Origin of the sequence: Brachybacterium subflavum (assembly GCF_009299795.1) — a bacterium.
Taxonomy (GTDB): domain Bacteria; phylum Actinomycetota; class Actinomycetes; order Actinomycetales; family Dermabacteraceae; genus Brachybacterium; species Brachybacterium subflavum.
On the sequence record NZ_VIGP01000004.1, the window covers coordinates 162,068 to 276,037 of the forward strand.

General features: G+C 72.4%; 98 protein-coding genes and 1 riboswitch (2 of these 99 only partly in view). Of the genes, 51 read left to right on the plus strand and 47 right to left on the minus strand.

Annotated elements, in window-relative coordinates:
• Window positions 1-978 carry the start of an ATP-dependent chaperone ClpB gene (gene clpB, locus FHG10_RS11040; protein ID WP_319803206.1) on the minus strand. The gene continues 1,773 nt to the left of window position 1, outside the view, so the window shows 978 of its 2,751 coding nt (coding positions 1-978); the start codon lies at window positions 976-978; its stop codon lies beyond the left edge, outside the window.
• A 322-nt stretch (window positions 979-1,300) separates the two neighbouring features.
• Here clpB and FHG10_RS11045 point away from each other — a divergent pair, with 322 nt between their 5' ends.
• Window positions 1,301-2,713, plus strand: coding sequence for a PrsW family intramembrane metalloprotease (locus FHG10_RS11045; RefSeq protein WP_152353392.1), 1,413 nt, complete (start codon window positions 1,301-1,303; stop codon window positions 2,711-2,713).
• Here FHG10_RS11045 and FHG10_RS11050 read toward each other — a convergent pair.
• From FHG10_RS11050 to FHG10_RS11065, 4 genes are all read right to left on the minus strand, one after another.
• Complete coding sequence (locus FHG10_RS11050) at window positions 2,682-3,158, minus strand: RNA-binding S4 domain-containing protein (RefSeq protein WP_152353393.1); 477 nt, start codon at window positions 3,156-3,158, stop codon at window positions 2,682-2,684. The genes FHG10_RS11045 and FHG10_RS11050 overlap by 32 nt on opposite strands.
• Entirely contained in the window at window positions 3,155-4,648 is a 1,494-nt protein-coding gene (locus FHG10_RS11055; RefSeq protein ID WP_227488188.1) for an amidase, read from the minus strand. Before FHG10_RS11055 ends, FHG10_RS11050 begins: the two co-directional genes overlap by 4 nt.
• Before the next feature lie 85 nt (window positions 4,649-4,733).
• Window positions 4,734-5,222, minus strand: a complete 489-nt coding sequence (locus FHG10_RS11060; protein ID WP_152353394.1) for a low molecular weight protein-tyrosine-phosphatase — start codon at window positions 5,220-5,222, stop codon at window positions 4,734-4,736.
• Window positions 5,219-5,572, minus strand: coding sequence for a GNAT family N-acetyltransferase (locus FHG10_RS11065; RefSeq protein WP_152353395.1), 354 nt, complete (start codon window positions 5,570-5,572; stop codon window positions 5,219-5,221). Before FHG10_RS11065 ends, FHG10_RS11060 begins: the two co-directional genes overlap by 4 nt.
• Before the next feature lie 25 nt (window positions 5,573-5,597).
• Between FHG10_RS11065 and FHG10_RS11070 the strand changes: the two genes are divergently transcribed.
• Complete coding sequence (locus FHG10_RS11070; RefSeq protein ID WP_152353396.1) at window positions 5,598-5,963, plus strand: DUF952 domain-containing protein; 366 nt, start codon at window positions 5,598-5,600, stop codon at window positions 5,961-5,963.
• A 61-nt stretch (window positions 5,964-6,024) separates the two neighbouring features.
• Window positions 6,025-6,645: an L-threonylcarbamoyladenylate synthase gene (locus FHG10_RS11075; RefSeq protein WP_152353397.1), complete on the plus strand. Its 621-nt coding sequence runs from the start codon at window positions 6,025-6,027 to the stop codon at window positions 6,643-6,645.
• Between the two features lie 106 nt (window positions 6,646-6,751).
• Here FHG10_RS11075 and FHG10_RS11080 read toward each other — a convergent pair whose 3' ends face one another.
• The 3 genes from FHG10_RS11080 to FHG10_RS11090 all read right to left on the minus strand — a co-directional run bounded on the left by FHG10_RS11080 (window position 6,752) and on the right by FHG10_RS11090 (window position 9,349).
• Window positions 6,752-8,107, minus strand: coding sequence for an MFS transporter (locus tag FHG10_RS11080; protein ID WP_227488189.1), 1,356 nt, complete (start codon window positions 8,105-8,107; stop codon window positions 6,752-6,754).
• A 226-nt stretch (window positions 8,108-8,333) separates the two neighbouring features.
• A complete protein-coding gene (locus tag FHG10_RS11085) occupies window positions 8,334-8,570 on the minus strand; it encodes a hypothetical protein (protein ID WP_152353399.1) in 237 nt (78 codons plus the stop codon).
• Window positions 8,571-8,602: 32 nt separating this feature from the next.
• Complete coding sequence (locus FHG10_RS11090; RefSeq protein WP_152353400.1) at window positions 8,603-9,349, minus strand: gamma-glutamyl-gamma-aminobutyrate hydrolase family protein; 747 nt, start codon at window positions 9,347-9,349, stop codon at window positions 8,603-8,605.
• 150 nt (window positions 9,350-9,499) lie between these two features.
• Between FHG10_RS11090 and FHG10_RS11095 the strand changes: the two genes are divergently transcribed.
• Window positions 9,500-10,240, plus strand: coding sequence for a type 1 glutamine amidotransferase (locus FHG10_RS11095; protein WP_152353401.1), 741 nt, complete (start codon window positions 9,500-9,502; stop codon window positions 10,238-10,240).
• A gap of 41 nt (window positions 10,241-10,281) precedes the next feature.
• Here FHG10_RS11095 and FHG10_RS11100 read toward each other — a convergent pair whose 3' ends face one another.
• The 5 genes from FHG10_RS11100 to gcvT form a co-directional block, all read right to left on the minus strand.
• Entirely contained in the window at window positions 10,282-11,427 is a 1,146-nt protein-coding gene (locus tag FHG10_RS11100) for a glycosyltransferase family 4 protein (protein ID WP_152353402.1), read from the minus strand.
• 167 nt (window positions 11,428-11,594) lie between these two features.
• On the minus strand, window positions 11,595-12,806 hold the full coding sequence (locus FHG10_RS11105) for a cobalamin-independent methionine synthase II family protein (protein ID WP_152353403.1): 1,212 nt from the start codon (window positions 12,804-12,806) through the stop codon (window positions 11,595-11,597).
• A gap of 156 nt (window positions 12,807-12,962) precedes the next feature.
• Window positions 12,963-16,013 (minus strand): aminomethyl-transferring glycine dehydrogenase, encoded by a 3,051-nt coding sequence (gcvP, locus tag FHG10_RS11110; protein ID WP_227488190.1) that lies wholly within the window; start codon window positions 16,011-16,013, stop codon window positions 12,963-12,965.
• Window positions 16,014-16,182: 169 nt separating this feature from the next.
• On the minus strand, window positions 16,183-16,554 hold the full coding sequence (gene gcvH, locus FHG10_RS11115; protein WP_152353405.1) for a glycine cleavage system protein GcvH: 372 nt from the start codon (window positions 16,552-16,554) through the stop codon (window positions 16,183-16,185).
• 50 nt (window positions 16,555-16,604) lie between these two features.
• On the minus strand, window positions 16,605-17,729 hold the full coding sequence (gcvT, locus tag FHG10_RS11120; RefSeq protein WP_227488191.1) for a glycine cleavage system aminomethyltransferase GcvT: 1,125 nt from the start codon (window positions 17,727-17,729) through the stop codon (window positions 16,605-16,607).
• A gap of 122 nt (window positions 17,730-17,851) precedes the next feature.
• On the opposite strand from gcvT, the gene FHG10_RS11125 reads away from it, so the two are divergent.
• From FHG10_RS11125 to FHG10_RS11135, 3 genes are all read left to right on the plus strand, one after another.
• On the plus strand, window positions 17,852-18,427 hold the full coding sequence (locus tag FHG10_RS11125) for a GNAT family N-acetyltransferase (RefSeq protein WP_152353406.1): 576 nt from the start codon (window positions 17,852-17,854) through the stop codon (window positions 18,425-18,427).
• A 99-nt stretch (window positions 18,428-18,526) separates the two neighbouring features.
• A complete protein-coding gene (locus FHG10_RS11130; protein ID WP_152353407.1) occupies window positions 18,527-19,384 on the plus strand; it encodes an aldo/keto reductase in 858 nt (285 codons plus the stop codon).
• Window positions 19,381-20,151: an SIR2 family NAD-dependent protein deacylase gene (locus FHG10_RS11135; protein ID WP_152353408.1), complete on the plus strand. Its 771-nt coding sequence runs from the start codon at window positions 19,381-19,383 to the stop codon at window positions 20,149-20,151. Before FHG10_RS11130 ends, FHG10_RS11135 begins: the two co-directional genes overlap by 4 nt.
• Before the next feature lie 71 nt (window positions 20,152-20,222).
• On the opposite strand, the gene epsC is transcribed toward FHG10_RS11135, so the two are convergent.
• Both epsC and cysK read right to left on the minus strand, forming a co-directional pair.
• Window positions 20,223-20,822 carry a serine O-acetyltransferase EpsC gene (epsC, locus tag FHG10_RS11140; RefSeq protein WP_152353409.1) on the minus strand — a complete coding sequence of 200 codons (600 nt, stop codon included), beginning with the start codon at window positions 20,820-20,822 and terminating at the stop codon, window positions 20,223-20,225.
• A gap of 7 nt (window positions 20,823-20,829) precedes the next feature.
• Window positions 20,830-21,759 (minus strand): cysteine synthase A, encoded by a 930-nt coding sequence (cysK, locus tag FHG10_RS11145; protein ID WP_152353410.1) that lies wholly within the window; start codon window positions 21,757-21,759, stop codon window positions 20,830-20,832.
• Window positions 21,760-21,913: 154 nt separating this feature from the next.
• Between cysK and FHG10_RS11150 the strand changes: the two genes are divergently transcribed.
• Window positions 21,914-23,545: a DUF5129 domain-containing protein gene (locus FHG10_RS11150; protein ID WP_152353411.1), complete on the plus strand. Its 1,632-nt coding sequence runs from the start codon at window positions 21,914-21,916 to the stop codon at window positions 23,543-23,545.
• Between the two features lie 22 nt (window positions 23,546-23,567).
• Here the strand turns inward: FHG10_RS11150 and trpS are convergent, their stop codons facing one another.
• Window positions 23,568-24,629 carry a tryptophan--tRNA ligase gene (gene trpS / locus FHG10_RS11155; protein WP_152353641.1) on the minus strand — a complete coding sequence of 354 codons (1,062 nt, stop codon included), beginning with the start codon at window positions 24,627-24,629 and terminating at the stop codon, window positions 23,568-23,570.
• Window positions 24,630-24,695: 66 nt separating this feature from the next.
• Entirely contained in the window at window positions 24,696-25,745 is a 1,050-nt protein-coding gene (locus FHG10_RS11160; RefSeq protein WP_227488192.1) for a LacI family DNA-binding transcriptional regulator, read from the minus strand.
• Between the two features lie 163 nt (window positions 25,746-25,908).
• Here FHG10_RS11160 and FHG10_RS11165 point away from each other — a divergent pair, with 163 nt between their 5' ends.
• The 11 genes from FHG10_RS11165 to FHG10_RS11215 all read left to right on the plus strand — a co-directional run bounded on the left by FHG10_RS11165 (window position 25,909) and on the right by FHG10_RS11215 (window position 40,562).
• Window positions 25,909-27,192, plus strand: a complete 1,284-nt coding sequence (locus FHG10_RS11165) for a sugar ABC transporter substrate-binding protein (RefSeq protein ID WP_152353413.1) — start codon at window positions 25,909-25,911, stop codon at window positions 27,190-27,192.
• Between the two features lie 5 nt (window positions 27,193-27,197).
• Window positions 27,198-28,787 (plus strand): ABC transporter permease subunit, encoded by a 1,590-nt coding sequence (locus FHG10_RS11170; protein ID WP_152353414.1) that lies wholly within the window; start codon window positions 27,198-27,200, stop codon window positions 28,785-28,787.
• Window positions 28,788-28,803: 16 nt separating this feature from the next.
• Window positions 28,804-29,745 carry a sugar ABC transporter permease gene (locus tag FHG10_RS11175; RefSeq protein WP_152353415.1) on the plus strand — a complete coding sequence of 314 codons (942 nt, stop codon included), beginning with the start codon at window positions 28,804-28,806 and terminating at the stop codon, window positions 29,743-29,745.
• A 7-nt stretch (window positions 29,746-29,752) separates the two neighbouring features.
• Window positions 29,753-31,774, plus strand: coding sequence for a glycoside hydrolase family 13 protein (locus tag FHG10_RS11180; protein WP_152353416.1), 2,022 nt, complete (start codon window positions 29,753-29,755; stop codon window positions 31,772-31,774).
• 89 nt (window positions 31,775-31,863) lie between these two features.
• The gene (locus tag FHG10_RS11185) at window positions 31,864-33,651 is read left to right on the plus strand and encodes a glycoside hydrolase family 13 protein (RefSeq protein ID WP_152353417.1); all 1,788 of its coding nucleotides are present in this window, start codon (window positions 31,864-31,866) and stop codon (window positions 33,649-33,651) included.
• Between the two features lie 53 nt (window positions 33,652-33,704).
• Window positions 33,705-34,964 carry a carboxylate--amine ligase gene (locus FHG10_RS11190; RefSeq protein WP_152353418.1) on the plus strand — a complete coding sequence of 420 codons (1,260 nt, stop codon included), beginning with the start codon at window positions 33,705-33,707 and terminating at the stop codon, window positions 34,962-34,964.
• 123 nt (window positions 34,965-35,087) lie between these two features.
• On the plus strand, window positions 35,088-36,365 hold the full coding sequence (locus tag FHG10_RS11195; protein ID WP_152353419.1) for a carboxylate--amine ligase: 1,278 nt from the start codon (window positions 35,088-35,090) through the stop codon (window positions 36,363-36,365).
• A 118-nt stretch (window positions 36,366-36,483) separates the two neighbouring features.
• Window positions 36,484-36,966: a YbhB/YbcL family Raf kinase inhibitor-like protein gene (locus FHG10_RS11200; protein ID WP_152353420.1), complete on the plus strand. Its 483-nt coding sequence runs from the start codon at window positions 36,484-36,486 to the stop codon at window positions 36,964-36,966.
• A 377-nt stretch (window positions 36,967-37,343) separates the two neighbouring features.
• Window positions 37,344-38,726 (plus strand): glycosyltransferase, encoded by a 1,383-nt coding sequence (locus FHG10_RS11205; RefSeq protein WP_152353421.1) that lies wholly within the window; start codon window positions 37,344-37,346, stop codon window positions 38,724-38,726.
• Between the two features lie 7 nt (window positions 38,727-38,733).
• Complete coding sequence (locus FHG10_RS11210; RefSeq protein ID WP_152353422.1) at window positions 38,734-39,453, plus strand: TVP38/TMEM64 family protein; 720 nt, start codon at window positions 38,734-38,736, stop codon at window positions 39,451-39,453.
• On the plus strand, window positions 39,450-40,562 hold the full coding sequence (locus FHG10_RS11215; RefSeq protein ID WP_227488193.1) for a glycosyltransferase family 4 protein: 1,113 nt from the start codon (window positions 39,450-39,452) through the stop codon (window positions 40,560-40,562). Before FHG10_RS11210 ends, FHG10_RS11215 begins: the two co-directional genes overlap by 4 nt.
• Before the next feature lie 60 nt (window positions 40,563-40,622).
• Here the strand turns inward: FHG10_RS11215 and FHG10_RS11220 are convergent, their stop codons facing one another.
• The 4 genes from FHG10_RS11220 to dnaK all read right to left on the minus strand — a co-directional run bounded on the left by FHG10_RS11220 (window position 40,623) and on the right by dnaK (window position 45,024).
• Entirely contained in the window at window positions 40,623-41,093 is a 471-nt protein-coding gene (locus tag FHG10_RS11220; RefSeq protein ID WP_152353423.1) for a heat shock protein transcriptional repressor HspR, read from the minus strand.
• 102 nt (window positions 41,094-41,195) lie between these two features.
• The gene (locus FHG10_RS11225) at window positions 41,196-42,215 is read right to left on the minus strand and encodes a DnaJ C-terminal domain-containing protein (protein ID WP_152353424.1); all 1,020 of its coding nucleotides are present in this window, start codon (window positions 42,213-42,215) and stop codon (window positions 41,196-41,198) included.
• A 260-nt stretch (window positions 42,216-42,475) separates the two neighbouring features.
• A complete protein-coding gene (locus FHG10_RS11230; RefSeq protein ID WP_152353425.1) occupies window positions 42,476-43,153 on the minus strand; it encodes a nucleotide exchange factor GrpE in 678 nt (225 codons plus the stop codon).
• Window positions 43,153-45,024: a molecular chaperone DnaK gene (gene dnaK, locus FHG10_RS11235; protein ID WP_152353426.1), complete on the minus strand. Its 1,872-nt coding sequence runs from the start codon at window positions 45,022-45,024 to the stop codon at window positions 43,153-43,155. The genes FHG10_RS11230 and dnaK overlap by 1 nt, the downstream gene beginning before the upstream one ends.
• A gap of 303 nt (window positions 45,025-45,327) precedes the next feature.
• Between dnaK and FHG10_RS11240 the strand changes: the two genes are divergently transcribed.
• Window positions 45,328-45,774, plus strand: a complete 447-nt coding sequence (locus FHG10_RS11240; RefSeq protein ID WP_227488194.1) for a hypothetical protein — start codon at window positions 45,328-45,330, stop codon at window positions 45,772-45,774.
• Window positions 45,775-45,814: 40 nt separating this feature from the next.
• Window positions 45,815-46,207 (plus strand): MmcQ/YjbR family DNA-binding protein, encoded by a 393-nt coding sequence (locus tag FHG10_RS11245; RefSeq protein WP_152353427.1) that lies wholly within the window; start codon window positions 45,815-45,817, stop codon window positions 46,205-46,207.
• Between the two features lie 88 nt (window positions 46,208-46,295).
• Here FHG10_RS11245 and fmdA read toward each other — a convergent pair whose 3' ends face one another.
• Both fmdA and FHG10_RS11255 read right to left on the minus strand, forming a co-directional pair.
• Entirely contained in the window at window positions 46,296-47,552 is a 1,257-nt protein-coding gene (fmdA, locus tag FHG10_RS11250; RefSeq protein WP_152353428.1) for a formamidase, read from the minus strand.
• Between the two features lie 59 nt (window positions 47,553-47,611).
• Window positions 47,612-47,905 carry an FmdB family zinc ribbon protein gene (locus FHG10_RS11255; protein WP_152353429.1) on the minus strand — a complete coding sequence of 98 codons (294 nt, stop codon included), beginning with the start codon at window positions 47,903-47,905 and terminating at the stop codon, window positions 47,612-47,614.
• Window positions 47,906-48,140: 235 nt separating this feature from the next.
• Here FHG10_RS11255 and FHG10_RS11260 point away from each other — a divergent pair, with 235 nt between their 5' ends.
• The 5 genes from FHG10_RS11260 to FHG10_RS11280 all read left to right on the plus strand — a co-directional run bounded on the left by FHG10_RS11260 (window position 48,141) and on the right by FHG10_RS11280 (window position 54,029).
• Window positions 48,141-49,658, plus strand: a complete 1,518-nt coding sequence (locus tag FHG10_RS11260) for an MmgE/PrpD family protein (protein WP_152353430.1) — start codon at window positions 48,141-48,143, stop codon at window positions 49,656-49,658.
• Between the two features lie 16 nt (window positions 49,659-49,674).
• A complete protein-coding gene (gene prpB / locus FHG10_RS11265) occupies window positions 49,675-50,685 on the plus strand; it encodes a methylisocitrate lyase (RefSeq protein WP_152353431.1) in 1,011 nt (336 codons plus the stop codon).
• Window positions 50,682-51,875 (plus strand): bifunctional 2-methylcitrate synthase/citrate synthase, encoded by a 1,194-nt coding sequence (locus tag FHG10_RS11270; protein WP_152353432.1) that lies wholly within the window; start codon window positions 50,682-50,684, stop codon window positions 51,873-51,875. The genes prpB and FHG10_RS11270 overlap by 4 nt, the downstream gene beginning before the upstream one ends.
• On the plus strand, window positions 51,868-52,977 hold the full coding sequence (locus FHG10_RS11275; RefSeq protein WP_227488195.1) for an FAD-dependent monooxygenase: 1,110 nt from the start codon (window positions 51,868-51,870) through the stop codon (window positions 52,975-52,977). The genes FHG10_RS11270 and FHG10_RS11275 overlap by 8 nt, the downstream gene beginning before the upstream one ends.
• A 116-nt stretch (window positions 52,978-53,093) precedes the next feature.
• Complete coding sequence (locus FHG10_RS11280; RefSeq protein ID WP_152353433.1) at window positions 53,094-54,029, plus strand: aldo/keto reductase; 936 nt, start codon at window positions 53,094-53,096, stop codon at window positions 54,027-54,029.
• Here FHG10_RS11280 and FHG10_RS11285 read toward each other — a convergent pair.
• A complete protein-coding gene (locus FHG10_RS11285) occupies window positions 54,019-54,636 on the minus strand; it encodes a DUF2087 domain-containing protein (RefSeq protein WP_152353434.1) in 618 nt (205 codons plus the stop codon). The genes FHG10_RS11280 and FHG10_RS11285 overlap by 11 nt on opposite strands.
• Window positions 54,637-54,961: 325 nt before the next feature.
• Here FHG10_RS11285 and FHG10_RS11290 point away from each other — a divergent pair, with 325 nt between their 5' ends.
• Window positions 54,962-55,318: a hypothetical protein gene (locus FHG10_RS11290; protein ID WP_152353435.1), complete on the plus strand. Its 357-nt coding sequence runs from the start codon at window positions 54,962-54,964 to the stop codon at window positions 55,316-55,318.
• Between the two features lie 37 nt (window positions 55,319-55,355).
• Here the strand turns inward: FHG10_RS11290 and FHG10_RS11295 are convergent, their stop codons facing one another.
• Window positions 55,356-55,958 carry a class I SAM-dependent methyltransferase gene (locus FHG10_RS11295; RefSeq protein WP_152353436.1) on the minus strand — a complete coding sequence of 201 codons (603 nt, stop codon included), beginning with the start codon at window positions 55,956-55,958 and terminating at the stop codon, window positions 55,356-55,358.
• A 177-nt stretch (window positions 55,959-56,135) separates the two neighbouring features.
• Between FHG10_RS11295 and FHG10_RS18255 the strand changes: the two genes are divergently transcribed.
• Window positions 56,136-58,166: a glycosyltransferase gene (locus FHG10_RS18255; protein ID WP_152353437.1), complete on the plus strand. Its 2,031-nt coding sequence runs from the start codon at window positions 56,136-56,138 to the stop codon at window positions 58,164-58,166.
• A 4-nt stretch (window positions 58,167-58,170) separates the two neighbouring features.
• On the opposite strand, the gene FHG10_RS11305 is transcribed toward FHG10_RS18255, so the two are convergent.
• Complete coding sequence (locus FHG10_RS11305) at window positions 58,171-59,238, minus strand: ADP-ribosylglycohydrolase family protein (RefSeq protein ID WP_227488196.1); 1,068 nt, start codon at window positions 59,236-59,238, stop codon at window positions 58,171-58,173.
• A 234-nt stretch (window positions 59,239-59,472) separates the two neighbouring features.
• On the opposite strand from FHG10_RS11305, the gene FHG10_RS11310 reads away from it, so the two are divergent.
• From FHG10_RS11310 to FHG10_RS11335, 6 genes are all read left to right on the plus strand, one after another.
• Entirely contained in the window at window positions 59,473-60,315 is an 843-nt protein-coding gene (locus tag FHG10_RS11310; RefSeq protein ID WP_152353439.1) for a hypothetical protein, read from the plus strand.
• A gap of 138 nt (window positions 60,316-60,453) precedes the next feature.
• Window positions 60,454-62,598, plus strand: coding sequence for a M13 family metallopeptidase (locus tag FHG10_RS11315; protein ID WP_152353440.1), 2,145 nt, complete (start codon window positions 60,454-60,456; stop codon window positions 62,596-62,598).
• A 7-nt stretch (window positions 62,599-62,605) separates the two neighbouring features.
• Window positions 62,606-63,184: a hypothetical protein gene (locus tag FHG10_RS11320; protein ID WP_152353441.1), complete on the plus strand. Its 579-nt coding sequence runs from the start codon at window positions 62,606-62,608 to the stop codon at window positions 63,182-63,184.
• A gap of 287 nt (window positions 63,185-63,471) precedes the next feature.
• Window positions 63,472-63,578: riboswitch (TPP riboswitch) on the plus strand.
• Between the two features lie 74 nt (window positions 63,579-63,652).
• On the plus strand, window positions 63,653-64,360 hold the full coding sequence (locus FHG10_RS11325) for an ECF transporter S component (protein ID WP_227488197.1): 708 nt from the start codon (window positions 63,653-63,655) through the stop codon (window positions 64,358-64,360).
• Window positions 64,361-64,545: 185 nt separating this feature from the next.
• A complete protein-coding gene (locus tag FHG10_RS11330; RefSeq protein ID WP_227488198.1) occupies window positions 64,546-66,825 on the plus strand; it encodes an ATP-binding cassette domain-containing protein in 2,280 nt (759 codons plus the stop codon).
• 311 nt (window positions 66,826-67,136) lie between these two features.
• Window positions 67,137-67,622, plus strand: coding sequence for an ankyrin repeat domain-containing protein (locus FHG10_RS11335; RefSeq protein WP_152353443.1), 486 nt, complete (start codon window positions 67,137-67,139; stop codon window positions 67,620-67,622).
• Window positions 67,623-67,762: 140 nt separating this feature from the next.
• Here FHG10_RS11335 and FHG10_RS11340 read toward each other — a convergent pair whose 3' ends face one another.
• The 4 genes from FHG10_RS11340 to FHG10_RS11355 form a co-directional block, all read right to left on the minus strand.
• Complete coding sequence (locus FHG10_RS11340; protein ID WP_152353444.1) at window positions 67,763-68,284, minus strand: GNAT family N-acetyltransferase; 522 nt, start codon at window positions 68,282-68,284, stop codon at window positions 67,763-67,765.
• A 4-nt stretch (window positions 68,285-68,288) separates the two neighbouring features.
• Complete coding sequence (locus tag FHG10_RS11345) at window positions 68,289-69,368, minus strand: Fpg/Nei family DNA glycosylase (RefSeq protein WP_152353445.1); 1,080 nt, start codon at window positions 69,366-69,368, stop codon at window positions 68,289-68,291.
• Window positions 69,368-69,874 carry a ribose-5-phosphate isomerase gene (locus FHG10_RS11350; RefSeq protein ID WP_152353446.1) on the minus strand — a complete coding sequence of 169 codons (507 nt, stop codon included), beginning with the start codon at window positions 69,872-69,874 and terminating at the stop codon, window positions 69,368-69,370. Before FHG10_RS11350 ends, FHG10_RS11345 begins: the two co-directional genes overlap by 1 nt.
• Before the next feature lie 82 nt (window positions 69,875-69,956).
• A complete protein-coding gene (locus FHG10_RS11355) occupies window positions 69,957-70,565 on the minus strand; it encodes a DsbA family protein (protein WP_152353447.1) in 609 nt (202 codons plus the stop codon).
• Window positions 70,566-70,827: 262 nt separating this feature from the next.
• Between FHG10_RS11355 and FHG10_RS11360 the strand changes: the two genes are divergently transcribed.
• On the plus strand, window positions 70,828-72,651 hold the full coding sequence (locus FHG10_RS11360) for an ABC transporter transmembrane domain-containing protein (RefSeq protein ID WP_227488199.1): 1,824 nt from the start codon (window positions 70,828-70,830) through the stop codon (window positions 72,649-72,651).
• A gap of 8 nt (window positions 72,652-72,659) precedes the next feature.
• The gene (locus FHG10_RS11365; RefSeq protein ID WP_152353448.1) at window positions 72,660-74,498 is read left to right on the plus strand and encodes an ABC transporter ATP-binding protein; all 1,839 of its coding nucleotides are present in this window, start codon (window positions 72,660-72,662) and stop codon (window positions 74,496-74,498) included.
• Between the two features lie 45 nt (window positions 74,499-74,543).
• Here FHG10_RS11365 and FHG10_RS11370 read toward each other — a convergent pair whose 3' ends face one another.
• Window positions 74,544-76,604 carry a vWA domain-containing protein gene (locus FHG10_RS11370; RefSeq protein ID WP_193636284.1) on the minus strand — a complete coding sequence of 687 codons (2,061 nt, stop codon included), beginning with the start codon at window positions 76,602-76,604 and terminating at the stop codon, window positions 74,544-74,546.
• Between the two features lie 136 nt (window positions 76,605-76,740).
• Between FHG10_RS11370 and FHG10_RS11375 the strand changes: the two genes are divergently transcribed.
• Both FHG10_RS11375 and FHG10_RS11380 read left to right on the plus strand, forming a co-directional pair.
• Entirely contained in the window at window positions 76,741-78,423 is a 1,683-nt protein-coding gene (locus tag FHG10_RS11375) for a serine/threonine-protein kinase (protein WP_193636285.1), read from the plus strand.
• Window positions 78,420-78,941, plus strand: coding sequence for a DNA-binding protein (locus FHG10_RS11380; protein ID WP_152353451.1), 522 nt, complete (start codon window positions 78,420-78,422; stop codon window positions 78,939-78,941). The genes FHG10_RS11375 and FHG10_RS11380 overlap by 4 nt, the downstream gene beginning before the upstream one ends.
• A gap of 30 nt (window positions 78,942-78,971) precedes the next feature.
• Here the strand turns inward: FHG10_RS11380 and FHG10_RS11385 are convergent, their stop codons facing one another.
• A complete protein-coding gene (locus tag FHG10_RS11385; RefSeq protein WP_152353452.1) occupies window positions 78,972-81,086 on the minus strand; it encodes a vWA domain-containing protein in 2,115 nt (704 codons plus the stop codon).
• A gap of 348 nt (window positions 81,087-81,434) precedes the next feature.
• On the opposite strand from FHG10_RS11385, the gene FHG10_RS11390 reads away from it, so the two are divergent.
• Window positions 81,435-82,094: a DUF402 domain-containing protein gene (locus FHG10_RS11390; protein WP_152353453.1), complete on the plus strand. Its 660-nt coding sequence runs from the start codon at window positions 81,435-81,437 to the stop codon at window positions 82,092-82,094.
• Window positions 82,095-82,197: 103 nt separating this feature from the next.
• Window positions 82,198-84,759 (plus strand): aminopeptidase N, encoded by a 2,562-nt coding sequence (gene pepN, locus FHG10_RS11395; RefSeq protein WP_152353454.1) that lies wholly within the window; start codon window positions 82,198-82,200, stop codon window positions 84,757-84,759.
• Window positions 84,760-84,882: 123 nt separating this feature from the next.
• Here pepN and FHG10_RS11400 read toward each other — a convergent pair whose 3' ends face one another.
• Window positions 84,883-85,887: an iron-siderophore ABC transporter substrate-binding protein gene (locus FHG10_RS11400; RefSeq protein WP_152353455.1), complete on the minus strand. Its 1,005-nt coding sequence runs from the start codon at window positions 85,885-85,887 to the stop codon at window positions 84,883-84,885.
• Window positions 85,888-86,131: 244 nt separating this feature from the next.
• Between FHG10_RS11400 and FHG10_RS11405 the strand changes: the two genes are divergently transcribed.
• Genes FHG10_RS11405 through FHG10_RS11420 form a run of 4 tightly spaced genes read left to right on the plus strand, consistent with a single transcriptional unit; the run spans window position 86,132 to window position 90,066 of the window.
• Entirely contained in the window at window positions 86,132-87,313 is a 1,182-nt protein-coding gene (locus FHG10_RS11405) for a FecCD family ABC transporter permease (RefSeq protein ID WP_152353456.1), read from the plus strand.
• Complete coding sequence (locus FHG10_RS11410) at window positions 87,310-88,446, plus strand: FecCD family ABC transporter permease (RefSeq protein ID WP_152353457.1); 1,137 nt, start codon at window positions 87,310-87,312, stop codon at window positions 88,444-88,446. The genes FHG10_RS11405 and FHG10_RS11410 overlap by 4 nt, the downstream gene beginning before the upstream one ends.
• Window positions 88,447-88,504: 58 nt before the next feature.
• Window positions 88,505-89,449 (plus strand): mechanosensitive ion channel family protein, encoded by a 945-nt coding sequence (locus tag FHG10_RS11415; protein ID WP_152353458.1) that lies wholly within the window; start codon window positions 88,505-88,507, stop codon window positions 89,447-89,449.
• A gap of 59 nt (window positions 89,450-89,508) precedes the next feature.
• Window positions 89,509-90,066 carry a globin gene (locus tag FHG10_RS11420; protein ID WP_406565164.1) on the plus strand — a complete coding sequence of 186 codons (558 nt, stop codon included), beginning with the start codon at window positions 89,509-89,511 and terminating at the stop codon, window positions 90,064-90,066.
• 10 nt (window positions 90,067-90,076) lie between these two features.
• On the opposite strand, the gene FHG10_RS11425 is transcribed toward FHG10_RS11420, so the two are convergent.
• On the minus strand, window positions 90,077-90,757 hold the full coding sequence (locus FHG10_RS11425; protein WP_227488200.1) for a TetR/AcrR family transcriptional regulator: 681 nt from the start codon (window positions 90,755-90,757) through the stop codon (window positions 90,077-90,079).
• Window positions 90,758-91,194: 437 nt separating this feature from the next.
• On the opposite strand from FHG10_RS11425, the gene FHG10_RS11430 reads away from it, so the two are divergent.
• Window positions 91,195-92,586, plus strand: a complete 1,392-nt coding sequence (locus tag FHG10_RS11430; protein WP_227488225.1) for an MFS transporter — start codon at window positions 91,195-91,197, stop codon at window positions 92,584-92,586.
• Here the strand turns inward: FHG10_RS11430 and FHG10_RS11435 are convergent, their stop codons facing one another.
• A complete protein-coding gene (locus FHG10_RS11435) occupies window positions 92,587-93,069 on the minus strand; it encodes an acyl-CoA thioesterase (protein ID WP_152353462.1) in 483 nt (160 codons plus the stop codon).
• Window positions 93,070-93,114: 45 nt separating this feature from the next.
• On the opposite strand from FHG10_RS11435, the gene FHG10_RS11440 reads away from it, so the two are divergent.
• The gene (locus tag FHG10_RS11440; protein WP_193636286.1) at window positions 93,115-94,113 is read left to right on the plus strand and encodes an acyl-CoA thioesterase; all 999 of its coding nucleotides are present in this window, start codon (window positions 93,115-93,117) and stop codon (window positions 94,111-94,113) included.
• Between the two features lie 24 nt (window positions 94,114-94,137).
• Here FHG10_RS11440 and FHG10_RS11445 read toward each other — a convergent pair whose 3' ends face one another.
• From FHG10_RS11445 to glgP, 4 genes are all read right to left on the minus strand, one after another.
• The gene (locus tag FHG10_RS11445; protein WP_152353463.1) at window positions 94,138-95,481 is read right to left on the minus strand and encodes an ABC transporter substrate-binding protein; all 1,344 of its coding nucleotides are present in this window, start codon (window positions 95,479-95,481) and stop codon (window positions 94,138-94,140) included.
• A gap of 166 nt (window positions 95,482-95,647) precedes the next feature.
• Window positions 95,648-96,481: a carbohydrate ABC transporter permease gene (locus tag FHG10_RS11450; RefSeq protein WP_152353464.1), complete on the minus strand. Its 834-nt coding sequence runs from the start codon at window positions 96,479-96,481 to the stop codon at window positions 95,648-95,650.
• Between the two features lie 12 nt (window positions 96,482-96,493).
• Window positions 96,494-97,357: a carbohydrate ABC transporter permease gene (locus FHG10_RS11455; RefSeq protein WP_152353465.1), complete on the minus strand. Its 864-nt coding sequence runs from the start codon at window positions 97,355-97,357 to the stop codon at window positions 96,494-96,496.
• A 137-nt stretch (window positions 97,358-97,494) separates the two neighbouring features.
• The gene (gene glgP / locus FHG10_RS11460; RefSeq protein ID WP_152353466.1) at window positions 97,495-100,074 is read right to left on the minus strand and encodes an alpha-glucan family phosphorylase; all 2,580 of its coding nucleotides are present in this window, start codon (window positions 100,072-100,074) and stop codon (window positions 97,495-97,497) included.
• A 169-nt stretch (window positions 100,075-100,243) separates the two neighbouring features.
• Between glgP and FHG10_RS11465 the strand changes: the two genes are divergently transcribed.
• On the plus strand, window positions 100,244-100,849 hold the full coding sequence (locus tag FHG10_RS11465; RefSeq protein WP_152353467.1) for a GNAT family N-acetyltransferase: 606 nt from the start codon (window positions 100,244-100,246) through the stop codon (window positions 100,847-100,849).
• A gap of 111 nt (window positions 100,850-100,960) precedes the next feature.
• Here FHG10_RS11465 and ettA read toward each other — a convergent pair whose 3' ends face one another.
• From ettA to FHG10_RS11485, 4 genes are all read right to left on the minus strand, one after another.
• Complete coding sequence (gene ettA / locus FHG10_RS11470) at window positions 100,961-102,640, minus strand: energy-dependent translational throttle protein EttA (protein ID WP_152353468.1); 1,680 nt, start codon at window positions 102,638-102,640, stop codon at window positions 100,961-100,963.
• A gap of 340 nt (window positions 102,641-102,980) precedes the next feature.
• A complete protein-coding gene (locus FHG10_RS11475; RefSeq protein WP_152353469.1) occupies window positions 102,981-103,238 on the minus strand; it encodes a hypothetical protein in 258 nt (85 codons plus the stop codon).
• Window positions 103,239-103,277: 39 nt separating this feature from the next.
• The gene (locus tag FHG10_RS11480) at window positions 103,278-103,973 is read right to left on the minus strand and encodes an HAD family hydrolase (protein WP_152353470.1); all 696 of its coding nucleotides are present in this window, start codon (window positions 103,971-103,973) and stop codon (window positions 103,278-103,280) included.
• Between the two features lie 49 nt (window positions 103,974-104,022).
• Window positions 104,023-105,243: a YlbL family protein gene (locus FHG10_RS11485; protein WP_227488201.1), complete on the minus strand. Its 1,221-nt coding sequence runs from the start codon at window positions 105,241-105,243 to the stop codon at window positions 104,023-104,025.
• A 172-nt stretch (window positions 105,244-105,415) separates the two neighbouring features.
• Here FHG10_RS11485 and FHG10_RS11490 point away from each other — a divergent pair, with 172 nt between their 5' ends.
• Together FHG10_RS11490 and FHG10_RS11495 are read left to right on the plus strand one after the other, a co-directional pair.
• Window positions 105,416-107,008, plus strand: coding sequence for a zinc-dependent metalloprotease (locus tag FHG10_RS11490; RefSeq protein ID WP_152353471.1), 1,593 nt, complete (start codon window positions 105,416-105,418; stop codon window positions 107,006-107,008).
• The gene (locus FHG10_RS11495) at window positions 106,992-107,723 is read left to right on the plus strand and encodes an NUDIX domain-containing protein (RefSeq protein WP_152353472.1); all 732 of its coding nucleotides are present in this window, start codon (window positions 106,992-106,994) and stop codon (window positions 107,721-107,723) included. Before FHG10_RS11490 ends, FHG10_RS11495 begins: the two co-directional genes overlap by 17 nt.
• Window positions 107,724-107,767: 44 nt before the next feature.
• On the opposite strand, the gene FHG10_RS11500 is transcribed toward FHG10_RS11495, so the two are convergent.
• Complete coding sequence (locus FHG10_RS11500) at window positions 107,768-108,418, minus strand: M48 metallopeptidase family protein (protein ID WP_152353473.1); 651 nt, start codon at window positions 108,416-108,418, stop codon at window positions 107,768-107,770.
• A gap of 558 nt (window positions 108,419-108,976) precedes the next feature.
• Here FHG10_RS11500 and FHG10_RS18010 point away from each other — a divergent pair.
• Entirely contained in the window at window positions 108,977-109,135 is a 159-nt protein-coding gene (locus FHG10_RS18010; RefSeq protein WP_193636287.1) for a DUF5679 domain-containing protein, read from the plus strand.
• Between the two features lie 171 nt (window positions 109,136-109,306).
• On the opposite strand, the gene FHG10_RS11505 is transcribed toward FHG10_RS18010, so the two are convergent.
• From FHG10_RS11505 to nudC, 3 genes are all read right to left on the minus strand, one after another.
• Window positions 109,307-109,609 (minus strand): WhiB family transcriptional regulator, encoded by a 303-nt coding sequence (locus FHG10_RS11505; RefSeq protein WP_152353474.1) that lies wholly within the window; start codon window positions 109,607-109,609, stop codon window positions 109,307-109,309.
• A gap of 348 nt (window positions 109,610-109,957) precedes the next feature.
• Window positions 109,958-112,087, minus strand: coding sequence for an ATP-dependent DNA helicase UvrD2 (locus tag FHG10_RS11510; RefSeq protein ID WP_152353475.1), 2,130 nt, complete (start codon window positions 112,085-112,087; stop codon window positions 109,958-109,960).
• A gap of 101 nt (window positions 112,088-112,188) precedes the next feature.
• Window positions 112,189-113,109, minus strand: a complete 921-nt coding sequence (nudC, locus tag FHG10_RS11515) for an NAD(+) diphosphatase (RefSeq protein ID WP_152353476.1) — start codon at window positions 113,107-113,109, stop codon at window positions 112,189-112,191.
• A gap of 123 nt (window positions 113,110-113,232) precedes the next feature.
• Between nudC and FHG10_RS11520 the strand changes: the two genes are divergently transcribed.
• Window positions 113,233-113,970 carry the 5' portion of a phosphotransferase gene (locus FHG10_RS11520; RefSeq protein WP_152353477.1) on the plus strand. 465 nt of this gene lie beyond the right edge of the window, so 738 of the gene's 1,203 nt are visible here — the first part of the coding sequence; it begins with the start codon at window positions 113,233-113,235; its stop codon lies beyond the right edge, outside the window.

The window sequence follows — 113,970 nt, forward strand, 5'->3', positions numbered from 1 at the left end:
GTCCTTCTCGATGTTCTCGCGGTACTCGTCGAGCGTGGTCGCGCCCACCATGCGCAGCTCGCCGCGGGCGAGCATGGGCTTGAGCATGTTGCCCGCGTCCATCGAGCCGTCACCGCCGCCGCCGGCGCCGACGACCGTGTGCAGCTCGTCGATGAACGTGATGATCTGGCCGTTGGACGTGCGGATCTCGTCGAGGACGGCCTTCATCCGCTCCTCGAACTCGCCGCGGTACTTCGAGCCGGCCACCATCGAGGACAGGTCGAGGGAGATCAGGGTCTTGTCCCGCAGGGAGGCCGGGACGTCGCCCGCGACGATGCGCTGGGCGAGGCCCTCGACGACGGCGGTCTTGCCGACGCCGGGCTCGCCGATCAGCACGGGGTTGTTCTTGGTGCGGCGGCTGAGCACCTGCACCACGCGACGGATCTCGGCGTCGCGGCCGATCACCGGGTCGAGCCTGCCCTCGCGGGCCTGCTCGGTGAGGTCGAGGCCGAACTTCTCCAGGCTCTCGAAGGTCGATTCAGGGTTCTCCGTATCCATGGGGTTCTCTCCGATCAGTGCAGGAAGGGCATCGCGCAGCGTGCGGGGCGTCGCGCCGAAATCGGCGGCCAGCCGTGCGGCGTCGTCCTTGCCGAGCGCGATGCCGATCAGGAGGTGCTCGGTGGACAGATGGGTGCGGTCGGCATCGTCCGCCTCGCGGCGCGCCGCCTCGAGGGCGTCGTACCCGCTGCCGACGAAGGTCGGATGGGTGTCGCTGCCGCTCACGCGCGGCAGGGCGTCGATCGCCCGCTGGGAGCGCTCGACGATGCGGTCGGGGTCCGCCCCGACCTTCTCGAGCAGGGCGCGCGCGATGCCGTCCTTCTGCTGGGCGAGAGCCCACAGCAGGTGGATCGCGAGGACCTGGGGGTTGCCGAGCTCCGCCGCCCGTTCGGCGGCCTGGGCCACGGCTTCCTGGGAACGGGTGGTGAAGTGGAACTCCACAGTCGCTGCCTCCGGTTCGTGGATGGTCGATTCCGGGCCGCTGCGACGATCACGCCCGCACACGCGCTCTCGATGAGGCGCATTGCGGGGCACGATCCCTCGCGACCCGACATGAGATGCAACGTCAGGGAAGTTGAGTCTATTCCGCTCAACCCTGGTCTCCCCGTGGCCTGCCTCACGATACTCGCGCAGGGTGTCGGGGCAGCCGCCGTCGTCCACAATCGTCGGCCCTCCCCCGTGACGGAATCCCCCTCCCGGTAGCATCGGCACTCCGGCGCCTCCTCGGCTCCCGCCCGCCGTTCCCGTTCCCCGCGAGGACCCCATGACGCATCCGCCGTCCGCACCGCAGCCCCCGCAGCAGCCTCCGCAGCGGCGCCCCCTCCAGCCCCCGCCGCGGGAGCAGCAGCCGGTCCCCCAGCAGCAGCCGGCGCCCGCGCAGCAGGCCGGCGACCAGTACGTCCATTACGAACTGCCGCGCCTGTACGACACCTCGAGCCGTCCCGCAGGTCCGCTGACGCGCGCCCGCTTCGCTCCCGCACCGGCGCAGCGCCCGCAGCAGGAGCAGCCGGATTCGGCGTGGGCGACGCAGACCCGCCGCATCCAGGAGGTCCAGCAGCAGCCGAAGGCGGGCATGCCGCTGCCGATCGTGCTGGGCTGGATCCTCGCGGTGCTCCTGGGACTCGGGCTGCTCGTGCTCCTCACCCTGCTCTTCCTCCTGTACGTGCTGGAGGGCTCGAGCCCCGGCGCCTGGGTGCTCGAGGCCGTCCTCGCCTCGTTCTCCCTCGTCGTCATCGTCGGCGTGATCGTGCTCGCGGACCGCTGGGATCCGCAGCCGATCCCCCTGCTGATCAGCGCCGTGCTGTGGGGCGCGGCAGCCGCCGCGGGCACGGCGTACGTGGTCAACACGGTCGTCTCGATCCTCGCCTACCAGGTGACGGGCGATGAGGGCGCCGCGTCGTTCGTGGGGGCCGTGATCAGCGCGCCCTTCACCGAGGAGAGCGCAAAGGGCCTCGGCCTGGTGGTGCTGTTCCTGGTGGGACGGCGCTACTTCAACGGCCCGCTCGACGGACTCGTCTACGGGGCCCTCATCGGCGGCGGATTCGCGTTCACCGAGAACATCACCTACTACGGGAGCGCCTGGGACCACGGCGCCGTCACGACCGTCGCGTCGACCGTGGTGATCCGCGGGATCATCGGCATCTTCGGCCACGCCATCTACACCTCGCTGACCGGCGTGATCATGGGACTCGTCGCGCGCAAGTGGGGCACCGTGCCGGGTGCGCTCGTCTACCTCGTGGCGACGTGGCCGGGCATGTTCCTGCACTGCATGTGGAACCTGTCCTCGTTCCTGTTCCCCGACCTCGAGGGCCTGATCATCATGCTGCTGCTGGAGTTCGTGCTCTCGGCCCTGTGGCTCGGCCTGATCGCCGTGCTGGTCTGGGACGAGTCGCGCCTGACGCGCGTGCGCCTGGGCGAGTACGCGAACCTCGGCTGGCTCACGCACGAGGAGGTCACGATGCTGGGCACCTGGAAGGGACGTCGGGAGGGCCGCTCCTGGGCGCGCACGATGGGCGCCCTGCCCGTCATGAAGCGCTTCATCCGGGAGTCGGCGGAACTGGCCGCTACCCGCCAGCGACTGCTGGCCGACGGGGCGAGCCCGAAGGCCACCGCGCACGAGAGGCAGCTGCTGGACCGTCTCACGGTCAATCGCCGCGCGCTGCTCTCCCGGGCCTGAGGTCGACGGAGCTCTCGCCGAGGGCGTCGACGGGATTTGCCCCGCGACCGCGCAGGCGGTCCATCTCCCGTCGATCCTTCTTGGTGGGCCGGCCGGCGCCGCGGTCGCGGCGGGGCGGCGCCGCGAGCAGCTGCGGCGCGGGCTCGGGCGAATGGTCCTCGTAGGCCTCGCGGGCGACGGGCGCGCCCACCCGCTTCTCGAGCAGGCGGGTGACCACGATGATCCGCTCGCGTCCGGGACGCCGCACTCGCAGCTCGTCGCCCACGGAGATCCGCTGCGAGGCCTTCACGAGGTCGCCGTCGCGGCGCACGTGGCCGCCGCGGCAGGCCGCCGTCGCGGCCGAGCGGGTCGGGAACAGGCGCACGCTCCACAGCCACACGTCCACGCGCACCGCCGTCGGACCCGTCGGGCCCGACGCCCCGATCGGCCCCTGCCCGCCGCTCATGGGACGTCGACCTCGCGCACGAGCGGCCAGGGATCGGCCTGCTCCAGCTGGGCGGCGAGCGCGAACAGCAGCTCTTCGTCGCCGCCGCGCACAGCGCCCAGCTGCACGCCGAAGGGCAGCTCGATGCCGTCGATCTCCTCGCGGTGCAGAGGCACCGACATCGCCGCGCGCCCGGTCATGTTCCAGGTGCTCGTCCACGGCGTGAAGGCGCACTGGGCGTCGAAATCCGCCTCGGGATCCTCGAGCTGGAGCTCCGCGGGGAACGCGGGCGGCGCGGCGAGGGACGGCGTGATCACGACGTCGAGGCCGTCGAAGGCCTCCCCCACCTCCCGGGCCAGCATCTGCATCCCCGCGAGCGCGCCGGTGACGGCGCGGCCGTCGTACTCGCGCCCGCGCTCGCGCAGCCAGCGGGTGAGCGGCAGGAGCAGCGCCTCGGCCTCGGGCGGGAGGTCCAGGGCGGCGGCGCCGACGGTCCACAGCGGCATGAACGTGCGCCAACGCGTGGTGTCGAAGGGCGCGGGCACCGCCGTGACCTCGTGTCCGAGCGCGCGCAGCAGAGCGCTCGCGCGCTCGACGGCGCGCAGCGCCGCCGGGTGCACGTCGGTCGCGATCGCGAGGGGCTCGGTGAGCACGCCGATACGCAGTCCCGTCCCGCTCCCGCCCGCGCCGGGGAGCCCGCCTGCGGCCTGCTCGAGCGGTGCGAGATAGCCCCCGCGAGGGGCGCGTCGGCCCCAGGCGTCGCCGGGACGCACACGGGCGATCAGATCGAGCCCGAGGGCCGCGTCGCGCACGGTGCGGGCGAGGATGCCATCGGTCACCAGCCCCGGCCCCTCGGCGCCGTGCGGCCCCGGGGACACGAGTCCGCGCGAGGGCTTGATCCCCACGATGCCGCAGCAGGCGGCGGGGATGCGTATCGAGCCGCCGCCGTCGGATCCCTGGGCGATCGGCACGATGCCGCTGGCGACGGCCGCGGCCGCTCCCCCGCTCGAGCCGCCGGCGGTGCGGCGGGTGTCCCAGGGCGTGCGGGCGGGCGCCGTGGTGGCGGGCTCGGTGTAGCAGGGCAGTCCGAACTCGGGGGTCGTCGTCTTCCCGATGGTCACGGTGCCCGCGTCGAGGATGTCCTGGGCGACGCCGTCGGTGACGTCAGCGCGGGTGCCGGCGAGGACCGCGCTGCCGGCCTCGAAGGGCTCGCCCTGGATCCGGGTGAGGTCCTTGATGGGCAGCGGCACGCCGAGCACGGGACGGGACCTCGCGAGCTCCTCCCGGGCGGAGCCGCTGCGTGCGGCGGCGAGCTCCCGGGCGGCGGTCTCGGCCTGGGTGCGGCTGCGCTCCTCGAGAAGATGTGCGAAGGCTCCGACACGGGGGCCGACGGAGCGCGCCTGCGCGAGGACCCTCTCGGTGTGCTCGCGGACGTCGACCTCGCCGTCGCGCAGCGCGCGGGCGAGCGCGAGGGTGTCGAGGCGGAGGGGGTCCGCCGTGGGCATGGTCATCGGAGCTCCTCCTGCATCGCGGGATGCCAGGGTCTCACGCGGGCGCCTCGTCCGGTGCGCCCGATGTCCGGCGCGGGGAGGGCGCTCAGCCGCGGGCGGGGAGGTGTCCGCGCACGTGCTCGACGATGCCGCGGGAGGCGGCCTCGATCTTGCGGGCGGTGTCCTCGAAGTCGCTGCTGTCGCCGTACCAGGGGTCGCGGATGCCCAGGTCCTCCGGGGCCTCGGGATCGAACTCGCGCAGCATGCGCAGGCGCTCGGAGACGCCGCGCCCGCCGATCCGCTCGAGCGGCCCGACGTGATCGTGGTCCAGGGCCAGCACCAGGTCGACCTCGCGCAGCTCCTCAGGCGTGACCTGCCGCGCCCGGTGGCCGGAGGGGTCGAATCCGAGCTCGCGCAGCTTCGCCCCGGCCCGAGGATCGATGGGTTCGCCGGTCTCCCAGCTCGTGGTGCCCGCGGAGGAGATCTCGACCTGGTCCGCCAGGCCCTCGTCCTCGAACGCGCCGCGCAGCATGTACTCCGCCATCGGCGAGCGGCAGATGTTGCCGGTGCACACGGTGATGATCCTGAAGGTCACGCGTCGCCCTCCTGCGGCTCGGGGCCGACCTCGTCGGTGGGACGCTGCGTGGAACGGGGCCCTGCGGGATGACGTTCGAGGTAACCGCGGGCGAACCAGCAGGTCGCCTCGACGTCCAGGCCCTCCTCGGCGGTCTCGGCGAGGGCCTCCTGCACGAGCGCGGTGCCGATGCCCTGGCCGCCGTGCTCCGGGGAGACGACGGTCGAGCGCAGATCCCGCACGCCCTCGGCACTGCCCGGACCGTACTGGAGGACGCCCACCAGGCGGTCGTCCAGCAGCGCCTCGAATCTCTCCCGGTCCGCCGCGTGCGCGATGCGCAGTCCCTCGACGATCCGTCCCCGTGCTCCCATGGGGCATCACGGTACACTGCCGGTCATGCCCGCGCCCCTGATCTGGCACATCACCGAACGCTCCTCCTGGGACGCGGCGGTGCCCACCGGGCGCTACACGTGCTCCACCCGCGGCCGCAGCCTCGCCGAGGTCGGCTTCATCCACGCCTCCTGGCCCGAGCAGATCTCGATGGTCGCCAAGCGCGTCTATCCGGATCGGCCGACGGACCTGGTGATCCTCGAGATCGACGTGCAGCGCGTCGAGGCCGCGGGCATCGCCGTGGACGTGGAGGAGGACTCCCGCGGCACCGGCCGCTCCTATCCGCACATCCGCGGTCCCGTGCCGATCAGCGCCGTGGTCCGCCTGCGCCGCACCAAGTGGCTGGGTCGGGAGTTCGTGGTCGTCGCCTGAGCGGATCGCGCGAGAACTTCCTGTCCCTCCCCCTCGGCCCCCGCCGGACGTAGCATCGGGCATGGCCCGATATCTGGACATCCATCCCGTGGACCCGCAGCCGCGCCTCATCGAGCAGACAGTGCGCGTGCTGCGCGACGGCGGGCTGATCGCCTACCCCACCGACTCCTGCTACGCACTGGGCTGCGCGCTCGAGGCGCATGAGGGGCTCGAGCGCATCCGCCGCATCCGGCAGGTCGGCTCCGACCACGACTTCACGCTCGTCTGCGCGGACTTCGCGCAGCTCTCGCAGTTCGTGCTGGTCTCCAACCCCACGTTCCGCCTGGTCAAGAACCTGACCCCGGGGCCGTACACGTTCATCCTGCGGGCCACCAAGGAGGTGCCCCGCAGGATGGCCCATCCGAAGAAGAAGACCGTGGGGGTGCGCATCCCCGACAGCCGCGTGGACCGGGCACTCGTGGAGGCCCTCGGCGAGCCGATCGTCTCCTCGACCCTGCTGCTGCCCGGCGAGGAGACCCCGCCCTCGCAGGGCTGGCAGGTCCAGCAGGCGCTCGACCACCAGCTCGACGTCATCATCGACTCGGGCGACGTGGGCACCGAGCCCACGAGCGTCATCGACCTCACCGGGGATCTCGCGGAGATCCGGCGCGAGGGCGCGGGGGATCTCTCGCTCCTGCAGTGAGTCGACGCGGCGGGCCCGGCCCCGGCCGACGTCAGTACCGGGCTGCCTGATCCCGGGCGCGTCAGCTCCGGCCTCGTCAGCTCCGGCCTCGTCAGCTCCGGCCTCGTCAGCTCCGGGCGGCCTCGGCCTGCGCCCGCGTGCGCGGCGAGAGCACGCCGGAGAACACGAGGATCCCCACGGCGTAGACGGGCACGAGCCAGAGCGCGTAGCGCAGGGTGAGGGCGTCGGCGAGGGCACCCACGATCGGCGGCGTCACGAAGAAGCCGATGCGGGCGAACCAGCCGACCACGGTGATGCCGAGCCCGTGCGGAACGCCCTCCATCTCGTCGGCGGCGCGGAAGGCCGCGGGGAACAGCGTCGCGATCCCCCAGCCCGCGCACGCGAAGCCGATCAGCGCCGTCGCCGGATGCGGGAAGACCAGGGCCATCGCCATGCCCGCCCCGCTGAGGAGCGCGCCGATCCGTGCGGTGAGGCGGTCGCCGAGGCGGTCCACCACTCCGTCCCCCAGGAAGCGGCCGACGGTCTGCGCGCCCTGCAGGGCGACGAAGGCGAGGCCCGCGAGGAACGGCGTCGCGTCGAAGGTGTCCCGCATGAACAGCGCTCCCCAGGTGTTGCCCGCATCCTCCGTGGCGCCGGCGAAGACGAGCACGAGCCCGAGCGCGGCGATCAGCATCAGGCCGCGCGTGGTGCTCGCACGGGTCACCGACGACGCGCCCACGCCCGGGGCGCCTGCGCTCTGGGCGCCGTCCGCGACGACCTCCTCCTCGGCCCCGGGTTCCGGAACGCCCGCGGAGGCCGCGGAGGGAGCGGCGAGGCCCGCCTCGAGCGCCGCCGGGCGCCGTTCCGTCGAGTCGTGCCCCGTGAGCAGGAAGCGCCTGCCGCCCACGGCGAGGGCGCCGAAGACCACGAGGCCGACGATGCCCTGGAGCCACAGGGGCACCGCCAGCTGGGCGCACACCGATCCCAGGATGCCGCCGGTCACGGCCCCGAGCGACCACCAGCCGTGGTAGCTGTTGAGGATCGAGCGCCCGTAGCGGCGCTCGACGCGCATGCCGTGGGAGTTCATGGAGACATCGGTGATCGAGTCGCTCGCGGCCGCGAGGAAGAGCGCGACGGCCAGCCACAGCCAGCTGGCTGCGGTGTACACGAGCAGATGCACCGTGCTCGCGATGATCTGGAACGCCACCGCGACCCGCGCCGATCCGAAGCGCGCCATCAGCGGGGCCGCGAGCAGGCCCGCCGCGAGCCCGCCGATGGGGCCGAGGCCGACGGCGAGCCCGAAGGACCCGTTGGACAGGCCGATGGACTCCACGAGCTGGGGGTACCGCGGCAGGATCGCGCAGAACGATGCCCCGTTGAGGAAGAAGATCAGCGAGACCGCCCAGCGCGCGTGCCGGGCATCGGCGGCGATGGGGGCGCGGACGGGTCGCGGCGAGCGGGACGAGGAGTGGGCGGAGGACACGTGCACCAGGCTTCCGGGAGGTGAGCGGCGGTGGTCTGCGGTGGAACGCGGTGATGCGGAGGGCCGCCCGTGCGGGCGGAGGACCGGTCGGGGCCGGTCGGGCGGCCCACGCGCTGCGGAGCGAGAACGGGCCCCGCTCTCCGGCGGCGGAGAGCGGGGCCCGTCGGCGCGATGCGGAGCCCGTCGTCGGGCGCCGCTCACGATCAGCGGTGGCGCGGCTGCGGACTCAGCGCAGCAGCGCGGGTATCGCCTGGAAGGCGAGGAACAGGGAGAGGATGCACATGAGCAGCCCGATCACGAAGAGGAACCACGCGATCGTGTAGAGGCTCATGACCCACAGGCCGGCGATGAACAGGCCGAACACGACGATGAACAGCACCCAGGTCACCACGGGGTTGTGGGTGGAGGGGGTGCTGGTCTCCTCACGGGGCTGCTGCGTGTGCGGGTCGGTGGCGGAGCTCATCATTCCTCCAGGGGGTACGGCGGGGACATCCCTCATCCTAGACCAGCACGGGCCCCGTCCGCGCAGGAGTGCACGCTGCCGATCGCGGTGACGAGCGCCTCGAACAGGCCATCGCCCTCGCGGTCGAGCTCGGGGTGCCACTGGACGGCCAGGACCGGGGAGCCGGCGGTCGCCTCGAGGGCGAGCGGGAGGCCGCTCGCATGGTGTCCGACGGCGCGCAGGCCCTCGCCCACGGTGCGCACGCCCTGGTGGTGGAACGCGGTGACCTCGGGACGGGTGCCCACGGCGAGCGCCGTGTCGCTCGCGGCATCCACCTCGACCTCGACGCGGGTGGGACGCTGCCCGGTCACCGGGTGCTGCGGGAGGTCCGCGGGAAGGTGCTGGTGGAGGTCGCCGCCCTCGGCGACGGTGATGACCTGCAGACCGCGGCAGATGCCCAGGACCGGCAGGCCCACGCGGCGGGCGGCCCGATAGAGCGCGGTCTCGAAGGCGTCGCGCTCCGGGGCGGGCGTCATGTCGGTCTCCCGGGCCTCGGCGCCGTACAGCGCGGGATCGAGGTCGGCGCCGCCGCTGAGGACGATGCCGTCGAGCTCGGCGAGCTCCTCGTCGGTCCACGCGTCCTGCGGGGCGAGGATCACCGGCCGGGCACCCGCGCGGCGGATCGCCTCGACGTAGTGCTCGGTGAGAACCACCGCCTCGTGGCCCTCCCAGGCGCCGGACATCAGGCGGGACGTCCCAGCGGTCACGCCGATGAGCGGGCGACGAGTGCGCTCGGCCATGAGAGGTCCTTCCTGTTCGATGCCGGTGTCCGGCGGGTGCGGTGCTGTGGCGCCGGTCCCGGTCGGGCCGACGGAGTCCATATCACTCCCCCGCGCGGTGCCCGGTCCACGTGTGTGGCCGAATGTGACGGGCTCTGGTAGGAATCCCCCATGTCGCCCGAGAACCCGGACCCCTCCCCCGCCCTGGACCTGCCGGAGGTGCTCGTGATCGAGCACGAGGCGGACTGCCCTCCCGCGGTGCTCGCCGAGGTGCTCGACGCCGAGGGCGTGACGCTGCGTCTCGTGCGCGCGCACCGCGGCGAGCAGGTGCCGGACGATCTGCGAGGCGTCGAGGGGCTCGTGGTGCTCGGCGGCGGCATGGACGCCGACGACGACGCCGGTCATCCCTGGTTCCCGGCGGTGCGGGCGCTCGTGCGCACCGCGCGCGACCGCCGCGTGCCCACCTTGGGCATCTGCCTGGGCGCGCAGCAGCTCGCCCTCGCGCTCGAGGGCGCCATGGGCCGCCGCGCGGTCGCGGAGGTCGGGATCCTGCCCGTCGTGCCCACCGCCGAGGGCGGGGAGGATCGATTGATCGCCGCGCTCGGCGCGGAGCCCCGGGTGCTGCAGTGGCATCAGGATCAGATCACCTCGCTCCCGCCTGCCTCCCGTCTCCTCGCTTCCGGGACCGACGGCGCCGTGCAGGCCTTCGTCACCGAGGACCTCGCGTGGGGCGTGCAGTTCCACCCCGAGGTGACACCGGGGGTCGTGGCCCGCTGGGCGGAGTCGAGCGACCTGCTGCCCGAGGGCGTGACGCCCGCGCAGGCCGCAGCGGCCGTCGCGGAGGCCGAGGCCCCGCGCGAGAGCTGGCGGGCGCTGCTCGCCGCCTTCGCCCGTATCGTCCGCGGCGACTGACGGCGCGCCGTCGCGCCGTCGCGGGCATTCGCCCCGCGCGCTCACCCCAGGGCGAGCACTCCGGCGTTGGCGAGGATGGCCTGCTCGTAGTGGCCGCGCAGCTGTTCGGCGAGCGCGCTCCAGGAGCGCCCTCGCACCGAGTCGAGGGCGGCACGGCCCATGGCCTCGCGCTTGGCGTCGTCGAACAGCAGATCGGCGGTGCGGGCACGCAGCTCGGCGAGGTCGCCGGGCGCGTACAGCCATCCGGTGCGGCTGGGGTCTATGAGGTCGATCGGGCCCCCGGCGCGCGGGGCGATCGCGGGCAGGCCGGAGGCCATCGCCTCCTGGATGGTCTGGCAGAAGGTCTCGTGCTCACCGGGGTGGATGAACAGGTCGGCGCTCGCGAGGTGCGCGGCGAGGTCGGCGCCGCGGCGGAATCCCACGAAGCGGGCACGCGGCATGGACCGCTCGAGATCGGCGCGCTCCGGACCGTCGCCCACGATCACCACGCGCACCCCGGGCATGTCGTGGACGACGCGCAGGTCGCGCACCTGCTTCTCGGGCGCCAGGCGCCCCACGTAGGCGACGATCCGCTCTGCGGGGTCGGCGAGCTCGTCGCGGAGGGCGCGGGAGCGCGCCGTCGGACGGAACTGCTCGGTGTCCACGCCGCGGCCCCAGAGACGGATGCGCGGGATCTGATGGGAGGCGAGCAGGTCGCGGGAGGCGGTCGACGGGGCGAGGGTGAGGGTCGCGCGCTGGTGGAGGTCGCGCAGGATCTGCCAGCAGGCGTTCTCGAGGAACGGCAGCCCGTAGGCGGCGGCGAAGCCGGGCACGTCGGTCTGGTAGACGGCGACCACGGGCAGGTCGAGCTGGCGGGCGGCGATCGCGGCGCGTCCGCCCAGCACGATCGGGGAGGCGAGATGGACGACGTCGGGTGCGTGGGCGGCGATGGCGCGTCGCAGGGACGTCGCGCTGACGGTCGCCACGCGGATCCCGGGGTAGCCCGGGAGCGGCAGGGACGGCACCTCGTGGATGGGCACCCGCGCACCGCAGGCAGTGGTCAGGGCCTCCGGCGCGCCCGCGTGGTGGGGCGCGATCACGGAGACGTCGTCCCCGCGGGCGGTCAGCTGGTCGGCCATGTGCAGGACGGAGCCGGTCACGCCGCTCATGTGCGGCAGGAACGTCTCGGCGATGACGAGGATCCTCACGCGCTCAGCGTGTCCCGCAGCGGGATACCGCAGGACACGCCGGCGTGACGTGTCGGCGACGTTCGTGCGAACGTCGGCCGAGGATCGGACCGGTCCGGACCGGTCCGATCGGGCAGGCTCCGGCCGGCCGGTCCGAGCCGGGTCGGGCGGATCGGTCCGGGTGGTCCTCAGAGCCTCGCGGAGGCGATCGCGGCGCCCTGCACGAGGGAGTCGAGCTTGGCCCAGGCGATGTCCGGGTGGATGCGCCCGCCCAGCCCGCAGTCGGTCGAGGCGATCACGCGCTCGGGGCCCACGACCTTCGCGAAGCGCTCGATGCGCTGCGCGACGAGCTCGGGGTGCTCGACCACGTTGGTGGAGTGGGAGACGATGCCGGGGACGATGACCTTGTCCGCGGGCAGCTCGAGGTCCTCCCACACGGTCCACTCGTGCTCGTGGCGCACGTTCGCGGCCTCGAAGCTGAAGTACTTGGCGTCGATCTCGAGCATCGTGGGCGCGAGGTGCGCGAACTCGAGGTCGGTGGTGTGGGGACCGTGCCAGGAGCCCCAGCACAGGTGGAACCGGACCCGCTCGGCGGGGATCCCCTCGAGGGCGCGGTTGACCGCGTCGACGCGCTTGCGGGTGAAGTCGAGGTAGTCCTCGACGGTGGGCTCGGGGTTGATCTGGTCGAAGTTCTCGGCGATCGAGGGGTCATCGATCTGCAGCAGCAGCCCGGCGTCGGCGATGGCGCGGTACTCCGGGCGCATGACCTCGACCCACGCGTCGAGGAAGGCGTCGACGTCGCCGTAGTGGTCGTCCTGGATGCGGCTGCCCGATCCCGGCGAGAGGGTGTTGAGGAACCCCTGCTCGATGCCGTGCGCGTCGAGCGCGGCCTGCAGGTTCGCGGCGTCCTGGGCGACCAGCTCGCGTCCGAGCTCGGTGAAGGCGACCTCGCCGGTCGCCGCGGGGAACACGTGCTGCTCGCCGAGCGAGATCCCGGAGGCCGGGTCGGCGTAGGCGTCGGCGAAGCGCACCCAGTCGCGGCGGTCCGCGAAGGAGGTCAGGCGCACGTCGCCCGGCGCGGAGCGCACGGGCTCCTGGCTGCGATGGTCCACGCCCGTGATCTGCAGTCCGCTCACGCGGTCGAAGACGTAGCTCCACCAGGTGCCGTAGTTGTAGGCCGATCCCATGGCGTGGCCGTACTCGCCGTCGTTGGGCACGGAGATGCCCACGCGCTGCTGGCGCGCGACGATGTCGTCGACCGCGGAGGCGAGGATCTGGCGGAACTCGTCGGTGATGATCGGCGTGACGCCGTCATCGGCGACCTCGCGGCGCGCGTTGGCGTCGATGAGCTCGGGCGTGCGCGGGAGGGAGCCGGCGTGGGAGGTGAGGATCTCGGTCATGACCGCAGGCTACGGGGGTCCACGCCCCCGTCCGAAACCGGATGACACGCGGGTTCATGCGGCCGGGCCGGGCCGGGCCGGCGGGATCGGCCCGGCCCGGCCCGCGCCCGACGCGTCCGCTGCGGAGCGCGGCGTCGGACGCGGGACCACCGCGCCTCAGGACTCCGCGTACGCCTCGGGGCTCTGGCAGGTGCACACGAGGTTGCGGTCGCCGAAGGCCTGGTCGACGCGGCGCACCGGGGGCCAGTACTTCGCGGCGATCCGCATCTGCACGCTGTCGTGGCGACGGCCCCGCGCGATGCTCTCCCGCGAGGCATGCACGCCCGGGTAGACCGCGATCTCCCGCGAGTAGGGGTGCGACCAGTCCTCCCGGGCGATCGCCTGCGCGGTGTGCGGCGCGTTGACCAGCGGGTTGTCGTCCTTCGGCCAGGCGCCGGAGGCGACCTGCTCGGCCTCCTCGGCGATCATCAGCATCGCGTCGACGAAGCGGTCCAGCTCGGACAGGTCCTCGGACTCGGTCGGCTCGACCATGAGCGTCCCCGCCACGGGGAAGGACATGGTGGGCGCGTGGAAGCCGTGGTCGATGAGGCGCTTGGCGACGTCGTCGACGGTGATCCCGGTGCGCGCCGTGAAGGGGCGCAGATCCAGGATGCACTCGTGCGCGACGAGCCCGTTCTCCCCGCGGTAGAGGATGTCGAAGACGTCCTTCAGGCGGGCGGCGATGTAGTTCGCGGCGAGCACCGCCGAGGCCGTGGCGTGGCGCAGCCCGGCCGCGCCCATGAGGCGGATGTACGCCCACGGGATCGGCAGGATCGACGGGGAGCCGTAGGGAGCCTGGGACACCGGCGCGCCGCCGTGCACGGTCGCGGGGTGCCCCGCGACGTAGTGCTCGGGGTCCTGCATGAGCGGGTGGCCCGGCAGGAAGGGCGCGAGGTGCGCCTTGGCCGCGACGGGGCCGACGCCCGGGCCGCCGCCCCCATGGGGGATGCAGAAGGTCTTGTGGAGGTTCAGGTGCGAGACGTCGCCGCCGAACTCGCCGGGGCGGGCGACCTCGACCATGGCGTTCATGTTCGCGCCGTCGACGTAGACCTGGCCGCCCGCGTCGTGCACGAGCTCGCAGACGGTGCGCACCTGCTGCTCGTAGACGCCGTGGGTGGAGGGGTAGGTGATCATGATCGCGGCGAGCTCGTCGCCGTGGTCCTTGATCTTCTGCTGGAGGTCGTCGACCTCCACGTTGCCCTCGGCGTCCGAGGCCACGACCACGACGCGCAGACCCGCCAGGACCGCGGAGGCGGCGTTGGTGCCGTGGGCGCTCGCGGGGACGAGGCACACGGTGCGCTCGGAGTCGCCGCGCGAGAGGTGGTAAGCGCGGATCGCGAGCAGCCCCGCGTACTCGCCCTGGGAACCGGCGTTGGGCTGCAGGGAGACGGTGTCGTAGCCGGTGATGTCGGCGAGGAAGCGCTCGAGGGAGTCGATGAGCTCGAGATACCCCTCGACGTCCTCGCGCGGGGCGAAGGGGTGCACGGCGGCGAACTCCGGCCAGGTGATCGCGCTCATCTCGACGGCCGCGTTGAGCTTCATGGTGCACGAGCCCAGCGGGATCATGCCGCGGTCCAGCGCATAGTCCTGGTCGGAGAGTCGTCGCAGGTAGCGCATGAGGGCGGTCTCGGAATGGAAGGAGGAGAACACCGGATCGGCGAGGTAGGCGCTCGTGCGGTGCAGCTCGGCCGGCCAGCCCGCGCCGATCTCCGGGAGCCCGTCCTCGTCGGCGCCCTCCGAGGGGCCCGACCCGTCGGTCGCCGCGTCGGACACGGCCCCGTCGGCCGCGATCCCGCCGGGGACCGAGGACTCCGCAGGTGCGAAGCCGTCCATGACGCCGACGAGGGCCTCGAGATCGCCGGCGTCGGTGGTCTCGTCGAGGCTCAGGCGCAGGGTGTCCGCGTCGACGATGCGGATGAGATAGCCGGTCTCGGCGAGCGCCGCGGCGATCTCCTCGGCCCGGCCGGGGACGGCGACGGTGAGGGTGTCGAAGAAGGCGTCGTGCGCGAGGGGGAAGCCGCTGCGGGTGAGCGCGGAGGCGAGGTCCGCGGTGCGCGCGGCGACCTGCCGGGCGATGCGGCGCAGCCCGTCGGGTCCGTGGTGGACCGCGTACATCGAGGCCATCACGGCCAGCAGCACCTGGGCCGTGCAGATGTTGCTGGTGGCCTTCTCACGGCGGATGTGCTGCTCGCGGGTCTGCAGGGCCAGGCGCAGCGCGGGATTCCCCTCGGCGTCCTGGGAGACGCCGACGAGACGGCCCGGCAGCTGGCGCTCGAGCCCCTTGGCCACGGACATGAAGCCCGCGTGGGGGCCGCCGAAGCCGAGCGGCACCCCGAAGCGCTGGGAGGAGCCGACGGCGACGTCCGCGCCGAGCTCGCCGGGCGGGGTGAGCAACGTGAGGGCGAGCAGGTCGCTCGCGAGGATCATCTTGCCTCCGGCGGCGTGGACGGCCTCGGCGAGGGGCTGCGGGTCCCACACCAGGCCCGAGGCGGCGGGATACTGTGCGAGCACGCCGAAGGCACCGTCCTCGAGGGCCGCTGCGGCGGAGGCCGGGTCCTTGAGGTCTGCGCTGACGAGCTCGATGCCCACGGCCTCGGCGCGGCCGCGGACGACTGCCTCGGTCGCGGTGAACATGTCCTCGTCGATGACGAAGCGCGCGACCTTCGCGCGGGTCGCCCGGCGGGCCAGGAGCATCGCCTCGGCGGCGCTCGTGGCCTCGTCGAGCATCGAGGAGTTCGCGATCGGCAGGCCGGTGAGGTCGGCGACCACGGTCTGGTAGTTCAGGAGCGCCTCGAGGCGGCCCTGGGAGATCTCCGGCTGGTAGGGCGTGTAGGCGGTGTACCAGGCGGGGTTCTCCAGCACGTTGCGCTGGATGGCCGCGGGGGTCACGGTCCCGTAGTACCCCTCCCCCAGCAGCGGAGTGCGCACCGTGTTGGCGCGCGCGAGCCCGCGCAGCTCGGAGAGCACCTCGGCTTCGCTCGCCCCGTCGCCGAGGGCGTCGTCGGTGCGGGGATCCAGCAGGATCGTCCCGGGCACGGCGGCCTCGAGCAGGGCGTCGAGGTCCTCGACGCCGACGGCCTCGAGCATGCGGCGCTGGGCATCGGGGTCCGTCCCGACGTGGCGGTGGACGAAGGCGTCGTGGGGGAACGGGCTGGCGGTGCTGGTCATCGACGTGGGTCGCCTCATCGGGTGTCGCGGATGGGAGGGGTTCTGCGGTGCGGCCGGACCCTGTGCGGCGAGGGTCCCGGCCGGAGCGGCCGACGGGCGGACCGAGGTCTCGGACGGCCCGTGGCCAGGGGGGTGACGGGGTGGCGCGGACGCGGGCCCGTCCGCCCGGTCACTCGCCGACGGAGTCCTTGTACTCGGACTCCTGCATGAGGTCCGGAGGCAGGGAGAGGAAGGAGGCCTTGACGAGCCACCCGTCCTCGAACGGGGAGGAGTTCACGAGCTCCGGCGAGTCGACGACGGCCTGGTTGACCTCGGTGACGGTGCCGTCGAGCGGGGCGAACAGGTCGGAGACGGACTTCGTAGACTCGATCTCGCCCATCTCGGTGCCGGCGCTGATGCTCGCGCCGATCTCGGGCAGGTCCACGTAGACGACGTCGCCGAGCTGGCCGGCGGCGAAGTCGGTGACGCCGATGACGGCGATGCCGTCCTCGCCGACGCGGACCCATTCGTGGTCCTTGCTGTAGAGGAGTTCGTTGCTCATGGTCGGTCCTTCCGGGACGGGGCGATGACGGGCAGGGTCGGGAGCGGAGGTCAGGAGCGGCGGTAGAAGGGCAGGGCGGTGACGGTCGCGGGCAGGTCCTTGCCGCGCACGTCGATGACGACCTCTGTGCCCTCGGCGGTGGCCGACGGGTCGAGGTAGGCCATGGCGATGGGGTGTCCGAGCGTCGGGGAGAGCACGCCCGAGGTGATCTCGCCCAGGTCCTGGCCCTGCGCGTCGCGCACGCGGGCGCCCGCGCGCCCGGCCCGTCGGCCCTCGGCGACCAGGCCCACGAGCACGGGTCTCCCGCTGGGGTCCGCGGCCTCGATGGCCGCGCGGCCCACGAAGTCTCCCTTCGAGGTGAGGGCGACGACGCGCCCCATGCCCGCCTGGGCGGGGAGGGTGTCGCGGCCCAGCTCGTGGCCGTACAGCGGCATCCCCGCCTCCAGGCGCAGCGTGTCGCGGCTGGCGAGGCCGCAGGGGGTGAGCTCGGCGCCGCCGGCGGCGACGACCGTGTCCCACAGCGCGCGTGCGTGGGAAGAGGGGACGTACAGCTCGAAGCCGTCCTCGCCGGTGTAGCCGGTGCGGGCGACCAGCAGCTCCTCGCCCTCGAAGGTCCCCGCGAGCACGCGGTAGTACTTGAGCTCGGCGATCTCCTGGACGCTGACGCCGGTGCGCGCCCCCACGAGGGCGCGGGTGACGATGTCGGCGCTCGCGGGGCCCTGCACGGCGATGAGGGCGACGTCGGCGGAGCGGTCCTCGACCTCGACGTCGAGCCCCGCGCTGCGCTCGCGCAGCTGCTCGGCGACGACGTCGGCGTTGGAGGCGTTGGCGACCACGAGGAAGCGCTGCTCCCCCAGGCGGTAGACGATGAGGTCGTCGACGAGCCCGCCGTCCTCGGTGAGCATGAGCGAGTACTTCGCGCGACCTTCCGAGATGCCGGACAGCTTGCCCGCGAGGGCCCGGTCCAGGGCCTCTCCGGCGCCGGGGCCGACGAGCTCGATCTCCCCCATGTGGCTGAGGTCGAAGATGCCCGCGTGCTCGCGCACCGCCCTGTGCTCGGCGAGATCGGAGCTGTAGCGCACGGGCATCTGCCATCCCGCGAAGTCCGTGAACGTCGCGCCCAGCTCCTCGTGCACCGCGTGCAGCGGGGTGGTGCGCTCCATGGCCTCGGGCATCTGCTCTCCTGTTTCGTGCGGGGCTCTCCCTCGCAGGTGGGAGGGCTGAGCCGGGAGACTCGCGGCCGCGTCCTCGCGGCGCGGATCTCACTGTACCGGGGCGGGACGGGTAGGCTGGCACGGTGACTCGGGAAGGTACGTGGGAATGGCCGATCACGATCCGCGGGCAGCGAGTCGTGATCCGCGCCCCGCACGACGGCGACCGCCCGGAGATGATCCGGCTGATGACCGACCCGATCACCCGCGAGTACCTCGGAGGGTCCGTCGACTACGCGTCCCGCCAGGCCCTCGAGCTGTCGCCGCTGGGGCTGAGCTGGGGGCACTGGGTGATCGACCGGGCCGACGACGAGGACCGCATGATCGGGTCCATCACCCTGGACTACGACCGCGGTGAGCTCGAGCTCTCCTACGCCCTGCTGCCCGAGGCCACCGGCCAGGGCCTCGCGGCGGCCTCGTGCCGCCAGCTGCTGGCCTGGGCGCAGGAGAACCTCGAGGACGACCACGTCATCGCGGTCACGCAGACCCGCAACAAGCGCAGCGTGGCCCTGCTGCAGCGCCTGGGCTTCACGGTGCGCCGCGGACTCGAGGAGTTCGGCTCCCAGCAGCTGATGATGGAGCGCTCGCTGGAGACCGCCCTGCCCAGTGCCGAGGAGATCGCCGCCTTCGTCCCGCCGCACGCCCCCGCGTCCTGGCGCTGAGCGCCGAGGCCCACTCTGCCGTCCGCCGCTCCGCGCAGCACTCGCTCGACAGCATCTCGAAGCACAGCACTGCACGACCCATCGACCCAGGAGGTCCCCATGACCGCGTCGTCCGCAGCAGCCGCTCCGTCGGCCCCGACCCGCACCCTCGCCGACGGGACCGAGATCCCGCTCATCGGCTTCGGCACCTCCTCGACCAAGGGCGTCGAGGGCGCCGAGGCGATCGCCGCGGCACTGCGCGGCGGCTACCGTCTCATCGACACCGCCGCCCAGTACGGCAACGAGGCGGCCGTGGGCGAGGGCCTGCGCGCGAGCGGCCTCGATCCGGCCGAGGTCTTCATCACCACGAAGGTCGCCGGGGGCGACCAGGGCCGTGAGGCCGCCCGGGGCGGAGTGCTCGAGTCCCTGCGCCGTCTGGGCCTGGACAGCGTGGACCTGGTGCTCATCCACTGGCCGAACCCCTCCCGCGGTCTGGCCGTGGACACCTGGCGCACCCTGCTGGACCTGCGCTCCGAGGGCCTGATCCGCCACGCGGGCGTCTCGAACTTCCGTCCCGGTCAGCTGCAGGAGCTCTTCGACGCGACCGGCGAGTGGCCCGAGGTCAACCAGATCCAGCTGTCCCCCGCTCTCCAGCGCCGCGAGGCCGTCGCCTTCCACGACGACCACGGCATCGTCACCGAGGCGTGGGGACCGCTCGGCGGCCGCGAGGGCCTCGGCGAGCAGTTCGCGATCCGCAAGGTGGCCGACAAGCACGGCGTCGCCGTCGCGCAGATCGCCCTGCGCTGGGCCGTCGACCAGGGCATCGTCGTGATCCCGAAGTCCGCGAATCCCGAGCGCCAGCGCGCCAACCTCGACCTGGGTTCCGTGGCGCTGGACGACGAGGACCGCGCCCTGCTCGCCACGCTGGACCTCGGCGAGGACGCCGCCTGGGACTCGAGGACCCACGAGGAGTGGTGAGCCCCCGGTTCCGTCCGGACCCCTCGCAGCGGCTCGTCGTCCTCACGGGGGCGGGGCTCAGCGCGCGCACCGGGGTCGGCACCTTCCGCGGGCCCGCCGGGCTCTGGGCGCTCTCGCCCGACCTCGAGAGCGCCATGCACGCCGACGCCCTCCCCGGCTCCCTGCCCGCGCTGTGGCGCGTGTGGGGCGGGATGGCGAAGGTCGCGGCGGATCACGGTCCGACGCCCGGTCACTACGCGATCGCCCGCATGGGTGCGCCCGTGATCACCCAGAACGTGGACGGCCTGCACCAGGCGGCGGGGTCCCGCGACGTCAGCGAGCTGCACGGCCGCGCGTACACGGCGGTCTGCACCGATCCGGACTGCACGTGGGAGGCCCCGCTGACCCCGGGCGAGGGCGATCGCGCCGAGGATCACGGCGCGCCGTCCGTCTGTCCCGTCTGCGGGAGCCCGACCCGGCCCGACGTCGTGCTGTTCGACGAGATGCTCCCCGAGGCCGCCCTCTCGCGCGCGCAGGCCCTCGCGATCTCGGCCGACGTGTTCGCGGTGGTCGGCACCAGCGGCACCGTGTTCCCGGCCGCGGCGCTCGCGCCGCTCGCGCGCGAGCACGGCGCGACCACGGTGCTCATCGACATCGATCCTCCGCGCGACCCGTTCGTGCGCGCCGCCTTCGATCATGTGATCGCCGAGGACGCCCACCAGGTGCTTCCCGACTGGGAGCGCCATCGCGACGGCGCGACGAACCCCTTCCTCGAGCCCTTCGGCTGAGCGCGGCCCCGCACCCGGCGACTGCGCGCGGAGACTGCGAGGCGCGGCGCACCCGGGCACGCGGCCGCGGCTCAGATCCAGATGGCGGGGTCGACGAGCTCCTCGGGATGGGCTCGCTCGCGGCGCACCCGCGCGGGGACCCCGACGGCGGTCGCATGCGCGGGCACGTCGGCCACGACCACCGCGTTGGCACCGACCTGCGCCTGATCGCCGATCGCGACCGGGCCGAGCACGCGTGCGCCCGCCCCGATGACGACGCCGTCGCCCACGGTGGGGTGGCGCTTCGTGCGCTCCATGGACCGGCCGCCCAGGGTCGCGCCGTGGTAGAGCATCACGTCGTCGCCCACCTCGGCGGTCTCCCCGATGACCACGCCCATGCCGTGGTCGATGAAGAAGCGCCGACCGATGCGCGCGCCCGGATGGATCTCCACGCCCGTGACCGAGCGGGTGGCCTGGGCGAGCAGGAGTGCGGGCAGCCGCGCCCCGCGTCCCGCGCCCCAGAGGCGGTGGGCGAGGCGGTGCGACCAGATCGCGTGCAGGCCCGGGGAGGTCAGCAGCACCTGCAGGTCGGAGGTCGAGGCGGGGTCGCGGTGACGCGCGGCGGTCACGTCGTCGCGGACGGCCGCGAGCGCGCCGCGTCGGCCGCTGCGGACGCGGGACAGGAGGCCCACGCGGGCCTCAGTCCATGTACTCGGCGTACAGCGGGGTCGTGAGGTAGCGCTCGCCGAAGGAGGGCACGATCACGACGATCCGCTTGCCCGCGAACTCGGGGCGCGAGCCGACGCGCACGGCGGCCTCGATCGCAGCGCCCGAGGAGATGCCCACGAGCAGGCCCTCGCTGCGGGCGATGGAGCGGGCGCGCTCCATGGCCGTCTCCGCATCGATGTCGATGACCTCGTCGTACACGTCCGTGTCCAGCAGCGCGGGCACGAAGTTCGCGCCGAGGCCCTGGATCTTGTGAGGGCCAGGCTGGCCGCCGTTGAGGATCGGGGACTCCGCGGGCTCGACCGCGACGATCCGCACGCCGGGCCGACGCTCCTTGAGGACCTGGCCGACGCCCGTGATCGTGCCGCCGGTGCCGATGCCGGCGACGAGCACGTCGATCTCGCCGTCGGTGTCCTCCCAGATCTCCTCCGCGGTGCTGCGGCGGTGGATCTCCGCGTTGGCTTCGTTCTCGAACTGCTTGACCTGGACGCCGCCGGTCTGCTCAGCGACCTCCTGTGCCTTCTCCACGGCGCCCTTCATGCCCTTGGAGGCCTCGGTGAGGACCAGCTCGGCGCCGAAGGCGCGCAGCAGCGCACGCCGCTCCTTCGACATGGACTCGGGCATGGTCAGCACGACCCGGTATCCGCGCGAAGTACCGATCATCGCGAGCGCGATGCCCGTGTTGCCGCTGGTGGCCTCGACGATCGTGCCGCCCTCCTGAAGGGCGCCGGAGCGCTCGGCCGCGTCGATCATGGCCACACCGATGCGGTCCTTCACGGAGGCGGCGGGGTTGTAGAACTCGAGCTTGGCGACGACGTCGGCGACGACCTCGTCGCCCAGGTGGTTCAGGCGCACGAGCGGGGTGCGGCCGACGAGCTCGGAGACGTTCTCGAAGATGGGCATGCGTGTTCCCTTCCGTCCGGGGCGGCGGTCCCGGCGCACCGGCCCCGCCACCCAAAGGTCTGCTTAAGGTGAGTATAAGGGCGCTCCCTGCGCGGGTGCAGGGACCGACGATCGACGGATCCGCCGCGCGCTCGGCGCTCCGTAGCGTGGGGCCATGGACCCGCATTCCCAGGCCCCGACCGCTCCTCCGGCTCCTCTCGCTCCCCGGGCGACGACCCGCGCCCCGGCGCCGTCGGCCCATGTGCGCAGCCTCGTCCTCGTGCTCCTGGGCGCGCTCGCGCTGCTGGCGCTGCTCGCTCCCCTGCTGGCTCCTGGAGCGCATGCCGCTCCCCCGGGCTCCGTCGAGATCGACGACGAGCAGGGGGTGATCGACGATCCGGACGCCCTCCAGGGCCGGCTGCAGGGCATCGATCTCCGCGAGGCCGCCGCTCCGGTCGACCTCAAGGTGGTCACCCTCGACATCGCCGCGCACGACGCGGACCCGTCGGACGATACCGGGCTGAACGACGCGGTGCTGGACGACGCGAGATCCGAGCACCCCGACTGGATCGACGGGGAGAAGTGGGCCGACGGCGTCGTCATCCTCGCGATCGACCCGGAGCACCGGAAGGTCGGGACGTACGCCGGGGAGGACGTCAAGCTCACCGACGACGGCTTCGAGGACGTGCAGGACGCGATGAAGGACGACGCCGCCGACGGCGCCTGGTCCGATGCCTTCGACGCGGGCGCCCAGAAGTACGCCGACCTCCTGGGGCGCCCGTGGTGGCGGAGCCCGGGCGCGATCATCGGCGCCTTCATCGCGCTCGTCGCCCTCGGCGCCGGTGCCGTGGCCGCGCTCGCCCGCGGCGCCGGCAGCCGCCGAAGGGTCCGCACCGCCCGCGAGCGCTTCGACGACGTGCGTGGGAAGCGGCAGGAGACCGATCAGGCCGCCGCCCGGATCCCGCGCGACTCCTCCTACGGCGCGACGATCCTCGCCGACGTCGAGGACTACCGCCGCGCAGTCGACGAGGCGGAGAGCAGCGCCTCCGAGCTGCCCGCGCACCCGGGCCCGCTGTGGGGCATCGGCCCGACGTCGGCGCGTCGGGCGAAGGAGTTCGAGACGTCGGTCGAGGTCGCCGATCGAGCCGACGACACCATCATCGGCGCGGCCCGTCTCCTCGGCCGCACGGGAGACTTCCGGACCGCATGGAAGGAGGAGCGCAGGCCCTTGGACGAGTCGCTGGCCGCGGTCGAGCAGACCATCGCGGAGGTCCTCGACCCCGCCGACGCTGACACCGACACCGACACCGACACCGACACCGACGGGCAGCAGAGCACCACGACGCACTCCGCAGCGGCCGCCGGCCTGCGCTCCACGGCCCAGCAGGTCGGGACCGATCTCGAGGAGGTCTCCACCGCCTACCTCGACGGCGGCATCAGCCCCGACGACGCACTGGAGAGGCTCGACGAGCTCACCGAGCGGCTGTCCGTGGCGAGCGAGCGCCTGCGCGAGGAGGCGATCGGCGCCCGCTCCCAGGACGAGGAAGAGATCGAGGTGATGCGGGACGCCGAGCCCGAGGGCTTCACGAGCGACTTCCCGACCTCGGTGCGCGGGAGGCAGTTCGCCCGGCACCCGCAGGACTACGTCTCGGGATACTCGCTGAGCCCCGTGCTGTGGACGGGCGCCTGGTACGGCGGCGCCACGACGGCGCTGGACACGCACCGCAATCCGCCGGCGTCCTCCGGGAGCACGAGCGGGTACTCGGGCGGTGGCTTCTCGGGAGCGGGCAGCTCGAGCAGCTTCTGAACCGTGGCCGTCGGCCGACGGGTCAGTAGACCATCCCCATGACCTCGCGCACGTGGGCGAGGGTCTCGTCGGCCGCGGCGTTCGCGCGCTCGTTGCCCGCGCGCAGCACCGAGAAGAGGTAGCCGGGGTCCTTCTCGAGCTCGGCGCGGCGCTCGCGCAGGGGCGCCAGGTGCTCGTTGAGGACCTCGGCGGTCATCACCTTGAGGGTGCCCGCGCCCTTGTCGCCGATCTCGGCGGCGATCTCCTCGGGGCTGCGCCCCGTGGACAGCGAGGCGATGGTCAGCAGGTTCGCGACCTCGGGACGGTTCTCGGGATCGAAGGTGATCTCGCGCTCGGAGTCGGTCTTGGCCTTCTTGATCTTCTTCGCTGTCTCCTCGGGGCTCATGCGCAGCATGACCGTGTTGCCCAGCGACTTGCTCATCTTGTGGCTGCCGTCGAGCCCCAGGATCGTGGGCGCCTCGGAGAGCAGCGCGTCGGGCTCGGGGAAGAACTGCTCCCCTCCCGCGTAGCGCTCGTTGAAGCGGCGGGCGACCACCCGGGTCTGCTCGATGTGGGGCAGCTGGTCCTTGCCCACCGGCACCAGGTTCCCGTGGCAGAACAGGATGTCCGCCGCCTGATGGACCGGGTAGGTGAGCATGAGCCCGCCCATCGCCGACTTGCCGGCGGCGGCGAGCTCGGCCTTCACGGTGGGGTTGCGCTCGAGCTCGGGCTGGGTGACGAGCGAGAGGAACGGCAGCATCAGCTGGTTCAGCGCAGGCACCGCGGAGTGCGTGAAGATCGTGGCCTGCTCCGGGTCGATGCCCGCGGCCAGGTAGTCCGTGATCAGCTCGCGCACCGAGCCCCGGATGTCGCCGAGCACCTCGCGGTCGGTGATGACCTGGTAGTCCGCGACGATCAGCCAGGTCTCCACGCCCGCCTGCTGCAGCCGCACCCGGTTGCGCAGGGAGCCGAAGTAGTGGCCGATGTGCAGCGCGCCCGTGGGGCGGTCCCCTGTGAGCATCCGCAGCCCGCTGGGGTTCGTGCGGATCTTCTCCCACAGCGCGTCGCTGCGGGTCTGCGCGCGGCGGTAGCTGGCATCGCTGATGCCGGCGGCGTCGGGGTTCTCGGTGGTCTGGGCCGTCTCGGTGGTCTCGGTGGTCACCGATCCATGCTATCGGCCCGGGGCACCGGTCCCGACGTCGGCCCGGGACGTCCGTCGGGTCACGCTCTCGGGTGCCGCACCCGTGCTCGCGCGGACGACGAGCTGGGGCTTGACCTCGAGCTCGGTGCGCAGCGGGCGCCGGCTCTCCTCGCCGCCGCGCAGGGCGACGCGCACCGCGGCCCGCGCCATGGCGTCCACGCCCTGTCGCACGGTGGTCAGGGGCGGTGTGGTGAGAGCCGCCCAGGGGACGTCGTCGTAGCCGATCACGGAGACGTCCTCGGGCACGGAGAGCCCCACCGAGGCGAGGCCCTCGAGGGCACCGGCCGCCATGACGTCGGAACCGCAGATGATCGCCGTCGCCCCCAGCCGCACGAGCTCGACGGCAGCCTCGTAGCCGCCGCCGTAGGAGAAGTCGGTGAAGGCGATCGGGCGCTCGACCGCGCTTCCCGAGGCCTCGAAGGCGGCGACCTTGCGGCGCACGGGCCAGGTGTGCTCGTCCCCCACGGCCAGACCGATCACGCGGTGGCCGAGCTCGCGCAGATGGTGCATCGAGACGTCGATCGCGTGGGCGTCGTCGGAGGAGACGAAGGCGGCGTCGATGTCGTCGCGCACGCCGTTGACCAGCGCGAGGGGGATTCCGGCTCGGGTCACGTCACGGTACGCCTCGAGCGGGACCTCGGCACGCGCATGGAAGCCGCTGACCATGATCACCCCGTTGACCCCGGCCAGAAGGAATCGGTCCAGCGTCTCGCGCTCGCGCTCCGGGGTGCGCGCGCGCATGCCCACCAGCAGCGCGGCTCCGCTCGCATGCAGGTGCGCCTCGATCCTCTCCAGCCATACCGAGAACACCTGGTTGTCGAGATCGGGGACCATCACGCCCACGGTGCGCTCGTGGGAGACGGCGGGCTGGCGGGCCGAGAGGCGTCCTCGGCGTCGCGCGATCTCCAGGACGCTGCGGCGCGTCTCCTCGTTCACTCCCCCGCGACCGTTGAGCACTCGCGAGACCGTCGCCTCGCTGACGCCCGCCTCGTCGGCGATGTCGATGAGCCTGCTTCCCACGTGCCGTCCCCTCCGTCGTGACCTGCACCATCCAGCCGCGCCGACTGTACGCGATTGCAAGTTCTTGCACAAGCTTGCATTCGGTTGCTGAGTGCATGTACCTTCATGCACGCAGGTGGCACGGTCGCCTCTCTGCCTGATCCACCATTCGAAGGAGAATCCGGTGCTCATCCGTCGCAAGTCCTTTCTCGCCCTCGGCGCCGCTGGCGCCTCTGCCGCCCTGCTCTCGGCGTGCGGCTCCTCCGACTCCGACTCCTCGAACGCCTCGGACGCGGGGGCCGCGTCCGACGGCGGCGGCGACGCAGCCCCTCAGGCCGACGCCAGCGCGGACCTCGTGATCTGGGCCGACGAGGCCAAGGCCACCGCCCTCAAGGAACCGGCCGAGAAGTGGGGCACCGACAACGGTCTCAAGGTCGCCGTGCAGACGGTCGCCAACGACCTGCAGACCTCCTTCGTCACCGCGAACCAGGCCGGCAACGGCCCGGACATCGTGATGGGCGCGCACGACTGGATCGGCAACCTCGTGCAGAACGGCGCGATCTCCACCGTGCAGCTGTCCGCGGACGCCGAGGACACGACGCTCTCGGTCGCGCTCGACGCCATGCAGTACAACGGCCAGACCTACGGCGTCCCCTACGCCGTGGAGACCCTGGTGCTGTTCGCCAACAAGAAGCTCACGGACGTCCCGGAGCCCTCCACCTTCGAGGAGCTCGTCGAGGCGGGCACCGCGGGCGGCGCGGACAACGTGCTCTCGCTCCCGGTGGGAGAGGAGGGCGACGCCTACCACATGGAGCCCCTGTACACCTCGGCCGGCGGCTACCTGTTCGGCAAGGACTCCGAGGGTGCGTACGACCCCAAGGACCTCGGCGTGGGCAAGGAAGGGTCGATCGCCGCGGGCGAGAAGATGAAGGAGCTCGGCAAGAAGGGCGTGCTGAAGACCTCCATCACGGGCGACAACGCGATCTCCCTGTTCACCGATGGCAAGGCCGCGTACCTGATCTCCGGCCCCTGGGCGATCGCCGACATCAAGAAGGCGAAGATCGACGTCGCGCTCTCGGCCGTCCCCGGCTTCGAGGGCATGGACAAGGCCGTGCCCTTCGCGGGCGTCAACGGCTTCTATGCGGCCGCGAACGGCAAGAACGCCGGCAACGCCCAGACGTTCCTCGCCGACGTCGCCGGCACCGCCGATCTCGCCAAGGCCATGTTCGCCAAGAACGAGCTTCCCCCGGTGAACAAGGACCTGCAGAAGGAGCTCGCGTCGGACAACCCCGAGATGGCCAAGGTCGCCGGGCTCGCGGAGAAGAACGCCGATCCGATGCCCGCGATCCCCGCGATGGGCGAGGTGTGGAAGCCGCTGGGCCAGGCCCAGGCCAACATCATCGGCGGCGCCGACCCGAAGTCCACCATGGAATCCGCCGGCAAGCAGATCTCCTCGAAGGTCTCCTGAGCACCATGACGTCCACGAAGGCTCCCGGGCACGCCTCCCGGAGCTCCACGGTGCCGGCGCTGCTGGCTCGGATCCTGCTTCTGGGCGCGGTGCTGGCCGTGACGGTGTGGATCGCCCCGGTGATGATCGCGCAGCAGCAGTGGCTGTGGCTCGCCGTGCTGCTGCTGGCCGCGGTCGCGATCTTCGTGCTCTACTCCACGCGTCGCTTCGTGCCCGGCAAGTACATCTTCCCTGGCACATTCTTCCTCGTCGTGTTCCTGATCGTGCCGATCGTGCTGACTGTCGGCTACTCGTTCACGAACTTCGGCGATGCCAAGCGCGGCACCAAGGAGGAGGCGATCGCCTCGATCACCTCGAACTCGGTGCAGCAGACGCCCGACAGCGAGCGCCAGGCGATGTCCGTGGGCGTCGTCGGCGGCTTCACCGGGTCCGACGATCCCGAGGAGTACACCTTCTTCTTCGTCGGCCGGGACGGCTCCACGGTCACCGAGGGCAGCGCCACCGAGCCCGCCACCACGGCGGATCCCGGCTCCGTGACCGTCACGAACGGCCGGGTCACCGCGGCCGACGGCTTCACGATCCTCACCGCGAAGCAGGTCAACCAGGTCTACGGGACGCTCAAGGACGTGGGCGTCGAGACCGGGGAGACCACGGCCCTCCGCCTCCAGGGGACGACGCAGGCCTTCGAGGGCACCAAGACGCTGAAGTACGACGAGAGGGCCGACACCATCACCGACTCGGTCAACGGGACCGTGTACTCGGTGAAGAAGGTCGGCTCGAGCGAGTACTTCGTGGACGAGAAGGGCGACCGACTGCCGCAGTCGTGGCTGCAGGGCGTGGGCGGGGCGAACTACCTGCGCCTGTTCACGGACGCCTCGATCGGCTCGCAGTTCGCACGTGCCTTCGGCTGGACCCTGGTGTTCGCCGCGGGCTCCGTGGGACTCACGTTCCTGGTGGGCTTCGCCCTCGCCCTCGTGCTGAACGATGAGCGGCTGGGCGGGCGACGCATCTACCGCTCGATCCTGCTGATGCCCTACGCGGTGCCGGGGTTCATCGCGCTGCTGGTGTGGTCGAACTTCTACAACCGCGACTTCGGGCTCATCAACCAGACCCTGCACCTGCACCTGGACTGGTTCGGCGATCCGACGCTCGCGAAGGTCGCCGTGCTGCTGACGAACCTCTGGATGGGATTCCCCTACATGTTCATCATCTCGACCGGGGCGCTGCAGTCGATCCCGAAGGACGTGCTCGAGGCCGCGCGGATAGATGGCGCCTCCCGCCTGCAGGCGACCTTCAAGGTGGTGATGCCGCTGCTCCTGGTGGCGGTCTCGCCGCTGCTCGTCGCGTCCTTCGCCTTCAACTTCAACAACTTCAACGCGATCCAGCTGCTCACCGGCGGCGGGCCCTTCCCTGCCGGGCAGTACACGCGCGGAGCGACGGACATCATCATCTCGATGGTCTATCGCACCGCGTTCGGAGGCTCGGGCGCGGACTTCGGCTTCGCCTCGGCCATGAGCGTCGCGCTGTTCGTCCTCACGGGCGTGCTCGCCGCGGTGCAGTTCCGCTTCACCGCCCGACTCGAAGACGTCAACTGAGGGACGGAGAGAAGCCATGACATCGCACAGCACTCACTGGTCGGCCGGCACGGAGCCGTCGATCCCCTCGCGCCCCGCTCCTTCGGCGGCCCGGTCCCGGCGGATGCCGCTGGGCCGCTGGTTCGCGGAGATCGGATGGCGCCACCTGGTGGGGATCATCGCGGTCCTCTTCGCCGTCTTCCCGATCCTCTTCGTGATCTCCGCGTCGCTGAATCCTCTGGGCACGGTCTCCTCGACGGGGATCCTGCCGAGGTCCTTCAGCCTCGAGCACTACGCCACCCTGCTGCGCGGGGAGAAGGGGCCGTTCCTGCGGTGGTACCTCAACACGATCATCGTGTGCGTCGTGGTGTCCACGGTGCAGGTGCTGCTCTCGGTGCTCGCGTCCTACGCCTTCAGCCGCTTCCGCTTCGCGGGGCGACGAGCCGGCATGCTCTCGCTGCTGCTGATCATGATGTTCCCCGCGATCCTCTCGATGATCGCCGTGTACACGATGATCTCGGGGCTCGGGAAGATCATCCCGTTCCTGGGGCTGGACACCCTGCCCGGCTACATCGTGGTGATGCTCGGCGGCTCCCTGGGGCAGGTCTGGCTGATCAAGGGGTTCTTCGACACCGTCCCGCGCGAGCTCGACGAGGCCGCGATCATCGACGGTGCGAGCCACTGGCAGGTCTTCTCGCGGATCCTACTGCCCGCGCTCGTGCCGATCCTCGCGACCACCCTCGTGCTCAGCCTCGTAGGCGTCATGAGCGACTTCCTGCTCGGGTCGATCTTCCTCACGAGCGATGACCACAAGACCCTCGCCGTGGGCCTGTACGGGATGCTCTCGGGCGACCGCTCGAACAACCTGGGAGTCTTCGCGGCGGGCTCCGTGATGATCATGGTCCCGGTGATCGTGCTCTACCAGTTCCTGCAGCGCTTCATCGTGGGCGGCTCCACCGCCGGCGCCGTGAAGGGCTGAGCGCTCGATGCACGCACCAGACGATCCCACTCCCGCCCTCCGGGCCACCGGCGGCACCTGCACGGAGCCCTCGGGACTGCCCCTCCCTCTGCAGCCCCACCACGACTCCGGGCCGCTGCACGTGCAGGGACCCGATGGGCCCGGCGAGGAGGCCCTGCTGCGGGTCTGGGTCCCGGCCTCCTACCCGGTGCGCACCATCGCGCTGCGCGCGGTGCGCGACGGCGAGATCCTCACCTCCCCGCTCGCCCCGGAGGATCCGGAGAGCCCGGGGAGATCGGCCGACGGCGGCGCGGCGACGGGCACCTGGTGGTCCGTGCGCCTGCGGGCGACGAACCCGCTCACCCCGTATCGCTTCTGCGTGCTCGCCGACGCCGGGGCACGCAGCGTCGACGGCCGTGAGGTCCCCGAGTACGCGTGGCTGACGGCGGCGGGCCTCTTCCCCTGGGACGTGTCGGACGCGACAGACTTCCGCCTGGTCACCCATGAGCACGCGCCGACCTGGGTGGACGACGCCATCATCTACCAGGTCTTCCCCGACCGCTTCGCCCGAAGCACGGCCTCCCCCGTGGACGAGGACGGCCGCCCCGCTCTGTCGGAGCTCCCCGACTGGGCGGTGCCGATGCGCTGGGACGACCAGCCCGCCGTGCGCGGCGACCTCACCGGACGCCAGGTGTTCGGCGGTGACCTTGACGGCATCATCGAGCGCCTCGACCACATCGCCTCCCTAGGGGCGGACACCGTGTATCTCACGCCCGTCTTCCCCGCGGGGTCCGTGCACCGCTACGACGCCTCGACCTTCGACCGCGTGGACCCCCTGCTGGGCGGCGACGAGGCGCTGGTGCGGCTCTCCGAGGCGCTCCACGCGCGCGGCATGCGCCTGGTCCTCGACCTCACCACCAACCACACCGGTGCCACCCACGAATGGTTCCGCGCCGCACAGGCCGACGCCAGATCCCCCGAGGCCGGCTTCTACCTCTTCGAGGAGCATCCCGACTCCTACGCGAGCTGGATGGACGTCCCCTCCCTGCCGAAGCTCGACCTGCGCGACGCCCGCCTGCGCGAACGGCTCACCCGGGGCCCGGGCAGCGTCGTCGGCCGCTGGCTGCGCGCACCGTTCCTCGCGGACGGCTGGCGCATCGACGTGGCGAACATGACGGGTCGACACGGCCCCGTCGACGTCACGCACGAGGTCGCGCGCGAGATCCGTGCGACCCTGCGCGGCGCCGAGCAGGAGACGGGGCGAGAGACCTGGCTCGTCGCCGAGCACGGGCACGATGCGAGCGGGGACCTCGCCGGGGACGGCTGGCACGGCACCATGAACTACGCCGGGTTCACGCGCCCGCTGTGGGCGTGGCTCGCAGAGCCCGGCAGCGACCTGAACTGGCTGGGCCTTCCGATGACCCTGCCCCGCCTGGGCGGCGGGCCCGTCTCGCGCACCCTGCGCGACTACAACGCCCAGCTGCCCTGGCCCTCCCGGGTGCACTCCCAGAACCAGCTGTCCAGCCACGACACCCCGCGGACCCGCACGGTCGTCGGCGAGCACGGCAGGCAGCTCGCGGCGGTCGCCGCACTCGCGACGCTGCCCGGAGTGCCCACCGTCTTCGCGGGCGACGAGCTCGGCGCGACGGGTCAGACCGGCGAGCACTCCCGCACCCCCATGCCCTGGGACGCGATCGCGGCCGCCGACCCCGAGCGCGTCGACCTCGAGGTGCTCGAGGCCACCCGCACGCTGCTGGGACTGCGGCGCGAGCGGGTCTCGCTGCGCCACGGAGGGCTGCGCTGGTTGCACGCCGGTGACGACGCGCTCGTCATCGCCCGCACGCATCCGCTCGGCGATACCGTGGTGCATCTTGCCCGCGGGCCCCACGCGCCCGTCGCGCTGGACCTCGCCTGCCTCCCCGCAGCCGTAGCTGCGGAGCTTCTTCCTCGCGTGGGCGGCGCCGCCGCCTCGATCCATGGGAGCACCGTGACCTTCACGGCGGACTCCGCCGGGGCGAGCCTGCTGTCGCTCCCGCGCGGGACAGCCTGAGAGCCGCCCTCTCTGCGCCGCACGCGACCCACCCCTGCGCGTCCTCGCGCACCCACCGCCATGCCCGTCGTCACCCTCAGGAAGGCCCCATGTCCTCGCAGTCCGCAGATCCGCTCGCCGCAGACACCCGCACCATCGATCCCCTCACCGCGGGTGCCTCCGTCGTCCCGAGTCCGACGCCCAAGGCCCCCGGGGCGGTCGCGAGCGACCACGGCCAGGCGCCCGAATGGTGGCGCGACGCCGTGGTCTACCAGGTCTACCCGCGCTCCTTCGCGGACGCCGACGGCGACGGCATGGGCGACCTCGCCGGCATCACCGCGCACCTCCCGCATCTCGCGGCGCTCGGGGTCGACGCCGTGTGGCTCTCCCCGTTCTACACGTCCCCGCAGAAGGACGCCGGATACGACGTCGCCGACTACATGGACGTCGACCCCCGCTTCGGGACCCTCGGCGACGCCGACGAGCTCTTCGCGCGAGCCCACGCCCTCGGCCTGCGCGTGATCGTCGACATCGTCCCCAACCACTCCTCCGACCAGCATCCGCTGTTCCAGGACGCGCTCGCGGCGACCCCCGGCTCCCCCGAGCGCAAGATGTACGTGTTCCGCGACGGTCGCGGCGAGCACGGCGAGCTGCCTCCGAACAACTGGACCTCGATCTTCCACGGTCCCGCCTGGACCCGCGTCACCGAGGCGGACGGCGCTCCCGGACAGTGGTACCTCCACATCTTCGACACCTCCCAGCCGGACTGGAACTGGGAGAACCCCGAGGTCCGGGCCATGTTCCGGGACGTGCTGCGCTTCTGGCTCGAGCGCGGCGCCGACGGCTTCCGCGTGGACGTCGCCCACGGCATGATCAAGCCCGAGGGCCTGCCGGACGCGACCGTGAACTCCGAGGGCCTCATCGACATCCCCGACGGCGAAGTGCCCGTCTACTTCGACAACGACGGCGTGCTCGACATCTACCGCGAGTGGCGCCCGATCCTCGACGCGTACCCAGGCGATCGCATGATGGTGCTCGAGGCCTGGATCCCCGAGAGGCGCCTGCCGCTGTACATCGGCGCCGAGAAGGCCCACCAGTCCTTCAACTTCGGCTTCCTCCAGGCCCGCTGGGACGTCGGTGCCCTGCGCGCAGCGATCGAGAAGCCCCTGGTGCTGGCCGACGCGGTGCAGTCGCCCACCACCTGGGTGCTCTCCAACCACGACGTCATCCGCCACGCGAGCCGCTTCGGCTTCCCGCCCGAGCACGCCTTCGGCGAGAGCCTCGCACGCGACGAGGCCCCCGACGCCGCCCTCGGCCTGCGCCGCGCCCGCGCCGCCAGCCTGCTCATGCTCTCCCTGCCCGGCGCCGCCTACCTCTACCAGGGCGAGGAGCTCGGCCTGCCCGAGGTGCGGGAGATCCCCGACGAGCTGCGCGAGGATCCCGCCCACAAGCGGGCGGGCGTGCCCGGTCGCGACGGCTGCCGCGTCCCTCTCCCCTGGCTCCACGACGCCCCGGCCTACGGCTTCTCCCCGAGCGGGAGGAGCTGGCTGCCCCAGCCGCCCGAGTTCGCCGGCCTCGCGGCCGACATCCAGGCGGAGGACCCGGACTCGACCCTCGAGATGTACCGGCGCGCCCTCTCCCTGCGCCATGAGCTCGAGCTGGGCCGCCACGAGCGTCCCGTCTCCTTCCTCGAGGGCCTCCCCGACGGCGTGCTCGGCGTCGGCCGCGGCGATCTGGTGGTGCTCGTGAACACGACCGGCCGCAGCGTGCGCGTCGACGAGGATCCCCGCTTCGCCGGAGCCCGCGTCCTCATCGCCTCCCACGAGGACCACGCGACCGGCCTGCGAGCGCTGCCCGCGGACACGACCCTGTGGCTGCGCATCACCGGCGCACGCTGAGATCCGTGTCCCACCTGGGAGAGAACGCGTGAACGCCCGGTAGGATCCCACGCATGCCTTCGTCCCCCCCGACGGCCGATCCGGGCTTCGACGTCGTCGTGCTCGGAGCGGGTCTGAACACACTGAACCTCACGATCGCGTTCCATCAGGAGTACGGGATCGTGTCCACACTCGTGTGCCGCGTGCCCGTGGCGATGAACGAGCGCACCGTGACCGCGCGCAGCATCGTGCTGGGCGCGGACGCGAGCGACGAGGAGATGCGCGACGTGCTCGTCGAGCTCGCGCAGCAGCGTCCCGCGGGCCGCCCCGCGCTGCTGCTGTGCAACGCCGACTCGCTGGTCGCCTTCATCGACGCCCACCGGGCCGATCTCGAGGAGCACTACCTGCTCTCCCAGGTCGACGCCGCGCAGCTCGAGCGCCTCGCCGACAAGGCCGAGTTCCAGGAGATCTGCGCTGGCCTGGGCATCGCGACCCCGCCCACGAAGGTCGTGGACTTCGCGCGTGCCCGTGACGCGGACTGGGACGGGGAGGACCCGCTGCCCTGGGCCTACCCCTGCGTGGGCAAGGCCGCGAACACCGCCGAGTACGGCCGGGTGTCGTTCCCCGGCAAGCGCAAGGTGTTCTTCCTCGAGAGCGAGGAGCAGCGTCTGCGTCTGGTGCGCAGCCTGCGCGATGCGGGCTTCACGGGTCGCTTCCTGTTCCAGGACCTGGTCCCTGGGGACGACACCGCGCAGCGCTCGATCACCGCCTACCGCTCGAGCCGCGGACGCGTCACCCTGCTGTGCGCCGCACAGGTGCTGCTGGGCGAGCACACCCCGGAGGCCCTGGGCCGCCCGGCCGCGATGATCACGGGCGCCCACCCGCAGCTCATCGAGGCCGCCTCGCGCTTCCTGGACGCGGTCGACTACGTGGGGTTCGCGAACTTCGACGTGAAGGTCGACCCGCGCACCGGCGAGCAGTGCTTCTTCGAGATCAACCCGCGGATCGGGCGCAACAACTACTACGTGACCGCCGCCGGCGAGTCCGTCGCCCGGCACATCGTCGAGGACCTCGTGCACGGTGAGGACATCGACCAGGTCGTGGTGACCCGCCCGGTGCTCTACACGATCCTGCCGGTGCGGCTCGTGCTGCGCTACGTCCGCGATGCGCACCTGCGGGCGCGCGTGAAGGACGTCGCCCGCACCGCGCTGGCGAATCCGTTCCTGTACCGTCCGGAAGGGGCCTGGATGAGGGCGTACGCCCGCACCTCCGGCCTCAACTTCGTGCGCAAGTACCTGCGCGTGTACCCGCGCCCGACCGACACCGGGTTCTGACGGGGCCGATCCCGTCCGACCCGTCGGCCGTCCAGCCCGTCGATCGTCCGGCCCGTCGGCCACCCATCCCGTCGGCCCGCCATCCCGTCGGCCGCCCCACTGCCCGTCCGAAGGAGATCACCCATGGCTCCCGCCTCCTCGCGCTCCCGCGGCCCCGCCGAGCCTCGCGACGACTTCGACCTGGTGATGCTGGGCGGTGACATCGGGGTGTACGCCCTGGCCCGCGCCTTCCACGAGCAGTACGGGACGATCTCGCACGTCATCACGCGCAGCGTCTCGGGGCCGATCGCGGACTCGCGGATCCTGGTGGCCGAGGAGCTCGGCGCGAGCGCCACCGAGGACGACCTCGCCGCAGCCCTGCTGCGCCACGGCCGGGAGCGCGCCGCGAGGCGTCCGGGGATCCCCGCGATCGTGCTCGCGAACGCCGACTGGCTGATCGCACTGCTCAGCACTCACCGCGAGGAGCTCGAGGAGTTCTTCGTGCTGCCGGTGCTGGACGAGGAGACCCTCCGCGACGTCTCCGACAAGGCGACCTTCTCCGAGATCTGCACGACGCTCGGCGTGAGCACGCCGGAGACCGTGGTCGTCGACTTCACCGGCGAGGGTCCGACGGTGATCCCGGAGCTCCCGTTCGCCTTCCCCGTGGTCGCCAAGCCCGCCCGCTCCTCCGCGTACACGCACGTGGAGTTCGCGGGGAAGAAGAAGGTCTACCACCTCACCGAGCCCGCCGAGCTGACGGACCTCGTGCACCAGCTCGACGCGGCGGGCTTCGCCGACCGCTTCGTGGTCCAGGAGATGGTGCCGGGCGACGACACCGCCATGCGCTCGATCACCGCCTACGTCGATCAGACGGGTCGAGTGACGCTGCTCGGCGGCGCGCACGTGCTGCTCGAGGAGCACACCCCCGGCGCCCTCGGGAACCCGGCGGCGATGTTCACGGCCGACCCGGGCGAGATCGCCGTGCAGGCCGTCGCGTTCCTCGAGCGCACCGGCTACCGCGGCTACGCGAACTTCGACGTGAAGGTCGACCCGCGCACGGGAGTCGCGAAGTTCTTCGAGGTCAACCCGCGCATCGGCCGGAACAACTACTACATGACCGCGGCCGGGGCGAACGTGGCGCGCGCGGTCGTCCGCGACGTCGTCGACCACGAGCAGATCGAGCGGATCGTCCCGGACGACGAGATCCTCTACTCGATCGTCCCCCGCCCCCTGCTCATGCGCTACGTGACCGAGCCCGGGCTGCGGGCCCGCGTGCGCCGCATCGCCCGCCACCGCACGGTGCACCCGCTGGCCTACGCCACCGAGGGCACGCGCCGTCGCGCCTACATCGCCGTCGCGATGGCCAACCAGGTCAAGAAGTTCCTCACGCACTACCCGCGCCCGTCCTCCAGCGGATTCTGAGCCGGAACCGACGAACCCCGGGGACAGCGCAGGAGGGACGCGCCGACGAGCGCCGGTCGATCACGGCGAGCGCCGGGGATCCTGTCGTGACCGGGCGAGCGTCCCGTAGCCTGGGAGCATGACCGACACCACGTTCTCCGTCACCTCGCAGGCCACTCCCGACGACTCCGTGGTCGCCGCCGCGCAGCTCGCCCCCGAGCTCGGCGGCACCTCGACCTCCCCGGACCTCACCTGGACCGGCGCACCCGAAGGGACACGGAGCTTCGCCGTCACCTGCTACGACCCCGATGCGCCGACGGGCTCGGGATTCTGGCACTGGGTCGCCTGGGACATCCCCGCCTCGGCCACCTCGCTGGACCTCGGCGTGCCGCGCGAGAGCGCCGATCTGAAGCAGGCGGCCAACGACTTCGGGCGCGTCGGCTACGACGGCCCCAACCCGCCCGCCGGCCCGCCGCACCGCTACGTCTTCTCGGTGCACGCGCTTCCCGTGGAGACTCTGGGCGCCGACCCGTCGGACCCCCACGTGGGCGCGCGCTTCGCGATCTTCACCCAGCAGCTCGCGAGCGCCGATCTCACCGCCACCTACCAGGTCAGCGAGTGATCACCGCCTGAGCTGCTCGACCTGCGCGCGCCGGAGCGGGCACCGCAGGTGGGGAAAGCCCGACACGGGCCCCACCAGGTGGCGGGGTGGGAAGCGTCGCCGCAGATGCGCAGACTCGGAGCATGACTCCTCGACACCCCGCCACCGCCCCGACCCGCTCCCCGTCATCAGGCCTTCCCCGGCGTGTCCCCCGCCGCACCCTCGACTCGCGGCTCCGGGACGCTATGGTCGGGACCATGCAGCGCTCACGTTCGTGCGAAGGGGGAGGCCAGGGCCGCGTGCCCGGGTCCGCCTCCTTCGCAGGATCATCCCTGGGGTGGACGCAGTGTGGACCTCCGGCTGATGGGTCGGCCCCGGCTCCGGCGGAGGATGGCACCATGACACTGCTCGAGAGGTCCTCGTCCGCGCGTCCCGCCGCGCGCGCCGAGCGTCCGCTGAAGGTGCTCCTGACCACCGACTGGTGGGAGCCTGCGGTCAACGGGGTCGTCGCCTCCGTGACCACCCTGCGTCGGCAGCTCGAAGCCCTCGGCTGCGACGTGCGCGTGCTGACCCTCGCACCCGGGCTGCGCTCCTCGTGCGAGGGCAAGGTCTACCGCCTCGGCTCGGTCTCGGCCTCGCTGTTCTACGCGAGCGCCCGCATCGGCACCATCCACCAGCGACGCATCCTCGGGGCGATCAAGCGCTGGCGCCCGGATGTGGTCCACTCGAACTGCGAGTTCACCACCCACGTGTGGGCCCGCCGCATCGCCCGCGACCTCGACGTGCCCCTCGTGCACACGTACCACACGATCTACGAGGACTACACGCACTACTACTCGCCCAGCCGCACCATGGGCCGCAAGGCCGTCGCAGAGTTCTCCCGCCGGCTGCTGGAGCGCACGGACGCGGTCATCGCCCCCACCGAGAAGGTCGCGCACCTCCTCGAGGGCTACCGGGTGAGCCGCCCCGTGCACGTGATCCCGACAGGCCTGGACCTGGGACGCTTCCGCCCCGCGCAGTCCTCCGCCGAGGCGGCCGACTCCGCCGCCCTGCGCGCCTCCCTGGGGATCGGCGCCCGCCAGAAGGTGCTGCTGAGCGTCTCGCGCCTGGCCAAGGAGAAGAACCTCGACCAGGTCATCCGCGACGTGGCCGCCGCCGAGCGCGAGGACGCGGTCCTCGTGCTCGTGGGCGACGGCCCCTACCGCGAGCACCTCGAGCGCCTGGTCGCCGACCTCGCCATGGAGAGGTCCGTGCGCTTCGCCGGCGCCATCGACCCGCACGAGGTCCCACGCTGGTACCGGATGGCGGATCTCTTCGTCTCCGCCTCGCGCTCGGAGACCCAGGGGCTGACCTACATCGAGGCCCTCGCCTGCGGGCTCCCGCTGCTCTGCCGCCGCGACGACTCCGTCGCCGGAGTGCTCGTGGACGGCGAGACCGGCTATGCCGTGGAGGACTCCGCCGAGTTCGGCGCACGCCTCACCTCGCTGCTGGATGACGAGATCGGCATCGAGAGGATGTCGCACCGTGCCCTCCAGCACGCGCGCCGCACCTGCGGCGCCGAGGCGTTCGGGGCTCGGGTCCTCGAGGTCTACCGCACGATGCATCTGGAGCGCAGCCGGGCATCGGTCGCCTCGGCCGCGTCGTCATCGGCTCGCCGCCTCGCGCCAGCTCTCGGAGCGCACCTCGCCGACGCGCCCGCGGGCGCCCCGGACGTCGGGGTTTCGGCACCGGTCGCTGAGGGCGGTCCGCACGGCGCCGCGTCGCACCTCCTGAACGCCTGAGGCGACCATGAGCACCACGATCCCGGGGCGCACCGTGCGCCCCGCCCGCCCTGCTGTCCTCGAGCGTCCCGCGACCGTCCCGTCGGCCCCGTCCGCCGCGGCTGACCATGCCACGGTCACCGGTGATGCGCCCGCCGACCCGCACCGCGATCCGCTGCGGGTGGCCGTGCGGCTCGCGCCCCTGCTGGGCCTGCTCGCCTGCGCTGGCGCGGTGCTCTGGGGACTGCGCGCCGGTGTCCTGGACTCCCAGGAGCACCTGCAGTCCTTCATCGATGCCCTCGGCGCGTTCGGGCCCGTGGTCCTGGTGCTGCTGAGCGGGGCGAGCGTCGTCTTCCCGATCATCCCCGGCGGGATCCTCGTGCTCGCCGCACCCGTGCTCTTCGGCCCCGTCGAGGGCACGCTGCTGAGCTACCTCGCCGTATGCGCGGGCTCCTTCGCGAACTTCGCGATCGCCCGGCACGTGGGGCTCGGGCTCATCGAGCGCGCGTTCAGCGAGAGCACCGTCGAGAAGTACCTGGGCTGGACCCGCAGGCCCCGCTTCACGACCCTCTTCGCGACCGCGATCGCCCTGCCCGTCGCCCCGGACGACCTGCTGTGCTACCTCGCGGGCACGACCCGCATGCGCTGGCGCACGTTCGCGCTGATCATCCTCGCGTGCAAGCCCTGGGCTCTGCTCGCGTACGGACTGGGCGTGAGCGCCCTGCTGATGAAGGTGGTGCCCTGGTGAGCGACGACGACACGACACCCGCGCGACTGCGCGTGCTGATCCCCAAGGGCCTGGCGGCCCTCGCCGGCCAGTCAGGGATCGGCGAGGCCATCCGGCATCAGCGACGCGCCGTCGAGGCTCTGGGGCACGAGGTCGTCACGTCGCCCTTCGCGGACTACGACGTCGCGCACCTGAACACCCCCTTCCCGGACACCCCGCTGCTGGCGGCGCTCTCGCACCTGCGCGGGCGCCCGGTGATGATGTGGGCGCACTCGACCGAGGAGGACTTCCGGGACTCGTTCACCGGAGCGAACCGGATCGCTCCCTGGTTCCGGCGCTGGATCGCGTGGATCTACCGCCGCGGGGACGCGGTCGTCACGCCCACGCAGTACGCGCGCGAGCTGATCTCCCGGCCCCGCTACCGGATCTCCCGGCACATCCACGTGCTCTCGAACGGAGTCGACACCGGCTTCTTCGCGCGCCGCGACGGGGACCGCGAGGCGCTGCGTGCTCGTCTGGGACTGGAACCCGACGCTCCGGTGGTGATGAGCGTGGGCATCCAGATGGTCCGCAAGGGGATCCTCGAATGGGTGGAGCTCGCCCGCGCGATGCCCGAGGTCACGTTCGTCTGGTACGGGCGCACCGACCCGCGTCTGATCACGAAGGACGTCGCCGCCGCGGTCGCCTCCGCTCCGGCCAACGCCCGCTTCCCGGGGTACGTCACCTCGGACGTGCTGCGCGAGGCCTACGCCGGGTGCGACGCCTTCTGCTTCCTCACCAAGGAGGAGACCGAGGGGATCGTGCTGCTGGAGGCACTCGCCTGCCGCGCCCCCGTGCTGCTCTCGGACATCCCGATCTACGAGGAATGGCTGCCGGACGGCGAGGTCGTCCACAAGGTGCCCGTGCCCGCCTCGAGCGCCGTGAGCGGCGGCTCGGACCAGGCGCTGCGCGCCCGGCGCAGCGCGGCGCAGAAGATCGCCGAGCGCCTGCGGCGGCTCCTCGACGGGGATCTCGCGGACCTCTCCGCGGCGGGGCGCGCCGCCGCCGAAGCAGTGGACATGCAGGAGGTCGCCGCGCAGCTGCAGCGCATCTACGACCAGGAGGGCGTCACCCCGCGTCGTCCTCGCTGAGGGCGGTCGACGGGCCGAGCACTCGGAGGTTCGAGCGCCCGACGGACCCGCGCGCACGGCTCAGCGTCCCCCGCCCGGCCTCCAGAGCACGACGGCCCCGTTGTCGGGGCGGGCGGGGCGCTGGCCGCGGCGCAGGGTGCTCACGCGCCCCGCGCTGTCGGCCGCGAAGACACGACCGGAGCCCTCGCCCCCGCCGCTGCGGGAGCCCGAGGTGCGGCCGCCCATCGCGGCGATCGCCTCTCGCACGGAACCGAGCTGGGACTGCAGCTGCGTCACCTCGTCCTGCAGCTCGAGGATCCGCTTGATCCCCGCGAGATTGATGCCCTCCTCCTGGGAGAGGCGCTGGACCTCGCGGAGCTGCGCGACGTCGCGCGCGCTGTAGCGGCGACCGCGGCCGGAGGTGCGCTTCGGAGACACCAGGCCGATCCTGTCGTACTGGCGCAGGGTCTGCGGGTGCATGCCCGCGAGCTCGGCCGCGACGGAGATGACGAACACGGGCGCCCGCTCGTCGATCTGCTGGAACGGGGGCATCGCCCTCGCCTCCTCTCGTGCTGCGGTCGAGCTCTGGTCGTGCACCGGGTCGCGCGGACGGTCTGGGCGCAGTCAGCGTCCGCGCCGGATCCGCTGCGGCCGTCAGCGGCGGGCGGCCTCGGCGAGGCCGGCGCGCGGGTCCTCGCCCCCGAGGGCATCGCGCAGGGCCTCGACGGCCTCGCGCGCCGACTCGTCGAGGTGCTCGGGGACGGCCACCTCGATCTTCACACGCAGGTCGCCCGTGCGCTTGGACGTGGCGAGCCCCTTGCCCTTGGCGCGCAGGGTGCGGCCCGACGGCGTGCCGGCGGGGACCTTCATCTTCACGCTGCCGCCCTGGAACAGGGGGACCTCGATCGTGGTGCCCAGCGCCGCCTCGTCGAAGCGGACGGGAACGGTGATGTGCAGGTCCGCGCCGTCGGCGGACCAGACGGGATCGGTGTCCACGTCGAGGGTCAGGATCAGGTCGCCGGCCCTGCCGCCGTTCTGACCGGGCTGACCCTTGCCGCGCAGGCGGATCTTCTGCCCGTCGTGCACGCCGGCGGGGATGCGGGTGGTGACGCTGCGCCCGCCGACCTCGAGCTTCGCCTCGGTGCCAAGCGCCGCGTCGCGGAAGCTGAGCGTGAGGTGGGCGCGCAGGTCCTCGCCCTGCGCCTGGGTGGCGTAGCCGCCGCGGCCGAATCCCGCGCCGCCGCCGGGCGCACCGCCGAAGCTCGCGCCGCCCCCGCCGCCGCCGAACATGCGCAGCAGGTCGTCCATGTCGATGTTCTGACCGCCCGAGCTGTAGGCGGTGCGGCCTCCGCCGCCGCCTCCGAACATCGAGCCGAACATGTCCTCGAATCCGCCGCCGCCTCCGCCGCCGGATCCGGGGGCGAAGCGCGCGCCGCCCGCGCCCATGGCGCGGATCGCGTCGTACTGCTCGCGCTGCTCGTCGTCGCTGAGCACGGAGTAGGCCTCGCCGACCTCTTTGAAGCGGTCCTCGGCGGTGGGGTCGTCGGGGTGGCGGTCGGGATGCAGGTCCCGCGCCTTCTTGCGGTATGCCTTCTTGATCTCCTGCGCGCTCGCGTCCTTCGAGACGCCGAGGACCGCGTAGAAGTCCTTCTCGAGCCAGTCCTGCTGGGACATTCGTGCGCCTCCTTTCGGGGAGCGTCGTTCTGAGTATGGGTGAATCCGTGGGCCCGTGCGGCGATCGGCGCCGCCGCGTCCCCGGGGTGCGGCCGTCTGCGGACCGCGGAAGTCAGAAGTCTGTGGTGCCGATGGTCCCCCATGGCAGGCGGGCCGGTGCGGAACTGATCCGCACCGGCCCGCCGCGCCGACGGGGTCGGCGTGCGATCGGGGCGGCTCCCGCCGCAGCGGCGGGAGCGCCTCCGATCATCGCGTGGGAATCACTGCGGGCCCACGGTGCCCACGCGGGCGGGCCGCAGCACGCGGTCGCCCGCCCGGTACCCGGGCTGCATGACGAGCTTGATCCGGGTGGTGTCCGCCTCCGCGGACTCCTCGTGCATGAGGGCCTCGTGCAGGCTCGGATCGAACTCGTCGCCCGCCTCGCCGTACCGCTCGAGGCCCTGCGCGCGCAGGGTGTCCTCGAGCTTGGAGGCGATCGAGTGGAACGGGGTGCCCTCGGCGATGTCACCGTGCTGGCGACCCAGCTCGATGTCGTCCAGGACGCTGATCAGGCTGGTCAGGACGCGGGCGGAGGCGGCCTGCGTGTCGGCGGCCGCCGTCGCCTCGATCCGACGCCGGGAGTTGACGTACTCGGCCTGGGAGCGCTTGAGCTCCTCGGTCAGGTCCGCCACCTGCGACTCGAGCTCCGCGACACGGGCGCTCCCGCCGGAGGTCTCCCCCGCGGGGTCGCCCTCCTGCTGCGCCTGCTCGTAGAGCGCCGCCGCCTCGGCGTCCAGGGGGTCGCCCCCCTGGTCGTCGGCCGTCGGGCCCGACGGACGCACGCTGCCGTCCGCCGGGTCCACCCTGCGCTTGTCGGTGAAGGAGAACCCCGCCTCGGCCGCGTCACCCTCGGGACCGCGGGGGTCCTGGGGATCGGGCGTCTGCTGGTTCTCGGTCATCACTTCTTCTCCTCGTCCTCGTCGTCCACGATCTCCGCGTCGACCACGTCGTCGTCATCCGACGACGCACCGGCGTCCGCGTTCGGAGCGCCCTCGGCGCCCTCGGCGCCGTCCTCGCCCTGCTGGGAGTAGATGGCGGTGCCGACGGCCTGCAGCGCCTCGTTGAGGGAGTCCCGCTTGGCCTCGAGGTCGGCGGTCTCGGCCTCCTCGTTGGCGAGCAGGTCCTTGCCCTCCTTGATGGCGTCCTCGGCCTTGGTGCGGTCGGACTCGGAGATCTTGTCCTCGTTGTCCTTCAGCAGCTTCTCGCCCTGGTAGACGAGCTGCTCGAGGGTGTTGCGGGCGTCGGAGTTCTTCCGGCGCTCCTCATCCTCGGCGGCGTGGGCCTCGGCGTCCTTGACCATGCGGTCGATGTCGTCCTCGGAGAGGGCGGACCCGCCGGTGATCTGGATGGACTGCTCGTTGCCGGTGCCGCGGTCCTTGGCGCTGACGTGCACGATGCCGTTGGAGTCGATGTCGAAGGTGACCTCGATCTGCGGGATGCCGCGCGGGGCCGGCGCGATGCCGGTCAGCTCGAAGGTGCCCAGGAGCTTGTTGTCGCGGGTGAACTGGCGCTCGCCCTGGAAGACCTGGATGGCGACCGACGGCTGGTTGTCCTCGGCGGTGGAGAAGATCTCCGAGGCCTTGGTCGGGATGGCCGCGTTGCGCTCGATGAGCTTGGTCATCCGCCCGCCCTTGGTCTCGATGCCGAGGCTCAGCGGGGTCACGTCCATGAGCAGGACGTCCTTGCGGTCGCCGGTGAGGACGGCGGCCTGCAGGGCGGCGCCCACGGCGACGACCTCATCGGGGTTCACGCCCTTGTTCGGCTCCTTGCCGGTCAGGGACTTCACGAGCTCCGAGACGGCGGGCATGCGGGTCGAGCCGCCGACGAGGACCACGTGGTCGATGTCGGAGACGGAGATCCCCGCGTCCTTGATGACCTGGTGGAAGGGGGCCTTCGTGCGCTCGAGGAGATCCTGCGTCATGTCCTCGAAGTGCGAGCGGGTCAGCTTCTCGTCCAGGTGCAGCGGACCGTTCTCGGTCATCGAGAGGTACTGCAGAGAGATGTTGGTCGACGTCGAGGAGGAGAGCTCCTTCTTCGCCTGCTCCGCGGCCTCCTTGAGGCGCTGCAGGGCGATGCGGTCCTTGCTCAGGTCCACGCCGTCCTTGGACTTCACCTGCTGGATCAGCCAGTCGACGATCTTCTGGTCCCAGTCGTCGCCGCCCAGGCGGTTGTCGCCCGCGGTGGCCTCGACCTGGATGGCAGAGCCGTCCTCGTCCTTGCTCACCTGGAGCAGGGAGACGTCGAAGGTGCCGCCGCCGAGGTCGAAGACGAGGATCTCCTCGTCGTCCTTGCCCTTCTCCAGCCCGTAGGCGAGAGCGGCCGCGGTGGGCTCGTTGATGATGCGCAGGACGTTCAGGCCCGCGATCTGGCCGGCGTCCTTGGTCGCCTGGCGCTCGGAGTCGTTGAAGTAGGCGGGGACGGTGACGACGGCGTCCGTGACGGGCTCGCCGAGGTAGGACTCCGCGTCGCGCTTGAGCTTGCCCAGGATGCGGGCCGAGATCTCCTGCGCGGTGTACTTCTTGTCATCGATGTCCGTGCTCCAGTCAGTGCCCATGTGGCGCTTGACCGAGGAGATGGTGCGGTCCACGTTGGTGACCGCCTGGCGCTTGGCGACCTCGCCCACGAGGACCTCTCCCTGCTTGGAGAAGGCCACGACGGACGGGGTGGTGCGCATGCCCTCCGCGTTCGCGATCACGGTGGGCTGGCCGCCCTCGATGATCGCGACGCAGGAGTTGGTGGTTCCGAGGTCGATTCCGACGACACGGGACATGGGTTCCTGCCTTTCTGCGACGCACGGTCGCAACGGGTTCGTGCACCGCCGACGATGCCGACGGGAAGCGCTGAGTCGTACGCACTCAAGTAGAGATCCGCTCCGCAGGGCTGTCAAACCCCGCCTCATCAACCTTGAGCACACTAGACTCAACTACGGAGGAACTCCGTTCATTCCCCCGGGCCGACTCTGTGGTTCGGCTCACGCCGAGCGGTCTGTCCGCCCGCCTGCTCTCGCGCCTGGGGATGGTCCTCGTGGCGATCATCCTGGGGCGGCGCCGTCGAGCTCGCGGCCGCCGAGGTCATGACCTCGGGTCAGGCCGTCGGGCCGCTCGAGCTGCTGCCGCTGATCGAGACGATCATCAACGACCTCGTGTTCGGCGGCATCGCCGTGTTCTTCCTGTACTCGGTGCCCGAGCGGATGGACCGGGCCCGGGTGCTGCGAATCCTGCACCGCCTGCGCTCCCTCGCGCACGTGATCGACATGCACCAGCTCACCAAGGTCCCCGAGCGCCTCGGGCGCGGCTCGCGCGAGCAGGGCGGCATGGACCTGGACCGCGCGGACCTCACCCGCTATCTCGACTACTGCACGGAGATGCTCTCGCTCATGGGCAAGAGTGCGGCCCTGTTCGCCGAGGACACCTCCGACGGCGAGGTCCTCGACGCGGTCGAGGGCATCGAGACGCTCACCTCGGACATGGCCCGCAAGGTGTGGCAGAAGATCGGGATCATCCAACAGCAGGGAGCGTGACGCGCGGGCGGCTCCGCGGGCGGCCGTGGACAATGGCCTGATGGACGGCGAGACCCTGCAGGACATGGCGCGGGCACGGGCCCTGCAGCTGCCGGCCGCGCACATCACCCAGCCCTTCGGGCCCGGGGCGGACGTCGCGAAGGTGCTCGGGAAGATGTTCCTGCTCCAGGCCGAGGTGCGAGGGACGCCCGCCGTCGTGCTGAAGGCCGATCCCCGCGACTCCGAGGCGCTGCGCTCGATGCACGCGGACATCACGCCCGGCTACCACATGAACAAGCGGCACTGGATCACCCTGTGGCCGGGCGGGGGCCTGGACGCCGCCTTCGTGCGGGAGCTCGTGACCGACTCCTACCTGCTGGTCGTCGAGACCCTCCCTCGAGCGCAGCGCCCGGTGGACCCGAGCACGTTCCTCGCCGCCGAGCGCGAGAGCTGAGCGCGGGGCGCCGGTCGCGCCGCCTGCATGACGCGCGGCGCGACCGGCACGGCAGGGATCCGACGGGACGGATCGGCCGACGCTCGCGTCAGCCGACGCTCGCGCGGGGTGCGCCGATCCCCGGATCGATCTGCGGCACGTCCCCTGCCCCGGGGCGGATGTCGATGTCGAAGATGTCCAGCGGCAGGTAGACGGTCGCGCAGGCGTTGGGGATGTCCACGACGCCGGAGAAGCGCCCCTCGACCGGCGCGGCGCCGAGCAGCAGGTACGCCTGCTCCTTCGACCAGCCGAAGGTCGAGAGGTAGTCGATCGCGTGCAGGCAGGCCCGCTGGTAGGCGAGGTGCGAGTCGAGATAGCGCTGCTCGCCGTCCAGGGTCACGGAGGTGCCCGAGAACGACAGCCACCTGCTGTGCTGCGGCGGGGTGTCGCCCGGCATGAAGATCGCGTTCTCCGCGACGCCGTACTTCTCCATGCCCCCGGGGATCACGTCCACGTGCAGGTCCAGGAAGCCGCCCATCTCGATGCCGCCGCAGAACGTGATCTCTCCGTCGCCCTGGCTGAAGTGCAGGTCGCCGACCGAGAAGTTCGCCCCGTCCACGAACACCGGGTAGAAGATCCGAGTGCCCTTGGTGAGGTTCTTGATGTCCTGGTTGCCGCCGTTCTCGCGCGGCGGGGCGGTGCGCGCGCCCTCCCCCGCGACCCTCTCGCGGTCCCCGTCGGGCACCCCACCCAGGATCGCCCCGTCGGGCTCGGGCGGGAGCGCGAGCGCCGGGACGCGCTGCGGGTCGGTCGCGATCAGCGCCGCCTCGCGCGTGTTCCATCGGCCCAGCAGCTCGGCCGACGGCGCGGTCCCCATGAGCCCGGGGTGGATCATGCCCGTGAACTCGACCCCGGGGACATGGCGGGAGGTCGCGCGGTCGCCGCGGAAGTCCCAGACGGCCTTGTAGGCGTCGGGGAACTCATCGGTGAGGAAGCTGCCGCCGTTGCGCTTGGCGAAGATGCCCGTGTACCCCCACCCCTGGCCGGCGAGGGGCCCCTCGTCCTCCTGCGGGATCGGCCCGACGTCGACGATGTCGACGATCAGCAGGTCCCCCGGCTTCGCCCCCTCGATGCGGAACGGCCCGGAGAGCGCGTGGACGGTGTTCAGCGGCGCGCTCGCGATGTCCTCGGCGGAGTCGTCGTTGCGGATATAGCCGTCGAACCACTCGCGGCAGTCGACGCGGAAGGTGTCGCCGGGGCGCACGCTCGCGGCGGGCGGGATGTCCGGGTGCCAGCGGTTGTGGCCGAGGACCTTCTGATCGGTGAAGGGCTTGGTGGAATCCAGCGGGAAGACGTTCGTGGGCATGGCCTCTCCTTCCACAGGGACGGGGCCGCCTCTCGGCCCCGTCGCGAACAGGGCCGGTCTCAGGGACGCGGCAGGCGGGCGTGGCGCGGGTCCCGGGTGACGGGCGTCCCCCGCCGCGGGGCGGCGCCTCCGCCGGGAACGGCATCCACCACGCCCGGGCTGTGCGCACTCGCCTGCGTGCTCTCGAGAAGCCGGGCGGCGGGCGAGCCGAAGTGCCCCAGCGCCGGCGCGGCGATCAGCCGCGCGGCGGGGGCGCCGCAGTCGGGGCAGTCCTGCGCGCCGTCGCGACCGCTCATCGGCACGGAGACCTCGAAGCGGTGGGCGCTCGAGCAGCGGAACTCGTAGATCGGCATCCGGGCTCCTTGTCGCGTACGTCACAGGTCCTCCAGCATAGGCCGGACACCGCGCCGCAGGGGCGTGCTCGCGGGAACCCCTCAGCACGGTGCCCGGCGGCTCCCCCGGCAGCTCCCCGGCGCCTGCCGGATTCCACGGGTCCCGTCGGATTCCACGGGGCGCCGTGGTCATCCGCCGGACGCCACCATGCGGTATACACGGTGGGAGCACGGTCAACGCCCCCGAGAGGACCCCATGCACGACATCGACGTCCGCGTCCACCGCTCCGAGGAGAACCTGCCCCGCGAGGAGCAGCTGGCCTGGCGGATGGCGGAGGTCGCCGCGGACCCCGTCGGCCTCGAGTCCGCCGTGCAGGAGATGATCCGGAATCGGATCATCGACAACGCCTCCGTCGCGATCGCCTCGCTCTCCCGCGGCCCGATCGTCGCCGCGCGCGCCCAGGCGCTCAGCCACCCCGTCTCCCGCGGGGGCGCCGGCGCGGTGCTCTTCGGGACGAGCGAGCGCACGTCCCCCGAGTGGGCCGCGTGGGCCAACGGTGTCGCCGTGCGCGAGCTCGACTTCCACGACACCTTCCTCGCCGCCGAGTACTCCCACCCCGGCGACAACATCCCGCCGATCCTCGCGGTCGCCGAGCACACCGGTGCCTCCGGCGCGGATCTGCTGCGCGGCATCGCGACCGGCTACGAGCTGCAGGTGGACCTGGTGCGCACGATCTCCCTGCACGCCCACAAGATCGACCACGTGGCGCACCTCGGGCCGTCGGCCGCGGCCGGGATCGGGACGCTGCTGGGGCTGGGCACCGAGACGATCTTCCAGGCGATCGGCCAGGCCCTGCACACCACCACCGCGACCCGCCAGTCCCGCAAGGGCGAGATCTCGACATGGAAGGCGCACGCGCCGGCCTTCGCCGGGAAGATGGCCGTGGAGGCAGCCGACCGCGCCATGCGCGGGCAGACCTCCCCGGTCCCGATCTACGAGGGCGAGGACGGCGTGATCGCCTGGCTCCTGGACGGGCCCGACGCCCGCTACACGGTCTCCCTGCCGGCGGCCGGCGAGCCCAAGCGGGCGATCCTGGACACCTTCACCAAGGAGCACTCGGCCGAGTACCAGGCGCAGGCGTGGATCGACCTCGCCCGTCGGCTGCACGAGACCCACCCCGAGGCCGCGGACCCCGAGCAGGTCGACTCGATCCTCATCCGCACCTCCCACCACACGCACTTCGTGATCGGCTCGGGCGCGAACGATCCCCAGAAGTACGACCCGTCGGCCTCCCGCGAGACCCTCGACCACTCGATCCCGTATATCTTCACCGTCGCCCTCCAGGACGGGACCTGGCACCACGTGGACTCCTACGCGCCCGAGCGCGCCGCCCGACCGGACACCGTGGCCCTGTGGCGCTCGGTCACCACCGCCGAGGACCCCGAGTGGACCCGCCGCTACCACTCGCTGGACCTCGCGGAGAAGGCCTTCGGCGGTGCCGTCGAGATCACGATGAAGGACGGCCGCGTCATCCGCGACGAGATCGCCGTGGCCGACGCCCACCCCCAGGGCGCACGACCCTTCGCCCGCGACCAGTACGTGGCCAAGTTCCGCGCGCTGACCGCGGGCCTGGTCGAGGACGCCGAGGCCGATCGCTTTCTGCAGGCCGTCGAGGACCTGCCCGACCTCCCGGCAGGGCAGCTCGGGCGGCTCTCGGTCCGGGCGGCCGACGGGGTGCTGGATCCGTGGTCCGGCCCGTCGGGCCTGTTCTGAGGAGAGGAGACCGCTGATGCTCTATTCGACGAGGACCCCCGCGGCCAAGCGCGAGGACCTGCGCGCCCTGCTGCTGCCGGGGGCCGCCCAGCCCTTCCCGGGCGCCTTCACCCCGCTCTCCGCGCGGCTCATCCAGGAGCAATCCTTCCCCGGGGTCTACATCTCCGGGGCGGTGATCGCCAACGAGCTGGCCCTGCCGGACATCGGGCTGACCACGCTGAGCGAGGTGGCCCAGCGGGGGCGCCAGATCGCGCGCTCCACCGACCTGCCCTGCCTCATCGACGCGGACACCGGCTTCGGCGAGCCCATGAACGTGGCCCGCACGATCCAGGAGCTCGAGGACGCGGGCCTGGCCGGCTGCCACATCGAGGACCAGGTCAACCCCAAGCGCTGCGGCCACCTCGATGGCAAGGCCACCGTGGACACCGCGACCGCCGTGCAGCGGATCCGCGCCGCGGTCGACGCCCGGCGCGACCCGAACTTCCTGGTGATGGCCCGCACCGACCTGCGCGCCGGGGCGGGGATCGACGCGGCGATCGAGCGCATGCGCGCCCTCGTGGATGCGGGGGCCGACGCGATCTTCCCCGAGGCCATGGCCGACCTCTCCGAGTTCGAGGCCGTGTGCCGCGCGGTCGACGTGCCCGTGCTCGCGAACATGACCGAGTTCGGGAAGTCCCCGCTGTTCACGCGGGAGCAGCTGGCGCAGACCGGCGTCGCGCTCGTGATCTACCCCGTGACGCTGCTGCGCACCGCGATGGGCGCGATCGAGCGGGTCCTGCAGTCCATCCGCGTCGAGGGGTCGCAGGCCTCCCGCGTCGATGACATGCTCACCCGCGCCCGCCTCTACGACCTCGTGGACTACGCGGGCTACGGCAGCTTCGACGCCGGCATCTTCGACTTCGAGGTCCCGGGCCGGGCCGGGACCGACGGCACGGGCGCCGCGGACAGCGCAGGCACCGCAGACAGCGCTCACAGAAGCAGCACCAGCGGAACCATGAGCACGGACGAGCAGAGGAGCGAGTCATGAGCCCGAACAGCCAGAGCGACCCCGCGCAGGACCCGTCGGACGGCCCGGAGATCCACCGCGGGCTCGCGGGGGTCGTCACCGACGTCACCGCGATCTCGAAGGTCAATCCCGAGACCAACTCGCTGCTCTACCGCGGATACCCGGTGCCGCAGCTCGCCGCGACGCAGCCCTTCGAGTCCGTCGCCCATCTGCTGTGGACCGGTGAGCTGCCCACCGACGCGGAGATCGAGGAGGACCGCGCCCACGAGCGCTCCCACCGCGCGCTCGCGCCCGAGGTGAAGGCGACGCTGGACTCCCTGCCCACCACCTGCCACCCGATGGACTCGGTGCGCACGGCCGTCTCGGTGCTCGGCGGCCTGGATCCCGCCGCGCAGGACGACTCGCCCGCCGCGGAGCTCGAGAAGGCGCGATGCCTGCTCGCGCAGCTGCCCGCCGTGATCGCCTACGAGCAGCGGCGGCGCCGCGCCGGCGGCCCCACCGAGCCCATCGCCCCGCGCGAGGACCTCGACTACTCCCAGAACTTCCTGTGGATGACCTTCGGCGAGGAGGCGGCGCCCGAGCTCGTCGACGCCTTCCGCGTCTCGATGGTGCTCTACGCCGAGCACTCCTTCAACGCCTCGACCTTCACCGCGCGCGTCATCACCTCGACCCTCTCGGATCTGCACTCGGCGGTCGTCGGCGCGATCGGCGCCCTCAAGGGGCCGCTGCACGGCGGCGCCAACGAGGCCGTGATGCACACCTTCGAGGAGATCGGGATCCGTCCCGAGGAGCCCGAGGCCGAGGCCAAGGACCGCGCGAAGTCCTGGATGGACGACGCCCTCGCGCAGAAGAAGAAGGTCATGGGCTTCGGGCACCGCGTCTACAAGAACGGCGATTCCCGCGTGCCCACCATGAAGCAGGCTCTGGACGCGATGATCGAGCACGTGGGCCGCCCCGAGATCCTCGGGCTCTACAACGGGCTCGAACAGTCGATGGACGAGGCGAAGGCCATCAAGCCCAACCTCGACTACCCCGCCGGGCCGACCTACCACCTGATGGGCTTCGACACCGAGATGTTCACGCCGCTGTTCATCGCCTCGCGGATCACCGGCTGGACCGCGCACATCATGGAGCAGCGCGCCGCGAACGCCCTGATCCGCCCGCTCTCGGAGTACGTCGGCCCCGAGGAGAGGCCGGTCCCGGGTGCGTGATGCCCGCCGCGGGCCCTCGTCCAGCGGGCCCGAGCGCTTCCGGCGCGTTCTGCGCGTCCGGATCCTCGGTGCGGGCGTCGCCGGGACCGCCGCGGCAGCCCTGATCACCGCCGCCGGGCACGAGGTCGAGCTGATCGACGAGGACTTCGCGCAGCCGGCGCTGGGCACCTCTCTCGCCCTGTTCCCGCCGGCCCAGCGGGTGCTCGCGCGGATCGGCGTCCTCGACGCCGTGACAGCAGGGGCGACGGCCCCGCGCGAGGGACGCCTGGTGGGGCGCGATGGCAGGATGCTCGCGACCCTGCCCTCGGGCGAGGCGCTGCTGGTGCCGCGCCCGCACCTGCTCGCGTGCCTGCGCAGGGCGCTTCCGAGCGAGGTCCGACGGCGACGGATGCGCGTCCAGGACGTGCGTCCGCTGCGGCGCGGCGCCGACGTGCTCGTGGGCGCCGATGGACTGCACTCGCTGACCCGGCTCTCCGGCTGGGGCGAGGGCGCCCGGGCCCGCGGGCACGGGATGACGATCCTGCGCGGCATCACTCCACAGGCACCGCCGGAGATCTCGGAGACCTGGGGCGGCGGGTGGCTGTTCGGCATCACGCCGCTCAGCGGGGGCGGCACCAACTGGTTCGCGTCCGTGCCCGAGCACCGCGCGCCCGATCGCGAGGGCGACCTCGCGCACCTGAGCGAGGTCGTGGGCGGCGCACGGGCGGCGATCGACACCGTCCTCGAGGCGTCGACGCCCGCGCGCACGACGGTGCACGGCCTGTTCACGGTCCCGCGGGTGCGGCCCGTGCGCGAGGACGTGGTGCTGATCGGCGACGCCGCGCACGCGATGGCGCCGAACCTGGGACATGGGGCGAACACCGCGCTCTCGGACGCGGCGGCCCTGGCCACGGCGCTCGACGGCGCGCAGCGGATCCGCCCGGCGCTGGCCCGCTACGCCGCGCGGCGGCACCTCGTCGACCAGGGCTGGAGGCTCGGCTCGGAGGTCATGCTGCGCGCCGGGATGGCCGACGGGCTCGCGGGAGGACGGGACACGGTGCTCGGCGCGGCCGGCCGCATCCTGGCCCGCCGCTCCCGCGAGGACCAGGAGCCCGCGCCCTGAGTCCCGTCGGCGGGTCGTGTCGTCCCGTGAACGCCCCTCGGACGCGTGTCAGGTCATCGTCCTATCGTCGGCGGTGACGCATCAGCACTCACCTCTCGACATCGCAGGAGATGCACATGACCCTCGACCTCATCGGCGACCTGCCCCTCGTCCTCGGCGGCAACACCTTCGGCTGGACCAGCGACGAGGACGAGTCCTTCGCCGTGCTCGACGCCTTCCTCGCCGCCGGGGGCCGCCAGATCGACACCGCCGACGTCTACTCCGCGTGGGCACCGGGCAACGACGGCGGCGTCTCCGAGGCCGTGATCGGCCGCTGGCTCGCCGCGCGCGGCGCCCGGGACCAGGTCGTGCTCGCCACGAAGGTCGGCTCCCTCGCCTCCCGCAAGGGTCTGGCGCGCGAGAACGTCGAGGCCGCCCTCGAGGACTCCCTCGCCCGCCTGGGCACCGACCGTGTGGACCTCTACTACGCCCACTTCGACGACGAGACCCAGTCACCCGCCGAGCTCGCCCGCACCTTCGACTCCCTGGTGCGCGCCGGGAAGGTGGGCGCCATCGGTATCTCCAACCTCTCCCCCGAGCGGCAGCGCGCCTGGATCGAGGCGGCCCGCGCGGAGGATCTCACCGTGCCCGCAGCCATCCAGGTGCAGTACTCCCTCGCCCATCGCGCGGACGTCGAGACCGGCTACGGGCAGGTCGTCGACGAGAACGACCTCGCCCTGTTCAGCTACTTCTCCCTCGCCGCCGGCCTGCTCACCGGCAAGTACCGCTCGGCGGCCGACCTCGAGGGGGTCGCCCGCGGCGCCCAGCTCGCCGACTACGGCACACCCGAGGGCTTCGCCCTCGTGGACGCCCTGGTCGACGTCGCCGAGCGCCACGACGCGGAGCCGACGGCGGTGGCCCTCGCCTGGCTGCGCGCGAAGGGCGTGACGGCGCCGGTCGCCTCCGCCCGCACCACCGCTCAGCTCCCGGCGCTGGTCGCCGGGGCCACGCTCGACCTCGCGGCCGAGGACGTCGCAGCCCTGGACGACGCCTCCGCGCCGTTCACGCGCTGATCGTGGGGTCCGCGGGGCCTGCGGGCTCCGCGCGCTCGGCGGGCTCAGCCGGTTCCGCAGGCTCAGCGGGTTCTGCGGACTCGGCGGACTCGGCGGACGAGCCCGCCTCGTCCTCGAGCGTCCCGGCGAGGAAGCGCGGCAGCCAGACGGCCTCCCAGTCGCTGACCTCCTGGGCCATGTTGCCCACACGGGCCGGCGGCGCGGCCGGCAGCCAGTAGGCTCCCACGCCGTCGCGCTCGAGGTACCCGTAGTCGACGAGCTCACGGCGCAGGTAGGCGACGTCCTCGTGGACGGGCCGCAGGATGTCGCCCACCTCGGCCTCGGTATAGACCTCCCCGGGGGCGAAGCGCGCGAGCAGCTCGAGCAGCACCGAGAGGCGCGTCTTGCGCTTGGCGGGGATGCGCTCGAGCACGCCGCGAATGAGGAACGGGCGGATGAGCTTCTCGTGGAGTGCGCGCGCCGCCTCGGGGTCGGGCGTGGGGACGGCGATGCGCTCGGGCCGGGTCGCGGCCTGCGCGAGCAGAGCGGCGCGGGCCGCCGTGTAGTTCTCGCCGGTGCGCTCCATGCGGGCGCGCACGAGCTTCTTGAAGTCGGAGGAGCGGGTCATCGGATTCACCTCTGCCGCCATGGCATCCCCAGCCTGCGTCGGCGGCGCGATGCCTCGACGATGATCGGTCCGGATCCGAGGATCTGCTCCCCTTCGCCCCGAGGGCGCGGGCTGGGGCCGACGCCGGGCTGGGCGGTGGATCGCCGCCGGGAACACCCTAGCGGATCGCACCCATCCCTGGACGCGTGGGCGGCGGCGGAGATGGCGATGGCGATGGCGGCGGTGATCGGGGGCGCAGGGCGTTCGAACGCTCGTTCGTCCCACCCCTCTCCTAGTCTCCGAGGACCGTTGCCGCCGGCGCCGCCGGCGGCGGGGAGGAGGAGTCATGGATACCGTCGAACGTCCCGGGTCGCGAGTGCGCGCCGTCCATCCCGAGCAGTCCGCACACCGGGAGCGCGATCGCATCCGCGCGGGACTCCTGCTGCGGGCGCCCGGGCTCGAGCGGCGCATCGTGGAGACCGCGAGCGGATCGCTGCTCGTGCAGGTCCCGGGCACGCCGACGGGAGCGCGGAGCGCTGGGAGCGCCGACGGGATCGAGATCGGCAGGCTCCCCCACCGGGGCGGCTCCGCATGGGTCGTGGTGATGCGCCGTCAGGGTCGCGCGAGTGTGCGTCGCTGCGCGAGCGTGGAGCAGGTGGTGCGCTCGGCGCTGATCGGCCTGCGATCCGCCCGTGCCGCGTGAGGCGCCGGCGCCTCTCGACGCACGGACCCCGCGCGCTTCAGCTCAGGCGGCGGGCCAGCGTCGAGACGACGTGCCAGTGCTTCTTCGCGGAGCTGTAGGAGCGGCCGTCCTCGTTGCGGACCTCGCGGTCCAGGACGCGGAAGCCGCGGAACATCTCACCGATCTCCTGGGCGCTCAGGGTCGCGATGTCCTCGCGCTCGGCCCAGCTGTCCGACTCCCCGAACAGGTCCACGGCGATGACGCCGCCGATCTTCAGGGCTCCGGTGAGCTTCGGCCAGATCTCGCGCAGTCCGTCCGGGCCCAGCATCGGCAGGGCGTACGCGGAGTAGACGACGTCGGCCGCGGGGAACTGCTCGACGTCCCGCGCATCCATGTGATGGAAGTTGATGCGACCGGTCATGCGCTCGTTCTCGACGAGGCGCTGCGTGAGCGTGTCATCGGTGTCGTAGGCGTGGACGGTCAATCCGCGGCGCGCGAACTCGAGCGCGTCGGCGCCACCACCGGCGCCGATGTCGATCGCGACCTTCCCGGGCCCATCTCCGCCCGCGGCGTGCACAGCTTGCGTCACGACCCGCCGGGCGGGACGCGCCGCAGCACTGGCGTTGTATGCGTGCCAGTCGATCGTGGGGGCGGTGTCCATGCAGTTCAGGGTATCGACCTTCATCCAACATTCAATATGACAGAGGCCTGGCGCACACCGGTTTCGTCACCAGCGAACACCAGGGGGCCTCTGCGCCGGCTCGCAGGCGCAGAGGCGGGGTGCGCCCTGCGCGATCGCGCACGCCGCAGGAGCCTGCGCACTCCTAGGATGATGGACATGTCAACCACGCCGCTGCGCCTGCTGCTCGTCTCGCTGCACACCTCCCCGCTCGCAGTGCCCGGCAGCGCCGATGCCGGCGGCATGAACGTGGTGGTCCTCGAGCAGGCGCGCGCCCTCGCCGCGGCCGGCCACCAGGTCGACATCGTCACCCGCCGCAGCGACCCCGACGCGCCCGCGATCTGCGCGGTCGCCCCGCGCCTGCGCCAGGTCCTGCTGCACGGCGGGCCCGCGACGCCGCTCGCCAAGAGCGCCATGGAGCAGGCCATCGAGCCGTTCTCCGCGGACCTCGAGCGCCTCGTGTCCGACGCCGAGCAGGCCGGGGAGCCGTACTCCCTGATCCACTCCCACCACTGGTTCAGCGGCGTGGCCGCACTCCCCGTCGCGCACCGGCATCAGCTGCCCCACCTGCAGTCCTTCCACTCCGTCGCGGCCCCGGAGGGCTCGACCACGCTGGGCGCCGGAGAACCCGCCGAGTCCGCGGGCCGCATCCCCGGCGAGCGCCGCACAGCGAGGGAGTCCCAGCTGGTCATCGCCGTCTCGCAGGCCGAGGCCCGCACGGTCCGCGAGCGCTATGGGGTCCCCTCGGATCGCGTGCTCGTGGTCCCGCCGGGCGTGGACACCGCCCGCTTCCATCCCTCTCCCCTGAGCGCTCGGCAGCGTCTGGAGGAGCCCACGATGCTGTTCGCCGCACGGCTGCAGCCCCTCAAGGCGCCGGACCTCGCCCTCGACGTGCTCGCCCGGCTCGACGCGTCCTTCGCGGCCCGCCTGGTGCTCGTGGGTGCGGCCTCGGAGGACTTCTCCGCATATCGTGCGGAGCTCGAGCAGTCCGCCCGCTCGCTGGGCCTCGCCGACCGCGTCGCGTTCGCCGGCTCCATGGACCAGGACGAGCTCGCCGCCCGCATGCGCGAGGCCGCCGTCCTCCTGCTGCCCAGCTGGTCGGAGACGTTCGGGCTCGTCGCCCTCGAAGCGCAGTCCAGCGGCACCCCGGTGGTCGCCTGGGACCGCGCGGGTGGCGTGCAGGAGGCAGTGGGCCCCGGCAGCCGGCTGATCGCCGGTCGCGACCCCGACGTCTGGGCCGAGGCCGTCGAATCCCTCATCGGCGAGGAATCGGCATTCCAGGAGGCCTCGCGCGCGGTGCGCGCCTTCGCCGAGACCCGCACCTGGCAGGCGTGCGCCCATCATCTCGAGCGGATCTACCGGGCCGTCGTCCACGGCGGGACCGCCCACGGCCCGTCGGACCCCTGGCATCTGGTGCGCACCGCCGGCACCGTGCTGGCAGTCCACGCCCACCCCGACGACGAATCGCTCGCCACCGGTGCGCTGCTGGCCGACCTCTCCTCGCGCGGCACCCGCGTCGTGGTCGCCACGGCGACCCGCGGCGAGGAGGGCGAGGTCGTCCCCGGGGCGATCGCCGAGGGCGACGAGCGCCCGCTCGAGGAGGTCCGCGCCCAGGAGGTGCGCCGTGCCCTCGGGGCGCTGGGCGTCGATGAGCACCACATGCTCGGCGAGGCCCCGGCCCTGGCCGAGGGCGCCGCACCCCGGTGCTACCGCGACTCGGGCATGCGCTGGGTGCGCGAAGGCGTCGCGGGTCCGTCGGAGAGCGCGGGGCCGACGAGCTTCACCCATCAGGATCTCGAGCAGGAGATCGCGGACCTCTCCGCGCTCATCGCGCACGTGCGGCCGGACGTGATCCTCGGCTACGACGACCAGGGCACCTACGGACACCCCGACCATCTGCGCGCGCATCAGGCGACGGCCGGGGCGGCGCGCGCGCAGGGCGTGCCGTTCGTCGAGGTCGCGAGCGAGCCCGACCCCGAGGCCGTGGCCGGTGGCGAGCCCTTCGCGTTCCGCGACCAGCCGGGTTCGGCGTCCGCCCTGGGCGCCGCCCTGCGCGCCTATCGCACCCAGCTCACGGTGGTCGGCGAACTCGAGGGCGTGCCGGGCGGAGTGCGCGTGCGACACGTCGGGGGACAGTTCCAGGACGTGCCGCTGCGCACCGGTCTGCGGATCTCGGGCGGGAGCGAGTGACCCCTCAGCGGGCGGCGTCGGACGGGCAGCGGCGCTGCTCGGCCGGGGCGACCACGCGCTCGACGAGGCTCTCCAGCTCGGCGACCTCGTAGCCGGGCCATCCGAACATCTCGCGCCGCCACTCCGGCGGCACGGCCTTGGGACCGAGCGCGGCGCCGACCAGCGCACCGGTGATGCACGCGACGGTATCGGTGTCGTAGCCCGCGCGGACCGCCGAGGTGAGCGCATCCACGAGGGCCGCACGGCGGGCGAAGCGGTCCTCGGGCAGGGGCAGCACGCCGTGCACCGCCGACCACGCCCCCTGGAACGCGGCCACCACCCAGCCGTTGCGCGGGAAGTCGACCGGGCGCGCCGACTCGGCCTCCTCGATGCGCTCGCGCCAGAGATCGCGGCGCTCCTCCGGGAGGCGGTCCAGGGCCGCGCGCACGTCGATCTCCCCGCACAGGATCGCGTGACGCACCGCGAAACCCCACAGCACGCATGCCTCGACCGCGTCGGGGTGGACGTGGGTGAGGCGGCAGATCGTGCGGATCGCGTCCTCGGTGTCCTCGTCGGAGGAGAAGAGATAGGGCAGCACGCTCGCGTGGGAGCGCATGAGCGCGGCATTGCCCGCGACCCGTGGGAGGTCGCGGTGCGCGTCCTCCGCGGCCTGCTGGAGATCGCTCGCATGAGGCATGGAGTGTCCGGCCCCGCGGGCCACGTCGGCCGCACGGCGCATGACGGTCGAGGTCAGGGCGCCGATGTCGGGGGTGCCCATCGACCACGCGTACCACTCGCGCGCGATCTGGTCGAGGGCGGACGCCGTGCGCAGGTCATGGGTGCCGGGCGTCGCGGCCGCCGCCTCGAGCACGACGATCGCCATCGAGGTGTCGTCGGTCCACTCCGCCTCGCCCCATTCCAGGACGCCGCCGCCGATCATGCCCACGTCCTCGCTCGGGGCGATGGGGCCCTGGAACTCGTACGGCGCGCCCAGGGCGTCGCCCGCGGCCGCCGCGACCACCGCGCCGATGGCGCGCTCGAGGACGTCGCCGTCCGAGGTCCGGGCGTCGTCGCAGGGCTGGTCGCGGGTCACGGGGACATGTTTCCACACGACCATGGGCCATGTCCGGGAGAATGTCCGGTCCCCGGACGCCCGTGGCCCCGGGTGGGGAGAACCTCACACGGAGATGACGAACGCCGGCCCCGAGGCGTCGCGCACCAGCGCATCCGCACCGATGCCCTGTGTTCCGCCCGCCTCCTCGAGCGGCCTGCCACCAGCGGGGCACCAGGCACGGCCGATACAGTGGAGCGACTTCGAAGGAGCCCCATGACCACCTCGTCCTCCCCGTCCTCCGCCGCGGATCCCGAGGCCCCCGCCGAGGCCGCCTCCTGCAGCAGCGACCCGCACGGCTCGGACCCCCACGACCACACCGGGCACGACCATCCGCCCACCGGCGCGGAGATCGTCAGCGCGCTCGTGCGCGGACTGTCGATCGTCTCGCTCGTGATCCCCGCGGTCGCCGTCGCCCTCGTGCTCATCTGCCTGCCCGCGACGCCCTCGACGCCCCTGCCGCTCGTGCTCGGCATCGCTCTCGGCGCCCTCCAGCTCATGGTCGTCGTGATCACCAGCATGTTCGTCTCGAAGGTGCAGAGGCGCCTCGCGGTCAACCCCGGACCGATGGCCGTGCGCTCGACCGTCGAGGAGGTCCTGCGCCTGGCCGCGGTCCTCTTCGCGGGCCTGCTGTGGCCCTCGGAGGCCGTCGGCCCCATGGGCATCTGGCTCGGGCTCGGCGCGGCACTGGTCTGGATCGTGCTGGCCACCGCGCAGACGGTGAGCGCGCGGCGCCGGATCGCCGCGCCCTCCGCCTGGGCGACGGAGGCCGTCGGCACCTTCCTCACCGAGAAGGTGAGCGTGCCCCGCTCGATGGTGCTGCGCGTCCTGGACGTCGTGGGCACCGCGCTCTTCCAGATCGGCGCGACCGTGCTGATCGTGCTCTCCCCCGTGCTCACGATCGGCACCATCGTGCTGTCGATCGCGACGGGCCTGTCCACCCTGATCCTGCAGCGCCGCAGCCCGGGCGAGCGCACGCACACCCTGTGGGCGTACGCGCCCTTCGGGATCGGCGTGCTCACCGCCGCGCTCGCGCTGCTGGGACTGTCCACCCTCTGATCCGCGAGATCGGGTCGGCGCGCGGCGCGCGGAGCGCGTCCGCGGTCGGCCCGGCAGGCGGGAGCGGCGTCGCGTCGCCGCACCCGCGCCCGTTCCACCACCCGGCCTGATGCCGCCCTCCCCGACGAAGGAGTCACCATGACCGATGCCGTCCCCTCCGACAGCACCACGACCGCAGCACCGACCGGCACAGAGGTCCACTCGGGCCTGGATCGCAGCGGCGTCGAGGAGTCGATCCGGGTCCAGGACGATCTGTTCGGGCACGTGAACGGCGCCTGGCTCGCGGAGCACGAGATCCCCGCCGACCGGGCCTCCGACGGCGAGTTCCGGCGCCTGCGCGATCTGGCGGAGGAGCGCGTGCGCGCGATCGTCGAGGAGGCCGCCGACGACCCCGAGCTCTCCGCGGTGCTCGAGGCGGGCCGCTCCCCGGAGACGGACCGCGGACGCGTCGGCCTGCTCTACCGGCTGTTCATGGACGAGGACGCGGTCGAGGCCGCCGGGGCGGACCCGCTCGCCCCGCTGCTCGACGAGGTCGCCTCCGCCGGCTCGCTCGAGGACCTGGTGCGGCTGCTCGCCTCCCCCGTGGCCGGGACCAGCGCGCTGCACGCCTACGTGTGGACCGATGACGACGACTCCTCCCACTACCAGATCAAGCTGCACCAGGGCGGGCTGGGACTGCCCGACGAGTCGTACTACCGCGAGGACTCCTACGCGCCGATCCGCGAGGCGTACGTCGGGCACCTGGCGCGCCTCGCCGATCTGGCCGCGCTGCCCGGCCGCGAGGGCCTGCTCGACGGGGACTCGCGCGCGATGGCCCGCGCCGTGATGGACTTCGAGACCCGGCTGGCCGCCTGCCACGTGGACCGGGTGCGCCTGCGCGACAGCGAGAAGTCGAACAACCCGATGGACGCCGCGCAGCGCGACGCCCTCGCCCCCGCGTTCCCCTGGGACGCGTTCGTCGAGGGCACCGGAGCGCCCGACGGCGCCTTCGACGTGGTCTGCGTCAGCCAGCCCGAGTACGTCGAGGCCCTCGCTCCGCTGCTCGCGGCGGAGGACCTGGCCGTGCTGCGCACCTGGGCCGCCCTGCACACCGTCGGCGCCTATGCCCCGTACCTCTCCTCCGCATTCGTCGAGGAGGACTTCGACTTCTCCGGGCGCACCCTCTCGGGCGCCGAGCAGCTGCGCGAGCGCTGGAAGCGCGGCATCTCGCTGGTCGAGGGAGCCGTCGGCTTCGCGATCGGACAGGACTACGTCGCGCGGCACTTCCCGCCGGACCACAAGGCGCGCATGCAGGAGCTCGTCGGCGCGCTGCTGGACGCCTACCGGGAGTCGATCTCGACGCTCGAGTGGATGACGCCGGGAACCCGCGAGAAGGCCCTGGCCAAGCTCGAGCTGTTCACGCCGAAGATCGCCTACCCGGACGTCTGGCGCACCTACGAGGGCCTCGAGCTCGACCCGCGCGACCTCGTCGCCTCGGTCCGTGCCGCCCGCGCGCACGACGCCGCCCATGACTTCGCGAAGCTCGCCGGGCCCGTCGACCGCGACGAGTGGCACATGACCCCGCAGACGGTCAACGCGTACTACAACCCCGGCGCGAACGAGATCGTGTTCCCCGCCGCGATCCTCGAGCCGCCCTTCTTCGACGCCGACGCCGAGGACGCCGTGAACTTCGGCGGGATCGGGGCCGTCATCGGCCACGAGATCGGCCACGGCTTCGACGACCAGGGCTCCAAGTACGACGGCGAGGGCAACCTGCGCTCGTGGTGGACCGACGAGGACCGCGAGGCCTTCGAGCAGCGCACCCGCGCCCTCATCGGCCAGTTCGACGCCCTCACCCCGCGCGTGCTGCGCGAGCAGGCGGAGGCGACGGCGTCCGACGCGGCCGATGGGGGCGACGGGACGGAGTCGGCCGACGGCGCGGATGCGGCGGGCGCCTCCGACCTCCCGCACGTCAACGGCGGCCTCACGATCGGAGAGAACATCGGCGACCTGGGCGGGCTCACCATCGCGATCAAGGCCTACCTCGCGCGCTCCGGCGGGAACCCGCCGCGCCTGGACGACATGAGCGGCCTGCAGCGCGTGTTCTGGTCCTGGGCCACGGTGTGGCGCGCGAAGTCCAGGGCGCAGGACGCAGCGCGCATGCTGGCGATCGACCCGCACTCCCCCGCCGAGTTCCGCTGCAACGCGATCGCGAGCAACCTCGACACGTTCCACGAGGCCTTCGACGTGCGCGAGGGCGACGCGATGTACCGCGCGCCCGAGGACCGCGTGAGCATCTGGTGAGGACGCGGTGAGCAGACCCGAGGCGCCCTTCCACGTGGGCCGGACCACGCCCGGCGCGGTGGGCTGGACCCGCATCGGCGTGAGCGTGCTGATCGGCGTCGGCATCGCCGGGTACGCGCTCGCCTGGGCGCGGGGGGAGACGGTCGTGCTGGGTCTGGTGCTCGCCCTGGCCGTGCTCGTGTACGCCTTCTGGTCGTGGATGCGGCTGGCGACCCGCTTCGTGGTGGACGGCGACGGGGTGACCGTGAGCCTCGGCGGCTTCCTGCCCCGCCCGGCATGGCCCGTGGCCGACTTCCGCACCGTGCAGCTGCGCCGCATCCCGGGCGAATCGCTCGGCGTGACGGCGGGCGGGCTCGGCTGGCGCCGCGGGCGCGTGCTCGCCGCCGACCGCGCATCGCTCGAGGCGCTGCCCGGCCGCAAGGTCTTCACGACCGGGGAGCAGCAGTCCGCGTACCGTCTGATGGTCTCGCGTCCCGGCACGCTCGTGGAGATCATCGGCAGGGAGGGCACGCACTACCTGCTCTCCCCCGACGATCCGACAGCCGCGGCCGAGGCGATCGACCGGTCCATCCGCGCCCGCCGCTGATCCCCGGCGGCCGCGGCGATCCCGACGCGGCAGCGGATCGAGTGGCACGAAACGGTCGCCAAGATCGATTGTGACGACCGTTTCGCACCACTCGAGGCTGTGCCGCGCCGGTCCCCGCCGAACCGGACGTGGTCCGCGCCGGTCTACGCCGAACCGGAGCCGATCGGGTGCCGGTCCGTGCCGGTCCGGGCCGTCCCAGGGGTCGATCGGGGCCGCGCGTGCCCTCGGGCGATCTGGCGCACACCACGGGGGCACTGACCTCGGCGCGCGATAGCATCGGTGACGACATCCACAGACAGGGGAGCACCGCAGCGGTGCTGAGAGTGCGCACCGAGCGCAGACCCTCGAACCTGATCCGGTTCACACCGGCGTAGGGAGTCGGGATTCTTCTGCGATGTCCGCCGCGCCGGGTGCCTGCATCCGGGCCGACGGGCCTCGCGGCCCCTTCCGCATCGGAAGGAGAACCAGATGTCGACCAGCTCCACCCCCGCCGCGCCGTCCTCGCGGCCGGAGAAGACCGTGCACTCCAGGACGTCCGCCGCGGCGTCCGGCGACGCCCCGGCTCGAGCCGCCGGCGCCCTCGCACGTCGGCCGCTGCTGGCCTATCGCACCGTGGACCTCGTGCTGACCGTCGCGATCGGCGTCGTCTTCGCCTTCGTATTCCTCGCCTGGGGGCAGGTGTACACGCTCTTCACACCGCTGCAGGCCGTCCTGCCGCCGTCGGTGGGCCTGCTCGCGGGCGTGTGGTTCCTGCCCGCGCTGGTGGCCATGCTCATCGTGCGCCGTCCCGGCGCGGCCGTGCTGGCCGAGGTCATCGCCGCCGTCCTCGAGATGGCCCTCGGCGGACAGTGGGGCATCGGCACCGTGGTCAGCGGCCTGCTGCAGGGCGGAGGCGTCGAGATCGCGTTCCTCGTCACCGCCTACCGACGCTTCACCCTGCCCGTGGCGATCGCCGGCGGCGCGCTCTCGGGGATCCTCGAATGGGTCTACGAGCGCTTCTCCTACTACCCGGAGTGGTCCTGGACCTCGGCCTGGGCGCTGCTGGGCTTCTTCCTCGTCTCCGGCGCGCTGCTGTGCGGAGTGCTGGGGTGGCTGATCGTGCGCGCGCTCGGCGCGACCGGCGCCCTGAGCGCCTTCCCGGCCGGGCGCCAGTGGGGGCGGCGGTCGCGCGCATGAGCGCGGGGGCGACGGCTATCGGGACGAGTTCCGGGGCCGACGGGACGAACGGCGACGCGTCCGGCGCCGGAACGTGTCCCGCATCCGACGCCTCCGTGCCCGACGCATCTGCCGCGTCTGCCGCGTCTGCCGCATCTGCTCCGTCCGCCGCGCCAGCCGTGCCGGCCGCATCGGTGCAGTCCGCCGTGCCGCCGACGCCCGCCGCGGCGCTCGGTCTCGAGGCCGTCACCTGGACACCGTCGACCCGCTCCCGGCCGACGATCGACGACCTCACCCTGCACATCCCGGCCGGTCAGCGCGTGCTGCTCACGGGTCCCAGCGGTGGCGGCAAGTCGACCGTGCTCCGTGCCCTCACGGGCCTGCTCGACACCAGCACGGGCGACCTCACGGGCGAGGCCCCCGGCCCCACCCGGCCGGGCGAGCGCGGTCTGCTCCTGCAGCAGCCGCTGCACGCCCTGATCGGTGGCAGCGTCGGCCGGGACGCGGCATTCGGTCCGGAGAACGCGGCGCTGGACCGCGAGGAGATCCAGCGCCGGGTCACCTCCGCCCTGCTTGCGGCACGCGTGAGCGTGGGCGCCGCGACCTCGCCGTGGGACCTCAGCGGAGGGCAGCAGCAGAGGCTCGCCCTCGCCGGCTCCCTGGCCCTGGATCCCGGCGCGCTGCTGCTGGACGAGCCGCTGAGCATGCTCGATCGGCCGACGGCCCGCGAGGTCCGCGCCGCGATCCTGGATGCGGTCGGTGATCGCACCCTGGTGGTCGCCGATCACGACGCCGACGGCTGGGCCCCGCACGTGGACCGCGTGATCGTGCTCGGAGCGCAGGCGCACGTGCTGGCTGACGGCTCCCCTGAGGACGTGCTCGCTGGCCCCGATCCGGACGCTGCTCCCGATCCGGCCGCCGCGCCCGACGTGGCACGTGCATCCGGCCCACCCGGACAGGCGGTGCTGTCGCTCTCGAGGGTCTCGATCGCGCGGCGGCGGCGACGGGACGAGGCCCGGGGGAGGCAGGCAGTCAGCTCACCTCTCCTCGACGGCCTCGACCTGGACGTCCCCGCAGGAGCACTCGCCGTGATCACCGGCCCGAGCGGCAGCGGGAAGACCACGCTGCTGCGCACCATCCTGGGTCTCGCCGATCCGGCCGGAGGACACCTCGAGGGCCCCGAGACCTCGAAGATCGGCTTTGTCCCGCAGGAGCCCGAGCACGCGTTCGTCGCGCGGAGCGTGCGCGAGGAGGTCACCGCCTCGCCCTGGGCGCGCGACCCCGACCTCGCCGAGAGCCTGCTGCAGCGCGCCGACCTCGCACACCTCTCGGACGCTCAGCCGTTCGAGCTCTCCGGAGGTGAGCAGCGGCGCCTCGCGATCATCGCCGCCCTCGCCCAGGAGCCCGCCCTGCTCGTGCTGGACGAGCCGACCGTGGGACTCGACCGGGAACGTCGCATCCAGCTGTTCGCCCTGCTCGAGGAGGCGACCGCAGGAGGCTGCGCGGTGCTGGCCGCGACGCACGACCCCGATCTCGTCGCCCGCGCGAACGTGCGCCTGGCCCTCGCGGAGCAGATGAGCACGCGCGACGACGACGCGCTCCCCGCCGCCCCGGAGTCGGCTGTGCCCGGCGCCGCGCGCGACTCGGCATCGGCACCGACCCCGACACCGACACCGACACCGACACCGACACCGACACCGACACCGACATACGACACCACTCTTCGCCCGCCCCGTCGTCCCCGTCCTGCGCCTGCTGACGCGCTCAATCCGCTGACCACGATCGTGATCGCGGTGGCGGCTGCCGTCGGCTGCTTCGCGATCGACCGCTGGCAGCTGGGGCTCCTCGCATGCTTGCTGGTGGTGGTCCTCGCACCGCTCGCCGTGCGCGGGGTGCGGAGCACGGCGCTGCGTCTGGTCCCGATCGTGCTCGCGGCGGTCGGTCTCTGCTGGTCCACGGTGCTCGCCTCTCCCCTGCCCGTGCTGTCCGGGGCGACCTGGCTGCTCGGTCTCAAGGAGGCTCTGCGGATCGGGTACTTCGTGGCTCCCGGCGTGCTGATCTTCGCCTCCCTCGACCCGACCCGGCTCGGAGACGCCCTCGGCGGGAGGCTGCGTCTGCCCGGTCGACCGGTCGCGGCGAGCGTCGCGGGACTCGTGCGGGCCGGGCTCACGGCCGACGTCTGGGAGCGCATCATGACCAGCCGCCGCCTGCGCGGCCTCGGGGCGCGACGCGACCTGCGCCATCCGCTGCAGTCGACGGCGGCACTCGTGCGGCTGCTCGCCTCGTGCACCCTCGCCCTCCTGGTCGACGCCGTGCGGGGCACCGAACAGCAGGCGCTCGCGATGGATGCCCGCGGCTTCGCGACCGCGCAGCACCGGACCTGGGCGCTGCCCAGCCCGTTCACGAAGCACGACCTCGTGGGGCTCGCCGTCGCCGTGCTCCTGCTCGCGGCGCCCTGGCTGCTGCGGACCGTGATCGGTGGCTGAGGGGCTCGCCCCGACGGCGCGGCCATGGACGCCCTTCGACGTCGACGCGGCCCCGGGGCCCGGGCGCGGCGGGCAGAGGTCCGCGAACATCCCGTGCACTTCGCGTAGCAGGAGGTCGGGTGACGTGTCGTATATGAGGTGACCCGACCTATGACGACGCGAAGTGCACGCACGCACCGAAGACCCCGGAGACCGCGCGGGTCGATGCCAGCGATCTCCCCCTCGCCCCTCCCTTCCCGCCCACCGGACCCTCGACGGCGGACGACGATCCGTGTGGTGGCCGCGTCGGGTGGGCCTCTACCCTGGTGCGCATGACTTCCGACGCCGCGCAGCCCGAGCCCACGCAGCCCGACACCTCACAGCCTGCCTCCTCGCAGCCCGCATCGCCGCTGACCACCGAGGAGCAGGACGAGCAGGTGCTCGCACTGGCCCGGAGGATGCTCGACGATGCCCGTGAGGGCCGAGGCGACGCCCTGCTGCCGCTGCTGGATCAGGGGGCGCCGGTCGCCATGCGGGACTCGCGGGGGAACTCGCTGCTCATGCTCGCCGCCTACCACGGGCACGCGGACCTGGTGCGTGAGCTCGCCGCCCGCGGTGCGGACGTCGATCAGCTCAACGACCGCCAGCAGTCGCCGCTCGCGGGCGCCGTGTTCAAGGGGTACGACGACGTGGTGTCCGCGCTCCTGGATGCCGGGGCGGATCCCGATGCGGGCACTCCGAGCGGTCGTGACTCGGTCGCCTTCTTCGGTCGGGAGGAGATGGGCCGGCTCATCGAGGAGAAGGCGCCGCGCGGCTGAGCGCAGGCTCTGTCCGACGCAGGCCCTGTTCGGCGGACGCCGCTCAGGCCCGACGCTCTGCTTCCACGCTCTTCGCGCGGGTCAGGACGGGGCGCGCCCAGGCCGGGGCGCACACATCCGCCCCTCCCGCTCCGCGCGGATCAGTCCCGCGGGTGCACGTAGCGCATCGGCACGTGCTCGATGCCGGCCTCGAGGAACTTCGGGCCGGTGGTCTGAAAGCCCAAGCTCCCGTACCAGCGCTCGAGGTACGCCTGGGCGCCGATCTCGACGATCGCCTCCGGTGCGATCTCGAGGGCCACGTCGAGGGCCGCGCGCACGAGGCGCCGACCGAATCCGTCGCGCCGGCGATCCGCGCGCACCACCACGCGGCCGATGTGCACGGTGCCGTCGGGGTCGCGCAGGATGCGCAGCTGGGCGACCGGTTGGCGCTCGAGTCCGCCGGTGACCGGCTCCGCGTCCGGCACCTCGATCCACAGCAGCTCCGTGGACGGCTCGAGCTCGCGGCCGTCGAGGTCGGCGTCGTCGGCGTGCTGCTCGAGGGTGAAGACGTCCTGGCGGAGCTTCGCGAGCAGGTAGACGGTGCGCGGATCGATCTCGCGCACGTGGGCGCGGCGCAGCACGGCGGCCGCGCCGGCATCGAGCGGGGTCACGGGATCAGGCATGCCGTCACCGTAGCTCTCCGTCCTGCGGATCCGCCCAGGCTGCGGCCGGGTGCTCGGTGGTCCAGCCTGCGCGGCGCGAGCGCCGGGTCTGGCAGCGGGGGCACCAGTAGACGGTGCGGCCGGCGATCTCGGTCGACCGGATCGCGGTCCCGCACAGCCGACAGGGCAGCGTCTGGCGGTGGTAGACGTAGAAGGACTGCTCGCGGGGCACCACGCTCGGGTCGTCGTCGCCGTTCTGGCGCGTGGCGCGGGTGCGCTCCTGGATGACCGCCTCGATCTCGCGGTGCTCGGGCTCGGTGGTGACGATGCGGCCGGTCCGCGCGCCGTACCGCATGAGGGGCACCAGATCGTCCCAGATCCCGCGCACCATGCCCTCGGTGAGGTCCTTTCCGGGCACGAAGGGGTCCAGGCGGGCGCGGAACAGCGCCTCTGCCCGATAGATGTTGCCGACCCCGGCGATGACCTCCTGGTTCATCAGCAGCACGCCGATCGAGGTGCGGGAGCGCCGCACCCTCTCGAGGAAGCGCTCGGGGTCCGCGTCCTCGCGCAGCGGGTCCGGCCCCAGCCGCTCCAGCACCGCGGCGCGGCCGTCGGCGTCGAGGACCTCGCATGCGGTGGGCCCGGTGAGATCGGCGAGTCCGTGGGGGCCGGCGATGCGCAGGCGCGTGGTGGGCCGCGGGACCAGCCGGCGCCAGTCGTCGGTCGCGGCGTCATGCAGGTCGTACCCGTCGGCCGCACCCGACCCGCTGCCTTGCCGGATCTCCCGCTCGCCGATCCGCACTCGGGGCGCACCGATCGCGTGGGCGAGGGCGAACCCCTCCTCCCCCGCGAAGGTCCACGAGCCGTACAGGCCCAGATGCACGCGCACCCAGCGGGTCACCGGGTCGGAGACGTCGACGGACTCCTCCGGGGTGAAGCCGATGAGCAGCTGCTTCCCGGCGGCCTCGGCACCCGCCAGCACCCAGCCGTCGATGCTCGCGGCGTCGGGGAATCGTCCCTGGGGGCTCGAGGTGCGCACGCGGCGCCCGCCGAAGCCCGCCGTGAGGGCGGAGGCGAGCCGATGGACCGTGTGGCCCTCGGGCATCAGGCGTCGGCGGAGCCGGAACCGGCCGCGGAGTTCCCATCGGCCGACGGGTCGTACCCGCCCGTGCGCTCGTAGAGGCCCACCAGGTCGATGCGCCGCTGGTGGCGCTCGTCGCCGCTGAAGGGCTCGGCGAGGAACAGGTCGATGAGGTGCTCGAGCTCCTCCTCGGTGTGCTGGCGCGCCCCCACGGAGATCACGTTGGCGTCGTTGTGCTCGCGGGCGAGCTTCGCCGTGTCCTCGTTCCACACCAGGGCGGCGCGCACGCCGGGCACCTTGTTCGCGGCGATCTGCTCGCCGTTGCCGGAGCCGCCGATGACGACGCCCAGGCTGCCGGGCTCGGCGACGACGGCCTCGCCGACGGCGGTGCAGAACGGCGGGTAGTCGTCGAGCTTCTCGAAGGTGTGGGCGCCGTGGTCGGTGACCTCGTGGCCCTTCGCGGTGAGGGAGTCCACGAGCCGGTTCTTCAGCTCGAAGCCGGCGTGGTCTGTGCCGATGTGCACGTGCATGGAGGGAGAGCCTTTCAGGGGGTCGGTCGGAGCCGGGGACGGGCGGGCAGGGGCGCTCGGCTCCTGCCCGCCCGGTCCTGGATCAGTCGAAGATGGGGCCGACGGTGCGGCTGCGCTTGAGCTCGAAGAAGCCGTCGACGCGGCTCATCGCCTCGAGGCCGTCGAACAGGGTGCCGGCCTCCTCGCCCTTGGGGGCCGGGGAGATCACGGGGCCGAAGTAGGCGCGGCCGTCGCCGAAGGAGATCACCGGGGTGCCGACCTCGTCGCCGACGAGCTCGACCACGGCCTTCTGCTTCGAGCGCAGGGTGTCGTCCAGGGAGGAGTCCTGGTAGGACTCGAGCAGCGACGGGTCCAGCCCCGCCTGCTCGAGGGCTGCCTGCACGGCGGCGCGGCGGTCCTGCTGACCGCCCACGTGGTAGGCCTGCCCGAAGGCGGTGTAGAAGTCGGCGAGGTCCTGGTTGCCGCCGGCGTTCTCGACGGCGAGCGCGACGCGGGCCGGCCCCCAGGCGTCGTCCATGCTGCGGCGGTAGCCGGCATCGAGATCGCGGCCCTCGTTGAGCGCAGCGAGGGACATCAGCGAGAACGTGATCTCCACGTCGCGCACCTGGGAGGCGTTCAGCAGCCAGCGGCTGGTCATCCACGCCCACGGGCAGATCGGATCGAAGAACAGTTCGACATGCGGTGCGGTCACGGAGTCTTCCTCTCGCGTCGGGGATCGGCCGGGCCCGTGCGGGCATCGGCCTCCCCCATTCTGTCACCCGACCGGGCACCGCGGCGTGCACGGGGCCGGGCGCTGCGGATGTCCCGGGGCCGGCGAACCGAGCAGGCCGACGATCTCGGGGAACCGGGCGTCGGCCCCGCTGATCCGGAGGGCGGGACGAGGGCGCGCGCAGGGCCTCGATGGGGCATGAAAAGACATTGCCACCGGCGCGCGGATGGGATGGGATTCACGAGTGCACGATTCCGCCTCCCCCTCCTCCGGCCAGCAGGCCGTCCCGCCCGCCGCGGATCCGGCGCAGGCGGCGGTCCCGCGTGTCTCCGTCATGCGGTCGATCGTGCGCAACCACCGCCGCTCGATCCCCTGGATCATGGCGACCTCCGCTTTCGTGGAGGCCGTCGACATGCTGGTCCCGATCCTGGTGGGCATCATCATCGACGTCGGCATCGTCCGCGGGAGCCTCGCGATCACCCTGCTGGGCGCCGCGGGCATCTTCGCGATGCGCCTCATCAGCACCTGGGTGTGGACGCTCATGTTCTCCGCCTCGCAGCGGGCGCGCCTGTTCGAGCGCCATCGGCTGCGGGTCGCGGTCACCGGCGCCGTGCTCGACCCGCGCTCGCGGCCGATCGAGCGTCCCGCCGGCGAGGTGCTCTCGATCGCGACCTCGGACGCGGACAAGGCCTCGGACATCATGGACATGCTGCCCTGGGCCTTCCCCGCCTCCGCGGTGGTCATCGGCAGCGGCGTCTGGCTCGCGGTGCTCGACCTCTGGCTGGGGCTGGCGACCCTCATCGGTATCGCCGTGATGGTGCTGGTGATCCGCGTGATCAGCCCAGTGCTCTCGGCCCGCTACGACGCCCAGCAGTCCCGTGCGGCCGACGCCGCCGCGACCGCGACCGACCTCGTCCACGGCCTGCGCGTGCTGCAGGGCCTGGGCGTGCAGTCCCGCGCCCGCACCCAGTACCGGCGCCGCTCGCGGATCGCCCTGGACGCGGCGCTCGTCAACGCCCGCTACTCGGGCGTCTCGAGCGGACTGACCACGCTGGTGACCGCCGCGATGATGGCGGCCGTCGTGATCATCGCCGCCCAGCGCACGGTCGCCGGCGACATGACCATCGGCACCCTGATCGCCGTGGTGGGCGTGGCCCGCTCGAACATGGGCATGCTGCAGGGTCTCTCGGGGATCCCGATCTGGTGGGCGAGCATGTCGACCTCCGCCGACCGCGTGCGCCGCCTGCTCGCGGACCTCGGCCGCACGGTCGACGATCCGGCGCTGACCCTCGGGCACCTCGCGACCGCGCGCGACGAGCGCGGCGAGGCGCGGCCCGGCGAGCGCCGCGCTGGCACGGGCGGCCTGCACCTGCGGGGCGTGGGCGCCGGCAGTCTCCAGGGCCTGGACATGGAGGTGCCCGACGGGCGCGTCATCGCGCTCGCCTGCGCGGACGCCCGCGACGCGGACGCGGTCGTGGAGGCCGTCAGCGGCCGCGCGGCACGCACCGGCGTCCACCTCGGCGACACCGAGGTCACCTCCACGACCCGCTTCGCCACCCGCGCGGACCTGCTGGTCGAGCCGCACGTCGTCGATCTCTTCGACGGCACCGTGCGCGAGCAGCTCGCCACGCGGGCACCCGCGAGCGATCCCACCGACGGCAGCGACGACTCCTGGGCCGATGCCGCCCTGCACGCCGCGGGGGCCGACGACCTGCTGCGGATCCTGCCCGAGGGCTACGACGCCCGCATCCTCGACCGCGGCGCGAACCTCTCCGGCGGCCAGCGCCAGCGGATCGCGCTCGCGCGGGCCGTCGCCTCGGACGCGCCGGTGCTCGTGCTGCAGGATCCGACCACCGCGGTGGACGCCGTCACCGAGCAGCACATCGCCGAGGCGCTCGTGGCGGCCCGCCGCGTCCCCGATCGGGCGACGCTGCTGGTCACCCGCGCCCCCGCGCTCCTGCGCGAGGCGGACGAGGTGCTCTACGTGCGCGGGGGCCGGATCACCGCCCGCGCCGACCACCAGGACCTCATGGACCGCGACGACTACAGGGAGATGGTGCGCCGATGATCCCCGACATGGCAGCCGTCCGGTGGGACCACGAGGCCGAGGACGTGCTCGAGTCCGACGCGACCGCGCGCCGCCAGCTCGACGAGCACGCCCAGATCCTGCCGATCGCCTCGGTGGGCACGTCCTTCTCGCACGTGGGCCGGCGCCTTCTCGCGCACTGGCCCTCGACCCTGCTCACCCTGCTGGTGGTGATCGGCGGCGCGATCGCCGCCGCGTGGATGCCGCGCCTGATCGGCGGGGCCGTCGACATCGTCCAGGACCGCGAGGGCTCCGCCGCCGTGTGGCGCCAGGGCGGACTGATCATGCTCGCCGGCGTGCTGCAGGCCGTGCTCTCCGCGCTCGGCTGGGCGCTCGTGAGCGGCATGGGCCAGCGGGTGCTCGCCGCCATGCGCGAGGACGTCATCGACCGCGCCCTGGACCTCCCCGCGCAGACCATGGAGGTCACCGGCATCGGCGATGCCCTCTCGCGGGTCGCCGACGACGTCGACGTCACCGCGCGCGCCGTCAACAACGTGGTCCCGAACCTCATCCAGATGGGGTTCTACGTGGTGGTCACGCTGATCGGCATGGCGACGCTCTCGCCGTGGCTGCTGATCCTGGTGGTCGTGGTGGTGCCGATGTACGCGGCCACGGGCGTGTGGTACCTGCGGCGCACGGCGCCCATCTACCGGCGCGAGCGCGTCGCGATGGGCGCCCGCGCCCAGGGCCTGCTCTCGGCGATCCACGGCATCCCCACCGTCCACGCCTACGGCATCGAGCGTCGGGAGACCCGCCACGTCGCGGTCCTCTCGGAGACCGCCGCGGTGCTGGCCATGCGAGTGATGGGCCTGGTCACGAAGGTCGTGAAGATCGTCGTGTGGCCGGAGAACCTGTCGATCGCCCTGGTGCTGATCCTCGGCTACGCGATGGTCCACGTGGGCGGGGCGCCGGTGGGCCTGGTGACCGCGGCTGCCCTCTACCTGATCTCGCTGCTGTGGCCGATGATGAACCTGCTGTTCAGCCTCGACGACGTGCAGTCGGCGGTGGCCAGCCTCACCCGCATGGTGGGTGTCATCGAGTCGATCGATCCGGCGTCCTCCCCCGGCGAGGAGGTGCCGGCGGACGCCTCGATCCGTCTGCGCGACGTCTCCCACGCCTACGGCGAGGACGCGGACGGCGCCGAGCGCACCGTGCTGCAGCCCATCGACCTGGACATCGCACCGGGCGAGTCGATCGCCCTCGTGGGGGCGTCCGGCGCCGGCAAGTCGACGCTCGCCGCGATCATCACCGGCACCCTCACCCCGCGCCACGGCTCCGTGCTCCACGGCGGCGCCGACCTCGCCCGCGCGGACCTCGAGTCGGTGCGCCACCACGCGGTGATCGTCTCGCAGGACGTCCATGTGTTCCGCGGGACGCTCGCCGAGGACCTGCGGCTGGCCCGTCCCGAGGCGACCGACGAGGAGCTCTGGGCGGCGCTGCGCGAGGTCGAGGCGGACGCCTGGGCCGAGCTGCTCCCCCGCGGTCTGGACACGGAGGTCGGCGAGAAGGGCGAGCGGCTGACGGCCGAGCAGTCCCAGCAGCTCGCGCTCGCCCGGGTGGCGCTGCGCGATCCGGCGGTGCTGGTGCTCGACGAGGCCACGGCCGACGAGGGCTCCTCCGGCGCCCGCGTCCTCGAGCGCGCCGCGACCCAGGTGGCCCGCGACCGCACCACGGTGATCGTCGCCCACCGCCTGTCCCAGGCGAAGGAGGCCGACCGGATCCTGGTGATGGAGGGCGGCCGCGTCGTCGAGCAGGGCCCGCACGCGGAACTCGTGGACCACGGCGGCGTCTACGCCGAGCTCTGGGCCGCCTGGAGCGGGAACGACTGAGGACGGGAGCGACCCCGGGCCGGAATCGACCGAGCCGGGCCCGCGTCAGCGACGGCGCCGCGCGCGCAGGACGAGTGCCGCCCCGGCAGCGAGCAGGGCGACCGCACCCGCTCCCACCGCACCCACGACCAGGGCTGGCCGGGTGCCGGCGCCCGACGCCTCGCCGGAGCCCGACGACCCGCCGTCGGCCCGGTCCGCCGCGTCCGGTGCATCACCGGATCCTGCGGCGGGGTCCTTCGGGGGCACCGGCTCCGTGACGAGATCAGGGTTCTGGCCCGCCTTCCCGTCCACGGCGATCGTGAGGTGGTAGCGGCGGGTCTGCTTCTTCGCGTCGGTGTCCGTGCCGCCGAGCGTCGTCATCGCCAGGTCCATCTCCTGGCGCCCGCCCAGCCAGTTCGTGGACACCGATTCGTCGTCCGCGGTCCGGTTCGCCAGCTGCACGGGGGCGGACATGCCGCCGCCCGTCCTGCCCGTGGTGTTCACGGTGTCGAAGGCGGTGATGTCCTGCGGGAAGACGACCTGCCGCAGCGGATTGCGCAGGACGACGTCGAGCTCCGTATCGGGGCCGTCGGAGGTGTCGTCGTCGGGCTCGATGGACCAGGAGAGCCTCTGGCCCTCGTCGACCTGCACCGCGAGAGCGCGGAAGTCACCGGGCACCATCTCGATCTCGTAGTCCCCCGGCTCCAGCACCGGGGCGGAGGACGGCGAGCGGCCCAGCTCGGTGAGCTCCGTCGGGGCTGCGCCCTGGGTCGTCCCCTTGTTCTCCGAGGCCCTCGCGGGCTCCCCTGCAGCGGCACCTCCCCCGTCCTTCGTCCCGTCGGAGCTCCCGTCGGCCCCGGCCGTCTCGATGGCGGTCGTGATCTCGACGGGCAGCGGCTGGTCCGCATACTTCGTGCCGCTGCGCTCGACCTCGAGGTAGACGGGCCCGGCGGCGCAGCCGTCGTCGTCGCCGGCGGGTGCGGAGTCCGCCTGCGCCCCCACGGGCTCGTCGGCCGTCATGGTGGAGCCGATGCTGCCGTCGTTCGCGGCGGCGCAGGACTCTCCGTCGGCATCCACCACGTCCATGTCGAGCCAGAGCTGGTCCGTGGAGCCGGAGTCACCGATGCCGTTGTCACCGGGCGGCGGGATGATCGTCGCCGAGGCGTGCACCCGCTGCCCCTTCGCGAGATCGATCCGGTAGTACTTCTTCTCACCCTCGTCGGTGTAGTCCTCGGCGCCGGTCGCGAAGGTGTCCAGCCAGTCGCCCGGCTGGATCGCGGCCGCCTTCTGCGGGGACTGCCCACCGCTCACCGGGGTCCCGCCCACCTCGTACCCCTGGAGGGTGCGCGTGGCGCGGGTGACCAGCTGCTCCTCGAGCTCGTCGCCCGAGCTCGCGTCGGAGTAGGTGCCGCCGGTCGCGTCCGTGATGCAGGAGAGGTCCGCCCGCGCCTTCGCGTCCACGCGGAAGCCGATCGCGTGGATCGTGAGGTCCACGCCCTCCTTCTTCAACTGCTGGGCCACCTCGCAGGGCGGGGGCGGGGAGCAGGAGTCGATGCCGTCGCTGACCAGTACGATCGCCCGGTCGCCGGTCTTGGGCAGGGCCGCTGCGGCCTCCTTCAAGGAGGTGCTGATCGGTGTGTACCCGCTGGCCTGCGTGCCGTCGATCCCCTTCTTCAGCGCATCGGAGTCGTCGGCGCCGACGGGAGTGACGACCTGGACGTCCTGACAGCCCTTCGTCTTGTCCGCTGCAGTGTTCCCGGTGCGCGCCCCGTAGACGGTGAGACCCAGCTGCGCGCCGTCGGGAAGGTCGTCGACGAGCGACGTGGCCGCCTTCTTGGCCGCCTCCATGCGGGTGCTGCCGGAGGAGTCGCCGTCCTCCGCGGCCATCGAGCCCGAGGCGTCGAGGATGAGCATGGTGGGCACGGTCGCCGAGACGCCGCTGCCGCTCGTTCCTCCGGAGCCGTCCGAGCCGTCCCCGGGGTCGGCGAGCGCGGGTGCCGCGGGCAGGAGCAGCGCGGCGACGAGGCCGAGCGCGGCCGAGAGCAGTCCGGCCCGGGCCGTCGTTCCCGACCCGGCTGCGCCGGTGCACTTCGTGCGCTCGTGGTCGGTGCGGGTTCCCTCGCCCATGGTCTCCCCCTCGTCATCGGCGCCGTCCTGCCGGCCCCCAATTCGGAGCCGAGTATTCACAATAGCAAACACAACTGTCAAGCGAGCGCGCCGACGACGGGCGGCGAGGAACACGGAACCGTACGATGACCATGCCATGTCCGACGTCATCGCCGGTCGCATCGACCTCCTGGACCCCCTCGCGCGCGGCGCCTCCGGGGCGCTGTGGCGCGCCGTGGACCTGCGTTTCGGGGCGATCTGCGCGGCGAAGGTGATGCGCCAGCGCGACGGGGCGGACGTGCTGCGCTTCGTGCGCGAGCAGTCCGTCGGAGCGCACGGTCCGCGCGCTCTCGGCGCGCACCCGCACCTGCTGCCGCCCTACACGTGGGTCGCCGAGGACGACGCGGTGGTGCTCGCGATGCCGCTGATCCGCGGCGGCACACTGGGCCAGTCGCTGGCCGATCACGGTGCGCTGCATCCTCTGCTCGTCGCCGAGCTGACCCGTCAGCTGCTCGATGCGCTCGCGGCGATGCACGGGAAGCGCTGGCTGCACCGGGATGTGAAGCCCGCGAACCTCCTCCTGCAGGTCACCGGCACCGGATGCCCGCACCTGCGGCTCGCCGACTTCGGCATCGCCCTGCACGAGGACGACGCGCGTCTGACGGAGACCGGATTCGTCCACGGCACCCCCGGCTTCATGTCTCCCGAGCGGCTGCGCGGCGAGGGCGCGAGCGCCGCCCAGGACGTCTGGGCCGCCGGCGCCGTGGCCCTGCGCGGCCTCGGCGTGCACGCCGATCTCGAGGCGGGCCAGGACCCGCAGGCGCTCCTCGCCGGAGCCCTCGACGGGTCCTTTCCCGAGCTGCACCGGACGCTGCACGCGATGCTCGAGCGCGATCCCGCCCTGAGGCCGACGGCGAGCGCCGCGCGCGACGCCCTCCCGGGGCCGACGCGCGCTGCCCCGCGCTGGCTCGTCACGGCCGACGGCGACCCCTTCGAGGTGTTCGACCTGCTGGATCCGCTCCCGGAGGGCTCATCCGCGCGCGACCTGCCCGAGATCCCCGCGGACGGGCCCGACGCGCTCGCCCCGCGCAGCACGAGCCTGCACGAGCGGATCAGCGAGCGCGCCGCGCGCGCCACACCCTCCGCGGCTCCCGGATCCAGCCCGTCGACGGGGAAGGCATCGACCTCCGCGCCCGACTCCGAACCCGCCTCCGCGCCCGTTCCTGCTCCTGCTCCTGCTCCTGCTCCTGCTCCTGCTCCCACCCCAGCTACAGCGCCGGATGCGGACACGGTCCCGTCCGCGCGGCCCGCGCGAGACGAGGACGCCACACCCTCGACCAGCCGGCTCGGAGATGACGGGGGACCGACTCGCGTCACCCCGCAGGTCGAGGACACCTCGGCGGCGCCGGCTCCGCAGCAGCGCACGGCAGCGCCGGCAGCGCCGGCAGCGCCGGCAGCGCCGACAGCAGCTGAGCCGCATCCCCGGCGCGCGACCCTGCGTCCGGTGATCGTGCTGGCCGTGATCGCGGCGCTCGCCCTCGTGGTCGCGATCGTGCTCGGAGCGCTCGCGATGCGCGCTGGGGCCGAGGGGCCGAGCGGGTCGGGAGCCCGCTCGTCGTCCCCGGCGAGCAGCTCCGCCGCGCCCCCGTCCGACGCCCCCTCCACGGCGCCCGGCACTCCCTCGGACACCGCATCCGCGTCCGAGGACGTCTCCGCGGAGCCCGTCGCCGGTCGAGCCTGCGCCTGGAACCTGGAGGGCGAGAAGTCCACGACATCCGATGGCACCGCCGTGACCTGCACCCGCAGCGGGGACGACACCTTCACCTGGGAGGAACGATGACCCCCGCCGCCGACGAGCTCGACGCGAACCGCGAGGCACAGCGCGCCCTGTACGGCGAGACCCTCGAGGTGCGCCTCGGGGCGATCACGCGCACCTACGGGGTCTCGCAGCGACGCCTGGCCCGAGCCCTCGGGATCAGCGCACCCATGCTCTCGCAGCTGATCTCGGCCAAGCGCGTGAAGATGGGCAACCCTCTGGCGCACGAGCGCATGGCCGTCCTCGAGCAGCGCGCCGGTGAGGTCGACACACCCGCGAGCGCCGAGCAGATCCTCGAGGCCGTGGGAGCCTCCGACATCGCGACCACCACGCAGATGCGCACCGACACGCGGCGCACCCGCGCCGAGGACAGCACCGGTCGCGCCGGCGAGCTCGCCGCGATGCTGCGCGAGGAGCTGGGCGAGGACGAGCTGCGCGCGGCCCTGGACGGGCTCTCCGCCGGCTCCGCACCGCGTCTGCGGGGCCTGCTCGAGTCAGCACTGGGGGACCGACGGCCTGCCGGGACAGAACGGGCCGACTGAGGCGGAACGGGCCGACGGAGACGGTCCCTCTCAGCCGCGGCGCCGGCGCAGCAGCACCACGCCGACGGCGATCGCCGCGAGGGCCACGACCCCGGCACCGACCGCGCCGACGACGAGCGCCGTGCGCGCGGGGCTGCTGTGCTCCGCCGAGGCGCGCGGCGAGTCCTCCGCATCGGAGGCACCGCCGCCGTCGGAGGGCGAACCGCCCGACCCGTCGGCCGACCCGTCGTCGGACGCGGAGCCCGTGCCGCTCGTGGAGTCATCACCCGTGGAACCCGCCGCGGACACATCCTGGTCGGTGACGGCGGCGCCGTCCTCGTGCTCCGCCTCGGTGCGCACCAGGTCGGGCGTCGTCTGGGCGGTCCCGTCGACCTGCACGGTGAGCAGGAAGGTGCTGGGCTCGGATGACTTCTGGTCGTCCGCGGAGCCTCCGCCGGAGCCCAGGCCGAGCTGGAGGTACTGGTCCCCGCCCAGCCAGGGCTCGGAGCCGGTGAAGTAGTCGTCGTCGAGGACGGAGAGGTGCACCGGGGCGGACATGCTGTCGCTCTTGGCGTACTGGTCGTCCTCGCTCACGACCATCTCCGTGACGTCGCCCGAGCCCGCGGCGGGAACCGGCTGCAGGAGCGGGTTCAGCATGACCATGCTCGCCGTCTCGACGTCGGGGGTGGAGCTGTCGTCGTCGACCTTGTCGACGGCGTGCTCGGTGCTCAGGTGCCAGCTCAGGCGCTGCCCCTCCTCGGCGTGGACCTTCACGAGGCCGACGTCGCCGGGGACCATCTTCACGCGGTAGGTGCCGGGGGTGAGGTCGGGCGCCTGGGCGGCAGACCGCCCCAGCTCCACGGTTCCCTTCACGCGCGACTGCTCCTTCACGCTCGGGGCGTCGGAGGCCTCCTCGGCCTTCGGCAGGGAGTCGCTGCTCTTCCCCTGTACGCCCACGCGGATCTCGACGGGCAGCGGCTGGTCCGCGAGCTTCGCGCCCGAGCGCTCGACCGCGAGGTACAGGGCGCCGTCCGCGCCCTCGCATCCCGATCCGCCCGCGGGCTGCGAATCGGCGGATGCCCGCACGGGCGTCTCCGAGTCGGTGATGTTGCCGATGTTGTCGGTGGTGGCGTCGTCGCACTCCTCGCCGTCGGCCGTCACCAGGTGCGCGTCGAGGAACATGACGTGGGAGTCATCGTCGTCGGTCGCCCAGCCGCGGTCGCCGGGCGGCGGGACGATGGCCGCGGAGGCGTGCACGCGCTCCCCCGGGCTCACGGGAATCTTGTAGTACTTCGTGAGGCCGTCGTCGCCGAGGTCCTCCGTCGAGCCGTGCGCGAAGGTGTCGAGGTACGCGCCGGCGTCGATCCCGGGGGCTTCGTCGGTGCTCTTCCCTCCGCTCACGGCGTCGCCCTCGACCTGGTACCCCTGGAGGGCGCGCGTGGTGCGCGCGGTGAGCTGGGTGCTCAGCTGGTCGCCGTCGGAGACGTCGGTGTAGGTGCCGCCGGTCGCATCGGCGACGCACTGCAGGCTCTTGCGGGCATCGGCGTCCACCTTGAAGCCGATCGCATGGACGGCGAGGTCCACGCCCTGCTTCTTGAGGTCCTTGGCGACCGCGCACGGGTCCGGGGGCGCGCAGGAGTCGATGCCGTCGCTGACCAGCACGATCGAGCGCTCGCCCTTCGAGGGCAGCTTCTTCGCCGCCGTCCTCAGCGCCTTCCCGATGGGCGTGTACCCCGAGGCGTCCACACCGTCGATCCCCGCGTGGAGGTCCTTCTGGTTGTCGGTGCCGACGCCCGCGATCACGTCGACGTCCTTGCAGCCCTTCGCCTTGTCCGCGGCCGTGTTCCCGGTGTGCGCTCCGTAGACCTCGAGGCCCAGCTCGGCGCCGTCCGGCAGTTCGTCGACGAGGGAGTCGGCGGCGCTCTTGGCGACGCTCATGCGGGTCGCGCCCGAGGAGTCCCCGTCCTTCGCCGCCATCGATCCGGAGGCGTCCAGGATCAGCATCGTGGGAACGGTCGCGTCGGTGCCCTCGCCCTGCCCGCCGGATCCGCCGTCCCCCTCGGCCCGGGCGCTGCCCGCGCCCAGGGTCCAGAGGGCCTGCACCAGCAGCAGCGCCACCAGCAGTCGCACCGCGCGGCGCGCCATGCTCCAGGTTCTCGTGCTCATCGCCCGTCTCCCCTCGGCCCGCTGCTGTGCGGACCCGATGATCGAGTGCTCCGCGCCGGCTGATCCCGCCGACCATGCAGAGATGTTTGCAAATGCGAACACTCGTGTCAAGCGGCCCCTCCCGACACGCCGAGCAGCCGGCGATCGGAGGACGCCCCGCCCCGCGCGCCGCGCACGCGCCGCGCGGCCGTCCTGCCGCAGCCCGCATCGGACCTCGGCTCCTCCCCTGCACTGCACGTCCTGCGCGGTATGGTCGCCTCATACACCTTCCCCTCGCGGGGTGAAGATCCTGGGCCGGCGGGCCGGTCGTCCCGGGTCCCCGTGGGGCCTACCCGGCCAGGAGACGTCATGTCCTCCACACCGCACTGGTCACCCGGCGATCAGGTGACCTGGACCTACTACACCCTCCAGCACCCCACCCGCACCGTCCGCCCCGGCACCGTGGTCCTCGACGACGACGAGCGCGGCCTGGTGGTCTGGATCGCGCCCGGCACCGAGGTGCTGCTGCCCGTCCTCGAGAACGGTGCGCCGCTGCGCCGCGCCGGGGACGAAGGCATGTTCACGAGGCCCCGCGTCCAGTCCAAGCAGCTGTGGACGGGCAACGGCATCCTCATGATCGGCCTGCCCGGCCGCCCCTACTCGGTGTGGCTGTTCTACAAGGACGACGGCTCGCTGGGCTGCTACTACGTGAACCTCGAGACCCCCTTCGAGCGCACCGAGGAGGGCGTGCGCACGCGCGACCTGGTGCTCGATCTGGTCGTGCTGCCGCGCCGCGACTGGCACTACAAGGACGAGGACGAGCTCGAGGGCGCCGAGAGCGTGGGCTACTTCTCCCCTGGCGAGGCCAGCGAGATCAGGGCCGCGGGACGCACCGCCGAGCACGACATCAAGGAGTGGAGCTACCCGTTCTCCGCGGGCTTCGAGCACTTCTTCCCCGACCCCAGCTGGTCGATCCCACCGCTGCCCGCGCACTACTCCTGGGACCTGGACCTGACGCAGAAGCGCTGAGGGACAGGCGGTCCCGTCCCCCATCCCGGACCCGTCGGTCCTGACCGGGCTCGCTCCCCCGTTCCGGTCCGTCGGCCCGCGCCTCGGTGGCAGGATGGGAATCATGCCTGTGAACCCTTCTGAGAACCTCACCCGCGACGAGGCGCGCGAGCGCGCCTCGTTCCTGACCACCGACACCTACGACGTGCGCCTGGACCTGACCACGGGCCCGACCACCTTCGTCACCGAGTCGACCATCCGCTTCTCCTCGACCGAGGCGCGCCCCACCTTCGTGGACCTCATCGCCCCGTCGGTCCGCGAGATCGAGCTCAACGGCGAGCTGCTCGAGGACCCCGCCTCCCGCTTCGACGGCGCCCGGGTGCAGCTGCCCGAGCTCGCCGTCGGCCAGAACACCGTGCGGATCCTGGCCGACGGCGCGTATATGAACACCGGCGAGGGCCTGCACCGCTTCGTGGATCCGGTCGACGACGCGGTGTACCTCTACACGCAGTTCGAGGTCTCCGACGCCCGCCGCATGTTCGCGAACTTCGAGCAGCCCGACCTCAAGGCGACCTTCCGCTTCACGATCACCGCGCCCGAGCACTGGCGCGTCATCTCCAACTCCCCCACCCCGCAGCCGGCCCCGGCCGCCGAGGGCACCGCGACCTGGGCCTTCGAGCCCACCACGACCATCTCCACCTACCTCACGGCGCTCATCGCGGGCACCTACGAGGGCGGAGAGGGCTCCGTGACCACGCGCGACGGCCGCACCATCCCCATGGGCGTCTACGCGCGCGCCTCGCTCGCCGAGCACCTGGACCCCCAGAACATCATCGACATCACGAAGGCCGGCATCGACTTCTACGAGGAGGCCTTCGACTGCGACTTCCCGTTCCCCAAGTACGACCAGATCTTCGTGCCGGAGTACAACATGGGCGCGATGGAGAACCCGGGCGCCATCACGTTCGTGGAGTCCTACGTGTTCCGCTCCGACGTCTCCGACGCGATCCGCGAGCGCCGCGACCTCACGATCCTCCACGAGCTCGCGCACATGTGGTTCGGCGACCTGGTGACCATGCGCTGGTGGGACGACCTGTGGCTGAACGAGTCCTTCGCCGAGTACGCCTCGACCCTCTCGAGCGCCGAGGCCACGACGTGGACCGACGCCTGGACCACGTTCGCGAGCTCCGAGAAGGCCTGGGCCTACCGCCAGGACCAGCTGCCCTCGACCCACCCGATCGTGGCCGACATGGTCGACTTCGACGCGGTCGAGACGAACTTCGACGGCATCACCTACGCCAAGGGCGCCTCGGTGCTGCGCCAGCTCGTGGCCTACGTCGGCAAGGACGCGTTCTTCGAGGGCCTGCGCGCGTACTTCCGCAAGCACGCCTGGTCCAACACCGAGCTCAAGGACCTGCTGACCGAGCTCACCGAGACCAGCGGGCGCGACCTCGCCTCCTGGTCGCAGCTGTGGCTGGAGACCGCGGGCGTGAACACCCTGCGTCCGCGCATCGAGCGGGAGGCCGACGGAACCGTCGTCTCCTTCGCGATCGAGCAGACCGCCGCGCCCGAGCACCCCACCCTGCGACCCCACCGCCTGGGCATCGCCGGCTTCACCCTCGAGGGCGGAGCGCTGCGCCGCACCGAGAGCGTGGAGATCGACGTCGACGGCGAGGTCACCGAGGTCGATGCGCTCGTCGGCACGCGCGCGGACCTCTGGCTGCTGAACGACGGCGACCTCGCGTACGCGAAGATCCGCCTGGACGAGGACTCCCTGGGCGTGGCCATGGAGCACCTGCGCGACATCGAGGACCCGCTGGCGCGGACCCTGATCTGGTCGGCCGCCTGGGACATGGTGCGCGACGCCGAGCTGCCCAGCCGCCGCTTCCAGGAGCTCGTCCTCGCGAACATCACGGGCGAGGACTCCTCGAGCGTGCTGCGCACCCTGCTCGGCCAGCTGGCCTCGGTCGCCGGCCCGTACGCCTCTCCGGCCGAGCGCGCCGCGCGGACCACCTCCGCGGCCGACGCCCTCTGGGAGCTCGCCCAGGCCGCCGAGGCCGGCAGCGACGCCCAGTTCCAGTTCGTCACCGAGTTCGCGCTGCTCTCCTCGAAAGACGAGCACGCGGGGATCCTCGAGTCGCTGCTCGACGGCACGGTGACCCTGCCCGGACGCGAGATCGACACCGACCTGCGCTGGTCGCTCGTGATCGCGCTGTCTGCCCTGGGCAGGATGGACGACGCGGCGATCGACACCGTGCTCGCCACCGACGACACCCAGTCCGGTCGCAAGAAGGCCCTCACCGCGAAGGCCGCGCGGCCGACGCCGGAGACCAAGGCCGAGGCCTGGCGGGCCACGGTCGAGGAGGACGCCCTGCCCAACGAGTCCCTGAGCTCGGTGGTCATGGGCTTCCGCCGCGTGAGCGAGCCGGAGCTGATCGCGCCGTACGAGTCGCGCTACTTCGACATGCTCGAGGGCGTGTGGGAGAACCGCTCGAGCGAGATCGCCAACCGCCTCATCCAGGGCTACTTCCCGGCGGACTTCGGCGGGGAGTCGGTGGTCGAGGCGGCCGACGCGTGGCTCGCCGCGCACACCTCCGCGCCGCTCGGCCTGCGCCGCCCGATCATCGAGGGCCGCGACACCGTCGCCCGCCAGCTGCGCGTGCGCGAGGCCGACGTCCCGGCCTGACCCCTCCGATGGGGCGCCGCCCGGCGGCCTGCGCCGACCCGCCTGTGCGGGTCTGCGGACCATTCAGCGACGCGAAAGGTCCGCAGACCCGCACAGGGCGACGGCCGGGTGCGGCGGGTCGGGTCAGCTGCCCAGGGCCTTCTCGATCTTGTCGGGGAGCTGCTTGAGCGCGTACTCCTGGGCGAGCACGGTGCCCAGGGAGAAGGCGCTGGAGAGGTCGCCGTCCACGACCACATCGCGTCCGTCGGCCACCGCGGGGATCTGCTTCCACTGCTTGTCGTCGGTGATGTCGGTGGTCTTGATGTAGATCGGGAAGGCGACGACGAGGTCGGCGTCCAGCTCGTCGAGCTGCTCGGCGGAGATCGAGACGGAGAATCCGGAGTCGCCGGTGGGCAGCGCCGCGATCTTCTTCGACTGGGTGAAGCCGAGGTTCTCGAGGAAGCCCAGGCGGGTCTCGCCCTCGACGTAGGCGCCCCAGCCCTCGGAGGTCTTCGTCGCGACCGTCACCGACATGCCCTTCCAGTCGGGGTGCGCGTCGGCGACCTTCGAGAACTTCTCGTCGAGGCCCTTCTGGAGCTCGTCGGCCTTCGCCGTGGCGCCGAGCGCCTTGCCGATGATCGCGAGCTGGTCCTTCGGGGAGACCAGGTAGTTCGCGCCGTCCTTCGGTACGCCCACGGTGGTCGTGATCTGGGAGAGGCGCTTGTAGCGGTCCTTGTCGCCCGAGCTCTTGACGTCCAGGATCAGGTCCGGCTCGAGCGCGGCGATGGCCTCGAAGTCGGGCTCGAGGGTCTCGATGATCGTGGGGGCCTCGTCGTACATCCCCTTGGCCCAGGGGCCCACGCCCTCCCCGCCGAAGGCGATCCAGTCGGAGGCGCCCACCGGCTGCACGCCGAGCGAGAGCGCTGTCTCCGCGTCGCCCCAGCCCAGCGCGACCACGCGAGTGGGCTTCTCGGTGATCTCGACGTCGCCGAACAGCGTGGAGATGGTGACGGGGAACGCGCCGTCGGCCCCGCCGGCGTCCGAGCCGGAGCCGGAAGAGCTGGAGTCGTCGGACCCGCCGCAGGCGGCGAGCAGGCCGGCGGACCCCATGACGAGTCCGGACGCGAAGAGGGAACGGCGTGTGAGCATCGAGGGACCTCCGGGTGGAAGTGGACACAGGGGACGCTCGCGCGCTCGGGCGTGCGTCACGACAAAGGTTAGACTCACCTCAGCTGTGCGCCCAGCCCCTGACAGCGCACTTACCGCACGTCACATCCCGTCCGCCCCGCGCATCCGCCGCGCGTCCCGCATCCCCGTGGGACGGCATCGACCCGATCTCCTCCCGCGAGGCGTCGGTGACCGCCGGCGTGGGCGCTGCCGATCCGGAGGCACCATGAGCAGTACCGCCGCGGCGCCCTCCGCGCGCGCCCCGCGCTCAGCCGGCGACGGCGCGGAGGATCCGGCCGACGGCGCGGGCCGGGACCCCCATGAGGGCCATTCCCCGCGCGCGGGCCGACGCGCCCGCCCCACCCACGGCGCCCGTCCCGCCCTGCTCATCGCCTCGGTGCTCGTGATCCTGCTGGCGCTGTGCATCGCCTCCCTCGCGATCGGCTCGCGTCCGGTCCCCCCGACCACGGTGCTGCGCATCCTGGTCGATACCCTCGCCCACCTCGGGGACGGCGGATCGAGCGCCCGCGCGGGGTCTCTCGGCCTGAGCGTCCAGGACTACGCGGCCGTGAGCGACCTGCGCCTGCCGCGCACGACGATCGCCCTGCTGGCAGGGGCGGGGCTGGGCCTCGCCGGGGCACTCATCCAATCCCTCACCCGCAACCCCATGGCGGAGTCGGGGATCCTCGGGCTGAACGCCGGCGCGGCCTTCGCGGTAGCGCTCGCGATCACGGTCCTGGGGATCACGGCGCCGGCGGGCTTCGTCTGGTTCGCGCTGCTCGGCGCGTTCGTGGGGACGGTCGCCGTGTGGCTGATCGGCACGGCCGGCGGCATGGTCTCCCCCGAGCGGCTCACCCTCGCGGGCGTCGCCCTGGGCGCGGTCCTCGCCGGCATCACCTCGGCGATGCGGCTGACGAACCCGCAGCGGTTCTCGGCCCTGCTGGTCTGGGAGAGCGGCGATCTGTCCCAGCGCGGATGGTCCCTCGTGGTGCCTGCGCTCCCGTTCCTCGCGATCGGCGTGGTCCTCGCCCTGCTGCTCGCGCCGGGCATGAACCTGCTGGCCCTCGGCGACGACCTCGCGGTCGCGGCGGGCGCCCACCTGCTGCGGATCCGTGTGCTCATGGTGCTCGCGATCACCCTGCTCGCGGGAGCGGCGACGGTGATGGCCGGACCGATCTCCTTCGTCGGCCTGATGGCCCCGCACGTGGCCCGGTGGATCGTCGGCCCCGATCAGCGCCGGCTGCTGCCGCTCGCGATGGCGATCTCCGCAGCAGTCATGCTCGTGGCCGACGTGCTGGCGCGGGTGATCCTCTGGCCGAGCGAGGTCCCCGCCGGGATCGTCGCGGCCGTCGTCGGCGCCCCCGTGCTCATCGTGCTCGTGCGCCGGACCCGAGCGAGCGGCCTGTGAGCACCGCGTCCGCCTCACCCGACGCGCCCGCCGGCCGCTCCGGATCCGCCGACCCGGTCGCCCGGCACCGGCGCGACGAGCGCCGCCGGGACCGCATCGTCCTGGGCGCCCTGGTCTTCGCGACGCTGGCGATCGCCCTGCTCGCCCTGTACCTGGGAAGCTCCTCCGTGATCTTCTCCGACACCCCGCACGGCACGCTCGGCGGCCTCCTCGAGGCGCTGCGCGGCGACGGCCCGCGCGCGATGATCGTGCGCGAGTGGCGACTGCCGCGGGTGGTCGCGGGCCTCGCCTTCGGGGCGGCGCTCGGCGCCTCGGGCGCGATCTTCCAGACCCTCACCCGCAACGCCCTGGGCTCGCCCGACGTCCTCGGCTTCTCCACCGGCTCCTACACGGGCGTGCTGGTCGCGACCGTGCTCCTGGGCGCAGGCGGGCTCGCCTCGAGCGACAGCGCGCTCGCGCAGGCGGCGGCCTCCCTGGGCGAGACCGGCGGAGCCCTGCTGGGCGGGATCGGCGCGGCGATCCTCGTGTACGTCCTCGCCTACCGGGACGGGATCCAGGGGTTCCGCCTGATCATCGTGGGCATCGCCATCGCCGCGACCCTCTCGAGCGTCAACACGTTCCTGCTGCTGCGGGCGAAGGAGGAGGTGGCGATGGCGGCGAGCATCTGGGGAGCCGGCTCCTTCGACCTCATGTCCTGGCCCGCGCTGCTGCCCGCCCTCGCGGTCCTCGTGCTGCTCACTCCCGCGGTGATCGCATCCGTCCCGGTGATCCACCAGCTCGAGCTGGGCGACGACACCGCGGCCATGCACGGCGTGCGGGTGGAGCGGGCGCGCCGCATCGTGCTGCTCATCGCCGTCGCCCTGGTGGCGGTGTGCACGGCCGTCGCCGGCCCGATCGCCTTCATCGCGCTGTCCGCGCCGCAGGTCGGACGGCTGCTGGTGCGCCGCCCGGGCATCCCGATCCTGCCGGCCGCCCTCGTCGGCGCGCTCCTGCTCACCTCGGCCGACGTCGCCTCCCAGCAGCTGCTCCCGCAGACCGTCCCCGTGGGCATGGTCACCGTGGTCCTGGGCGGGGTGTATCTCGTCGTGCTCCTGGTCGCGCAGTCCACGCGCGCGCTGCGCCGACGGGTGTGAGCCACCTGTCCCGCGCGCTCACTGACGACGTGGAGGACCGATCGTTAGGGTCGGATCCATGCCCATCGACGACCTCCTGCCGCAGCTGTCCGCCCCGGCCGACGAGGCGACCACGATCATGGGGAGCCTCGTGGACTGGCTCCTGAGCCACGGTGTGCGCATCCTGGTGATCATCGTGGTCGCCGCTCTGATCTCGACCATCGGCACCTGGCTGATCAAGCGCTTCGTGAACACGATGATCGACTCGTCGACGAAGATCTCGACCGTCGCCGGATCCGTCGTCAAGCGCGACGACCGCTCGGCGAAGCTCGCCCAGGCCCGCCGTGCGCAGCGCGCGACGACGCTCTCGAACGTCGCGCGCAACGTGTTCACGATGGTGGTCTGGGCGATCGCCCTGGTGATGGTCCTGGACCAGCTGGGGCTGAACGTCGCCCCCGTCATCGCTTCGCTCGGCGTGCTGGGGCTGGCCGCCGGCATCGGCGCGCAGAACATCATCAAGGACGTCGTCTCCGGCGTGCTCATGCTCTTCGAGGACCTCGTGGCCGTGGGCGATGTCGTGGACCTCGAGTACGCCAGCGGCACGGTGGAGAACATCAACCTGCGCACCACGCAGGTGCGCGCCCTCGACGGCTCCCTGTGGACCGTGCGCAACGGCGAGGTCATCCGCGTGGGCAACATGTCGCGCGGGTTCTCCAACGCCGTGGTCGTCCTCGACATCGACCACGCCGCCGACTACACGAAGGTCACGGAGATCCTCGACGAGGTCGGCGCGGAGTTCGGCGAGGACGAGCAGTGGAAGGAGCTGCTGCTGGGCCCCGTCACCGTCTCGGGCATGCTCGAGGTCGACGGCGCGAGGTACCAGCGCCGCGTCGTGGTGCGCGTCGAGCCCGGTCAGCAGTGGACCATCGAGATGGAGCTGCGCCGACGCATCCGCCTGGCCTTCCGCGAGGCCGACATCGACTTCGCGCTCCCCCGCTTCGGGGCCGTCACCGCGGCCTCCTGAGAACATGGCCGGTGCGCACGCGGCCGCCTGAGAACCTGGAGCATCCCATGACGATCCCCCTGCAGGCCCCTTCCCCCGATCCGTCCCGGGGCGGGTCCTCGGCCGGTCCGACGACCGCCCCCGCGACCGGCGGCGGCCCGGCCGCCGCAACCGGCGGCAGCCCGGCCCCCGCCCCTGCGGCGGAGCCCGCCGCACGGCAGTCGTTCTACGAGGCCGTCGGCGGCCACGAGACCTTCGCGCGGCTCGTCCACCGCTTCTACGAGGGCGTCGCCGAGGACGCGGAGCTGCGGGCGATGTACCCCGAGGAGGACCTGGGGCCGGCCGAGGAGCGTCTGCTGATGTTCCTCGAGCAGTACTGGGGCGGCCCGAAGACCTACGGCGAGCGCCGCGGCCATCCCCGGCTGCGCAGACGCCACGCGCCCTTCGCCGTCTCGCCCTCGGCGCGCGACGCGTGGCTGCGGCACATGCGCGTCGCGGTCGACTCCCTCGAGCTCGCGCCGATGCTCGAGGAGCCGCTGTGGGACTACCTCGAGCGCGCCGCCCACTCGATGGTCAACACCGTGGACGGCGGCGAGGCGCCGATGCCGGGAGCCTCGCTCCCCGGCCACATGGACTGAGCGCCCCGGCTCAGTCCGGATCCGCCGGCGCCCCGGCTCGGTCCGCGTCCGCCGCGCCGCCCGCCTGCTGGCGCATTCCCTCGAGGATGAGGTCGAGTCCGGCGCGGAACTGGTCGGCGTCGTCGTGGCCGACGAACTCCTCGATGATGGCGTGGATGTACGGGAACTCCTGCGGATCCAGGTCCCGCCAGACCTGCGCGTACTGCTCGAGCCCGCTGTCGCGGTCCGCGAGGGTCGCCGCGAGCTCGGCGGGCGGCTCCTGCCCCAGATCGATCGCGGTGCCGATGACGAAGCCGAGCACCGTGGAGACCGCGTGGAACGTCTCCCGCGGCGCCATCCCCAGTCGCATCACCTGCTCGCCGAGCGCCTCGTAGGCCTGCACCACGTGCGGCTGGGTGGAGCTGTCGCGCATCATGTAGCGGCCCGTCCAGGGGTGCTCGCGGATGGTGTCGAACAGATCGACGGCGAGGCCGCGCAGGTCCGCGAGCGGGTCCTCTCCCCCGGGCAGGTCGGCAGTGCGCTCGATGTGGTCGGAGATGACCTGGTCGGTCGCCCGGTCCAGCAGCTCGTCCTTGCTGGAGACGTACCAGTAGATGCTCGCGACGCCGCCGCCGAGCCGCGCGGCGAGCGCACGGAAGGTCAGCGCTCCCTCGCCGTCGGCGTCGAGCAGGGCGATCGCCTCGGTGAGCACGGCCTCGAGCGAATGCGTCGCCCGCTGCCGGCCGCGCTGCGGCGCCCGCCCGCTCGCGGGGCGCCGCCCAGGCAGCCCTCCGCGACCGCGTGGGCCGCGGGGATCGCCGGGGCCGTGGTGATCATCGGGGCCTCCCGCGCCGCCCGGACCTCGTCCGCGCTGTGACGCACCAGCCATGCCCATCGCCTCCCTCCGTCTTGTGCCCGTGACGTTCCAGGTCTACCTTATCGAACGTTGTTCCATTCTCGAACGTCGTTCGATACGGCCCCCAGGAGGCTCCCATGACCACCACCCGACCGTCCGTCCCGCCCGATGCCCTCGATGCGTCGTCCTCATCCGCGCCGACCGCCGCTCCCACGTCCGCCGCGACCGCCCCCACCCCCGAGCCCGCCTCGTCGGCCCGGCTGTATCCGAGCCTGCGCGCCGCCTGGCTGCCGATGCTCGCTCTGTGCCTCGCCTTCTTCGTCGAGATGGTCGACAACACGCTGCTGAGCATCGCGCTGCCCACCATCAGCCGCGACCTGGGCAGCGGCACCACCGCCATGCAGTGGATTACCGGCGCCTACTCGCTGACCTTCGGCGGACTCCTGCTCACCGCAGGATCCGCGGCCGACCGCCTCGGCCGCCGCCGCGTGCTGCTCGTCGGCCTCGCCGTCTTCGGCCTGCTCAGCCTGCTGGTCGCCTTCGTCGAGACCACCGGCGAGCTGATCGCGCTGCGCGCCGCCCTCGGCATCGCCGCCGCGGCCATGGCACCGATCACGAATTCGCTGGTCTTCCGCCTGTTCGACGACGACACCGTGCGCATGCGCGCCATCACCGTGATGATGATCGTGGGCATGAGCGGCTTCATCCTCGGCCCGCTCCTGGGCGGCACCGCGCTCGCCCACGTGCGCTGGGAGTGGCTGCTCATGATCAACGCCCCGATCGCGCTCATCGCCTTCATCGGCGTGCGCCGCGGCGTCGCGCCCGACCGCCCCGAGGACCTCACCACCGAGAGGCTCGACCTGCCCGGCTCGATCCTCTCCATCGCCGCCATCGGCCTGGGCTGCTTCATGCTCACCAGCGGCGTCGAGAACGGCTGGACCTCACCGGCGACGCTCGGCTGTCTCGTGGGCTGCGTGCTCGCGATCGTGCTGTTCGTCCTGCGCGAGCGCACCGCCGCCTCCCCCATGCTGGATCTGCGCCTGCTGTCGACCGGCACCGTGCGCGGCGCCGCCCTCGCCCAGATCGGCACCTCGATCGCCATGGCCGGCGTCATGTTCGCCCTGGTCATGCACTTCCAGTTCGCCTACGGCTGGTCCCCCGCGATCGCCGGACTCGCGAACCTGCCGATGATCCTCACGATGCTGGTCGCCTCGCCGCTCGTGGAGCGACTCGTCGCCCGCGCCGGCCACCGCGTCGCCTGCCTCGTGGGCGCGGCGAGCATGTTCGTCTCCCTCGCGGGGATGGCCTGGAGCGTGGACCACGGCTACCTGCCGATCGCGATCTCCATGGTCATCATGTCCTTCGGCCTGAGGATCGTCATGACCACCTGCGCGGTCGCCCTCATCGGCGGCATGCCCGAGGACCGCACCTCCATCGGCGCGGCCCTGAACGACACCGCGCAGGAGGTCGGCACCAGCGTCGGCACCGCGGTGGTGGGCACCCTCATCGCCGCGCTCGTGACGACGACGCTGCCCTCCGGCACCTGGTCCGACGGGCTGGTCGCGTCGTTCTTCCACGGCGAGCGGATCACCTTCGCGATCCTCGCCGTCGCCGTCGGGATCATCGCGACCCTCGGTGCGCTCACGCTCACCGACTCCCGCGAGACCGACGAGCACCCGGCCTGATCAGCCGCGGAACTCGAGCGGCTCGTCGGTGTACTGGTCCAGCAGCACGCGCACCTCGTCGCTCAGGCGCGAGGCCCGCCCCTGCTCGCGCTCGACCACCACGATCGTGGTGCGCGCGCTGACGTAGGGGTAGGCGCCGTCCGGGTCGTCGGCCCGCAGGATCCGGTAGTCCACGTCGAAGCTCGCCCCACCCACGCGCGGCACCCACATCCGCACCAGCGCGCCCTCGCGCAGGTACTCGATCGGCCGGTGGTACTCCAGGCGCTGGGAGGCGATCAGGGTGAGCAGTGGCGAGGTCGCGTCGAACAGGTCCAGCTGCGAAGGACGGCGCACGGCCCCGCGCTCGATCTGCTCGTCGCTGGGCGACCAGAACGCGGCGATGCGCGCCTCCTCCAGAAGGCGCACCACGGCAGCGTTGTTCACGTGGCCGTAGGCGTCGAGATCGGTCCAGCGGACGGGGACTGTGATGTCGAGATGAGCCATAGGGCCATCGTAGGGATCCGTGAGGGCCCGACGTACCATCGGCGCATGTCGAACGTGCATCCCGATCCGCTCTCCGGCCCCGCGACCGGGGCCGGCGCGCCCGATCCCGCCGCGGTCTCCGCGGCGCTGCTCGACCTGCTGGACCTGCGCACGCTGGAGGCCGACGGGGTTGGCGCGCCCGGTGCAGCCGGCGCGCCCGGTGCGGCCGGCGCGCCCGGTGCGGCCGGAGGCGCGAACACGGCCGTCTTCGAGGGCGACACGCGCCCCCAGCCCGGCGGGCACGTCTTCGGCGGGCAGGTGATGGGCCAGGCCGTCGTCGCCGTGGGCCGCACCGTCCCCGAGACCCGGCACATCCACTCGATGTACTCCTACTTCCTGGCCCCGGGCGATCCGCACCGGCCGATCCGCTTCAGCGTCGACGCGCTGCGGGACGGCGGCTCCTTCTCGGTGCGCCGCGTGCTGGCGACACAGGGCGAGCGCACGATCCTCGCGATGACGGCGTCGTTCCAGGAGGTGCAGGACGGCCTGCAGCACCAGGACCGAGCCCCCGAGGCGCCGGACCCCGAGGGCCTGCCCACCACGGCCGAGGTCCTCGACGGCATCGACCATCCTGTGGCCCGCTACTGGGCGACGCAGCGTCCGATCGACATCCGCCACGTCACCGACCCGATCTACCTGCGGCCCGACGGCTCGGGCGCCGAGACCCAGATGCTGTGGATGCGGGTCCTCACCCCGATCGAGGCGGACCCGCTGGTGCACGACGCGATCCTCGCGTTCGCGAGCGACTACACGCCCTTCGAGCCGATCCTGCGCCGCCAGGGACTGAGCTGGGTGACGCCGGGGCTGAAGATGGCCACGATCGACCACGCGATCTGGTGGCACCAGCACGTGGACGCCGGCGAATGGCTGCTGTACGTGCAGCGCTCCCCCTCGGCCTCCGGCGGGCGCGGCCTCACCCAGGGCGAGATGTTCGCGCGCGACGGCTCCCTGGTCGCGACCATCACGCAGGAGGGCATGATCCGCACCGGGGCCGACCGCCGCTGACGCGCGCCCCAGCGCCTCAGCGCCTCACTTCATCGCCTCGTTGCCGGCCTTCTGCGCCTCGGGCAGCCCGTCCTCCGCGCTCTTGCGGCCGATGAAGATCTCCTGGAAGACCGGCATCGCCGCGGTGAGGCCGGCGTTCGCCTTGGCGCCGGTGTCGGCCGGTGCAGGATCCTCCGCTGCGTCGATGAAGACGCTCACGTCCTGCCCCTTCTTCTTCCAGTAGTCGACGAAGGCGTCCTGGACGTCGGTGTTGCCGGGGAAGGACACGCCCATCTCGCCGAAGGGCCGCTGTCCATCGGCGCTCCCCAGCCAGGTGAGCAGCTTCTCGATGCCCTCCTGCTGGTCGTCGTCGGCCTTCGCGTTCCCCACGGCGACCACGCCGTGGACCAGTGACTTCGCGCCCTCCAGGCCGGAGACCATCGGGGCGATGCCCCATTCGAAGCTGTCGCCCACGGCCTCGTCGATCGCGCTCAGGCTGTAGGGGCCGGACTGGAAGAGGGCGAGCTTGCCCTGGGCGAACAGGTCGCGGCAGAGGTCGCCGTTCTCGTTGGTGTCGGCCGCATCGGGAGCGATCTGGTCCTTGTTCACGAGGTCCGCGAGGTACTGGAACGTCGCGATGCCCTCCTTCGAGGCGAAGGCGTACTGGTCCTTGTCGTCCTCCCAGTCCGCCCCGTTCGAGGCGAGGAACGGGCCGATGATCGCCTGGCGGTCGCACGAGGAGTTGAAGCCGAACCGGCTGCGGGAGTCCGCGTCGAAGCCCTTGTCGCCGGGGTGGCGGTCCTCCTTGTCGACCGTGAGGGCCTTGCCCGCCTCGCGCAGCGGGTCGGAGTCCTTGGAGGGGTCGAAGGAGAGGTCGGCCGGGTCGATCTTCTCGGCGTCCAGCAGCTCCTTGTTGAAGAACAGGGCGATCGAGTCCCACAGCTGCGGGACGCCCCAGAGCTTCCCGTCGCGGGTGTAGAGGTCGACGACGGCCTTCTGCCACCGGTCCCTGTCGGACCCGTCGACGACGTCGTCGATCGCCACCAGGTTCCCGGCCTCCTGGAACTGCACGTAGTTGGCGGAGTTCATGAGGTAGACGTCCGGAGCATCGCCGCTCGCGACGTCCAGGGGCAGCTTCGTCCAGTAGTCGTCCCAGGCGACGACGTCGATGCTCACCTTCCAGCCGGAGTCCTTCTCGAATGCCTCGAAGGACTTCTCATAGGCGGACTTCGCGGTGTCGTCCCAGAGCCGGAAGGTGAGGGTCTTGCCGCCCTTGCCGGAGCCGGACCCGGAGCCGCCCGAGCCGGACCCCGAGGGCGAGCAGGCCGCGGCGGAGCCCACGGCGCCGGTCGCGGCGAGGGCGGAGATCATATGGCGTCGGCTGATCATGGCGGATCCTTCCGGAGGCGGGCTCGAGCGGTGTGGAGCGGACGGACGGGCGCGGCCCGGGCCCGACGGGTCGGGCGCGGTCCTCTCCCGCCGATCCGCCCATTGTGCCCCGATCCGACCGGCGCGCCGGGACCATTCCGATGTCCGGAGACATCCGGCGACACGCTCAGCGCAGGGTGCTCGCGCCGATCGACCGGGTGATCTGGCGCTGGAAGACCACGAACAGCGCGATCAGCGGGAGCATCGCGAGGGTCGTCGCGGCCATCACCAGGGTCCAGTTGCTCGAGTACTGCGACTGCAGCGCGGAGGTCGCCACGGTGACCGTCTGCCAGGTCGGCCCGGAGGTGATGATCAGCGGCCACATGAAGCTGTTCCAGTGGGTGACGACCGTGATCAGCACCAGGGTGACGATGATCGGGCGGTTCAGCGGGATCACGAGGCTCCACAGCAGGCGCAGCGTGCCCGCGCCGTCCAGGCGCATCGCGTCCATGAGCTCGGTGGACATACCGCGGAAGTTCTCGCGCAGCAGGAAGATCGCGTACGGGGAGCCCAGCACGAAGGGCAGCACGAGCGCCCAGAAGGTGTTGCGCATCCCCATCTCGCTCATCATCAGGTACAGCGGCACCACCACCACGACCTGGGGGACCATGAGCGTCGCGACGTACACCCAGAACAGCAGGTCGCGGCCGGGGAAGCGCAGCAGCGCGAAGGCGTAGCCGGCGAGCACCGAGAACACCATCTGCCCCACGAGGATCACGACCACCATCTGCACGGTGACCACGAGCGGGGTGACGAAGCCTCCCTCGGAGGTGGTGAACAGCGACGCGAAGTTCTCGAGCGTGAGCGGTGAGGGCAGGGCCAGCGGTCCGTCCTGGACGAACTGGCGGGGCGCCTTCAGGGCGGTGATCACCGACAGCGCGAAGGGCGCGAGCGTGAGCAGGACGGCGATCAGCAGGACCGCGTAGGTCGCGGCCAGGGACAGGGCTCGGCGTGCGTGCATCGTGGTCCTCCTTCAGCTCAGGTCGTAGGTGATGCGGCGGCCGAAGTACCGCTGCTGGGCGATCGTGATGACGACCAGCAGGAGGAACAGCACCACCGCGACGGCGCTGGCCTTGCCCACCGCGAAGGAGTCGAAGGCCTGGTTGTAGATGAGCGAGGCGATGACCTCGGTGCGGTGCTCGGGGCCGCCGCCGGTGAGCGCGTAGACCATGTCGAACACCTGGAAGCTCGCGACCACCTGGGTGACGCCCAGGAAGAAGGTCGTGGGCCGCAGCAGCGGGATCGTCATGTGGCGCAGCTGCTGGAAGGGGCTCGCACCGTCGATCCGCGCCGCCTCGTAGATGCTGTCCGGGATGCGCGCGAGGCCCGCCTGGAAGAACAGGGACACGTACCCGACCTGCTGCCAGATCGCGACGAAGGCGACGGCGGGCAGCGCGAGCATCGGCGAGGTCAGCCACTCCACGCGCACCCCGAGCAGGGCGTTCAGGGCGCCCGTGGACGGCTGGAAGATCCACTTCCACACCACGCCCAGGGCGAGCGGCGCGCACACCCATGGGATCACCACGATCACCCGCACGATCGAGGAGCCGGGCACCGCGCGCACCAGCTGCGTGGCCAGGACCAGGCCCAGGGCGAGCGTCACGGGCACCGCGATGACGGTGAAGATCACCGTGACGACCAGCGAGTTCAGCAGCGCTCCGCCGCTCAGCAGGTCCGCGTAGTTCGCCAGCCCCACGAACTCCCGGGTGCCGATGAGGTCCCAGCGGAACAGGGAGACCACGAAGGCGATGACGACGGGGAGCAGCAGGAAGGCGGTCACGCCGATGAGGCTGGGGGCGAGCAGCAGGTAGCCGACCACGGGCGAACGGGGACGCATCGGACCAGTATGACGCGCCCGCGAGGGCGATGCGCGGCGGAGGCGCGCCGTCGGCGCCCCGCCGCGATCAGCGGCCCCGCTGAGACCGGCGCCCCGCCGCGACCGGCGCTCGGTCCGCCGCGGCGAGGCCCGCGCCCTCAAGCGGTGACGATGAGGCCGAGCTCGGCGGGCGAGGCGAGCACCCGGTGGCGGGGCACGACGCGGACGTTCACGCCCAGCTCGCCCGGACGCGGGAGGGTGAAGGATGCGGACCAGCGGTCCTCTCCCCCGGCGCCGGCGGGTCGCAGCGGGATGAGCTGCGGGGACGTGATCTCACCGTCGTCGCCGACGGGGCCGACGAGCGCCTCGACGTCCACGTCGTGCTCGCCGAGCCCGGCGAGGTCGACGGCGGCGGACAGCGAGATCTCGGCGCCCGTGGGCACGAGGCCCGCGCTGCGGCCGCCGTCGATGCGCACGTCGCGCACGCTCACGCGGTCGAAGGCGTCGGAGACGCGGGCCTTCCAGGCCGTGTACTCGTCGGCGAGCGCGGGATCGTCGGCGAAGGCCTCGGCGGCACCCGCCGCGGGGAGGTACAGCTCGGTGACGTAGTCGCGGACCATGCGAGCGGCGGTGATCTGCGGGGCGATCCGCACCAGCGAGGTGCGCACCCGATCGAGCCAGCCGTGGCGCATGCCCTCGGCGTCGACATCGTGGAACAGGGGCGCGATCTCGTGCTCGAGGATCTCGTAGAGGGCGTCGGCCTCGAGCCGGTCCCGCTCCCCCTGGTCCTCGACGTGGGCGGTGGGGATCGTCCATCCCGCCTCGTCGTCCTTCATCTCGTCCCACCAGCCGTCGGAGATCGAGAAGGTGAGCCCACCGTTGAGCACCGCCTTCATGCCGGAGGTGCCGGAGGCCTCCTCGGGACGGATGGGGTTGTTCAGCCACACGTCGCACCCGGCCACGAGCACCGAGGCCATGGAGATGTCGTAGTCGGGCAGGAAGACGATGCGGTGGCGCACGCCGGCCTCGTCGGCGAAGCGCACCATCTCCTGGAGGAACTCCTTGCCGGGGACGTCGGCCGGATGGGACTTGCCGGCGATGACGATCTGCACGGGCCGCTCGGGGTCCAGCAGGATCCGGCGCAGGCGCTCGGGATCCCGCAGCATCAGGGTCAGGCGCTTGTAGGTGGAGACGCGGCGGGCGAACCCGATGGTCAGGACGTCCGGGTCGAGGACCTCCCGGGTCCAGCCGAGCTCGGCGGCGTCGGCCCCGCGCTGGAGCCACGAGGCGCGCAGGCGCTCGCGCACCATCGTCACCAGCTCGCCGCGCAGCCGGTCGCGCACGGCCGTCAGCTCGTGATCGCCGAGGGTCGCCAGTGGGCTCCAGTCCGACAGGGCAGAGATGTCGACGTCCCCGAGGACCTTCTTGAACAGGTCGTCCATCGCGCGCGAGGTCCAGGTGCGGCGGTGCACGCCGTTGGTGACCGAGGTGATCGGCACCTCGGCGACGTCGAAGCCCGGGTACAGCCCCCGGAACATGCTGCGCGAGACGGCGCCGTGGAGCTCGGCGACGCCGTTGGAGCGCTGGGCCAGGCGCAGACCCATGTGGGCCATGTTGAAGACCTCGCCGCCGTCCTCGAGGCCGAGGGCGAGGGCCGCCTCGACGGGCAGGCCCTCGATGAGGCGGGAGATGCCGGACTCGTCGGCGTCCAGCACGCGGCGCAGCTCGCCGACGTCGAAGCGGTCGATGCCTGCGGGCACGGGCGTGTGCGTCGTGAAGACCGTGCCTGCGCGGACCTCGGTGAGCGCCTCGTCGAAGCTGCGGCCGGTCTGCATCAGCCGTCCCACGCGCTCGAGCCCGGAGAAGCCCGCGTGGCCCTCGTTGAGATGGAAGACCTCGGGGGTCGGGAAGGCGCCGGTCTCGCTGAACGCGGCGACGGCGCGCACGCCGCCCACCCCGAGCACGATCTCCTGGAGGATCCGGTGGTCGTGGTCGCCGCCGTAGAGGCGGTCGGTGATCGCCCGGGCCTCCTCGTCGTTCTCCTCGACGTCGGTGTCCAGGAGCAGCAGGGGGACGCGCCCCACCTGCACCTTCCACACGGCGATGCGCACCTCGCGGCCGCCCGGCAGGTCGACGGAGACGGTCAGCGGCTCACCCGTGGCGTCGACGACGGGCTCGACGGGCAGGTCGGCGGGGTCGTTCAGGCGGTAGCTCTCCTGCTGCCAGCCGTCGCGGGAGAGGCTCTGGGAGAAGTAGCCCCACTGGTAGAGCAGGCCGACGGCGACGAGGGGCACGCCGAGATCGGAGGCCGACTTCAGGTGGTCGCCGGCGAGGATGCCGAGGCCGCCCGAGTAGATCGGCAGCGTGGGGGTGATGCCGAACTCCATGGAGAAGTAGGCGACCGCCGGGGTGCGCTCGCCGTCGGCCCCCTGGGTGGGGACGGTGCGCTGGAACCAGCGGCCGGAGTCGAGGTAGGTGCGCAGATCGCCGATCTCGGCGCGCATCCTGGCGAGGAAGCCCTCGTCCCCCGCCATCTGCGCGAGCCGGCTCGCGGGCACGAGCGGGAGCATCGCGATCGGGCTGCCCCCGCTCGCGGCGAAGGCCTCGGGGTCGAGGTCCTGGAAGAGGGCGAGGGTCTGCCTGCGCCAGGACCAGCGCAGGTTCTTGGCGAGGGTGCGCAGCGGCTCGAGCGCGGCGGGCAGATCGGAGGCGACCGTGAAGGTGGCGGCGGGCTTCATGGGGCCGAGGGTACAGGCGGAATCGGGGTCCTCCGGACACCTCGCTGCGCGTCATCGCGAAGCGCCGCCCGGAGGGCGCCGATCCGACGGCGGACGCCCCTCGGGAGCGACCCCGCGGCGGCAGTACGGTGGACCCTCGTCCTGCCCATCCTCCCGAGGAGCATCCTCGATGCCGATCCCGCTTCCCCTGCCGTCCCTGACCCTGCACGGTCGCCTCGTCGACCTCGAGCCGCTCTCGCACGATCACATCCCGGGCCTGCAGGGTGCCGTGGCCGACGGCGATCTGTGGTCCACCAGGTACACCCCGATCCCCCGCCCCGAGGAGATGGCCGCGGAGATCGATCGCCGTCTGGCGCTCCGCGAGCAGGGCTCGATGCTGCCCTTCACGACGATCCGGCGGTCCGACGGCCTGGTGCTGGGCATGACCACGTTCATGAACATCGATCCCTCGGTGCCGCGCGTCGAGATCGGATCGACCTGGAACCGCGCCTCGGTGCACGGCACCGGCACGAACCCCGACTCCAAGCTGCTGCTGCTCGCCCATGCCTTCGAGCAGTGGGAGGTCGAGGCCGTGCGCTTCCGCACGCACCGAGCGAACCAGCAGTCCCGCGCGGCGATCGAGCGCCTGGGCGCAGAGCTCGAGGGGATCCTGCGCGCCGACTCCCGCGACAGCGCAGGGATCGTGCGCGACACCGCCCAGTACAGCCTCCTCGCCCGTGACTGGCCGATGGTCCGCGCCACGCTCGAGCACCGGCTGCGCCGCCACCTGGGCTGACGCGCCCCGCGCCGGACGCGCGACGCCCCCTGCAGCGGGATCTGCAGGGGGCGTCGTGGCGCCGAGCCGCGCCGGACCGGGCCGACGCGGCGCAGCCGGTCGGAAGCGGCCTCAGCGGGTGAGGCGGCGGTGGGTCACGCGGTGCGGACGCGCGGCCTCCTCGCCCAGGCGCTCGACCTTGTTCTTCTCGTAGGCCTCGAAGTTCCCCTCGAACCAGTACCAGTTCGCCGGGTTCTCCTCGGTGCCCTCGTAGGCCAGGATGTGCGTGGCCACGCGGTCGAGGAACCAGCGGTCGTGGGAGACCACCACGGCGCAGCCGGGGAACTCCAGCAGCGCGTTCTCGAGCGAGCCGAGGGTCTGCACGTCCAGGTCGTTCGTCGGCTCGTCGAGCAGGAGCACGTTGCCGCCCTGCTTGAGGGTGAGCGCGAGGTTCAGGCGGTTGCGCTCGCCGCCGGAGAGCACGCCGGCCTTCTTCTGCTGGTCCGGACCCTTGAAGCCGAACTGGCTGACGTAGGCGCGCGAGGGGATCTCGACCTTGCCGACCTGGATGAAGTCGAGACCGTCGGAGACGACCTCCCAGAGATTCTTGTTCGGGTCGATGTTCTCGCGGTTCTGATCGACGTAGCTGATCTTGACGCTCTGGCCGACCTCGAGGTCGCCGTCGTCCAGCGGCTCCAGGCCCACGATCGTCTTGAACAGGGTCGTCTTGCCGACGCCGTTGGGACCGATCACGCCGACGATCCCGTTCGGGGGCAGCGAGAAGGAGAGCCCGTCGATGAGAAGGCGCTCGCCGAAGCCCTTCTTCAGGTCCTTCGCCTCGATCACCTTGGTGCCGAGCCGCGGGCCCGGCGGAATGGTGATCTCCTCGAAGTCGAGCTTGCGGGTGCGCTCGGCCTCCGCGGCCATCTCCTCGTACTTGGCCAGACGTGCCTTGGACTTGGTCTGTCGGCCCTTGGCGGAGGAGCGGACCCACTCGAGCTCCTCCTTGAGGCGCTTGGCGAGCTTCGCATCCTTCTTGCCCTGGACGGCGAGGCGCTCCTCCTTCTTCTCCAGGTAGGTGGAGTAGTTGCCCTCGTAGGGGTAGAGGTGGCCGCGGTCGACCTCGGCGATCCACTCGGCGACGTGGTCCAGGAAGTAGCGGTCGTGGGTGACGGCGATGACGGCGCCCTCGTACTGCTGGAGGTGGTTCTCGAGCCAGAGCACGCTCTCGGCGTCGAGGTGGTTGGTGGGCTCGTCCAGCAGCAGCAGGTCGGGCTTCTCCAGGAGCAGCTTGCACAGCGCCACGCGGCGCTTCTCACCACCGGAGAGGTGGGTGACCTTCTCGTCGCCGGGCGGGCAGCGCAGCGCGTCCATCGCCTGCTCGAGCTGGGAGTCGAGGTCCCAGCCGCCCGCGTTGTCGATCTCGGTCTGGAGCTTGCCCATCTCCTCCATCAGCGCGTCGAAGTCCGCGTCGGGCTGGCCCATCTCCTCGCCGATCGCGTTGAAGCGCTGGACCTTGCGGAACAGCTCGCCCAGGCCCTCCTGCACGTTCTCCAGGACGGTCTTGGACTCGTCCAGGGGCGGCTCCTGGAGGAGGATGCCGACGCTGTAGCCGGGACTCAGGCGCGCCTCGCCGTTGGAGGGCTGGTCCAGGCCCGCCATGATCTTGAGGATCGTGGACTTCCCGGCGCCGTTGGGACCGACCATGCCGATCTTCGCGCCCGGGTAGAAGCTCATGGTGACGTCATCGAGGATGACCTTGTCGCCCACGGCCTTGCGGGCCTTGTACATGGTGTAGATGAACTCTGCCAAGCTGTTCTCCCTGGTAGACGGTCGATTCCGCCGTGGCGGGCCGCATGCTTGCGGCGGTGCCGGTCGACGGTTGAACTTGATGGTCCGGGGCCCTCCGCGGCCGACGGGGCCGACGTGCGCGACTGCGGTGCGCATGCGGTGGGTGGGCACGGCGAGCGCGAGCGGCCGTGCCGGGCACCACGTTACCCGGTCGTGTGCACGAGGGCTCGGCGGTCCGGGGCCCATGTGAGTGACGACCGGATGGGAGAGGACCGAGCGAGAAGACGAACGGGTGAGATGACGANGAGGACCGAGCGAGAAGACGAACGGGTGAGATGACGACCGAGCGGGGCACGATCCCTCAGCGGTCTCGGCACTCGGCGGCGTCCGACGGGCCCGCACCGCCGCGGCCCCGCGCGAGGCCGAGCAGTGCCCTGCCGTCGACCACGAGCATGCGCAGGTTCCAGATCAGCAGGAACAGCATGAGCACGCCCAGGACCCAGGTCACGGGCGAGGACCAGGAATCCCAGGGTCGCCAGGTGAAGACGACGAGAGCGAGGACGCCGAGGCGCACGATCACGTTCGCCCCGAGCTTCAGTGCTGCATCGCGCGCGGCCATCCCTTCAACGTAGCAAGGGGCTCCGCGGCACGGGTCCGGTCAGCCCAGCGGAACCCCGCGGCCCGCGAGCACGCGCCGGGCCATGGTCGCGCCGTGCTCGGCGGCGCCGTCCTCGCCGTTGCGCGGCCACAGGTGCGCGTCGATGCCGAGTGCCCGTGCGGCCTCGACGTTCTCGAGGCGATCGTCGAAGAACATGATGTCGCCGGGGCGGGCCACTCCCCCGGTCTCATGGGCGAGGACGTCCAGCAGGATCCGGTAGATCTCCGCGTCGGGCTTGACGAGCTCCTCCTCGGCGGAGACGACGGCCAGGGTGAAGGCCTCGAACCAGTCGGCGCGGCGCACGTCCTCGCCGAAGGCGGCCGACGCGTTGGACAGCAGCGCCATCCGCATCCCGTTGCGGGCGAGGTCGTGCAGCAGCTCGCGGGAGCGCGGATCGAGCTGCAGGAAATAGCGGTTGTCGGCGCTCTGCAGCTCGCGCACCTCGGTCTCGGTGAGGTTCTCGATGCCCGCGGCGGCGGCCACGCGACCCCAGTACTCCGCGGCGTCGATGCGACCGGCGTCGTAGTCGCCGCGGTGCTCCCAGAGCGCCTCCCCGACCGTCTCGGCGTCGCCGCCCAGCAGCTCGTGGACGGTGGGCACCGGATCGTGTCCGGCGCTGAGCACGCCGCCGAAGTCGAAGACGACGGTGATGCGCTTGGGGTCCGCGGCGGAGGTGCCGCGCCTCTTCCTGCTCATGAACGACTCTCCTCTGATGGCTCGTGCTCGGTTACTGATGCACGGGCGCTCACCCGCAGGTGGGCAGGCCCTTGGTGCTGTGGTCCTTCGCGATGGTCTTGACGGCGTGCAGGGCTCCGTCGAAGTCCTCGACCTTCACCACCTGCAGCCCGTCGGGGACGTGCCCGGCGACTTCGTCGCAGTTGGAGGCCGGCGCGAGGAAGTAGTCGGCGCCGCTGTCCCGGGCGCCCACCATCTTCTGGCGGATCCCGCCGATGGCGCCCACCTTCCCCTCCTCGTCGATGGTGCCGGTGCCGGCGATGTCCTGGCCGCCGGTGAGGGCGCCGGGGGTGAGCTCGTCATAGATGGACAGCGCGAACATGGTGCCGGCGCTCGGACCGCCCACGTCGCCGACTCCCAGGTCCACGTCGAAGGGGAACTCGTAGCCGTCGGCCAGGACGATTCCCATGCGGGCCGTGCCGTCGACCTCCCGGGTGGGGACCTGCAGGTCGACCTTCTTGCCGTCGCGCTCGACGCGCATGGCGACCTCGTCCCCCGGGGTGGTCTTCGCGGCGAGGCTGCGGTAGGCCTCCGCGCTGTCGGCGCTGGTGCCGCCGATCGCCAGGACGCGGTCGCCGGGCTCCAGCACGCCGTCGGCCGGGGAGCCCTGCTCGACGCCCGAGACCTGCACGGAGTCCTCGTGATCGATGCCGAGCTCGTCGAGGGCGACGACGACGGCCTCCTGCTGGGAGCTGCTCATCTGGACGGAGTTCTCGAGCGTGGTCTCCTGGGCGGTCTGCTCCTCGGGGAAGACGAGCTCGCGCGGCAGCACCGAGCGGGTGGAGTCGAACCAGGCGCGCACCACCTCGACCGGTGTCACCGGGTAGCCGGGCCCGCCGTCGACCGAGACGGTGGTCATCATCAGCGAGCCGTCGGTCGGGTAGGTCTTGTGGCCCTCGATGGAGAGGACCTGCTTGTCGTCGTATTTCCCGAGGACGTCGATCGCGGGTCCGGGCTGCTCGACCACGTAGGGCACGGGCACGAACATGGCCCCCAGCAGCATCGCGCAGATCACCAGCAGGCTGCCGGCCGCGAGCCGAGGGTGGGCGAAGGTTTCGCCGCCGAGGAAGCGGGTGACGCGTCCCATGCGCGGCTCGCCGCAGGCCGTCCCGTCGGCCGACGGCCCGCCGGCCGACGGCTCACCGGTGCGCGGCTCCGTCCCGTTCTCGGGTGCGGCGGGGTGCGAGGGCTGAGTGCCATCGGGCGTCGGTCCAGTGGGGCGGGAGGTCACCGGACCATTGTGCCGCACCCGCCCTGACCGCCCCGTGGCACGGGTTCGACGCCCTGAGCGAAACTGAGTGCCCGCCTGATGCGCGTCGGATCCTGCTCGGTACGCTGGCCACGACGTTGATCCAGGCCGCACCGGCCGCGAGAGCGCGGGCGGCCGCACCCGGAGGTGCCCCATGACCGAGAACCCGACACCCGACGACGACGCCCTGCGCCGCTTCCTCGAAGAGGCCCTGGGAGGAGCGATCCCCGAGGGCGCCCTGGACGGCGTGGACCTCAGCGAGCTCGCCAAGCAGGCGAACCTGCCCAGCGACCCGGCGATGCTCAAGGCCGCGGCCGCGCAGATGCAGCACGTGCTCAACGCCCAGGGCGATGGCCCCGTGAACTGGACGCTCGCCCAGGACCTCTCGCGCCGCACCGCGCAGGGCACGGTCCAGGTGCCCGGCGCCCCGGCGCCCGCCGGCACGCCCGGTGACCCCTCGCCGAGCGACCAGCAGGTCAAGGAGCTCGAGGAGGCGTCGAACATCGCCGCCCTCTGGCTGGCGGATGTGATCTCCTTCGACCTGCCCTCCCGCCCGCTCGAGGTGTGGACCCGCGGCACCTGGCTGCACCGCACCCAGGAGCGCTGGCAGTCGATCGCCGAGCCCGTCGCGAAGTACATGGCCGGGGCGATCGGCGAGGCCATGACCGCGCAGATGCAGCAGGCGGAGCTCCAGATGCCCGGGAACCCGGGCCAGATGATGGAGCGCATGGGCGGCACCCTGTTCGGCGTGCAGTTCGGCCATGCGATCGGCTCGCTCGCCCGCGAGGTCTTCGGCACCACGGATCTCTCCCTGCCGCTGGGACCCGAGGGACGGCCCGCACTGGTCGCCGCGAACGTCGCCGACCTCGTGGACTCCCACGGCCTGGACGCACCGGCCGCAAGGATCTTCCTGGCCGCGCGCGAGCTCGCCCACACCGCTCTGTTCTCCTCCGCGTCGTGGCTGCCTCGTGCACTGTTCTCCGCGGTCGAGGACTACGCGCGCGGCATCACCCTGGACCTCGATGCGCTCGACGAGATGGTGCGCGACCTCGACCTCTCCGATCCCTCGGCGCTGCAGGCACGTCGGCCCGAGGAGATGTTCGTCTTCACCCGCCGTGCCTCCCAGGAGCGCGCCCTCGAGGAGCTCGCGACGACGCTCGCGCTCGTCGAGGCCTGGGTCGACCATGTGACCTCGCAGGCCCTGGCCGGGAAGCTCCCGCAGCTGGACGCCCTGCGCGAGGTGCTGCGCCGTCGTCGCGCGAGCGGCTCGCCGGCCGAGGAGATGCTCTCCAAGACTGTGGGCATCGAGCTGCGCCCGCGCCGCGTGCGCGAGGCGCTCGCGTGGTGGGAGAGCGTGCTGGACACCGAGGGCGAGCAGGCCCGCGACGGCAAGTGGGCCCACCCCGATCTGCTGCCCGACGTGGCGGTGCTCAGCGGTCGCCCGCAGGCTCCCGCCGCCGATGCCCCCACTCTCGCGGCCGAAGGCCAGAGCGAGGACGCAGAGGAGACCATGGCTCTGCCCGACGACATCGACGCCGAGCTCGCGAAGCTCCTCGACGAGGCGGGTTCGGACGGCTCCGGGGCAGAGAGCCCACACGATGACACTGCCGAGGACCCGGCCGGCGCCTCGACGGACGGGCCGGACGAGTCCCCCTCGGACCGGTCGCCGTCGGACCGGTCGCCGTCGGACCGGTCGGACGGCCCCTCCCCTGACGACTCTCCCTCGGACGATGACACGCGCCCCTGACCCCACCGCCCTCGCGCTCACGGCGCGCGCTCTCGAGGAGCTGCGCGCTGGATCGGAGGTCACGATCGATCCGGCCGTGCGCGAGGATTTCGTGCGTCTGCTCGAGGCGATCCCCGATGCCGTGCTGCGCGACGGGCCGGCACTGGCCGCCGAGGGCGGGTCGCTGCACCTGACGGCGAGCGCCGTCGTCCTCGACGGTCCGGCCGAGCACGTGGCACTGGTCTGGCACGCGCGCGGCCGCTGCTGGGTGCAGCCCGGCGGGCACCTCGAGGCGACCGATGCGTCGCTCGAGGCGGCAGTGCGTCGCGAGATCGCGGAGGAGACCGGCCTGGGCGCGGAGACAGGTCCGGGGGCCGACGCGCGGCTAGAGCCGGTGGGCCCGGGCCCTGCCCTGCTCGAGGCCCATGACCTCGCCTCGACGTTCGGTGCGTGCGGCGGGCACTGGGATGTCGTGCTCGTGCTGCGCGCAGACGCCGCAGCCGCAGAACTGCCCCTGAGGGCGGAGGAGCCCGGCGCGCCGACGCCCGTGTGGGTGCCGTGGCCGCGGATCGACGGCCCTCGCCGCGGCTTCTCCCCTCGCGTCCCGCTGCCGGCCGACGCCGCCTCCGACATGCCCGAGATCCTCGAGCGCCTCTCGCCCTACCTGGACGAGTTCGCCGCTGAGCAGTCGAAGAGCACCGAGAGCCCCGAGCACAGCGGGCCCACCGAGCACTGACCCCGTCGGCCCGACCGATCAGTCGGCTCCGTCGGCCCGACCGATCAGTCGACGCCGTCGACCGCCGCACCCCGGTCCACCGGGCCGGCGGCGTCCGGCCCGCGGTCCGAGGGGCCCTCGTCGTCCGCTGCCCACGCTCCGCCGCCGGTGCCGTACTGCTGGGCGAAGGAGACACCCTCGAGGAACCCGCGCGCGTGAGCGGTGCGGGGATAGTTGTCCACGAGGGCCCAGAACTCCGCCGAATGGTCGTCGACCAGCAGGTGCGTGAGCTCGTGGACCAGCACGTACTCGAGCACGTGCTGCGGCATCGGGCGCAGGCGCGCGGACAGGCGTATCTCCCCCGTCGAGGAGGTGCACGACCCCCAGCGGTGCTGCTGACGGGTGGACCAGGACACCGAGGTGGGGTGGGCGCGACCGCCCAGGTGCGCGTCGGAGAGCCGGCGCGCGAGGCGCATGAGGTCCGCGTCGCTGCTGCGGGCCGGTCCGCGGGCGAGCTCCTTGCGCTGGAGCTGCTCGATCATGCTGCGCACCCAGTGCCGCTCCTGGCGGGACCCGAAGGATGCCGGCATCGAGACCACGAGATCGCCCTCGCGGCGGGTGATGGAGACGGTGCGGCGGCGACGCGCGGATCGGCGCACGAGGACTCGCTCCCCCTGCGGGCCGCGGACCCCCTCGTGCTCGGTGAGCTCTGGCATGGATACAGGGTCTCAGAAAAAATCTGGGATCGGCGTGTCGTCCCCAGCTGTGCATGACGAGCGTGCACGTCAATCCTCCCCAGTGCTCCCGCTTCCCCGTGTCGTCCACAGAAGGGCACGGATCATGCACCGTCCGTCCACACGATGAGGCCGCTTGTCCACAGGGGATCCACTGGACTGCCTTTGACCCGGGCCCGGCCAGCGGCTAGTTTCGTCTGGCAGTGGAGCCCCGGGATAACGGGCATGGTGCGTACGGGGAAGGTGCACACGATGCTGAGCGCCCCCGGGGCTCCACGAGAGCCGCAGAGCATCTCCCGCACCCCCGCGATCCCCCGTCGTCGCGGGGGTGCGTTATTGCCTTCGGGCCGATCATGCGTCGATGCGGATGCGCGATGGACGCTGCGGCCCTGCGGCGAGAGGCCTTCGAGACACTCCACGTGTCGGCAGGTGTCGATTCCGCTCCTGCCCGCCGTGCCCTATACAGTGTCCGGGACGACCTCGCAGGGCCCGGCCGTGATGTGCGATGCCGGGGCCGCGGGGGCAAGAGAAGGAGTGAACATGGCTGACGAGAAGTACAGCGGCGAGTTCTACTGCGTGAAGTGCCGCGAGAAGCGCGAGGCCACGGGCGACGTCGTCGTCTCGAACGAGCGTCGCATGGCCAAGGCCGTCTGCCCGGTCTGCGGCACCAAGCTGAACCGGATCCTCGGCAAGGCCTGATCCGCGAGGATCGACGGGATCCGCTCCGTGCGGGTCCCGCGGCGAGCGCCCGGCGCTCGCGTCTCAGGGGCGGCCCACCTTCTGGTGGGCCGCCCCTGACGCTGTGCGGGGCCGTGCGCGCACCGGCTCGCAGCCGGTGGCGCTCCCCCGTGGGGCACGCGACCCTCCCTCTCACGCGGCGTTCTTGCGGGGCCGTCCGCGTCCGCGCTTGAACGCGATGACGGCTCCGTTCTCGAGGATCTGCCCTCCCCAGACTCCCCAGGGCTCGCCCCGGTCGAGGGCGCCCTCGAGGCAGACCGCCCGCAGGGGGCAGTCGGCGCAGAGCACCTTCGCGGACTCGAGGTCCGAGGGGCGCTCGGAGAAGAACAGGTCTGCCGCCTCGATGTCCTGGCAGGGCAGGGTCGCCGAGTGCGCGGCATCGTGCCGGGTGTCGGTGATGGTCGTGAGGTCACTGCGGGTGAGGACGTCGGTCATCGTCTCGCTGCTTCGAAATCGTCGTGGTCGAGGAAGGGCGGGCGCTGCAGTGCGCTCTCGCCGGAGGGGGCGGCGGATCGAGACGGATGTGTCCCGATCAGATCAAGCCGTCAGCCCCTTGGGTCGATAGACCCGCTCGTTCGGGAGAGCGGGCGCCGCGAGAAGGGCGGCGTCGGACCCGGTGAAGCCGATCGGCTCGATCTGCGTCTTCCATGTGGTCATTGACGACACCCCCTTCCTGTGCGCGCGCCCCGGTCTCCCGGACCACGTCGTGGACGATGAACGAGAACAGACTACACGCCCTCGAGATCCGCGACACCTATTTTTTGACCTGCGGTTTCATGCTTGTCAGCGGTGGCTCGCGAGGATCTCGAGGAGCTCCTCGCCGAAGCGCCGACCCTTCAGCGGACCGACGCCGGGGACGTGCGCGAGGGAGTCGAGGTCCGACGGGGCGCGCTCGGCGATCGCGGCGAGCGCAGCGTCGGTGAGCACCGAGTACGCGGGAACCCCGAGCTGTGCGCTGCGCTGGCGGCGCCACAGCCGCAGTTCGTCCAGCACGCTCTCGTCGTGGCTCGGCGGGCAGGCGACATGTCGACCGAGCCGCTGCTCGCCGGGGGTGTCCAGGTTCTTGCCGCACGAACGGCAGCTGCTGAAGGTGGTCGCGCCGCGGCGGCCGGTGCGGCGCGCCTGCGGCCCCTTCGCCGGCGTCCTCTCGGCGGGCTCGAGGAGTCCGTCGAGGAAGCGCGAGGGCTTGCGCGAGCCGCGGGAGCCGGCGCTGCGGGCGGCGGCCCAGGAGATCGTCAGCAGGTCCTTCGCGCGGGTGAGCGCGACGTAGAAGAGCCGGCGCTCCTCCTCGACCTCGGCGGCGGTCTGCGCCATGGAGATGGGCAGCAGTCCGTCGCTCGCGCCGATGAGGAACACGAGGGGCCACTCGAGTCCCTTGGCGGCGTGGACGGAGGCGAGGGTGACCCCGTCGACCGTGGGAGCGCTCTGCGCCTCCGCACGCTCCTCGAGCTCCCGCACCACGTCCGCGAGGGTCGCGCCGGGGCGGGCGATGATGGTGTCCGTAAGGCTGACCAGGGCGTTCAGCGAGTCCCAGCGCTCGCGCACGGCCCCGGTGGTCTCCGGCGCCCGAGCGCTCCAACCCAGCCCGCCGACCACGTCGCGGACGGCCCGCGCGGGGTCCTCCGGCTGGACGCGGGCGGCGGCGCGCAGGGCGACCATGGCGCGGCGGATCTCCTGGCGCTCGAAGTACTTGTCGCCCCCGCGCACGAGGTAGCCGATGCCGCGGGCGGTGAGGGCCTGCTCGACCGCCTCGGACTGGCTGTTGGTGCGGAAGAGGACGGCGGCCTCCGCGGCGCTGCGCCCCTGGGAGACGAGATCGGCGATGCGCTCGGCGACGCCCTCGGCCTCGGCGACGTCGTCGGGGTAGGACTCGATGACGGGCGGCGGGCCGTCCGCGCGCTGGGAGGCGAGGGTGAGGCGGTGGTCGCGTGTGCGCCCGCGCGCGCCATCGAGCACGGTGTTGGCGAGGCGCACGATCTGCGGGGTGGAGCGGTAGTTGCGCTCCAGGCGGATCACCTGCGCGCTGCGGAACTCCCTGGGGAAGTCCAGCAGGTACGAGGCGCGCGCCCCGGCGAACGTGTAGATGGTCTGGGCCGCGTCGCCCACCACGCACAGGTCGCCGCTGGTCCCGAGCCACAGGCGCAGCAGGGAGTGCTGGAGGGTGGAGACGTCCTGGTACTCGTCCACCACGAAGTGCTTGTACTGGCCGTGGACCTCGCGGGCGACGTCGGGCCTCTCGGTGAGGAAGCCGACCATGTGCAGCAGGACGTCCTCGAAGTCGATGACGCCCTTCTCCTTCTTCACCTCCTCGTACTGGGTGAGGATGCGTGAGATCGATCGCGAGTCGAAGCCCGCGACGCCGGGCCGACGGGTCGTCGCGGCCGCCTCGGGGTAGCTCTCGGGCGTGAGCATCGAGACCCGCGACCACTCGACCTCGGAGACGATGTCGCGCAGGGCGGCACGGTCCACGCTCATGTGCAGGCGCTGGCAGGCCTCCGCAACGCCCGGGTACTTGTTGGCCATGATCTCGGGCACGGGACCGCCCACCACGCGCGGCCAGAAGTGGCGGAGCTGACGCAGGGCCGCGGCGTGGAACGTGCGGGCCTGCACGGCGGGCACGCCCAGGTCGCGCAGGCGCGAGCGCATCTCCGCGGCGGCCTTCGCGGTGAAGGTCACCGCGAGCACGTGCCGGGGGTTGAGCCGGCCGGTAATCACGCCGTAGGCGATGCGGTGGGTGATCGCGCGGGTCTTGCCGGTGCCGGCACCGGCGAGCACGCACACGGGCCCGTCGAAGCTGCGGGCGACCTCCCGCTGCTCGGGGTCGAGCGCCTCGAGCACCGCCTCGGCGGTGAGCGGCGGGGCGGACTCGTCCACGGGGCCCGTGGTGTCGGTGTCGGACTGGTGCGCGGTCATCGCCTCCCAGTCTGCCAGCGCGCACCGACGCGCGAGGACGTGCTGTGGACCGCGACTCCCTGGGGAGGGACCGTGGGGCCCGCCGTCGGGAGCGGCCGGGATCAGCCCTCGTCGATGGGCCCGCCGTACCAGTCCTCGACCAGAGCCCGACCGACGGACGCGACGTTCGGCACCTGGATCTCATCCGCGGCGACCGCGGCGGTGAGCTCCTCGCGCGTGAACCAGCGGGCGGAGGCGAGCTCGCCGTCGGCCAGCACGATCTCCTGCCCGTCGGCCGCCCAGGCGCGGAAGGCGAGCATCAGGGAGCGCGGGAAGGGCCAGGGCTGGGAGCCGACGTACTCGACCTCCTCGACGACGAGCGAGACCTCCTCGGCGACCTCGCGGGAGACGGCCGCCTCGATCGTCTCCCCCGGTTCGACGAAACCCGCGAGCACGGAGTGGAACCCGCTGCGGAAGCTCGCGTTGCGCGCCAGCAGCAGGCGGTCCTGCTCGTCCCGGACCGCCATGATCACGGCGGGGTCGGTGCGCGGGAAGTGCTCCGTGCCGTCCTCGCTGCAGACCAGCACCCATCCGCCCAGTCGCGCCTCGAGCAGCGCCCCGCACAGGGGGCAGTGGCGCATGGAGCGGTGCCAGGAGCCCATCGCGGCCGCGGCGACGGCGAGCGCGGCGTCCTCGGGCCCGAGGTCGCCGACCACGCGCCGCAGGTCGCGCATGTCGCGGCCCGGATCGTCGAGCTCGGCGCTGGGCTCGGCGAGCTCGACACCGATGATGCGCCTGCCCTCGCGCTCACCGAGATAGACGGCGGAGGCGTTCTGGTGGCCGCGAGGGTCGATGTCCTCGAGGGCGGGGAGCAGGCGGCCCTCGTCGTCCTCGAGCATGCTGGCCGCGCCCGAGCGGGTGACCAGGTAGGAGGCGTCCTCCCCCGCGTCCAGCACGTGCGGGTCGGAGCGGCGCAGGGCACCACGATCCAGGTCATGTCGGGTCAGGGGGGTCTGCAGCTGGGGTCCGCGCACTCGCACCATGTGATCAGCGTAGAGCCATCTCACACCGGGGCGCCGACGCGTCCGCGAGCTCGTGCGCGCGCAACGAGGGCGCACCGTGTGTCCCGCCGCTGCTGCCAGCCGGCGGCCGGGTACGGTGGAGCCGTGCGCCACAACTCCTACTCCCTGGCAGCCTTCGCCGCCGCCTCGGTCCCCGGCTTCGAGCCCGCGCGGACCGTGGCGATCCCGACCCCGCAGGACGACGTCGACGTCGCCGGGGTCATCAGCCAGGAGGGGCGCAAGGTCCTCGTGACCTGCCCGCGCACCACGGCCGGCGGCGTGCGCCTCGAGAAGGAGCTCAGCATCTCCGGCTCCCTCGCCCAGCACGCTCTGAGCGATCTGGTGCCCGCCGTGCTCGGATCCGTGAAGCTGCCCGAGGGCGGCCGCGCCGCCGTCACGGAGGTCCACGAGGGCGCTCCGCTGTTGCTGGACCTCCTGGACCGCGACCGCGCCCTGGTCACCTCTCTCGGAGAGGTGATCGCCCGGATCCACCGCGTCCCCGCGCACGTGGTCGAGACCGTCGGCGCCGAGGCGTACACCGCGCAGGCGCTGCGCGAGTCGCACCGCGCGCAGCTCGCCCGCGCCCGCGAGCTCGAGACCATCCCCACCGCCGTCCTCCAGCGCTGGGAGACGCTGCTGGCCGACGACGGCCTCTGGGACCTCCAGCCCGTTCTCGTCCACGGCGACCTCTCCGAGGAGAGCCTGTTCTTCCACGGATCGAGGATCACGGGCGTGCGCGGCTGGGACTCGGCCCGCATCGGCGATCCGGCCGACGATCTCGCCTGGCTCGCCTCCGCGCTGGAGTCTGAGGCCTTCGACGATCTGTTCTCCGCCTACCGCAAC

Excerpts from the sequence above, each read along its gene's own strand:
- FHG10_RS11045 (WP_152353392.1), top strand. The coding sequence starts at position 1,301 with ATGACGCATCCGCCGTCCGCACCGCAGCCCCCGCAGCAGCCTCCGCAG.
- FHG10_RS11050 (WP_152353393.1), bottom strand. The coding sequence starts at position 3,158 with ATGAGCGGCGGGCAGGGGCCGATCGGGGCGTCGGGCCCGACGGGTCCG.
- FHG10_RS11055 (WP_227488188.1), bottom strand. The coding sequence starts at position 4,648 with ATGACCATGCCCACGGCGGACCCCCTCCGCCTCGACACCCTCGCGCTC.
- FHG10_RS11065 (WP_152353395.1), bottom strand. The coding sequence starts at position 5,572 with ATGGGAGCACGGGGACGGATCGTCGAGGGACTGCGCATCGCGCACGCG.
- FHG10_RS11070 (WP_152353396.1), top strand. The coding sequence starts at position 5,598 with ATGCCCGCGCCCCTGATCTGGCACATCACCGAACGCTCCTCCTGGGAC.
- FHG10_RS11075 (WP_152353397.1), top strand. The coding sequence starts at position 6,025 with ATGGCCCGATATCTGGACATCCATCCCGTGGACCCGCAGCCGCGCCTC.
- FHG10_RS11085 (WP_152353399.1), bottom strand. The coding sequence starts at position 8,570 with ATGAGCTCCGCCACCGACCCGCACACGCAGCAGCCCCGTGAGGAGACC.
- FHG10_RS11090 (WP_152353400.1), bottom strand. The coding sequence starts at position 9,349 with ATGGCCGAGCGCACTCGTCGCCCGCTCATCGGCGTGACCGCTGGGACG.
- FHG10_RS11095 (WP_152353401.1), top strand. The coding sequence starts at position 9,500 with ATGTCGCCCGAGAACCCGGACCCCTCCCCCGCCCTGGACCTGCCGGAG.
- FHG10_RS11105 (WP_152353403.1), bottom strand. The coding sequence starts at position 12,806 with ATGACCGAGATCCTCACCTCCCACGCCGGCTCCCTCCCGCGCACGCCC.
- gcvP (WP_227488190.1), bottom strand. The coding sequence starts at position 16,013 with ATGACCAGCACCGCCAGCCCGTTCCCCCACGACGCCTTCGTCCACCGC.
- gcvH (WP_152353405.1), bottom strand. The coding sequence starts at position 16,554 with ATGAGCAACGAACTCCTCTACAGCAAGGACCACGAATGGGTCCGCGTC.
- gcvT (WP_227488191.1), bottom strand. The coding sequence starts at position 17,729 with ATGCCCGAGGCCATGGAGCGCACCACCCCGCTGCACGCGGTGCACGAG.
- FHG10_RS11130 (WP_152353407.1), top strand. The coding sequence starts at position 18,527 with ATGACCGCGTCGTCCGCAGCAGCCGCTCCGTCGGCCCCGACCCGCACC.
- cysK (WP_152353410.1), bottom strand. The coding sequence starts at position 21,759 with ATGCCCATCTTCGAGAACGTCTCCGAGCTCGTCGGCCGCACCCCGCTC.
- FHG10_RS11150 (WP_152353411.1), top strand. The coding sequence starts at position 21,914 with ATGGACCCGCATTCCCAGGCCCCGACCGCTCCTCCGGCTCCTCTCGCT.
- FHG10_RS11170 (WP_152353414.1), top strand. The coding sequence starts at position 27,198 with ATGACGTCCACGAAGGCTCCCGGGCACGCCTCCCGGAGCTCCACGGTG.
- FHG10_RS11175 (WP_152353415.1), top strand. The coding sequence starts at position 28,804 with ATGACATCGCACAGCACTCACTGGTCGGCCGGCACGGAGCCGTCGATC.
- FHG10_RS11180 (WP_152353416.1), top strand. The coding sequence starts at position 29,753 with ATGCACGCACCAGACGATCCCACTCCCGCCCTCCGGGCCACCGGCGGC.
- FHG10_RS11185 (WP_152353417.1), top strand. The coding sequence starts at position 31,864 with ATGTCCTCGCAGTCCGCAGATCCGCTCGCCGCAGACACCCGCACCATC.
- FHG10_RS11190 (WP_152353418.1), top strand. The coding sequence starts at position 33,705 with ATGCCTTCGTCCCCCCCGACGGCCGATCCGGGCTTCGACGTCGTCGTG.
- FHG10_RS11195 (WP_152353419.1), top strand. The coding sequence starts at position 35,088 with ATGGCTCCCGCCTCCTCGCGCTCCCGCGGCCCCGCCGAGCCTCGCGAC.
- FHG10_RS11200 (WP_152353420.1), top strand. The coding sequence starts at position 36,484 with ATGACCGACACCACGTTCTCCGTCACCTCGCAGGCCACTCCCGACGAC.
- FHG10_RS11205 (WP_152353421.1), top strand. The coding sequence starts at position 37,344 with ATGACACTGCTCGAGAGGTCCTCGTCCGCGCGTCCCGCCGCGCGCGCC.
- FHG10_RS11210 (WP_152353422.1), top strand. The coding sequence starts at position 38,734 with ATGAGCACCACGATCCCGGGGCGCACCGTGCGCCCCGCCCGCCCTGCT.
- FHG10_RS11220 (WP_152353423.1), bottom strand. The coding sequence starts at position 41,093 with ATGCCCCCGTTCCAGCAGATCGACGAGCGGGCGCCCGTGTTCGTCATC.
- FHG10_RS11225 (WP_152353424.1), bottom strand. The coding sequence starts at position 42,215 with ATGTCCCAGCAGGACTGGCTCGAGAAGGACTTCTACGCGGTCCTCGGC.
- FHG10_RS11230 (WP_152353425.1), bottom strand. The coding sequence starts at position 43,153 with ATGACCGAGAACCAGCAGACGCCCGATCCCCAGGACCCCCGCGGTCCC.
- dnaK (WP_152353426.1), bottom strand. The coding sequence starts at position 45,024 with ATGTCCCGTGTCGTCGGAATCGACCTCGGAACCACCAACTCCTGCGTC.
- FHG10_RS11240 (WP_227488194.1), top strand. The coding sequence starts at position 45,328 with ATGACCTCGGGTCAGGCCGTCGGGCCGCTCGAGCTGCTGCCGCTGATC.
- FHG10_RS11245 (WP_152353427.1), top strand. The coding sequence starts at position 45,815 with ATGGACGGCGAGACCCTGCAGGACATGGCGCGGGCACGGGCCCTGCAG.
- fmdA (WP_152353428.1), bottom strand. The coding sequence starts at position 47,552 with ATGCCCACGAACGTCTTCCCGCTGGATTCCACCAAGCCCTTCACCGAT.
- FHG10_RS11255 (WP_152353429.1), bottom strand. The coding sequence starts at position 47,905 with ATGCCGATCTACGAGTTCCGCTGCTCGAGCGCCCACCGCTTCGAGGTC.
- FHG10_RS11260 (WP_152353430.1), top strand. The coding sequence starts at position 48,141 with ATGCACGACATCGACGTCCGCGTCCACCGCTCCGAGGAGAACCTGCCC.
- prpB (WP_152353431.1), top strand. The coding sequence starts at position 49,675 with ATGCTCTATTCGACGAGGACCCCCGCGGCCAAGCGCGAGGACCTGCGC.
- FHG10_RS11270 (WP_152353432.1), top strand. The coding sequence starts at position 50,682 with ATGAGCCCGAACAGCCAGAGCGACCCCGCGCAGGACCCGTCGGACGGC.
- FHG10_RS11280 (WP_152353433.1), top strand. The coding sequence starts at position 53,094 with ATGACCCTCGACCTCATCGGCGACCTGCCCCTCGTCCTCGGCGGCAAC.
- FHG10_RS11285 (WP_152353434.1), bottom strand. The coding sequence starts at position 54,636 with ATGACCCGCTCCTCCGACTTCAAGAAGCTCGTGCGCGCCCGCATGGAG.
- FHG10_RS11290 (WP_152353435.1), top strand. The coding sequence starts at position 54,962 with ATGGATACCGTCGAACGTCCCGGGTCGCGAGTGCGCGCCGTCCATCCC.
- FHG10_RS11295 (WP_152353436.1), bottom strand. The coding sequence starts at position 55,958 with ATGGACACCGCCCCCACGATCGACTGGCACGCATACAACGCCAGTGCT.
- FHG10_RS18255 (WP_152353437.1), top strand. The coding sequence starts at position 56,136 with ATGTCAACCACGCCGCTGCGCCTGCTGCTCGTCTCGCTGCACACCTCC.
- FHG10_RS11310 (WP_152353439.1), top strand. The coding sequence starts at position 59,473 with ATGACCACCTCGTCCTCCCCGTCCTCCGCCGCGGATCCCGAGGCCCCC.
- FHG10_RS11315 (WP_152353440.1), top strand. The coding sequence starts at position 60,454 with ATGACCGATGCCGTCCCCTCCGACAGCACCACGACCGCAGCACCGACC.
- FHG10_RS11325 (WP_227488197.1), top strand. The coding sequence starts at position 63,653 with ATGTCGACCAGCTCCACCCCCGCCGCGCCGTCCTCGCGGCCGGAGAAG.
- FHG10_RS11335 (WP_152353443.1), top strand. The coding sequence starts at position 67,137 with ATGACTTCCGACGCCGCGCAGCCCGAGCCCACGCAGCCCGACACCTCA.
- FHG10_RS11340 (WP_152353444.1), bottom strand. The coding sequence starts at position 68,284 with ATGCCTGATCCCGTGACCCCGCTCGATGCCGGCGCGGCCGCCGTGCTG.
- FHG10_RS11345 (WP_152353445.1), bottom strand. The coding sequence starts at position 69,368 with ATGCCCGAGGGCCACACGGTCCATCGGCTCGCCTCCGCCCTCACGGCG.
- FHG10_RS11350 (WP_152353446.1), bottom strand. The coding sequence starts at position 69,874 with ATGCACGTGCACATCGGCACAGACCACGCCGGCTTCGAGCTGAAGAAC.
- FHG10_RS11365 (WP_152353448.1), top strand. The coding sequence starts at position 72,660 with ATGGCAGCCGTCCGGTGGGACCACGAGGCCGAGGACGTGCTCGAGTCC.
- FHG10_RS11370 (WP_193636284.1), bottom strand. The coding sequence starts at position 76,604 with ATGGGCGAGGGAACCCGCACCGACCACGAGCGCACGAAGTGCACCGGC.
- FHG10_RS11375 (WP_193636285.1), top strand. The coding sequence starts at position 76,741 with ATGTCCGACGTCATCGCCGGTCGCATCGACCTCCTGGACCCCCTCGCG.
- FHG10_RS11380 (WP_152353451.1), top strand. The coding sequence starts at position 78,420 with ATGACCCCCGCCGCCGACGAGCTCGACGCGAACCGCGAGGCACAGCGC.
- FHG10_RS11385 (WP_152353452.1), bottom strand. The coding sequence starts at position 81,086 with ATGAGCACGAGAACCTGGAGCATGGCGCGCCGCGCGGTGCGACTGCTG.
- FHG10_RS11390 (WP_152353453.1), top strand. The coding sequence starts at position 81,435 with ATGTCCTCCACACCGCACTGGTCACCCGGCGATCAGGTGACCTGGACC.
- pepN (WP_152353454.1), top strand. The coding sequence starts at position 82,198 with ATGCCTGTGAACCCTTCTGAGAACCTCACCCGCGACGAGGCGCGCGAG.
- FHG10_RS11400 (WP_152353455.1), bottom strand. The coding sequence starts at position 85,887 with ATGCTCACACGCCGTTCCCTCTTCGCGTCCGGACTCGTCATGGGGTCC.
- FHG10_RS11405 (WP_152353456.1), top strand. The coding sequence starts at position 86,132 with ATGAGCAGTACCGCCGCGGCGCCCTCCGCGCGCGCCCCGCGCTCAGCC.
- FHG10_RS11415 (WP_152353458.1), top strand. The coding sequence starts at position 88,505 with ATGCCCATCGACGACCTCCTGCCGCAGCTGTCCGCCCCGGCCGACGAG.
- FHG10_RS11430 (WP_227488225.1), top strand. The coding sequence starts at position 91,195 with ATGCTCGCTCTGTGCCTCGCCTTCTTCGTCGAGATGGTCGACAACACG.
- FHG10_RS11435 (WP_152353462.1), bottom strand. The coding sequence starts at position 93,069 with ATGGCTCATCTCGACATCACAGTCCCCGTCCGCTGGACCGATCTCGAC.
- FHG10_RS11440 (WP_193636286.1), top strand. The coding sequence starts at position 93,115 with ATGTCGAACGTGCATCCCGATCCGCTCTCCGGCCCCGCGACCGGGGCC.
- FHG10_RS11445 (WP_152353463.1), bottom strand. The coding sequence starts at position 95,481 with ATGATCAGCCGACGCCATATGATCTCCGCCCTCGCCGCGACCGGCGCC.
- FHG10_RS11450 (WP_152353464.1), bottom strand. The coding sequence starts at position 96,481 with ATGCACGCACGCCGAGCCCTGTCCCTGGCCGCGACCTACGCGGTCCTG.
- FHG10_RS11455 (WP_152353465.1), bottom strand. The coding sequence starts at position 97,357 with ATGCGTCCCCGTTCGCCCGTGGTCGGCTACCTGCTGCTCGCCCCCAGC.
- glgP (WP_152353466.1), bottom strand. The coding sequence starts at position 100,074 with ATGAAGCCCGCCGCCACCTTCACGGTCGCCTCCGATCTGCCCGCCGCG.
- FHG10_RS11465 (WP_152353467.1), top strand. The coding sequence starts at position 100,244 with ATGCCGATCCCGCTTCCCCTGCCGTCCCTGACCCTGCACGGTCGCCTC.
- FHG10_RS11475 (WP_152353469.1), bottom strand. The coding sequence starts at position 103,238 with ATGGCCGCGCGCGATGCAGCACTGAAGCTCGGGGCGAACGTGATCGTG.
- FHG10_RS11480 (WP_152353470.1), bottom strand. The coding sequence starts at position 103,973 with ATGAGCAGGAAGAGGCGCGGCACCTCCGCCGCGGACCCCAAGCGCATC.
- FHG10_RS11490 (WP_152353471.1), top strand. The coding sequence starts at position 105,416 with ATGACCGAGAACCCGACACCCGACGACGACGCCCTGCGCCGCTTCCTC.
- FHG10_RS11495 (WP_152353472.1), top strand. The coding sequence starts at position 106,992 with ATGACACGCGCCCCTGACCCCACCGCCCTCGCGCTCACGGCGCGCGCT.
- FHG10_RS11500 (WP_152353473.1), bottom strand. The coding sequence starts at position 108,418 with ATGCCAGAGCTCACCGAGCACGAGGGGGTCCGCGGCCCGCAGGGGGAG.
- FHG10_RS18010 (WP_193636287.1), top strand. The coding sequence starts at position 108,977 with ATGGCTGACGAGAAGTACAGCGGCGAGTTCTACTGCGTGAAGTGCCGC.
- FHG10_RS11505 (WP_152353474.1), bottom strand. The coding sequence starts at position 109,609 with ATGACCGACGTCCTCACCCGCAGTGACCTCACGACCATCACCGACACC.
- FHG10_RS11510 (WP_152353475.1), bottom strand. The coding sequence starts at position 112,087 with ATGACCGCGCACCAGTCCGACACCGACACCACGGGCCCCGTGGACGAG.
- nudC (WP_152353476.1), bottom strand. The coding sequence starts at position 113,109 with ATGGTGCGAGTGCGCGGACCCCAGCTGCAGACCCCCCTGACCCGACAT.